At 62.8% G+C, this 113,999-nt stretch carries 109 protein-coding genes and 2 tRNA genes (2 of these 111 only partly in view); 35 read left to right on the top strand and 76 right to left on the bottom strand.

The features are described from left to right. The 8 genes from V3C40_RS19360 to V3C40_RS19325 form a co-directional block, all read left to right on the top strand. Positions 1–995 carry the 3' portion of a porin gene (locus V3C40_RS19360; RefSeq protein ID WP_331778275.1) on the top strand. Its footprint begins 76 nt before the window's first position, so only the last 995 of its 1,071 coding nucleotides appear in the window; the start codon falls outside the window, past its left edge; the stop codon is at positions 993–995. A gap of 178 nt (positions 996–1,173) precedes the next feature. Then, positions 1,174–1,851 carry a DUF484 family protein gene (locus V3C40_RS19355; RefSeq protein ID WP_035823876.1) on the top strand — a complete coding sequence of 226 codons (678 nt, stop codon included), beginning with the start codon at positions 1,174–1,176 and terminating at the stop codon, positions 1,849–1,851. A gap of 7 nt (positions 1,852–1,858) precedes the next feature. After that, complete coding sequence (locus V3C40_RS19350) at positions 1,859–2,806, top strand: tyrosine recombinase XerC (RefSeq protein ID WP_331778274.1); 948 nt, start codon at positions 1,859–1,861, stop codon at positions 2,804–2,806. Positions 2,807–2,944: 138 nt separating this feature from the next. After that, positions 2,945–4,051 (top strand): CobW family GTP-binding protein, encoded by a 1,107-nt coding sequence (locus V3C40_RS19345; protein ID WP_331778273.1) that lies wholly within the window; start codon positions 2,945–2,947, stop codon positions 4,049–4,051. 481 nt (positions 4,052–4,532) lie between these two features. Beyond that, complete coding sequence (gene dksA / locus V3C40_RS19340; RefSeq protein WP_331778272.1) at positions 4,533–4,985, top strand: RNA polymerase-binding protein DksA; 453 nt, start codon at positions 4,533–4,535, stop codon at positions 4,983–4,985. 223 nt (positions 4,986–5,208) lie between these two features. Next, positions 5,209–5,745, top strand: coding sequence for an ATP-dependent protease subunit HslV (gene hslV, locus V3C40_RS19335; RefSeq protein WP_034753065.1), 537 nt, complete (start codon positions 5,209–5,211; stop codon positions 5,743–5,745). 37 nt (positions 5,746–5,782) lie between these two features. Then, a complete protein-coding gene (gene hslU / locus V3C40_RS19330) occupies positions 5,783–7,135 on the top strand; it encodes an ATP-dependent protease ATPase subunit HslU (RefSeq protein WP_034753607.1) in 1,353 nt (450 codons plus the stop codon). 18 nt (positions 7,136–7,153) lie between these two features. Further along, on the top strand, positions 7,154–7,348 hold the full coding sequence (locus V3C40_RS19325; RefSeq protein WP_034753063.1) for a hypothetical protein: 195 nt from the start codon (positions 7,154–7,156) through the stop codon (positions 7,346–7,348). A gap of 69 nt (positions 7,349–7,417) precedes the next feature. On the opposite strand, the gene V3C40_RS19320 is transcribed toward V3C40_RS19325, so the two are convergent. Then, positions 7,418–8,032, bottom strand: coding sequence for an outer membrane protein (locus tag V3C40_RS19320; RefSeq protein WP_331778271.1), 615 nt, complete (start codon positions 8,030–8,032; stop codon positions 7,418–7,420). Between the two features lie 168 nt (positions 8,033–8,200). Here V3C40_RS19320 and V3C40_RS19315 point away from each other — a divergent pair, with 168 nt between their 5' ends. After that, positions 8,201–8,986 carry a helix-turn-helix domain-containing protein gene (locus tag V3C40_RS19315; RefSeq protein ID WP_072455805.1) on the top strand — a complete coding sequence of 262 codons (786 nt, stop codon included), beginning with the start codon at positions 8,201–8,203 and terminating at the stop codon, positions 8,984–8,986. Here V3C40_RS19315 and V3C40_RS19310 read toward each other — a convergent pair. The 17 genes from V3C40_RS19310 to gpmA all read right to left on the bottom strand — a co-directional run bounded on the left by V3C40_RS19310 (position 8,959) and on the right by gpmA (position 27,000). Beyond that, complete coding sequence (locus tag V3C40_RS19310; protein ID WP_331778270.1) at positions 8,959–11,217, bottom strand: patatin-like phospholipase family protein; 2,259 nt, start codon at positions 11,215–11,217, stop codon at positions 8,959–8,961. The genes V3C40_RS19315 and V3C40_RS19310 overlap by 28 nt on opposite strands. Before the next feature lie 58 nt (positions 11,218–11,275). Beyond that, positions 11,276–11,842: a type II secretion system protein N gene (locus V3C40_RS19305; protein ID WP_080698615.1), complete on the bottom strand. Its 567-nt coding sequence runs from the start codon at positions 11,840–11,842 to the stop codon at positions 11,276–11,278. 16 nt (positions 11,843–11,858) lie between these two features. Further along, positions 11,859–13,079 (bottom strand): type II secretion system inner membrane protein GspF, encoded by a 1,221-nt coding sequence (gspF, locus tag V3C40_RS19300; protein WP_070304520.1) that lies wholly within the window; start codon positions 13,077–13,079, stop codon positions 11,859–11,861. 10 nt (positions 13,080–13,089) lie between these two features. Then, the gene (gspE, locus tag V3C40_RS19295; protein WP_100428779.1) at positions 13,090–14,511 is read right to left on the bottom strand and encodes a type II secretion system ATPase GspE; all 1,422 of its coding nucleotides are present in this window, start codon (positions 14,509–14,511) and stop codon (positions 13,090–13,092) included. 10 nt (positions 14,512–14,521) lie between these two features. After that, positions 14,522–16,768, bottom strand: a complete 2,247-nt coding sequence (gene gspD, locus V3C40_RS19290; protein ID WP_034753053.1) for a type II secretion system secretin GspD — start codon at positions 16,766–16,768, stop codon at positions 14,522–14,524. Next, positions 16,765–17,541 (bottom strand): type II secretion system protein N, encoded by a 777-nt coding sequence (locus V3C40_RS19285; RefSeq protein WP_034753051.1) that lies wholly within the window; start codon positions 17,539–17,541, stop codon positions 16,765–16,767. Before V3C40_RS19285 ends, gspD begins: the two co-directional genes overlap by 4 nt. Continuing rightward, on the bottom strand, positions 17,538–18,071 hold the full coding sequence (gspM, locus tag V3C40_RS19280; RefSeq protein ID WP_072455811.1) for a type II secretion system protein GspM: 534 nt from the start codon (positions 18,069–18,071) through the stop codon (positions 17,538–17,540). The genes V3C40_RS19285 and gspM overlap by 4 nt, the downstream gene beginning before the upstream one ends. Continuing rightward, positions 18,068–19,297 (bottom strand): type II secretion system protein GspL, encoded by a 1,230-nt coding sequence (gene gspL, locus V3C40_RS19275; protein ID WP_331778269.1) that lies wholly within the window; start codon positions 19,295–19,297, stop codon positions 18,068–18,070. Before gspL ends, gspM begins: the two co-directional genes overlap by 4 nt. A gap of 19 nt (positions 19,298–19,316) precedes the next feature. After that, positions 19,317–20,294 (bottom strand): type II secretion system minor pseudopilin GspK, encoded by a 978-nt coding sequence (gene gspK / locus V3C40_RS19270; protein ID WP_331778268.1) that lies wholly within the window; start codon positions 20,292–20,294, stop codon positions 19,317–19,319. Next, complete coding sequence (locus V3C40_RS19265) at positions 20,291–20,914, bottom strand: PulJ/GspJ family protein (RefSeq protein WP_331778267.1); 624 nt, start codon at positions 20,912–20,914, stop codon at positions 20,291–20,293. The genes gspK and V3C40_RS19265 overlap by 4 nt, the downstream gene beginning before the upstream one ends. Beyond that, positions 20,914–21,297 carry a type II secretion system minor pseudopilin GspI gene (gspI, locus tag V3C40_RS19260; RefSeq protein WP_070304515.1) on the bottom strand — a complete coding sequence of 128 codons (384 nt, stop codon included), beginning with the start codon at positions 21,295–21,297 and terminating at the stop codon, positions 20,914–20,916. Before gspI ends, V3C40_RS19265 begins: the two co-directional genes overlap by 1 nt. Next, positions 21,294–21,788 (bottom strand): GspH/FimT family pseudopilin, encoded by a 495-nt coding sequence (locus tag V3C40_RS19255; RefSeq protein ID WP_046681998.1) that lies wholly within the window; start codon positions 21,786–21,788, stop codon positions 21,294–21,296. Before V3C40_RS19255 ends, gspI begins: the two co-directional genes overlap by 4 nt. Before the next feature lie 12 nt (positions 21,789–21,800). Further along, positions 21,801–22,253, bottom strand: a complete 453-nt coding sequence (gspG, locus tag V3C40_RS19250; RefSeq protein WP_058051125.1) for a type II secretion system major pseudopilin GspG — start codon at positions 22,251–22,253, stop codon at positions 21,801–21,803. A gap of 93 nt (positions 22,254–22,346) precedes the next feature. Next, positions 22,347–23,108 (bottom strand): HesA/MoeB/ThiF family protein, encoded by a 762-nt coding sequence (locus V3C40_RS19245; RefSeq protein ID WP_331778266.1) that lies wholly within the window; start codon positions 23,106–23,108, stop codon positions 22,347–22,349. 64 nt (positions 23,109–23,172) lie between these two features. Next, positions 23,173–24,666, bottom strand: coding sequence for a S41 family peptidase (locus tag V3C40_RS19240; protein ID WP_034753035.1), 1,494 nt, complete (start codon positions 24,664–24,666; stop codon positions 23,173–23,175). 47 nt (positions 24,667–24,713) lie between these two features. Then, on the bottom strand, positions 24,714–26,177 hold the full coding sequence (locus V3C40_RS19235) for a murein hydrolase activator EnvC family protein (RefSeq protein WP_034753032.1): 1,464 nt from the start codon (positions 26,175–26,177) through the stop codon (positions 24,714–24,716). A 76-nt stretch (positions 26,178–26,253) separates the two neighbouring features. Then, on the bottom strand, positions 26,254–27,000 hold the full coding sequence (gpmA, locus tag V3C40_RS19230) for a 2,3-diphosphoglycerate-dependent phosphoglycerate mutase (protein WP_034753030.1): 747 nt from the start codon (positions 26,998–27,000) through the stop codon (positions 26,254–26,256). A 106-nt stretch (positions 27,001–27,106) separates the two neighbouring features. On the opposite strand from gpmA, the gene V3C40_RS19225 reads away from it, so the two are divergent. The 5 genes from V3C40_RS19225 (at position 27,107) to V3C40_RS19205 (ending at position 30,076) form a co-directional block, all read left to right on the top strand. Then, positions 27,107–27,523: a rhodanese-like domain-containing protein gene (locus tag V3C40_RS19225; RefSeq protein ID WP_034753027.1), complete on the top strand. Its 417-nt coding sequence runs from the start codon at positions 27,107–27,109 to the stop codon at positions 27,521–27,523. 27 nt (positions 27,524–27,550) lie between these two features. Further along, positions 27,551–27,817 (top strand): glutaredoxin 3, encoded by a 267-nt coding sequence (gene grxC, locus V3C40_RS19220; protein ID WP_034753025.1) that lies wholly within the window; start codon positions 27,551–27,553, stop codon positions 27,815–27,817. A gap of 160 nt (positions 27,818–27,977) precedes the next feature. Continuing rightward, positions 27,978–28,454 (top strand): protein-export chaperone SecB, encoded by a 477-nt coding sequence (gene secB, locus V3C40_RS19215; RefSeq protein ID WP_034753023.1) that lies wholly within the window; start codon positions 27,978–27,980, stop codon positions 28,452–28,454. A gap of 83 nt (positions 28,455–28,537) precedes the next feature. Then, on the top strand, positions 28,538–28,999 hold the full coding sequence (locus V3C40_RS19210) for an SH3 domain-containing protein (protein ID WP_051991348.1): 462 nt from the start codon (positions 28,538–28,540) through the stop codon (positions 28,997–28,999). A 36-nt stretch (positions 29,000–29,035) separates the two neighbouring features. Further along, on the top strand, positions 29,036–30,076 hold the full coding sequence (locus V3C40_RS19205; RefSeq protein ID WP_034753021.1) for an NAD(P)H-dependent glycerol-3-phosphate dehydrogenase: 1,041 nt from the start codon (positions 29,036–29,038) through the stop codon (positions 30,074–30,076). Positions 30,077–30,100: 24 nt separating this feature from the next. Here the strand turns inward: V3C40_RS19205 and V3C40_RS19200 are convergent, their stop codons facing one another. Genes V3C40_RS19200 through mscL form a run of 4 tightly spaced genes read right to left on the bottom strand, consistent with a single transcriptional unit; the run spans position 30,101 to position 32,826 of the window. Next, positions 30,101–30,445, bottom strand: a complete 345-nt coding sequence (locus V3C40_RS19200) for a hypothetical protein (RefSeq protein ID WP_223278961.1) — start codon at positions 30,443–30,445, stop codon at positions 30,101–30,103. Between the two features lie 15 nt (positions 30,446–30,460). After that, on the bottom strand, positions 30,461–31,153 hold the full coding sequence (locus V3C40_RS19195; protein ID WP_070304509.1) for a DUF2461 domain-containing protein: 693 nt from the start codon (positions 31,151–31,153) through the stop codon (positions 30,461–30,463). Positions 31,154–31,174: 21 nt separating this feature from the next. Then, entirely contained in the window at positions 31,175–32,335 is a 1,161-nt protein-coding gene (locus tag V3C40_RS19190) for a Do family serine endopeptidase (RefSeq protein ID WP_072455825.1), read from the bottom strand. A 41-nt stretch (positions 32,336–32,376) separates the two neighbouring features. After that, on the bottom strand, positions 32,377–32,826 hold the full coding sequence (gene mscL / locus V3C40_RS19185; RefSeq protein ID WP_034753010.1) for a large conductance mechanosensitive channel protein MscL: 450 nt from the start codon (positions 32,824–32,826) through the stop codon (positions 32,377–32,379). A gap of 412 nt (positions 32,827–33,238) precedes the next feature. Here mscL and petA point away from each other — a divergent pair, with 412 nt between their 5' ends. The 6 genes from petA to V3C40_RS19155 all read left to right on the top strand — a co-directional run bounded on the left by petA (position 33,239) and on the right by V3C40_RS19155 (position 37,527). After that, on the top strand, positions 33,239–33,847 hold the full coding sequence (gene petA / locus V3C40_RS19180) for a ubiquinol-cytochrome c reductase iron-sulfur subunit (RefSeq protein WP_034753009.1): 609 nt from the start codon (positions 33,239–33,241) through the stop codon (positions 33,845–33,847). A 2-nt stretch (positions 33,848–33,849) separates the two neighbouring features. Beyond that, a complete protein-coding gene (locus V3C40_RS19175; protein WP_034753602.1) occupies positions 33,850–35,262 on the top strand; it encodes a cytochrome b in 1,413 nt (470 codons plus the stop codon). A 36-nt stretch (positions 35,263–35,298) separates the two neighbouring features. Further along, positions 35,299–36,063 carry a cytochrome c1 gene (locus V3C40_RS19170; RefSeq protein ID WP_034753006.1) on the top strand — a complete coding sequence of 255 codons (765 nt, stop codon included), beginning with the start codon at positions 35,299–35,301 and terminating at the stop codon, positions 36,061–36,063. A gap of 120 nt (positions 36,064–36,183) precedes the next feature. Then, a complete protein-coding gene (locus V3C40_RS19165; protein WP_010394154.1) occupies positions 36,184–36,795 on the top strand; it encodes a glutathione S-transferase N-terminal domain-containing protein in 612 nt (203 codons plus the stop codon). Between the two features lie 117 nt (positions 36,796–36,912). Further along, positions 36,913–37,425 carry a ClpXP protease specificity-enhancing factor gene (locus V3C40_RS19160; protein ID WP_046681987.1) on the top strand — a complete coding sequence of 171 codons (513 nt, stop codon included), beginning with the start codon at positions 36,913–36,915 and terminating at the stop codon, positions 37,423–37,425. Positions 37,426–37,451: 26 nt separating this feature from the next. After that, a tRNA-Thr gene (locus V3C40_RS19155) sits at positions 37,452–37,527 on the top strand. 158 nt (positions 37,528–37,685) lie between these two features. Here the strand turns inward: V3C40_RS19155 and V3C40_RS19150 are convergent. Beyond that, positions 37,686–38,294 carry a hypothetical protein gene (locus V3C40_RS19150; RefSeq protein ID WP_139143477.1) on the bottom strand — a complete coding sequence of 203 codons (609 nt, stop codon included), beginning with the start codon at positions 38,292–38,294 and terminating at the stop codon, positions 37,686–37,688. 250 nt (positions 38,295–38,544) lie between these two features. Here V3C40_RS19150 and V3C40_RS19145 point away from each other — a divergent pair, with 250 nt between their 5' ends. Beyond that, a complete protein-coding gene (locus V3C40_RS19145) occupies positions 38,545–38,751 on the top strand; it encodes a dodecin (RefSeq protein ID WP_034753599.1) in 207 nt (68 codons plus the stop codon). Positions 38,752–38,765: 14 nt separating this feature from the next. On the opposite strand, the gene V3C40_RS19140 is transcribed toward V3C40_RS19145, so the two are convergent. Then, positions 38,766–39,077, bottom strand: a complete 312-nt coding sequence (locus V3C40_RS19140; protein ID WP_034752996.1) for a hypothetical protein — start codon at positions 39,075–39,077, stop codon at positions 38,766–38,768. 160 nt (positions 39,078–39,237) lie between these two features. Between V3C40_RS19140 and V3C40_RS19135 the strand changes: the two genes are divergently transcribed. Together V3C40_RS19135 and V3C40_RS19130 are read left to right on the top strand one after the other, a co-directional pair. After that, the gene (locus tag V3C40_RS19135; RefSeq protein ID WP_331778265.1) at positions 39,238–39,612 is read left to right on the top strand and encodes a hypothetical protein; all 375 of its coding nucleotides are present in this window, start codon (positions 39,238–39,240) and stop codon (positions 39,610–39,612) included. Between the two features lie 190 nt (positions 39,613–39,802). After that, entirely contained in the window at positions 39,803–40,795 is a 993-nt protein-coding gene (locus tag V3C40_RS19130; protein ID WP_034752995.1) for an EDSAP-1 family PEP-CTERM protein, read from the top strand. Positions 40,796–40,858: 63 nt separating this feature from the next. Here the strand turns inward: V3C40_RS19130 and V3C40_RS19125 are convergent, their stop codons facing one another. From V3C40_RS19125 to V3C40_RS19060, 14 genes are all read right to left on the bottom strand, one after another. Next, the gene (locus V3C40_RS19125; RefSeq protein ID WP_331778264.1) at positions 40,859–41,935 is read right to left on the bottom strand and encodes a LytR C-terminal domain-containing protein; all 1,077 of its coding nucleotides are present in this window, start codon (positions 41,933–41,935) and stop codon (positions 40,859–40,861) included. Between the two features lie 11 nt (positions 41,936–41,946). Continuing rightward, positions 41,947–42,885 (bottom strand): type II secretion system F family protein, encoded by a 939-nt coding sequence (locus tag V3C40_RS19120; RefSeq protein ID WP_070304505.1) that lies wholly within the window; start codon positions 42,883–42,885, stop codon positions 41,947–41,949. 13 nt (positions 42,886–42,898) lie between these two features. Further along, positions 42,899–43,876: a type II secretion system F family protein gene (locus V3C40_RS19115; protein WP_331778263.1), complete on the bottom strand. Its 978-nt coding sequence runs from the start codon at positions 43,874–43,876 to the stop codon at positions 42,899–42,901. 10 nt (positions 43,877–43,886) lie between these two features. Then, complete coding sequence (locus V3C40_RS19110; protein WP_080698639.1) at positions 43,887–45,233, bottom strand: CpaF family protein; 1,347 nt, start codon at positions 45,231–45,233, stop codon at positions 43,887–43,889. 57 nt (positions 45,234–45,290) lie between these two features. After that, positions 45,291–46,460, bottom strand: coding sequence for an AAA family ATPase (locus V3C40_RS19105; protein ID WP_034752983.1), 1,170 nt, complete (start codon positions 46,458–46,460; stop codon positions 45,291–45,293). Positions 46,461–46,515: 55 nt separating this feature from the next. After that, entirely contained in the window at positions 46,516–47,124 is a 609-nt protein-coding gene (locus V3C40_RS19100; RefSeq protein WP_331778262.1) for a TadE/TadG family type IV pilus assembly protein, read from the bottom strand. After that, positions 47,114–47,596 carry a TadE/TadG family type IV pilus assembly protein gene (locus tag V3C40_RS19095; protein WP_331778261.1) on the bottom strand — a complete coding sequence of 161 codons (483 nt, stop codon included), beginning with the start codon at positions 47,594–47,596 and terminating at the stop codon, positions 47,114–47,116. The genes V3C40_RS19100 and V3C40_RS19095 overlap by 11 nt, the downstream gene beginning before the upstream one ends. Continuing rightward, positions 47,593–49,020 carry a pilus assembly protein TadG-related protein gene (locus V3C40_RS19090; RefSeq protein WP_319992077.1) on the bottom strand — a complete coding sequence of 476 codons (1,428 nt, stop codon included), beginning with the start codon at positions 49,018–49,020 and terminating at the stop codon, positions 47,593–47,595. Before V3C40_RS19090 ends, V3C40_RS19095 begins: the two co-directional genes overlap by 4 nt. Next, positions 49,010–49,312 carry a hypothetical protein gene (locus V3C40_RS19085; RefSeq protein WP_319992076.1) on the bottom strand — a complete coding sequence of 101 codons (303 nt, stop codon included), beginning with the start codon at positions 49,310–49,312 and terminating at the stop codon, positions 49,010–49,012. Before V3C40_RS19085 ends, V3C40_RS19090 begins: the two co-directional genes overlap by 11 nt. A gap of 16 nt (positions 49,313–49,328) precedes the next feature. Further along, on the bottom strand, positions 49,329–50,768 hold the full coding sequence (locus V3C40_RS19080) for a type II and III secretion system protein family protein (RefSeq protein WP_319992075.1): 1,440 nt from the start codon (positions 50,766–50,768) through the stop codon (positions 49,329–49,331). An 18-nt stretch (positions 50,769–50,786) separates the two neighbouring features. Next, positions 50,787–51,647 (bottom strand): Flp pilus assembly protein CpaB, encoded by an 861-nt coding sequence (gene cpaB, locus V3C40_RS19075; RefSeq protein ID WP_219328506.1) that lies wholly within the window; start codon positions 51,645–51,647, stop codon positions 50,787–50,789. Beyond that, positions 51,644–53,017 (bottom strand): ATP-binding protein, encoded by a 1,374-nt coding sequence (locus V3C40_RS19070; protein WP_219328507.1) that lies wholly within the window; start codon positions 53,015–53,017, stop codon positions 51,644–51,646. The genes cpaB and V3C40_RS19070 overlap by 4 nt, the downstream gene beginning before the upstream one ends. A 93-nt stretch (positions 53,018–53,110) precedes the next feature. After that, positions 53,111–53,644, bottom strand: coding sequence for an A24 family peptidase (locus tag V3C40_RS19065; RefSeq protein ID WP_331778260.1), 534 nt, complete (start codon positions 53,642–53,644; stop codon positions 53,111–53,113). 53 nt (positions 53,645–53,697) lie between these two features. Further along, a complete protein-coding gene (locus V3C40_RS19060; RefSeq protein ID WP_034752975.1) occupies positions 53,698–53,880 on the bottom strand; it encodes a Flp family type IVb pilin in 183 nt (60 codons plus the stop codon). A gap of 481 nt (positions 53,881–54,361) precedes the next feature. On the opposite strand from V3C40_RS19060, the gene V3C40_RS19055 reads away from it, so the two are divergent. Further along, entirely contained in the window at positions 54,362–55,408 is a 1,047-nt protein-coding gene (locus tag V3C40_RS19055; protein WP_034752974.1) for a GGDEF domain-containing protein, read from the top strand. On the opposite strand, the gene V3C40_RS19050 is transcribed toward V3C40_RS19055, so the two are convergent. Next, positions 55,405–56,631, bottom strand: coding sequence for an HD-GYP domain-containing protein (locus V3C40_RS19050; RefSeq protein WP_034752972.1), 1,227 nt, complete (start codon positions 56,629–56,631; stop codon positions 55,405–55,407). The genes V3C40_RS19055 and V3C40_RS19050 overlap by 4 nt on opposite strands. Before the next feature lie 137 nt (positions 56,632–56,768). Between V3C40_RS19050 and V3C40_RS19045 the strand changes: the two genes are divergently transcribed. Further along, positions 56,769–57,710, top strand: coding sequence for a LysR substrate-binding domain-containing protein (locus V3C40_RS19045; RefSeq protein ID WP_034752970.1), 942 nt, complete (start codon positions 56,769–56,771; stop codon positions 57,708–57,710). 194 nt (positions 57,711–57,904) lie between these two features. Beyond that, complete coding sequence (locus V3C40_RS19040; protein WP_331778259.1) at positions 57,905–61,501, top strand: indolepyruvate ferredoxin oxidoreductase family protein; 3,597 nt, start codon at positions 57,905–57,907, stop codon at positions 61,499–61,501. Between the two features lie 32 nt (positions 61,502–61,533). Here V3C40_RS19040 and V3C40_RS19035 read toward each other — a convergent pair whose 3' ends face one another. Continuing rightward, complete coding sequence (locus V3C40_RS19035; protein ID WP_331778258.1) at positions 61,534–62,544, bottom strand: substrate-binding domain-containing protein; 1,011 nt, start codon at positions 62,542–62,544, stop codon at positions 61,534–61,536. A 442-nt stretch (positions 62,545–62,986) separates the two neighbouring features. Between V3C40_RS19035 and V3C40_RS19030 the strand changes: the two genes are divergently transcribed. Further along, positions 62,987–63,319 (top strand): hypothetical protein, encoded by a 333-nt coding sequence (locus V3C40_RS19030; RefSeq protein ID WP_070304585.1) that lies wholly within the window; start codon positions 62,987–62,989, stop codon positions 63,317–63,319. Between the two features lie 7 nt (positions 63,320–63,326). Here the strand turns inward: V3C40_RS19030 and V3C40_RS19025 are convergent, their stop codons facing one another. Next, a complete protein-coding gene (locus tag V3C40_RS19025) occupies positions 63,327–64,370 on the bottom strand; it encodes an MBL fold metallo-hydrolase (RefSeq protein ID WP_072455865.1) in 1,044 nt (347 codons plus the stop codon). A 169-nt stretch (positions 64,371–64,539) separates the two neighbouring features. On the opposite strand from V3C40_RS19025, the gene V3C40_RS19020 reads away from it, so the two are divergent. Then, the gene (locus V3C40_RS19020; protein WP_128140978.1) at positions 64,540–65,163 is read left to right on the top strand and encodes a TetR/AcrR family transcriptional regulator; all 624 of its coding nucleotides are present in this window, start codon (positions 64,540–64,542) and stop codon (positions 65,161–65,163) included. On the opposite strand, the gene V3C40_RS19015 is transcribed toward V3C40_RS19020, so the two are convergent. Then, positions 65,136–66,233: a WD40/YVTN/BNR-like repeat-containing protein gene (locus V3C40_RS19015; RefSeq protein ID WP_331778257.1), complete on the bottom strand. Its 1,098-nt coding sequence runs from the start codon at positions 66,231–66,233 to the stop codon at positions 65,136–65,138. The genes V3C40_RS19020 and V3C40_RS19015 overlap by 28 nt on opposite strands. A gap of 14 nt (positions 66,234–66,247) precedes the next feature. Beyond that, the gene (locus tag V3C40_RS19010) at positions 66,248–66,517 is read right to left on the bottom strand and encodes a MoaD/ThiS family protein (RefSeq protein ID WP_331778256.1); all 270 of its coding nucleotides are present in this window, start codon (positions 66,515–66,517) and stop codon (positions 66,248–66,250) included. A gap of 92 nt (positions 66,518–66,609) precedes the next feature. Here V3C40_RS19010 and V3C40_RS19005 point away from each other — a divergent pair, with 92 nt between their 5' ends. Next, positions 66,610–66,921, top strand: a complete 312-nt coding sequence (locus V3C40_RS19005) for a hypothetical protein (protein WP_034752958.1) — start codon at positions 66,610–66,612, stop codon at positions 66,919–66,921. Positions 66,922–66,939: 18 nt separating this feature from the next. On the opposite strand, the gene V3C40_RS19000 is transcribed toward V3C40_RS19005, so the two are convergent. The 13 genes from V3C40_RS19000 to V3C40_RS18940 form a co-directional block, all read right to left on the bottom strand. After that, on the bottom strand, positions 66,940–68,619 hold the full coding sequence (locus V3C40_RS19000; RefSeq protein ID WP_331778255.1) for an outer membrane protein assembly factor BamB family protein: 1,680 nt from the start codon (positions 68,617–68,619) through the stop codon (positions 66,940–66,942). A 116-nt stretch (positions 68,620–68,735) separates the two neighbouring features. After that, entirely contained in the window at positions 68,736–69,026 is a 291-nt protein-coding gene (locus V3C40_RS18995) for a 2Fe-2S iron-sulfur cluster-binding protein (protein ID WP_072455873.1), read from the bottom strand. A 9-nt stretch (positions 69,027–69,035) separates the two neighbouring features. Then, on the bottom strand, positions 69,036–70,187 hold the full coding sequence (locus V3C40_RS18990) for a Gfo/Idh/MocA family protein (protein ID WP_331778254.1): 1,152 nt from the start codon (positions 70,185–70,187) through the stop codon (positions 69,036–69,038). Between the two features lie 9 nt (positions 70,188–70,196). Further along, positions 70,197–71,249: a sugar phosphate isomerase/epimerase family protein gene (locus V3C40_RS18985; protein WP_331778253.1), complete on the bottom strand. Its 1,053-nt coding sequence runs from the start codon at positions 71,247–71,249 to the stop codon at positions 70,197–70,199. Positions 71,250–71,342: 93 nt separating this feature from the next. Further along, a complete protein-coding gene (locus tag V3C40_RS18980; protein ID WP_331778297.1) occupies positions 71,343–72,278 on the bottom strand; it encodes a substrate-binding domain-containing protein in 936 nt (311 codons plus the stop codon). Positions 72,279–72,375: 97 nt separating this feature from the next. Then, a complete protein-coding gene (locus V3C40_RS18975) occupies positions 72,376–73,383 on the bottom strand; it encodes an ABC transporter permease (RefSeq protein ID WP_034752947.1) in 1,008 nt (335 codons plus the stop codon). After that, entirely contained in the window at positions 73,364–74,851 is a 1,488-nt protein-coding gene (locus V3C40_RS18970) for a sugar ABC transporter ATP-binding protein (RefSeq protein ID WP_331778252.1), read from the bottom strand. Before V3C40_RS18970 ends, V3C40_RS18975 begins: the two co-directional genes overlap by 20 nt. Then, complete coding sequence (locus tag V3C40_RS18965) at positions 74,851–75,876, bottom strand: LacI family DNA-binding transcriptional regulator (RefSeq protein ID WP_319992061.1); 1,026 nt, start codon at positions 75,874–75,876, stop codon at positions 74,851–74,853. The genes V3C40_RS18970 and V3C40_RS18965 overlap by 1 nt, the downstream gene beginning before the upstream one ends. 192 nt (positions 75,877–76,068) lie before the next feature. Continuing rightward, positions 76,069–76,980, bottom strand: a complete 912-nt coding sequence (locus V3C40_RS18960; protein WP_331778251.1) for a glycerophosphodiester phosphodiesterase — start codon at positions 76,978–76,980, stop codon at positions 76,069–76,071. Continuing rightward, a complete protein-coding gene (locus V3C40_RS18955; protein WP_331778250.1) occupies positions 76,955–78,595 on the bottom strand; it encodes a hypothetical protein in 1,641 nt (546 codons plus the stop codon). Before V3C40_RS18955 ends, V3C40_RS18960 begins: the two co-directional genes overlap by 26 nt. 1 nt (position 78,596) lies before the next feature. After that, on the bottom strand, positions 78,597–79,454 hold the full coding sequence (locus V3C40_RS18950) for a hypothetical protein (protein ID WP_081368314.1): 858 nt from the start codon (positions 79,452–79,454) through the stop codon (positions 78,597–78,599). Positions 79,455–79,481: 27 nt separating this feature from the next. Continuing rightward, positions 79,482–80,507: a hypothetical protein gene (locus V3C40_RS18945; RefSeq protein ID WP_331778249.1), complete on the bottom strand. Its 1,026-nt coding sequence runs from the start codon at positions 80,505–80,507 to the stop codon at positions 79,482–79,484. Further along, the gene (locus V3C40_RS18940) at positions 80,504–81,268 is read right to left on the bottom strand and encodes a hypothetical protein (RefSeq protein WP_331778248.1); all 765 of its coding nucleotides are present in this window, start codon (positions 81,266–81,268) and stop codon (positions 80,504–80,506) included. Before V3C40_RS18940 ends, V3C40_RS18945 begins: the two co-directional genes overlap by 4 nt. 175 nt (positions 81,269–81,443) lie before the next feature. Here V3C40_RS18940 and V3C40_RS18935 point away from each other — a divergent pair, with 175 nt between their 5' ends. From V3C40_RS18935 to V3C40_RS18920, 4 genes are all read left to right on the top strand, one after another. Continuing rightward, positions 81,444–82,838, top strand: coding sequence for a caspase family protein (locus V3C40_RS18935; protein ID WP_331778247.1), 1,395 nt, complete (start codon positions 81,444–81,446; stop codon positions 82,836–82,838). Between the two features lie 75 nt (positions 82,839–82,913). Next, a complete protein-coding gene (locus V3C40_RS18930; protein ID WP_331778246.1) occupies positions 82,914–83,723 on the top strand; it encodes a hypothetical protein in 810 nt (269 codons plus the stop codon). Between the two features lie 33 nt (positions 83,724–83,756). Next, positions 83,757–84,488 (top strand): hypothetical protein, encoded by a 732-nt coding sequence (locus V3C40_RS18925; RefSeq protein ID WP_331778245.1) that lies wholly within the window; start codon positions 83,757–83,759, stop codon positions 84,486–84,488. Between the two features lie 54 nt (positions 84,489–84,542). Beyond that, positions 84,543–85,808 carry a DUF6445 family protein gene (locus tag V3C40_RS18920; protein WP_219328529.1) on the top strand — a complete coding sequence of 422 codons (1,266 nt, stop codon included), beginning with the start codon at positions 84,543–84,545 and terminating at the stop codon, positions 85,806–85,808. A 107-nt stretch (positions 85,809–85,915) separates the two neighbouring features. Here the strand turns inward: V3C40_RS18920 and V3C40_RS18915 are convergent, their stop codons facing one another. From V3C40_RS18915 to V3C40_RS18835, 17 genes are all read right to left on the bottom strand, one after another. Next, positions 85,916–86,857, bottom strand: coding sequence for a LysR family transcriptional regulator (locus V3C40_RS18915; protein WP_034752932.1), 942 nt, complete (start codon positions 86,855–86,857; stop codon positions 85,916–85,918). A 93-nt stretch (positions 86,858–86,950) separates the two neighbouring features. Then, the gene (locus V3C40_RS18910; protein ID WP_331778244.1) at positions 86,951–87,925 is read right to left on the bottom strand and encodes a glycoside hydrolase family 43 protein; all 975 of its coding nucleotides are present in this window, start codon (positions 87,923–87,925) and stop codon (positions 86,951–86,953) included. 4 nt (positions 87,926–87,929) lie between these two features. Further along, positions 87,930–88,904, bottom strand: a complete 975-nt coding sequence (gene yjfF / locus V3C40_RS18905) for a galactofuranose ABC transporter, permease protein YjfF (RefSeq protein WP_035823670.1) — start codon at positions 88,902–88,904, stop codon at positions 87,930–87,932. Next, a complete protein-coding gene (locus tag V3C40_RS18900; protein ID WP_139091368.1) occupies positions 88,901–89,983 on the bottom strand; it encodes an ABC transporter permease in 1,083 nt (360 codons plus the stop codon). Before V3C40_RS18900 ends, yjfF begins: the two co-directional genes overlap by 4 nt. Then, positions 89,980–91,521 (bottom strand): sugar ABC transporter ATP-binding protein, encoded by a 1,542-nt coding sequence (locus V3C40_RS18895; RefSeq protein WP_219328531.1) that lies wholly within the window; start codon positions 91,519–91,521, stop codon positions 89,980–89,982. The genes V3C40_RS18900 and V3C40_RS18895 overlap by 4 nt, the downstream gene beginning before the upstream one ends. 9 nt (positions 91,522–91,530) lie before the next feature. Then, positions 91,531–92,493, bottom strand: coding sequence for an ABC transporter substrate-binding protein (locus V3C40_RS18890; RefSeq protein ID WP_034752929.1), 963 nt, complete (start codon positions 92,491–92,493; stop codon positions 91,531–91,533). A gap of 160 nt (positions 92,494–92,653) precedes the next feature. Then, positions 92,654–93,688, bottom strand: a complete 1,035-nt coding sequence (locus V3C40_RS18885; protein ID WP_331778243.1) for an arabinan endo-1,5-alpha-L-arabinosidase — start codon at positions 93,686–93,688, stop codon at positions 92,654–92,656. A 69-nt stretch (positions 93,689–93,757) separates the two neighbouring features. Beyond that, on the bottom strand, positions 93,758–95,308 hold the full coding sequence (locus V3C40_RS18880) for an alpha-N-arabinofuranosidase (RefSeq protein WP_331778242.1): 1,551 nt from the start codon (positions 95,306–95,308) through the stop codon (positions 93,758–93,760). Positions 95,309–95,466: 158 nt separating this feature from the next. Continuing rightward, a complete protein-coding gene (locus V3C40_RS18875; protein WP_034752926.1) occupies positions 95,467–96,234 on the bottom strand; it encodes an SDR family NAD(P)-dependent oxidoreductase in 768 nt (255 codons plus the stop codon). Between the two features lie 34 nt (positions 96,235–96,268). Next, a complete protein-coding gene (locus V3C40_RS18870) occupies positions 96,269–97,846 on the bottom strand; it encodes an aldehyde dehydrogenase (NADP(+)) (protein WP_331778241.1) in 1,578 nt (525 codons plus the stop codon). Then, the gene (araD1, locus tag V3C40_RS18865; RefSeq protein WP_072455902.1) at positions 97,843–98,835 is read right to left on the bottom strand and encodes an AraD1 family protein; all 993 of its coding nucleotides are present in this window, start codon (positions 98,833–98,835) and stop codon (positions 97,843–97,845) included. Before araD1 ends, V3C40_RS18870 begins: the two co-directional genes overlap by 4 nt. Before the next feature lie 12 nt (positions 98,836–98,847). Beyond that, the gene (locus V3C40_RS18860) at positions 98,848–100,590 is read right to left on the bottom strand and encodes an IlvD/Edd family dehydratase (RefSeq protein ID WP_034752921.1); all 1,743 of its coding nucleotides are present in this window, start codon (positions 100,588–100,590) and stop codon (positions 98,848–98,850) included. A gap of 200 nt (positions 100,591–100,790) precedes the next feature. Then, on the bottom strand, positions 100,791–101,861 hold the full coding sequence (locus V3C40_RS18855) for an aldose epimerase family protein (RefSeq protein WP_219328536.1): 1,071 nt from the start codon (positions 101,859–101,861) through the stop codon (positions 100,791–100,793). A gap of 17 nt (positions 101,862–101,878) precedes the next feature. Continuing rightward, on the bottom strand, positions 101,879–102,826 hold the full coding sequence (locus tag V3C40_RS18850) for a glycoside hydrolase family 43 protein (RefSeq protein WP_331778240.1): 948 nt from the start codon (positions 102,824–102,826) through the stop codon (positions 101,879–101,881). Positions 102,827–102,851: 25 nt separating this feature from the next. After that, on the bottom strand, positions 102,852–104,204 hold the full coding sequence (locus V3C40_RS18845; RefSeq protein WP_331778239.1) for an MFS transporter: 1,353 nt from the start codon (positions 104,202–104,204) through the stop codon (positions 102,852–102,854). Between the two features lie 109 nt (positions 104,205–104,313). Next, positions 104,314–106,971: a TonB-dependent receptor gene (locus V3C40_RS18840; protein ID WP_331778238.1), complete on the bottom strand. Its 2,658-nt coding sequence runs from the start codon at positions 106,969–106,971 to the stop codon at positions 104,314–104,316. A 418-nt stretch (positions 106,972–107,389) separates the two neighbouring features. Then, positions 107,390–107,465: transfer RNA gene (locus V3C40_RS18835), tRNA-Arg, on the bottom strand. A 199-nt stretch (positions 107,466–107,664) separates the two neighbouring features. Here V3C40_RS18835 and V3C40_RS18830 point away from each other — a divergent pair. Continuing rightward, positions 107,665–108,225 (top strand): c-type cytochrome, encoded by a 561-nt coding sequence (locus tag V3C40_RS18830; protein ID WP_331778237.1) that lies wholly within the window; start codon positions 107,665–107,667, stop codon positions 108,223–108,225. A gap of 183 nt (positions 108,226–108,408) precedes the next feature. On the opposite strand, the gene V3C40_RS18825 is transcribed toward V3C40_RS18830, so the two are convergent. The 3 genes from V3C40_RS18825 to V3C40_RS18815 form a co-directional block, all read right to left on the bottom strand. Next, complete coding sequence (locus tag V3C40_RS18825) at positions 108,409–110,484, bottom strand: M13 family metallopeptidase (protein WP_128140944.1); 2,076 nt, start codon at positions 110,482–110,484, stop codon at positions 108,409–108,411. A 242-nt stretch (positions 110,485–110,726) separates the two neighbouring features. Further along, complete coding sequence (locus tag V3C40_RS18820) at positions 110,727–112,802, bottom strand: M13 family metallopeptidase (protein WP_070304463.1); 2,076 nt, start codon at positions 112,800–112,802, stop codon at positions 110,727–110,729. Between the two features lie 174 nt (positions 112,803–112,976). Further along, the gene (locus V3C40_RS18815; protein ID WP_070304462.1) at positions 112,977–113,198 is read right to left on the bottom strand and encodes a hypothetical protein; all 222 of its coding nucleotides are present in this window, start codon (positions 113,196–113,198) and stop codon (positions 112,977–112,979) included. Positions 113,199–113,565: 367 nt separating this feature from the next. On the opposite strand from V3C40_RS18815, the gene V3C40_RS18810 reads away from it, so the two are divergent. After that, a protein-coding gene (locus V3C40_RS18810) for a S41 family peptidase (protein ID WP_070304461.1) crosses the window boundary here: on the top strand, positions 113,566–113,999 show its beginning. The gene runs 1,009 nt beyond the window's last position; the window shows 434 of its 1,443 coding nt (coding positions 1–434); the start codon lies at positions 113,566–113,568; its stop codon lies beyond the right edge, outside the window.

The following is a 113,999-nucleotide window of genomic DNA, read 5'->3' as shown; positions in this document are numbered from 1 at the left end:
TCTACGGCACGATCGATGCAGGCCTGGGCAAAGCGACTGGTTCGACCACCGCCGTCACCAAGCGCGACAACAACAAACTGGGTTTCAAGGGCACGGAAGATCTGGGCAATGGCTTGAAAGCTATTTTCCAACTCGAAATTCGCTATGAATCCGACACGGGCACGCTGGAAAGCAATGGCGCCCGTCCGCTGTTCCAGGGTCAAAGCCGCGTCGGCCTGCAAGGCGACTTCGGTACCGTACGTCTGGGCCGTGGCCTGACCGCGTTCCAGGAAACGAGCACCGGTTTCGAACCATGGTCGGGCATGCCTACGCCAGCCGGTTTCCAGACCGACCTGACCGTCGCCGGCTACACCAGCGATCCGCTGAGCCCAGCTGGCAACTCGCGTAACCGCTTCTCGAATGCCGTGTTCTACAACTCGCCAGTCATCAGCGGCTTCCAGTTCAACGCCACCGTGGCAGCCAAGGAAGCGAACAACAACGCCGCCGTTGCAGCGTCCGTGCGCAACCCAACGACGAATGCCTCCGGTAACTACTTCGTGCCAGGCAATGTGGCGCCGGCATCGAATCCATACTCGGTATCCGTGACGTACTCCTCGCCAGGCTTTGCCGCCATGGCCGCCTACGAGCGCAATGGCCTGCAAGCCAAGCTGTGGTCGGTCGGTGCGTCGGTCAATCCGATTCCTGAGCTGAAAGTCATGCTGTCGATCCAGCACCAGAACGATGAAGAATTCAAGATCGTCAATACCGGCACCAAATCGTGGGTGCTGGGCGCCAACTACGACGTCGGCCCAGGCAAGATCCGCGCTGGCTACGGTCAAAAAACGCCGGATGGCGTAGTCAAAACCAAGCAAGCATCGCTGGGCTATGACTACAATCTGTCGAAACGTACCTATGTGTACGCAGATATTTCGAACAAGAAAGCTGCCAGCACGACCAACTACAACGTTTCGAGCACGACCAACTACATCGGCGTCGGCGTACACCACAACTTCTAATGGCCCGCCTGTCACCCTCCGCGGGTGACAGCTGACCAGGAAGACAAGGCGGCATGGGCAACCATGCCGCTTTTTTCATGGGCGTGCGGAAAATGCATGCGTGCCGCGCCCTTTGCGCCTATGCCGCCGCACTCTCGGTTAGAATGAAGCGTTCAACTTTCACTGACAGATATTCTCAATGACCGCCACACTCGATTCCAGCACCGTCGCCCAGTACCTGAGCGAGCATCCGAATTTCTTCGAAGAGCATACCGCCCTGCTCGGCGAGGTCAAGCTGAGCAGCCCGCTGACGGGACGCACCATCTCGCTGCAGGAGCGGCAGATGGAAGTGATGCGCGACAAGTACAAGGCGCTTGAGCTGCGCATGTCCAAGCTGAGCCGCGTGGCCGAGGAAAATGGCGATATCGCCAGCAAGTTCCACGGCTGGAACCAGGCCATGCTGCAAGTGCGCAACGATGCGGACATGCCGCGCGTGCTGGTCGATGCCTTGCAAAGCAATTTCGACGTGCCCTACGTCAGCCTGCGCCTGTGGCAAGTGCTGCCGGAACACGCCGACGGCTGGTTCACGGAAGACGTGACGGCCGACGTGCGCATGTTCGCCAATAGCCTGCAAACGCCGTACTGCGGCAGCAACCGCGATTTCGAAGCCGTGCACTGGTTGCAAGCTGACAAGATCGAATCGACCGTCATGATCGCCCTGCGCGCCCCGAACACCACGGGCACCTTCGGCTTGCTGGTGCTCGGTTCGCCCGACAGCGAACGCTTTACGTCAAGCATGGGCACGGACTTCCTCGTGCATATCGGCGCCACGGCCAGCGCCGCCCTGGCCGCGCTGCGCGCCGGCTCGCCTGCCTGAATACGCCATGAATGCCGCGCGCGGCAAGGCCGAGTGGCTCGACGCCTACCTGGCGCAGCTTGCCACGCAGCGCAAGCTGTCGCCGCATACGCTGGACGCCTACGGGCGCGACTTGCGCGCCTTGCTGGAACTGAGCGGCGATACGCCGTGGACGGCGCTCGCGCATAACGAAGTACGCCGCTACACGGCCAAGCTGCACGCTGGCGGCCTCGATCCGCGCTCAATCGCGCGCAAGCTGTCGTCGTGGCGGGGCTTTTTCAACTGGCTCAGCGGCGAGACCACCCTCGACGCCAATCCCGTCGACGGCATCCGCGCCCCCAAGCGGGCCAAAACCTTACCCAAAGCCTTGTCGGTGGACGACGCCGTGCGCCTCGTGGCACCCGCGCAACACCAGCAAGGCGCCGCCGAGCCGGAGCAGCTGTGCAACCGCGCCATGTTCGAACTGCTGTATTCGAGCGGCTTGCGCGTGTCCGAATTGACCAGCCTGGACACCCATTACTGCAAGGCCGAGAACGGCCAACCCGCCTCGCTGGGCTGGCTCGACATGGCCAGCTTCGAAGTCATCGTCACGGGCAAGGGCAACAAGATGCGCAAGGTGCCGGTCGGCAAGGCAGCGCTCGTGGCCCTGACCGCCTGGCTGGCCGTGCGTCCGCCGGCGGCCGATGGCAGCGCTGCCCTGTTTTTAAGCACGCGCGCCACGCGCATCTCGCCGCGCGTGCTGCAGCTGCGCCTGAAGGCGCACGCGCTGGCCACGGACATTCCCGCGAACGTGCATCCGCACGTGCTGCGCCACTCGTTCGCTTCGCACGTGCTGCAATCGTCGGGCGACTTGCGCGCCGTGCAGGAAATGCTGGGCCATTCCAGCATCACCTCGACCCAGGTCTACACGGCCCTCGATTTCCAGCACCTGGCGCACGTGTACGACCAGGCGCACCCGCGCGCCAAGGTCAAGTAGGCAGCCCCGCCCGTTGGCCAGGCTGATCCATATCAAGCGGATCGGCGCGCATTTGCAAGCTTTTGCAAAATTCCGGCATAATCGTCCGCATTCTTCCGCTTGCGCGGCGGCACCACCGATTACAGCATAGGCATCTTCATGGCACTGATTCCAACCACCATCCTCACCGGCTTCCTGGGCGCAGGCAAAACCACCTTGCTCAACCGCATACTGCAGGAAGACCATGGCATGCGCATCGCCGTGATCGAAAACGAGTTTGGCCAGGAAAACATCGACAATGAAATCCTGGTGCAGGATAGCAACGAACACATCATCGAGATGAACAACGGCTGCATCTGCTGCACCGTGCGCGGCGACCTGATCGTGGGCCTGACGGAACTGGCGCGCAAGCGCGACGCCGGCCTGCTGGCATTCGACCGCGTCGTCATCGAAACGACGGGCCTGGCCAATCCCGGTCCCGTGGCGCAAACCTTCTTTGTCGACGAGGAAGTGGGCAGCCACTACATGCTCGACGCCATCATCACGGTGGTCGATGCCCGCCATGCAATGAAGCAACTCGATGAATACGAGGAAGCCCAGCGGCAAGTGGGCTTTGCCGACAAGCTGCTGCTGTCGAAAACCGACCTCGTCAGTGAAGACGACGTGGCCGCCCTGACGCGCCGCCTGAAGCGCATCAATCCCCGCGCACCGATCGCCAAGGTCGATTTCGGCCGTGCGCCACTGGCCGAAGTACTCGACATCCGCGGCTTCAACCTGAATGAAAAGCTGGAACTGGACCCGGATTTCCTCGCCACGGAAACGGCGCACGTGCACGATCATGACCATGCGCACGACCACGATCACGCACATGAACATGGCCATGAGCACAAGCATGAGCACGCACATGAGCACACCGAAGCCTGCGCCACCGATTGCGGCCATGCCGACCACCACCACGCGCAGCACAGCGACGATATCGCCGCCTTTGTTTTCAAGAGCACGCAACCGTTCGACAGCGCCAAGCTCGACGAGTTCCTCGGCGGCCTGGTGCAAGTGTATGGCCCGCGCATGCTGCGCTACAAGGGCGTACTGCTGATGCAGGGCGCCGAGCGCAAGGTGGTCTTCCAAGGCGTGCACCAGCTGATGGGCAGCGACTTGGGCGCCAAATGGGGCGAAAACGAAGTGCGTGGCAGCAAAATGGTGTTTATTGGCAAAAATCTACCAAAAGACATTTTTATTCGCGGACTCGAACAATGTTTGGTATAAACTAGCCGGGTTTTGCAAAGTATCCGTTGCAAAGCAGAAACAAAAGGGAAAGTTAAGCACGCTTTCCCGCTGTCCGACACCCATCTTGCTGGTATAAACCAACAAGTAGCCGTCTCTGATCGGCTAGTCAACAAATCGGGATGGCAATATAAAGCAAAGCGTGCCAAAATCAGCGACGAAAACGGCCCATGTCGTTAGCCTGTCATGAAATGCTGGCAAACTGCCGCTGGCCGCATGCCAGGCATGCAACCGATCCACCCAACACGCCTGTTGACGCGCGCATAGCGCGACTGGCATAGAGCGGTAAAAAGTTATCAACATGGCACCTTAGCCGGCCGGTAATCCTGGCTTACGCCGGCAAGCCAAGGTCGCACGCAGTACAGCGGGACAGCAATGCCAAGCGGAACCTGTACAGTTGCTCGGTATCGCCGCATCAACTGATCAATTTGAAAACTCTGTCGTATCGAAGGTAAGCGAAGTTATGACCAAAACTAATAAATCGACCCCGGTCGCCAACCAAGACATCCCTCTTATCAGCGAAGATCAAATTCGCGCCATGAGCGAAGATGACTACATGAATCCGGCACAACTGGCATTCTTCAAGGCGCGCCTGCAGCAGCTCGAAAAAGACCTGCTGAAAAACGCCGGCGAAACCACGGAACACTTGCGTGAAACCGTGCTCGTACCGGACCCTGCCGACCGCGCCACGATCGAGGAAGAGCATGCGCTGGAACTGCGCACGCGCGACCGCGAGCGCAAATTGCTGAAGAAAGTACAACAATCGATCGCCAGCATCGACGCTGGCGACTATGGCTGGTGCGAAGAAACGGGCGAGCCTATCGGCATCCCGCGCCTGATCGCCCGTCCGACCGCCACCCTGTCGCTGGAAGCCCAGCAACGGCGCGAACTGAAGCAAAAACTCTACGGCGACTGATCGCCCCTCCGCTTGCGCGGCCGCCCCGGCGGCCCCGTGATGGCGATAAAAAAAGCACACAACCCCGGTTGCGTGCTTTTTTTTCGTCCCGCGCCGACTACACTGAAGCAAGCACGGCAGCGGCAAGTGCCGCTTGCAATTGCCTTTTCCATCCCCACTTTTGAAGCATGGGCGCGCAATCGCATGGTCTTGCACGCATCGGCACGAATCTTTTGAGGTCACTATGGAACAATTTCACGGCACCACCATCCTCTGCGTCCGGCGCGGCAAGCAAGTCGCCCTGGGTGGCGACGGCCAGGTAACGCTCGGCAACATCGTCATGAAGGGCACGGCCCGCAAAGTGCGTAAGTTGTATCAGGGCAAGGTCCTGGTCGGCTTTGCCGGCGGCACCGCCGACGCTTTTACCTTGCTCGACCGTTTTGAAGGCAAGCTGGAAAAACACCAGGGCAATCTGCTGCGCGCCTCCGTCGAACTGGCCAAGGACTGGCGCACCGACCGCGTGCTGCGCCGCCTGGAAGCGATGCTGCTGGTAGCCGACAGCGAATCGACCCTGGTCATCACGGGCAATGGCGACGTGCTGGAACCGGAAGACGGCATCGGCGCCATCGGCTCGGGCGGCACCTACGCCCAGTCCGCCGCCAAGGCGCTGCAGGAAAACACGGACTTGTCGCCGGCCGACGTGGTCAAGAAATCGCTGACCATCGCCGCCGAGCTGTGCATTTACACGAACATGTCCCACATTATCGAGACGCTCGACTAAGCGTCCCCGAGCACAGAATGGAAAGCCAACTATGATCATGAACATGACCCCGTCGGAAATCGTCACTGAACTCGACAAGCACGTGGTGGGCCAGGCCAAGGCCAAGCGCGCCGTCGCCATCGCCCTGCGCAACCGCTGGCGCCGCCAGCAGGTGGCCGAGCCCCTGCGCCATGAAATCACGCCAAAAAATATCCTCATGATCGGCCCCACGGGCGTCGGCAAGACGGAAATCGCGCGCCGCCTGGCCAAGCTGGCCGAGGCGCCGTTCATCAAGATCGAAGCGACCAAATTCACGGAAGTCGGTTATGTGGGCCGCGACGTCGACACCATCATCCGCGACCTGATCGACATCGGCATCAAGCAGACACGCGCGCTGGAAATGAAGAAAGTGCGCGCACGCGCCGAAGATGCGGCCGAAGACCGCGTGATCGACATCCTCGTGCCGCCGGCGCGCGACTTCGGCTTCACGCCGAATACGGCCGCGGCCGTGGACACGGGCAGCGGCGACAGCACGCGCCAGACCTTCCGCAAGCGCTTACGCCAGGGCGAGCTCGATGACAAGGAAATCGAGATCGAGCTGGCCGAGGCGGGTCCGCAGATGGAAATCATGGCGCCGCCAGGCATGGAAGAAATGACGGAACAGATCAAGTCCATGTTCTCGGGCGTGGGCGCGCAGCGCAAGAAGGCGCGCAAGGTCAAGATCAAGGAAGCCTTGAAACTGCTGGTCGAGGAAGAAGCGGCCAAGCTGCTCAACGAAGATGAGCTGAAACAGAAGGCCATCCAGAACGTCGAGCAGAACGGCATCGTCTTCCTGGACGAAATCGACAAGATCGCCTCGCGTTCGGAGTCGGGCGGCGCCGACGTCTCGCGCGCGGGCGTGCAGCGCGACCTGCTGCCGCTGGTCGAGGGCACGACCGTCAACACCAAGTACGGCATGATACGCACGGACCATATCCTGTTCATCGCTTCGGGCGCATTCCACCTGTCGAAGCCGTCGGACCTGATCCCGGAACTGCAGGGGCGCTTCCCCATCCGCGTGGAGCTGGAATCGCTGTCGATCTCGGACTTCGAGCGCATCTTGACGAGCACCGACGCCTGCCTGACGATGCAGTATGAAGCCTTGCTGGCGACGGAAAACCTGAAACTGCAGTTCGCGCCGGAAGGCATCACGCGCCTGGCGGAAATCGCCTATTCGGTTAACGAGCGCACGGAAAACATCGGCGCGCGCCGCCTGCACACGGTGATGGAAAAGCTGCTGGAAGAAGTGTCGTTTACGGCCAGCGAAGGCAGCAGCAGTTCGGAAAACCTGCTTGTGATCGATGCCGCGTACGTCAATGAACGCCTGGAAGCGCTGTCGGTCAACGAGGACCTGTCGCGCTACGTGCTGTAAGAAAGAGGGGGGAAACCGATGGCAAACAAGGCATTGGCGACGCGGCAGAAAATGCAGTTCCGCGTCGAACCCTCGCAAAAACCGCGCAACCCGGTCGCCACTGCAGCCCTGCAGCGCGCCGCCGGGGCGCACGTGAAAACCGTATCAGGCCAGCGCCAGCAGGAAAAACGCCTGCTGGCGAAACTGCTGTTGAAAGTAGAAACGGACAAATAGGCCGCCCGCGGACACCCCTTTTTACAGGGCGTCCGCCATCAGGCCACTCTCTGCCGCGGCATCATCCCCTTAGAAACGGTAGGACGCGCCCAGCGAAAACATGTCGACCTTGGTCGTTTGCTTGCTGTTGTACTTGACAGGCACGCGGTCCCAGTCGAGGTGCAGCGACCAATTCTTGTTCAGCGCATACGCCGCGCCAAGGCCGTAGGTCAGGCCGATCTTGCTCTTCTTTTCCGAACCGCCGCCCAGATAATCGACCTTGCCCTGCGTGTAGGCCGCACCGGCGCGGCCGCTCAGTGTAAACGCGTCAAACTGGTAACCGAGCACGCCCTGCATGCCGAGGCCCGTGAACTTGCCGCGGCCAGCGCGCTTGCCCGCGTCCGTGTCGAAGCCGGACTTGACCTCGCCACCCATGTACCCCACCAGTTCAATCGAAGGCACGGCCACGCCGCCCTGAAACGGCAGCGCGTCGAAACTGTAACCCAGGTAGGCCTTTCCATTGCGCTTGCTGCTTTTGTCGCAATCGCTTTGTCCGGCGATGCAATCGAGGCCGCTACTGGCGCGAAAGCCATAGCTGGCGCCCGCATAGAAGGGTCCTGGTGCAGGCTCGGCTGCGGTGGCATGCAGGGGAGCGATGGTGGCCAGCGCCAGCAGCGCTGCGGGAAAACGGAAAGATGGGAACATGGATAACCTCTACAAGTGGATGGATTGCCTGGTTGTAGCGCGCTGCGCGAGCCACAAGCGGGAGTGTCATCGCTTTTGCCGAAAAGTACTATCACCTTGTGCAAAGTGCCATTAACGGCTACATTCGGTACCGTCACCCGCTACCAAACTTGTAAAAAAGGATATCCCGTGAGTTCACCTGAACTGGTTTTGCGCGTGCTGCGCACCCAACTGCGCGCCGCCGGCATCACCTACAAGGTACTGGCCGAACGCATCGGCATGAGCGAGTCGAGCGTCAAGCGCATGTTTGGCCAGCACGACATGTCGCTGTCACGCCTGGCCCTGATCTGCAAGGCCTCGGGCATCGCCATGGAAGACGTGCTGCGCGGCGCGGCCGACATCACGCCGCATGCCGACACGCTCACCCTGGTGCAGGAAAAATCGCTGGTGGCGCATCCGCGCCTGCTGCTGGTGGCGATCTGCTGCCTCGGTCACTGGAGCCTGGAGCAGGTGGTGGAAACGTATGCGCTGACGCAGGCCGAATGCATCGGCTGCCTGGCCGAACTGGACCGACTGGGCTTGATCGAACTCAAGCCGCTGAACCGCTACAGCCTGCGCGTCTCGAACGCCTTCCACTGGCTGGCCGACGGTCCGGTGCAGCAGTACTTCCGCGAACACGTGGTGGCCGATTATTTCAGCGGGCATTTCGACGGTGCCGGCGAGACCCTGATGTGCATTCCGGCGCGCCTGTCGCTGTCGAGCGCACAGGAACTGGTGCAAAAGATCCGCCAGCTGGCCGAAGAACTGGCGCGCCTGCACCAGAACGACCGGCGCCTGGCGCCCGCCGAGCGCGATGGCTTTACCCTGCTGCTGGGTTTCCGCTCATGGGAATTTGCCGCCTTCACGGCCCTGCGCCGCAGCTCGGCGTCGGCCGCTCCGGCGGCTCCCTACCAGACCGGTCCCAGGAACAGATAAAACGTGCTCTCGCCGCCCTTCGATGCGCCCGAGGCCACGTACACGGGACCGAAGCGCGTATCGACGGAAATGAAGGCGCTGCTCGCTTGCGTGAACTTGGTCGATTTCCAGCGCTCGCTCTGATCGAAGCCGCCGCCCATCTCCAGCGAAAAGCCGGCCCGCACGGCGCCGCCCAGGGTACTGGGCAGGGAACCGATGCGGCGCGCCATCACGAAGCGCGCCAGGGCCACGCTGCGTCCCGTCACCGACTCGAACTGCGTGCCGGACAGGCGCAGGAAGCCGCCCAGGCTGAGCGGCGCCTCTCCGCGCTGCGCGCGCGCCCATTCGCCATACACGTGGCCGGCCCAGTTGCCGCGGCTAAAAGCCTGCATGCCGGTGATGGAAGAGCGGCCCAGGGCCGCTTCGCCCGACCCCGTGCTCGAATCGCGCGTCCACGTGGCGTCCACCAGCATGCCGCGCGTGGGGAAACCCGGTGAATCGAGCGTATCGACGCGGAGCTGCACAAACTGCGTGGTGCCCAGTGCGCGCGATTCCGGCAGCGTAGGGTCGGCCGGAATCGCCAGCCGGCCCTTGACCTCCGTGCGCGTGACGCCAAACCGCAGATCGCCCCAGGTACCAAACTGGCGTCCCAGTACCAGCGCCGCCGTCTGGCCGTTATATGTCACGCGGGAGCTGCGCCGGCCCTTGTCGAACAAATCCATCGCCGACGAGCTGTACTGCAGTTCCGGCGCGATATACCACGGGTTGCCGGCCCCCAGCGGCTGCCAGAACTGCACGCCATAACCGCGCTCATTGCCGATCTGCGCCATGCTGCGCAATTCGCCGCCCCAGCTGTTCAGGTTCGAGCGCACGTGCAGCAGCTTCAGGGCAAAGGTATTGCTGTCCCTGAAATCGCTGGCCATTTCCAGGCCCACGCGCAGCCGGTTGCTGGCCCACGGCGCTTCGACCGCCTTGATGTTGACCGTGCGCTGGTCGCCCGCGTCGACCACTTCCGTCTCCACGCGCGCCACGTCGCCACGGCCATACAGCCTGGCGGCCGCCTTGAGCACATCTTCCTGGCTGACCGGCTGCCCTTCCACCAGGCCCGATTGGGCCTGCAGGATGCGCGGATTGATATCGCCTTCGCTCTCCACGGCCAGGCGCGTGAGCGGCAGGGCCACGTCCAGCAGGGCCGGCGCCGCCAGACGCAGCTGCTCGCGCGCCGCATACTGTTCCGGCGGCAGGGCCAGCGGCGCCAGGCGGGCGGCCAAGGCCTGCGCCGCCTGCTCGCCGGCGCGCATGGCGCGCGCATAGTTTTCAAAGTCGAGGAAACTGACGCCCGTCAGGTCGGGCGCCACGAGGATATCCTGCGATTGCAGCTCCTTGAGCGAGCGCTGCACGTTCTGCTCCGTGAGTATCTGCAGCATCTGCTGCGCCACGCCGATGGCGCTGCCCAGCTCTTTTTCCGGCGCCAGCGGCGTGCCCACGTTGACGGCGATGATAACGTCGGCGCCCATGGCGCGCGCCATGTCGACGGGCAGGTTGCGCACCAGGCCCCCATCGACCACCAGCCGGTTATTCACGCGCACGGGCGCAAACACGCCCGGCACGGCCAGCGAGGCGCGCATCGACAGGAACAACGGCGTGTCGACCAGCTCCACCAGTTCGCCATTGACCAGGTCCGACGCCACCGAGCGGAAGGGCAAGGGCAGCTGGCTGGCGGGACGGTCGCGCATGCCGGCCGGCAGCAGGCGGTTCAGGGCCATTTCCAGCGCCGCATTGCTGGCCGCCGCAGGCGGCGTGGAAATGCCGTTGCGGCTGGTGCCAAACTCGATGCGCGACGGCAGTAGCAAATCTTCCTCGCGGCGGCGGAACGCCAGTTCGTCGCGCGGCGGCCGGTCGGCCACCACGCGCGCCCAGTTCGTGTCGCGCGCCATCTTTTCCAGGTCCGCCACGGAAGCGCCGGCCGCATACGCGCCGCCGACCACGCCGCCCATGCTGGTGCCCACCACCATGTCGATCGGCACGTGCAACTCCTGCAGCACTTTCAAGACGCCGATATGCGCGAGGCCGCGCGCGCCGCCGCCCGACAGCACGAGGGCGATGCGCGGGCGGGCCGGCGCGGAGGCAGGAATGGCCACAGTGGAAACGGGGGAAGGCGTGACAGCGGGAGCGTCGGCTGCGGCGCCGGCTTGCGGCAAGGCGCACAGCGCCGCCACGCAGCCCGCCAGGACGGCACGGATCGAGAACATGAAGACTCCAGTCGCAATGGCGGCACGGCGCCATCGGCAAAATACGATAAGAACGGCGTTAATTCGACGGCGGCGTGCTGGTGGTGGTCACCTGCGGCGCGGCCGGCATGACGGTGGCCGGACGCTGCTGCTCCATCGGCAGCGGCGGCGGCACCAGATTCGATGCCGGCGCCGGGGCCGGTGCAGGTGTTGGGGTGGCGGACACGGGCCCCGGCAAGGCCAGCGCCTTGTCGTCGGCCACCAGGTCGATGCGCTTGCTCACGCCGCCATCGCGCAGCAGCACGTGGCGCGCATGCACTTCCAGCACCGTCACGCCGGGCACCACCTCGGCGCCTTCCGGCAAGGCCACGGACGGCTTGCCATCGGTCGAGATGATGGCCACGCTACCGCGGCCATTGCCGGCGGCCACCACGCCCTTGAGCTGGTAATTGCTGGCCGTGGCCACGCTGACCTGGCCGCCGAACAGCGAGGCGCCCGCCTCCACACTGGCATCCTGCACCACCGGCACGGCCGGCGGATTGATGGGGCGCTGCGGCGCCTTGAACAGCTGCATGGCCCAATAGGCCAGCGAGACGGACAGCGCCACGACGGCGAGCAAACTTGTAAATTGAGGCAAACGCTTCATGGCTTCCTTGGGTTTCTTATCTGACGAGCTGATTGATTTCGATAATCGGCATCAGCACGGCCAGCACGATCAGCAGCACCACCACGCCCATGGCCAGGATCAAGGCCGGCTCCAGCAGGCCGGCGATGGTGAGCGTGCGGCGTTCCAGGTCCTGCTCCTGCGCGCTGGCGGCGCGTTCCAGCATGGCCGGCAGCTCGCCCGTGATTTCACCCGCGCGTATCATGTGGATCAGCATCGGTGGAAAATGCTTTTGCGCCGACAGCGCGCGCGCCAGGCTGACGCCCTCGCGCACGGCGCCGCTGGCTTCCTGCACCAGTTCCTGCATCGCCACGTTGGTGAGCGTGTCGCGGCTCGTGTCGAGCGCGCGCAGGATCGGCACGCCGGACCCCGTGGTGATGGCCAGGGTGCTGGCAAAGCGCGCCGTGTTCAGGCTGCGCTCGAACTTGCCGTACAAGGGCGCCGTCAGCAGCCAGGTATGCCAGCGCCGTTTCAGGGCTGGCTGCTGCAACGCGCGGCGCCAGGCAAACCAGGCGCCGATCAGGGCAATGGCCACGACGATGCCATAGTTGCGCACGAAGTCAGACAGCGCCAGCATGATCACGGTGAGCATGGGCAGCTTCTGCTTGGTATTGGCGAACACGGAAACGATCTGCGGCACCACGTAGGTGAGCAGGAAGATCACGATGGAAAACGCCACCACGGTGACGATGGCCGGATACGTAAAGGCCAGCTTGACCTTCTGCACCAGCGCATTGCGCCGCTCGATATAGTCGGCCAGGCGCGAGAGCACGCGTGACAAATGGCCGATCTGCTCGCCCGACGCCACCAGCGCCCGATATATCTCGGCGAAATCGCGCGGATGGCGCGCCAGCACGTCGGAAAACGCGGCGCCGCCGATCACTTCCGAACGGATCGAGGCGATCAGGTCGCGCAGATACGGCCGCTCGGCCTGTTCCAGCAGCGCGGAAAACGCCTGCTCCAGCGGCAGGCCCGCTTCGAGCAAACTGGCCAGCTGGCGTGTAAACAGGGCCAGCTCGGTGCTGGACAGGCGCTCGCCGAAGCCGCGCCGCTTGGTCACGCCGGCGGCGTCGACCTGCGCGGCGATCGGCTCGACGGCCAGCGGCACCAGGCCTTGCACGCGCAGCTCGGCGCGCGCGGAACGGGGACTGTCGGCATTGAGCACGCCCTTGCGGGTGGCGCCCTGCGCGTCGACGGCTTCATAGCGGAATGCGGGCATGGTGGCGGGCCTAGTCTTTGGTCACGCGCAGCAATTCAGCCTGCGTGGTGGTGCCGTCGCGCAGCCAGCGTTCGCCATCGTCGCGCATGCTCAGCATGCCGTCCTGCAGGGCAACCGTGCGCACTTCCGCCTCCGACGCGCGGTTGTGGATCTGCGCGCGGATCTGCTCCGTCGTGCGCAGCAGTTCGTACACGCCCACGCGGCCCTGGTAGCCCGTCTGGCCGCAATGCTCGCAGCCGACCGCCTGCCAATACTGGCCGTCGAAGGTCTTGCACGAGCCGCACAATTTGCGCACCAGGCGCTGCGCCAGCACGCCCAGGAGCGACGACGACAGCAGGAACGGCTCGATGCCCATGTCGAGCAAGCGCGTGACGGCCGCCGAAGCGTCGTTCGTGTGCAGGGTCGCCAGCACCAAGTGGCCCGTCAACGATGCCTGCACGGCGATCTGCGCCGTTTCCAGGTCGCGGATCTCGCCGATCATGATCACGTCCGGATCTTGCCGCAGAATCGCCCGCAGCGCCTTGGCAAAGGTCATGTCGATGCGCGGGTTGACCTGCGTCTGGCCCACGCCGGCGAGGTCGTACTCGATCGGGTCTTCCACCGTCAGGATATTCGTGGTGGTGGCGTTGAGCATCGACAGCGCTGCATATAAGGTCGTCGTCTTGCCCGAGCCGGTGGGGCCCGTGACGAGCACGATGCCGTGCGGCTGCGTGATCAGGCCATCGAACTGCGCCAGCATGGGCGCGCTCATGCCCAGGTGCTGCAAATCGAGGCGGCCCGCCTCCTTGTCCAGCAAACGCAATACGGCCCGTTCGCCATGCCCCGTGGGCAGGGTCGAGACGCGCACGTCGACGGGTTTGCCGCCCACGCGCAAGGTGATGCGGCCATCCTGCGGCAAGCGTTTTTCGGCGATGTCGAGCTGCGCCATGATCTTGATGCGCGAAATCAGCGAGCCGTGGATGGCTTTACGGGGGCGCACGACGTCGCGCAGGCTGCCATCGATGCGGAAACGCACGACGGACGTCTGCTCGAACGGCTCGATATGGATGTCGGACGCGCCTTCGCGCAGCGCCTGCGTGAGCAGCGCGTTGATCATGCGGATGACGGGCGCGTCGTCGGACGATTCAAGCAAGTCCTCGATGGCCGGCACGTCCTGCAGCAGCTTGGTCAGATCGAGGTCGGCGTCGAATTCATCGGCCATCTGCGACGCGTCGCCGCCGCCGCCCGCGTAGGCGCCGGCAATGGCCGCATCGAGTTCGCCGCGCGGCAAGACCGTCAGCTGGATCTGGCCGAAACGGCGCGACACTTCGGCAATGGCCGCCGGCGCCGTCGATGCGGCCACCAGCACTTCGACGGGGGCGCCGTCGATGGCGCCGGGCCGCGCCAGCAAGCCGAAATCGCGCGCGTAGGCGTAGGGAAGCAGATTGCTCATGACTGCCCCATCACTTCTGCTGTTGCGGCAATTGCTGCTGCTGGTATTGCTGCAGCAGCGGCTGCGGCGGCGTGGCCGCGTTGGCCGGCGCGCCTGGCGGCGGCGTCGGTGCCGGCGGCACGGGACGCGTCACCATGCTGCCGCCCACGGGCTGGCCATCCTGCAAGGCAGGCAGTACCGGCGTGCCCAGGTCTTTCAGCATCAGGTTGCCCGTGGCCGGCACGGCGGCCGTCTCGGCCGAACGCATGTAGTCGTAGCGGTCGGCCGCCAGACTGCCGCTCTGCTCCTTGTTACGCACGATGACGGGGCGCAGGAAGATCATCAGATTGGTTTTCTTGCGCTCGCGCGTCTGGTATTTGAACAGGTTGCCGATCAGGGGGATGTCGCCCAGGCCGCGTACTTTTTCCGCATTGTCGCCCGTGCTGTCCTCGATCAGGCCACCGAGCACGATGATCTGGCCATCGTCGGCCAGCACATTGTTTTCGATCACGCGGTTGTTGATGGTGATGCCGCTGACGGCGGCCGCCGTGGATTTGTCCACGCTCGACGTCTCGTGATAGATGCCCAGCTTGATCGTGCCGCCCTCGGAAATCTGCGGACGCACCTTCAGGGTCAGGCCCACTTCCTTGCGGTCGATGGTCTGAAACGGATTCGTGTTGGTGCCGGCCGTGCTCGTGTACTGGCCCGTCAGGATAGGCACGTTCTGGCCCACCTTGATGGTCGCCAGTTCATTGTCCAGGGTGATCAGGTTCGGCGTCGACAGGATATTCGCGTTGCCGTCCGATTCCAGCGCATGCGCCACGGCGCCCAGGCCCAGCGCGCCGTTGATCTGCTTGAAGATGCCGACCGTCAGGCCGCCCGTCGGCAAGACCTTGCCGCCGCCCGTGGCGATGGCGGCGATGTTGTTGCTGGTGCCCGAAGCGAACGATTGCAACGCGCCCACGCGGTAGTTGCTGCCGCTGTCGCCGGAAAGCCCCAGCCACTGCACGCCGAATTCCGAGGCCTTGGACGACGTCACTTCGACGATCAGCGCCTCGATGTAGACCTGGGCGCGGCGCACGTCGAGCTGGTCGATCACGGCGCGCAGGTTGCGGTAGACGGCTTCGTTGCAGGTCAGAATCAGGGTGTTCGTCGATGCGTCGGCCTGGATGAAGCCGGCCGCGCCGCCCGACGACAGCTGCTGCGGCCCGTTGTTCAGCGAAGCGCCGCCCGTGGTGCCGCTTTGCGTATTGCCGCCCAGGCCAGTGCTGTTCATGCCGCTGTTGTTCTGGTTGATCTGGTTATTCGTGGCGGCGTTGCTGGTATTGCCCTGCTGCGCCGACGCGGCCGTGCCGTCCGACGTCACCACCGAGCGCAGGGTCTGCGCCAGCTTGGTGGCGTCCGCGTTTTTCAGGTACACCACGTGCACATTGCCCAGCTGCGTGGTGGGCTGGTCCAGCTTCGAGATCAGCGACTTGGCCAGGTTGGCGCGCGCCGCCGATGGCGCGCGCAGCACCAGCGAATTGGTGCGCGGGTCGGCCAGCACGGACACCTTGCCCGCGTCGGCCCCTGCGGCGCCGCCCGCATTGCCGCCTTCCATCAACTTGTTCACCATCGAGGCCAGGTCGGACGCGATCGCATAGCGCACGGGGATCACGTCCAGGTCCGTCGATGCGGGCACGTCGAGCGCGGCGATGATCTTCGCCAGGCGCTTGAGGTTATCCGCGTAATCGGTGATCACCAGCGAGTTGTTGCCCGGGTTGGCGTTGATCGTGTTGTTCGGCGAGATCAAGGGGCGCAGCACGGCCAGCAGGTTGGCCGACGATTCGTAGTTCAGGTAAAACACCTGGGTGGCGATCTGGTCGCCCTTCACCTGGCTGGCGCCATTGCCCACCTGGGTCGGCACGGATTGCAGCTTGGCGTCCGCTTCCGGCACCACTTTCGCATAGCCGTCGCCGGAGACCACCGCATAGCCTTGCAGGCGCAGCGCGGAGGCCAGCAGCCCGAACGCCTGCGTCTTGCTGATCGACTTTTCCGACACCAGGGTGATCGTGCCCTTGACGCGCGGGTCGATGACGAAATTGATGTTGGTGTAATGGCCCACCGCCTTGATCACCGATTCGATGTCGGCGCCGACGAAATTGAGCGCCGCTTCATCGCCGGGCGCGGCCCAGACGGGTGCCGGCATGCCGGCCACGGAACAGCACAGCAAGGCGGCGGCCGACAGGCGGCGCAGCGAGAAGGAGGAGGTAATGGGGCTCACGGATGGTTTTTTCATTGTCTGAACTCTAAGGCGATGATGTTTTTTTCGCTATTGCTACGGCGCTGTCCCAGCAAATTCAACAAACTCGCCAAGGTCTCTTCATATCCTGCTGCGGCCTGGGCCTGGCCGGAAAACTGCATGCGCCCCTGTTGCAGGCTGCCGCTGCCGTCAAGCAGCAGCGGTCCCTTGATGGAGCGCAGTGTCAACGTCGCCTGCTGCCCCTGCCAATCGAAATCGAGCTCGTAGCTGCCCAGCGGACGCAAGGACGACAGCCGCGACGCCATGTCCGTCATCTGCAAGGTGGTGCGGCCGACGGCGGAAAACTGCCGCTGCTCCAGGGCCAGCTGCAAGGTACTCCACGACAGGCGCATGCTGCCCGTCGGCGCCACGGTATTCAATGGTGCGCCCAGGCCGCCGAGGCCATCGGCGGGCAGCAGCAGGGCCGCCGGGCTCACTTGCCAGTGCGACCACGAGCCGCGCAGGTTCACCGGCTGCGACAGCGCCTGCGGGTTCTGCAGTTCCACGTCCGCCGATCCCCACAGCACCGAGGGCGAAATGCGCCAGCTGAAGCGCCCCGGCAGCAGCGGCGTCACGGCGCCATTCGCGCTGGCCGCCCCGCCGATAAAGGCCGAGCCGCGCCACAGGGTACCTTGCGCGTCGCCCAAGGTCAAACGTCCGCCCGTCTGCTTTTCCACGATGCCAGCGACCCAGCTGGCCGGGAAAAACACCAGCAGGGTGACGCAGACGCTGACGATGATGGCCAGCAGCCAGCCAAGCAGGCGCATCATCGTGCCGCGCCCGGGCTCTGGTGCAGGGTCAGGCTGGCGTCGACCAGCCCCGCCTTGGTCTGCGCCGTGATCTTCGCTTCCTGCACGGCCACGCGGCCTTCGCGGCGCAAGCCATCGAGCCACAGCATGACGCTGGCGAACGGCACACCGGTCAATTGCACGCGCGCGTACTCTCCCGTCAGCGACAGCGATTGCGGCGCCAGGCCGCGCGCTTTCAGCGACGCATCGAGGCTTTCACGGGCCATGGGCGCGACCTGCACGGGCGCCTGGCGCGCCAGTTCGCCCGCTTCACGGGCCAGCGCCTGCAATTGGGCCGCGTTCTGGCGCAGCTCGGGCAAACTCTTTTGCAAGGCGATGCGGCCCGTCCAGGCAGGCTCGAAGAATACGGCGTAGACGAGGGCCAGCCCCGCCACCACGCCGCCGATGGCCAGCAGCTTGCGCTCCTGCTGCGTACGCTCCGTCCAGAACGCCTGCAGGTTCTGTTCCTGGCCAGTCAGCGCGGCGCGGACCTTGTTCAATGCTGCACTCATGCTTTTGCTCCCGTGGCCGGCGTGATCTTCCACACGCCCGGCGCCGTTTCATTCAAGGCCAGCTTGCGCGCGGCCAGGCCATCGCGCACCTGCGCCTGGGCGCTGGCGTCGACCATGTCCGGTTTCAGCTTGACGATCAGGCTGCGCTCGCGGTATTCCAGCGACGCCACCACGCCGCGCCCGGCCAGGCCACCCAACGCCTCGCCCAGGGCCGCGCTCATGCTCGTGAAATCATCCATGCTGGCTTGCCCGCTTTGCAGGCGGGCGGCGGCGATATTGCGCCGCATCTGTTCCGCTTCCAGCCCATACACGGGCACTTCGTTCGGATACGCGGCCTTGAAGGTTTGCTGCATCGAGGTGCGCACGGTGGCGGCTTCGCGCTTCAAGCGCATCCATTCGATATTCATGCCGGCCAGGTTGACGACCACGGCCAGCAGCGCCAGGCGCAGCGGCCAGCGCCAGCGGCGCCATTCGGTGGCCGATCCCGTCGCCGTGCCCAGGGAACTCGCCAGGTCCAGCCCCGCATTTTTGGCGCCGGCGATCCAGTGCGCCCAGTGATCCAGCTCCACCGTCACGCCATCCATGCCGGCGGCCAGCTGTTGATACTGCGCCAGCTCGGCCTGCGCCACATAGACCGTCAGCGGCACGTCGCCGGCAAACGCGCGCGTCGTCAGCAGTGCCTGCTGCGGCTGGGCCGGCAATACGAGGCCCAGGCCCTCTTGCGGCGCCTGGCGCAAGGCCAGTTCCAGGCCATCGCCGCTGGCCTGCAGGGCGGCCGTCACGCTGCCCGGCTGCAAGGGCAGGCACAGCTGCGATGGCAGCAGCGCCACCTTGCGCGCGCCCTGCGCCAGCAAGGCTTTCACGAGGACCTCGGCCCAGGCGCGCTGCGCCACGGCCACCGTGCGCATGCCGGACGCATCAGGTGCGCCGGCAGCCAGCAGGCAATCCTGGGCGTCGCCAAGGATGTGTTCTTCCACCAGGCCCGGCAGGGCCGCGCGCAGGCGGGCGCCGGCCAGCGGCGGGGTTTTCAGGCGCAGCAAGGTCACGTCGGCCGCCGCCAGCAGCAGCAGCACCCGCTGCGCACCGGCGATCAGCTGGCCCAGGCTGCCCAGCGGCGCGCTGCCCTGCTGCAGCAGGGCGCCGCCGTCGCCGGCCAGCACGAAGGAGCAGGCAGGCGCGCTGTCGGTGGACGCCTTGGCCGGGTGACGGATATACAATATTGTCAAAGTGACTCGCTTTCAGCTGTTAATTTTCCCGCAACCAGACCAGGCTGGTGGTGCGCTGCGGATTCGGCTCGCGCCACACCAGTGCCTGCGCATCAAGGGCGGCGCGGTCCAGGCGCACGCGGATCACGGTGAGGAAGTACTGACTTTTCACATCGATCTCCACGCCGTCGATCGGTTTCTTGCCGTTGATATTATTCTGGAAATTTGATCTATCGACAAACTTTTTACGCGGGTTGCTCAAGGTCAGGGCGCTGGCCTCGGACACGGACATGTCGGTGACGGCCGACAGCACCTCGGCCAGGGCCGTATTCACGTTCACCGCGGTCGGTTTCGGCAGCACGATGATGAAGTCGCGCAGTTTCTCGATCATCTGCGGCGTATAGCCGGGCACGGCCAGCAAATCCTCGACCTGCGTGAACGCCACCGGTTCGCTGCTGCCGCCCGATGCGGGCGTGGCGGAGGGCGTCTTGCCGTCGGCGCCGCTGTCGGCAGTGCGCGGTTTCGGCCGTGCGCGCAGCACGGCATCGGCCGTCGCCTGCGCCAGGGAACTATCGAGCTGCAAGTTGGACAGCAGCCGCTGGTAGGCCTGCACGTTGGGCTGGCTGACAATCCCCGTGGCGGCGGCCAGGTTGGTGATATTGAAACGCGCCTGCGCATCGAGCGCGCGGCCCGAGACGGTGGCGTCGAATTTTTCCGTATCGACCTTTTCGCGGTCCACATAATCGTCAAGCCGCGCTTCCTCGATGGGCGTGGCCCAGACGCCGTCAAGCGCCGTCAGCGTGACATTATCCTGGCGCAGCCAGAAACGGGCAAAGTCGACCATGCCGCGCATGGCCCACTGCGTCTGCAGGCGCAAACGCTGGTTTTCCATCGAACGCACCTGCACCTGCTGCTGCCAGAACAGGCTGGCAACGACGGTAATCGCCAGCGCCGTCAGCAGCAAGGCCGTGATGACGGCCACGCCGCGCTGGCGCGAGGGACGTGTAAAAGTCCTCATCCCGGCCCCAATAAAAAGACTTTGGACAGGCCCGCCTCCTGGCCCGGCATCTGCAAGGTCACTTCCAGGCCCGGCACTTGCGTGGAAATGGCGGCGCCCGCCGTCAGCACGTTCCAGGCGCCATTGCTCCAGCCGCGCATGACCATGCTATCGACGCCGCGCATCAGGGCCACGTCGGCGCTCGAGGTATCGGTATCGTCGCGCGCCGCCTGCCACAGGGTGTCGAGCACGGCCAGATCGCGCGTGCCGTTCGACTCGCGCCGCGTCAGCACGCCGCCGCGCAGGCGGTAAGTGACCACTTGCAACTGCTGCGGCTCCTGTTCCGACGCGGCCAGGCGCACCAGGGTCAGGCGGTCGGTCTCGGCTGTCAGATTGGTACGGCCATTGAGCAGGCTGGCATTCTGGCCGGCGCCGGCCAGGTGGTCGCAATCGCTCTGCATCTGGGCAAACGCCAGCTGCATGCCGCGTGCCTGCTCGAGTTGGCTGGTCAGCACTTCGCGCGAACGCATGATGCTGTCCAGCCCGCGCCAGCCCAGCACGGCGACCATGGCCAGGATGCCGATCGCCACGAGCAGCTCGATCAGGGTAAAACCGCCGGCAGGGACAGTGCGGCGCGCCATCAGTCGTTGAACGCCAACAACACCAGGCGCACGATGCGCCGGGCCGGATATTGCACGTCGTACACGTTGACGCGCACTTGCCGGATGCGGGGATTCGGCGTGGCCACCACTTCCTCTTCACAGATCAGTTTCAGATCGCCCTGTGGACAGTCGACCGTGCGCTTGCCCGTCTGCGGGAAGGTTTTTGCAAGGCGCAGGCGCACCAAATGGTTTTCCGCCGACCAGGTGGCCATCATGGCGCTGCGCAAGCCATCGCTGTTCTGCGTCAGGCTGCCGACGGCGCGCAAGGAGGCGCCCAGGGCCGTGCCGACGATGACGAGGGCGACCAGGACTTCCAGCAAAGTGAAACCGCGCTGGCGGCGGCGGAATGGGAACCGCATCATTGCTCGACCGTGAAGTGGCCGATGCCGTCGGCGCGGATGGCCACGCTGCGCTCGCCGCTGGCCAGGGTCAGCACGAAAGGCTTGTCGACCGGTTCGCGGCCGAAGATGATGCGCAGCGGCTGGGCCACGCTGTTCGATGGCTGCACGCTGAGCAGCATGGGCGTGTTGGCAAACGCCCGCTCGCGCAGCAAGTCGTCCTGCGTCACGGGTTGCCACAGCTTTTCATTGAGGACCAGGAAACGGTATTGGTTTTCGTCCGCCTCGAATGCCACCTGCCGGCTGCGCACGATGGCTTCATCGCGCGCCAGCTGCAGCAGCAGGGCGATGCGCTCGGCTTCCTTTTGCAGCGCCTGCTGGCCATTCGGCATGGCGTTCAGCGAGACCAGGCCCAGGGTGACGCCGATGATGACCATCACCACCAGCAGCTCGATCAGCGTGAAGCCGCTGGCGCGTGGCCGGGGCAGTGCGCGGCCGGTGGTCATGGCAGGCATGCAATGGAAAACTTACAGTTCCCAGGAACCGATATCGGCGTCGTCGCCGCTACCGCCGGGCTGGCCGTCGGCGCCCAGCGAGATCAGGTCGACTTCGCCTTTCACGCCCGGCGACAGGAACTGGTACGGGTTGCCCCATGGATCCTTCGGCATCTTTTCCAGGTAGCCGCCAGCTTTCCAGCCATTCGCGGCCGGTCCCGTGGTCGGTTTTTCGATCAGCGCCTGCAAGCCCTGCTCGGTGGTTGGGTAGCGCTGGTTATCCAGGCGATACAGTTTCAACGCTTGCATCACGGTGGCGATGTCGACTTTCGCCGCCGCCACTTTCGACTCGCCCGTGCGGGCAATCAGCTTGGGCACCACCAGCGACGCGAGGATGCCCATGATCACCACCACGACCATGATTTCGATCAAAGTGAAGCCGCGCGCGCGGCGCTGGCGTATCGGATGGTTTGCTGCGTTTTGCATAAGAAAGAGAGAAGAAGGTGAGTAATGAGAGCAGAGTATAAAGCGGAAATATGACAAAGCCTGTCATATAGGGAAAAATTTCTGCGGGGGCTGTCAGGCCGGCAAGACCACTTTGCCGCAAACGGCGCAGCCGGGGTCGCGCGCGACGCGCATGCTGCTCCATTCCATGTGCAAACCGTCGAGCAGCAGCAGCCGTCCGGCCAGCGATTCGCCCGCACCCATGATCAGTTTCAGCGCTTCAGCCGCCTGCATGGCACCCACCACGCCGACCAGCGGCGCGAACACGCCCATGGTCGAGCACGCCTCGTCCGTGAACTGCTGCTCCTGCGGAAACAGGCAGGAATAGCAGGGCTGGGTGCCCGTGCGCGGGTCGAACACGCTCACTTGCCCGTCGAAACGGATCACGGCGCCCGACACCAGCGGCACCCTGGCCGTCACGCAGGCGCGGTTGACGGCGTGGCGCGTGGCGAAGTTGTCGGTGCAGTCGAGCACCACCGTGGAGGACAAGACCAGTTCGGCCAGGCGCGCGCCGTCAAGGCGCTCCTGCAAGGCCACTATTTCAATCTCGGGATTGATGCCGGTCAGAGTTTCACGCGCCGACAGCACTTTCGGCTGGCCCACGCGGGCCGTCGTGTGGGCGATCTGGCGCTGCAGATTGGTCAGGTCGACCGTGTCGTCATCGACGAGGGTCAGCTTGCCGACACCGCTGGCGGCCAGGTACATGGCCGCCGGCGAGCCGAGCCCGCCCGCGCCGATCACCAGCACATGCGCATCGAGCAAGGCTTGCTGGCCTTCGATGCCGATCTGATCAAGCAGGATGTGGCGCGAGTAGCGCAGCAGTTGATTGTCGTTCACGGGGTCAGACCCGCCGGGACTCGGCGTCCCCGTCTGCCCCCCAGCTTTTGCATTGGGTTAAGCATCACGGCTTCCGCACCGGAATCTTCTTGTCATCGGCCTTGATGTCGGAAGCGATTTCCGGCTTGGCGCCGATCTTTTCAACCTTGGCGTCCACCTTGGCCAGCTGCACCGGCAAGCCCTGGAAGTGGTTCAAGGCTTGTTGCAGCTGGAAATCGTCCTTGGCGCCGTATTCGAGCGGCTTGCGCTTTTTCGCCGTGGCGATCAGGCGCTGCTCTTCTTCCAATTGATCCTGCATGCCTTCCATCGTCGGCTTGGCCGCTTCCGGCTTGCCATCGTTGCTGCTCAAGTGTTTTTCCAGGTCCGCCTCGCGCACGCGCAGGCTGTTCCAGCCGTCGCCCTCGGCCGTTTCATCGACCAGCAAGTCGGGCACGATGCCGCGCGCCTGGATGGCACGGCCTTTCGGCGTGTAGTAGCGGGCCGTCGTCAGCTTGACGGCCGTGTCGGCCGTGATCTGGCGCAAGGTTTGCACGGAGCCCTTGCCGAACGTCTGCGTGCCGATGACGGTGGCGCGCTGGTAATCCTGCAAGGCGCCGGCGACGATTTCCGAGGCGGACGCGGAGCCGGCATTGACCAGCACCACCAGCGGCACGGTTTTCAGCGCGGCCGGCAGCTTGGCCAGCGGATCGGCCTTGGCGCCGGGCGGCGCATAGAATTCGCGGCGGCCGTAAAACACCTGTTTCGACTCGGGCAACTGGCCCTTGGTCGAAACGATCACGGAATTGCCCGGCAAAAATGCCGTGGCTACGCCGATGGCGCCCGGCACGACACCGCCCGGATCGTTGCGCAAGTCCAGCACCAGGCCCTTGAGCTTGGGGTCTTGCGCATACAGCGCGTTGATCTTTTTGACCATGTCGTCGACGGTCGGTTCCTGGAACTGGGCGATGCGCAGCCAGGCATAGCCGGGCGCGACCATCTTGGCCTTCACGCTTTGCACGCGGATTTCCTCGCGCACGATGGGGAAGACCAGCGGCTTGCTTTCGCCCTTGCGCGACATCGTCAGCACCAGCTTGCTGCCGGGCTGGCCGCGCATCTTCTTGATGACCTCTTCCAGCTGCAAGCCCTTCAGCGGAATGTTGTCGAGACGGGTGATCAGGTCGCCCGCCTGGATGCCGGCCTTGGCGGCCGGGCTGTCCTCGATGGGCGAGACGACTTTCACGTAGCCGTCTTCCATGCTCACTTCGATGCCGATGCCGACAAACTTGCCCTGCACGCTTTCGCGCATTTCCTTGAAGGCATTTTTATCGAGATAGACGGAGTGCGGGTCCAGCGACGAGACCATGCCGGAAATGGCTTCCGTCAAGAGTTTCTTGTCTTCCACCTTCTCGACGTAATCGGACTTGATCAGGCCGAAGACGTCGGACAACTGGCGCAGCTCGTCGAGCGGCAGCGGGGCATTCGTGATCTTCTGCGCCACGGCCGGGAACTGCAGCGACATGCCGATGCCGGCCAGTACGCCCAGACCGATCAGGCCGATACTTTTGACTTTGATACCCATGTATTCTTCGCAATCTACAAATTCGCTGCCGCAGCAATGGTGGGAACTTAAAACTTCACCCAGGTGGCGGGATCGAAGGCGCGGCCCTGATGACGCAATTCAAAGTATAGCCCTGATTCCTCGTTGCCGCCGCTGTTGCCCGCGCTGGCAATGGCATCGCCACCCTTGACGGCGTCGCCCACCCGTTTCAGCAAGGATTGGTTATTGCCATAAATACTCATGTACTGGCCGCCATGGTCGACGATGATCAAATTGCCGAAACCGCGCAGCCAGTCGGAAAACACGACCCGGCCACCGGCGATGGCGTGGACTTCGCTGCCTTCGCCCGTACGGATGAACACGCCCTTCCAGCTGGGACCGTCACCACGCTTGCTGCCGAAGCGGGCCGCGATCTTGCCCGCCACAGGCGCGCGCAGCTGCCCTTTCAGGCTGGCAAAGGCACCGGCCGGCGCAGCCGGGCCCAGGCTCGGGCGTTCCGGCTCCGGTTCCGGCTTCGGTTCCGGTTTCGGTGTCACCTTGGCCACTTGCGGCGGCTCGTCGTCGTCGATCGGTTCCAGTTTCACGGGTGGCGGAGGCGGCGTCTGCGGCTTGATCTTGCCCGATTTGTTTTGTTGCTCTTTGGCAATGCGTTCGCGTTCGGCCTGCGCCTGGGCCGCCTTGGCGCGCGCGGCCAGCAGGCGTTCGCGTTTTTCCGCCGCGATCTTCGCGTCGGCGGCCGCTTTGGCGGCGGCGCGTTGCTCGGCCAGCAATTGCTGGCGTTTCTTTTCAGCCGCGGCGGCCGCGGCCTGCTCTTCGATCAGTTTGGCCAGCTTGTCGACCAGGTTGCCCATGCGCTGTTCGTCGCGCTCGACATTGCCCACTTCCTTGCGCTGCGCCACCAGGCGCTGCGACAGGGTCGTCAGCAAGGCGGCGCGGCGCGCCTTCTCCTGCACCAGCAGGGCCTTCTGGTCGCGCTCTTCCTGCGCGATTTCTTCCAGTTCATCCTTGGCGTTCTGCACGTCCGCCTGGTTTTTCTCCACGGCCAGCAAGTTGGCGCGCAAGGCTTCCAGCAGGCGCGCCTGCGCCTGCGAGACATACGCCATCAATTGCAAGTCGCGGTTGATGCGGTTGGGGTTGTCGCCCGACAAGAGCAACTTGATGCGGTCTTCGTTGCCGGCGACATATTGTTCACGCAGCAACTTTGACAACTGCGTCTTTTGTTTCTCGACGGTGGCCGTCAATTGCTCGTGCTCGTGCCCCAGCGCATTGAGTTTCACGCCCGTCTCGCTTTGTTCCTGCGCCAGGTCGCGCAAGGCGCGGTTGGCGTTGGAAATGGCTTCTTCCGACTCGGCCAGGGTATCGGCCGCGTCATCCTTGGCGCTTTCCGTGCGGCTGATGTCGCGCTTGAGCGCCGTCAGCTTTTGTTGCAATCCAGCACGTTGTGCTTCCGCGGCCGCCTTCTGCTTGCTGCGTTCGGTGGGCTTGGCGCCCTGCGCGGCGCCGCTGGAAAGCAGCAGCGCCAGGCACAGCATGGCACCGGCGCGCCACGCCGGCAGGGGTCGTTCAGCAGAGGGGGCGATGGCTGTGCCGCGGAAGAAAGACGACAAGTTACTTGGCCTTCCCTTGATTCGCCACGGCTGCTTGCGCTGCCGCGATCGCTGCCGGGTCGCCCAGGTAGTAGTGACGGATCGGTTTCAGGTCGGCGTCCAGTTCATACACGAGCGGCTGGCCGTTCGGGATGTTCAGGCCGACGATATCGCTGTCGCTGATGCCATCTAACATCTTGATCAGCGCGCGCAGGCTGTTGCCATGGGCCGAAATGATGATCTTTTTGCCAGCGCGGATGGCCGGGGCGATTTCCTCATCCCAGGCCGGCATCACGCGCGCCACGGTGTCTTTCAGGCATTCGGTCAGCGGAATCGACGCTTTCGGCAAGCCGGCGTAGCGCGGATCGTTGAACGAAGCGCGGTCGTCGTCTTCCGCCAGCGGCGGCGGCGGCGTGTCGTAGCTGCGGCGCCACACGAGGACTTGCTCGTCGCCATACTTGGCGGCCGTCTCGCCCTTGTCCAGGCCTTGCAGGGCGCCATAGTGGCGCTCGTTCAGACGCCAGTCGTTCTTGATCGGCAAATACATCATGTCCATCTCGTCGAGCGCCAGCCACAGGGTGCGGATGGCGCGCTTCAGGACGGAAGTGTAGGCCACGTCGAACGTAAAACCTTCCTGCTTGAGGATCTGGCCGGCGGCCTTGGCTTCGTTGACGCCCTTTTCCGTCAGATCGACGTCGGTCCAGCCGGTGAAGCGGTTATCGAGGTTCCAGGTGGACTCGCCGTGACGCATGAAAACGATTTTGTACATAGTTCTATCTTCTCAAGGGGTTCAAATCAAAAAAGCAAAACGTAAAAAGACCTCGTCCAGCTTCTATTTTATAATGCGCGGATTGACTTAAACCATTGGACCCTACGTGAAATTCATTATCGACCACATTTTTCTGTTTGCCATCGTCATTATTTCCGGCGGCGCCCTCCTCTGGCCACTGCTGTCGATGCGCGGCAAGCGCGCGACCGTGCTGGAAGTCACGCAACTGATCAACCGTGGCAAGAGCGTCATCGTCGACGTGCGCAGTGCGGAAGAATTCGCCACGGGCCACTTGCCTGAAGCAAAAAATATTCCGCTGCCGGAACTGTCAAAACGCCTGGGCGAGCTGGAAAAATTCAAAACGCGCCCCATTGTAGTGGTTTGCCAGAAAGGTTCGCGTTCGGCAACCGCCGTCGGCCTGCTGGGCAAAGCTGGTTTCGCTGAGGCAACGAGTCTGGAAGGCGGCCTCGACGAATGGAAAAAGCAAGGTTTGCCATTGAAAACCTTGTCGCTGGCGAAGTAAGCCGGCACTTAACTGGAAGGAATCATCATGACTGTCCCCGTAATTGTGTATAGCACCGCCGTGTGCCCGTATTGCGTGCGCGCCGAGCGCCTGCTGGAATCGAAGGGCGTCGCGGTGCAAAAGATCCGCGTCGACCTCGACCCGGAAGAGCGCATCAAGATGATGGAACGCACGGGCCGCCGCACGGTGCCGCAAATCTATGTGGGCGACACCCACGTGGGCGGATTCGACGATTTGTATGCGCTCGATCAAGCTGGCAAGCTGGACCCCTTGTTAAATGGCACGGCAGCCTGATATAAAGCTGGTTCGAGAAATTGCTTGGTTTTTTGTCGTATTGTTTTGATACAATTGCCCTCGCACCTGATCTGGCCGCGCCTATCCGGCGCGGTTTACATACCGCAAGCACCATATTTGAACGGTGTGCCGTTCTTGTCCTTTACAACGAAAGCGTTCCATGTCTGACGAAAACCTGCAACCAGTCTTCCAAATCCAACGCGTCTACCTGAAAGACATGTCGCTGGAACAACCAAATTCCCCAGCTATCTTCCTGGAACAAGAAGCACCAGCGATCGAAGTCGCTCTGGACGTGGGCGCTGCGCCTCTGGCCGACGGCATCTTCGAAGCCACCGTGACCATCACCGTCACCGCCAAAGTCGGCGATAAAGTCGCTTTCCTGGTTGAAGGCAAGCAAGCCGGCATCTTCGAAGCACGCAACATTCCTGCCGATCAACTCGATCCGCTGCTGGGAATCGGCTGCCCGAACATCATCTACCCTTACCTGCGCGCCAACATCGCCGACGTGATCACCCGTGCCGGCTTCCCGCCAGTGCACCTGGCTGAGATCAATTTCGAAGTGTTCTACCAACAACGTCTGCAAGCTATTGCTGACGCCGCTGCAGCTGCCCCGGCAGCCGACGCGACGACGCACTAAGCTTCAGGCAAGACCCCGCCAGCCGTCAAGGCTGGCCTGACACGGCGGCCTGGCCGCCGTGTTTCGTTAAGGTTCAAAATATCATGTTGAAAAGTGCGCTCTTGAGCAAGTTCCGCTGGATGGCCGGCGCCGTGCTGCTGCTGGCGACCGCCGCCAGTCACGCCGTCGATTTCAAAACGGTGGGCGCAGCCCCCGTGATCCTGTACGACGCGCCATCCTCCAAGGGCGGCAAGCTGTACGTGGCGCCACGCGGCATGCCGCTGGAAGTCGTGCTCAGCTACGGCGAATGGGTCAAGGTACGCGACGCCAGCGGCGAAATGGCCTGGACGGAAGCCAAGGGCCTGTCGGCCAAGCGCAACGTCGTGGCGCGCGCCGCAAACCTCAAGGTTCGCGCCAGCCCCGACGATACCGCCTCCGCCATCCTCCTCGTCGACAAGGGCGTGCTGCTGGAAATGAGCGAGCAAGCGAGCTCCGGCTGGGTCAAGGTGCGCCACAAGGATGGCCAGAGCGGCTACGTCAAGACCAGCGAAGTGTGGGGCCTGTAAGCACCGCGTCCGTTCCCCCTGCCCCGTTGAGGTTGCATGCAAGTTTCTCCTGAAGTCATTCCCGATAGTATTCCCGCCGCCCGCAAGATCACCCTCCTGGGCGCCGGCGCCTGGGGCACGGCCGTGGCCATGGCGCTGGCCGGCCGCCACGACGTGCTGCTGTGGGGCCGCAATGGCGACGCCATGGCCGCCATGGCCGCCAGCGGCGAAAACAGTTATTTGCCCGGCTTCCCTTTGCCGCCGCAACTGCGCATCAGCGCCGATTTCGACGCCGCCGTCGCGCATGCCAGCGGTGAACAGGGCCTCTTGATCGCCGCCTGCCCCGTGGCGGGCTTGCGGCCGATGCTGCATCAGCTGAAAGACAAGGCCATCGGCAACCTCGTGTGGCTGTGCAAAGGGTTTGAAGGCGGCACGGGCATGCTGCCGCACCAGATCGTGCAGGAAGTGCTGGGTGACACCATCCCCGGCGGCGCCCTGTCCGGCCCTTCGTTCGCGCAGGAAGTGGCGCGCGGCTTGCCGTGCGCGCTGACCATCGCTTCGCACAGCGCGGCCTTGCGTGGCGCCGTCGTCTCGGCCCTGCATGGCGGCACCATCCGCGTGTATGCAAGCGACGACTTGGTGGGCGTGGAAGTGGGCGGCGCCGTCAAGAACGTGCTGGCGATCGCCACCGGCGTGGCCGACGGCCTGGGCCTGGGCTTGAATGCGCGCGCTGCGCTGATCACGCGTGGCCTGGCGGAAATCACGCGCCTGGGCACGGCCCTCGGTGGCCAGACGGAAACGTTCATGGGCTTGACGGGCATGGGCGATTTGATACTCACTTGCACGGGCGACCTGTCGCGCAACCGCCGGGTCGGCCTGGGCCTGGCGCAAGGCAAGGCGCTGGAGACCATCGTGGCTGAACTCGGCCATGTGGCCGAAGGCGTGCCCTGCGCCAAGGCCGTGCGCGAACTGGCGCGCCGCATGGGTGTCGACATGCCGATCACCAATGCGGTGGCCGGCGTACTGTTCGATGGGGATTTGCCGCACGTGATGGTGCAGCAACTGCTGTCGCGCGACCCGCGCGCCGAGGCGGCCTAAGGTGTCCTGACGCGCCAGGAAAACCTAGCGCCCCGCCTTGGCCATCAAGATCGTCAGCAGTAGTAAGCTGTCTTCGCGCGCTTCCAGGGCGTGCGCCTGGCCGCCGAGCAGGTACAGCATCTGCCCCGGTCCCAGCACTTGCACGCCGCCATGCGCTTCCACCGCCACCTGCCCTTGCAGGCACAGCAGGGTGATTTCACCAAGCACATGATGCTCGGGCATGGTCTTGCCCTTGGGCATGCACATGCGGATCAATTCCAGCTCATCCGTCTTGGCCAGCGCAATGGCGGAAAACTGCGACAGGTCGTCGCCGTCCCTGCGCAGCACGTCGATCACCTGCCCTGAACTTGCGTGCTCCAATGCCATCATGTGCTCCTTCAGCAATTATTCGGCGACTTCCTCCGGCTCTTTCGCGCCACGCATCCACTCGACCAGCGGCCACGCATCCTTCAAGCCTTCCGCCAGGGTCGGCAGCAGTTGCTCGGGGGCGTTGACGGGCAGCGGCACTTCGGTCCAGACAAAAAAGCTCTTCAGCTTGATGAATTCGATATGTTCGGCGTCCGCGTCAAACCCCTTGGGCGGGCGCTGCAGCTTGCCCTCGTTCTGGATGGTGCCGAAGCGGGCCTTCAAACGCTTATTTTTCAGCACTTTGGAAAAGCCTGGCGCATCGTTGACCATGTGCTCGCGCAGTGCCTTCAGGCGGCCTGGTGGCGGCATGTATTCGCCGGCGCCGAACAGCAGGTTCCCCTGGCCATCGATCTGCAGATAATACGTGGGACCGCCCGCCTTGCTGGGGCGACGCATGTCGTTCGGCGCGATGGCGGCCGAAAAACGCGTTTTATACGGGCTTTTATCATGGGCAAAGCGTACGTCGCGGTTGATGCGGAACATGGCCTTCTTCGGATTGCAGTATTTCACGGCCGGATCGAACTTGCCCAGCTCGCCGATCAGGCTGGTGACCAGCGCCAGGAATTCCTCGCGCAGGATGTCGTAGCGGGGCTTGTTCATCACAAACCAGGGACGGTTGTTGTTGTCGCTCAGTTCACGTAAAAATTGGGTCAAATCACGCACATGCATGTGTCAAATTCCGATCAGCAACTATTTGGAAAGCTCTTTCGGGATGGGGCGCTTGCCCACCATCACGTCGAGTGCCGCTTCGCGATTCTTGCGCAGCACCGTCATTTTAGCTTTTTCGCCGGGCGGCAGTTGGGCGATCAGATTCAGCATTTCCGTCGTGTCGCCGACGGGCTTGCCTTGTACCGTCAGCAGGATGTCGCCGGGCACGATGCCCGCCTTGTCGGCAGGGCCGTTGCGCACCACGCCGGCGATGATGGCGCCGCTGGTGCGCTGCAAGTTGAAGCTTTGCGCCAGTTCGGGCGTGATGTCCTGCGTTTCCACGCCGATCCAGCCGCGCACCACGTGGCCATCCTTGATGATGGCTTCCATCACCGTCTTGGCCGTCGAGACGGGAATGGCGAAGCCGATGCCGACGGAGCCGCCGCTTTGCGAGTAAATGGCCGTATTGATGCCGATCAGATTGCCGCGCGTATCGACCAGGGCGCCGCCCGAGTTGCCGAAGTTGATCGCCGCATCCGTCTGGATGAAGTTTTCAAAGCTGTTGATGTGCAGGTTGTTGCGGCCCAGGGCGGAGATGATGCCCATGGTCACCGTCTGGCCCACGCCGAACGGATTGCCGATGGCCAGCACCACGTCGCCCACGCGCGCCAGTTCCGACTGGCCCAGCACGATGACGGGCAGCTTGTCGAGGTCGATCTTGATGACGGCCAGGTCCGTTTCCGGATCGAGGCCCACCACCTTGGCCGGCGCCTTGCGGCCATCGGTGAGCACCACTTCGATTTCGTCGGCGCCTTCGACCACGTGGTTGTTGGTCAGCACATAGCCTTCATGGCTGACGATGACGCCGGAGCCGAGGCTGTTTTTCAAGTCGTCGTCATCCCCGTCGTCCGGGTCGCGGTCGCCGAAGAAACGTTTGAAGAAGGGATCGCGCGCCAGCGGATGGGCGCCGCGCTTGGGCACTTGCAGGGTGAGGATGTTGACGACGGCGGGCATGGCGCGCGCCGCCGCGTCGCGGTAGGAGCCGGGCGCCAGGCTGCTCGACGCCGTTTCCACCACGGGCACCGGTTTGGCGGGAGAGCCCAACTGCTGTACCCGGCTGGCCGGGCGCAGCGCGCCGTACACAAAGTACAGCGCCAACGCGATCGTCACGGTTTGCGCAAACAATAACCAGAATCGTCGCATACAGTTCTCTGCCCAGGTCAGCCGGCCCGTGCCGGAACGACTTATTTTGCCAGATCGTTGCTATTCTGTCCGTTCTTCTGCAGCGAGTCGCGGATTTCACGCAGCAGCACGATGTCTTCCGGCGTGGCCGGTGCCGCTGCCGGCGCGACCGGTTCGCTGCGGCGTGCCTTGTTCATCAGGCGTACCATCTGGAAGATGATGAAGGCGAGAATGACGAAATTGAGCAGAATGGTCAGGAAGTTACCGTAGGCCAGCACAGCGCCCGCCTTTTTCGCTTCCACCAGGGTCAGGGTGGTGGCTTGGCCATTCAGGGGCAGGTAGTAATTGGCGAAATCGAGGCCGCCGAAAATGCGGCCGATAGGTGGCATGATCACGTCTTGCACCAGCGAATCGACAATCTTGCCGAAGGCACCACCGATAATGACACCGACCGCCAGATCGACGACGTTACCCTTCATTGCAAATTCTTTAAATTCTTGCATCATTGCCATGAATTTCTCCTTCGGATAGATATAAAAACATGCCGATCATACTATTGATTCCTGGGGACACCAACTTGTGGTTGCCGGCAGGACCAATTCCGGCACAGCCATGCGCATCTAGTTCGAAAGAACTAGCCACCTCCTGCAAAAGTATATAAATTATGGTACAAGCAACGTTTTTGTTTTATTCGTTGTTTGCTTCACTTATAATTTGCGGTTGCCAGAAGTGGGTTTTTCACTTCCGGATAATCAACAAGAAACTGGCACGGGCTGCGCCATTGGCCGAAGTTCCGCAGGGATGTTGCCACGTTACCGTACAAAGATGCGGATCGCGGCAATCAGTGGGATAGAGCTTCGGCGACGGGTTTTTCGCGGCTGCCACTCATAATAAAGATTCGCATTTTGACTGATTGGGGTTTGCATGAGTAACGAAAAGCAGGTCGATTCAGGCCGTCGCGGCTTGCTCGTCGCCACGTGCGCGGCGGGCAGTGTAGTTGGATTGGCAACCGCGGGAGCCTTGGTAAGCACCTTCCAGCCGTCGGAGCGCGCGAAAGCGGCTGGCGCGCCGGTCGAAGTAGACATCACCACCTTGCAACCCGGCGAAATGCGCACCGTCGAATGGCGCGGCAAGCCGGTCTGGATCCTGAAGCGCACACCGGAAATGATCGCGTCCCTGAAAAAGACCGACGGCAAAGTCGCTGATGCCAATTCCCAACGCAATCCCGCCGAATTCACGCCTGAATACTGCATGAACGAGGCACGCTCGATCAAGCCTGAAATTCTCGTCGCCGTCGGCATCTGCACCCACCTGGGCTGCTCCCCTTCCTCGAAATTTGCCCCCGGCCCGCAACCGTCGCTGCCCGATGACTGGGAAGGCGGCTTCCTGTGCCCTTGCCACGGCTCCACCTTCGACATGGCTGGCCGCGTGTTCAAGAACAAGCCGGCGCCGGACAACCTGCAAGTGCCGCGTCATATGTATCTGAGCGACACCAAATTGCTGATAGGTAAAGACGAGAAAGGCGAGGCTTGATCATGGCTGCTTTCAAAGAGACGAAATTCCCGGCAGACGCTCCCGTCGCCGAAAAAGCGCTGGGCTGGGTCGATGACCGCTTTCCCCTGACCAAGCTGTGGAACGACCAATGGGGCAAGTACTACGCCCCGAAAAACTTCAATTTCTGGTACATCTTCGGCTCGCTGGCCATGCTGGTGCTGGTCTTGCAGATCGTCACCGGCATCTTCCTGACCATGCACTACAAACCGGATGCGGCCCTGGCCTTCAATTCCGTCGAGTACATCATGCGCGAAGTACCATGGGGCTGGCTGGTGCGCTACATGCACTCGACGGGCGCCTCGGCCTTCTTCATCATCGTCTACCTGCACATGACGCGCGGCCTGCTGTACGGCTCGTACCGCAAGCCACGTGAACTGATCTGGCTGTTCGGTTTCGCCATCTTCCTGTGCCTGATGGCCGAAGCGTTCTTCGGCTACCTGTTGCCATGGGGCCAGATGTCGTACTGGGGCGCCCAAGTGATCGTCAACCTGTTTGGCGCCATCCCGCTGATCGGCCCTGACCTGTCGTTGTGGATCCGCGGCGACTATGTTGTTTCCGACGCGACCCTGAACCGCTTCTTCGCCTTCCACGTGATCGCCATCCCGCTGGTACTGCTGGGCCTGGTTGCAGCGCACTTGATCGCCCTGCATGAAGTGGGCTCAAGCAATCCGGACGGCATCGAAGTGAAAGAAAACCTGGGCGCCGATGGCCACCCGGTCGATTCGATTCCTTCGCATCCTTACTACACCGTGCATGATCTGTTCGGCGTATCGATCTTCCTCGTCATTTTCAGCGCCGTCGTCTTTTTCGCGCCGGAAATGGGCGGTTACTTCCTGGAATACAACAACTTCCTGCCAGGCGACTCGCTGAAGACCCCGCTGCACATCGCGCCAACCTGGTATTTCACGCCGTTCTACTCGGTGCTGCGTGCCACCACGGCCGACTTCATGTACGTGCTGATGGGTGTCGTGGCTGCCTACGTGGTGTTCATCTGGCTCAAGTCGCGCCTGTCGACGATCGTCAAGTCGGTCATCGCCGGCATCGCCATCGTCGCCATCATCGGCATGCTGCCGCAGGTGCTGGACGCGAAATTCTGGGGCGTGGTGTTCTTCGGCGGCTCCGTCGTGATCCTGGCCTTCCTGCCATGGTTAGATCATTCGCCGGTGAAATCGATCCGCTACCGTCCGACCTGGCACAAATACATCTATGCCATCTTCGGCCTGTCGTTCCTGATCCTCGGCTACCTCGGGACCCAGGCGCCAACGGATGCGAAAACCATCGTGTCGCAAGTGTGCACCCTGATTTACTTCAGCTTCTTCCTGCTGATGCCATGGTGGAGTGCCATGGGCAAGTTCAAGACCGTGCCGTCGCGTGTGACGTTCCACCCGCACTAAGCCGCTCTCACGCCACGCTCAAAGGACATACATCATATGAAGATTGCAAAAAAACTGCTCGCCATCCTGGCACTCGTGCCCGCCATGGCTCTCGCCAGCGAAGGCGGCTTTCCGCTGGACAAGGCACCTGACCGCCAGACCAACATGGCAGCGCTGCAGCATGGCGCCAAATTGTTCGTCAACTATTGCTTGAATTGCCACTCTGCCGTGTCGATGCGCTACAACCGCCTGCGCGACCTGGGCTTGACGGAAGACCAGATCAAGCAGAACTTGTTGTTTACCAGTGATAAAGTGGGCGACCTGATGACGACAAGCCTGGCAGCGCAGGACGCCAAGGCCTTCTTTGGCGTCGTACCACCCGATTTGTCGGTAATTTCGCGCGCGAAATCATCTTCCGCTGGCACAGGCGGCGACTACCTGTATACTTACCTGCGTACGTTCTATAAAGACGACACTCGTCCGACCGGCTGGAACAACATGGTCGTGCCGAATGTTGCCATGCCGCATGTATTATGGGAATTGCAAGGTGTCCAGACTGCCAAGTTCGTGGAAGAGAATGATCCGCACGAAGCTGGCAAGAAGATCCACAAATTTACCGGCTTCGAGCAGGTCAAGCCAGGTACGTTGAACAAGATCGAGTATGACAATGCGGTAGCCGACCTGGTCGGCTACATGGAGTGGATGGCCGAACCGGCACAGCAAACACGCAAGCGCCTGGGCGTGTGGGTGCTGCTGTTCCTGTCGGTCTTTGCTCTGCTGGCATGGCGCCTTAACGCGTCGTTCTGGAAGGAAGTCAAATAAGTGAGGCGCCGGCCATAGGCCGGTTTATGCCTGTTTCTGCGTTGTCCGCATGAGTGGACAAGCGACCTGGGGTGAGCCGTTCGCGGCTTCACCCCCTTTGTTTCTAAGGAACTATAAAAAATGATGGTTCTCTATTCGGGTACAACCTGCCCATTTTCGCAACGCTGCCGCCTGGTTCTGTTTGAAAAAGGCATGGACTTCGAAGTGCGCGACGTCGACCTGTTCAACAAACCGGAAGACATTTCGACCATGAACCCGTATGGCCAAGTGCCTATCCTGGTCGAGCGCGAACTGATCCTGTATGAATCGAACATCATCAACGAGTACATCGATGAGCGCTTCCCGCATCCGCAACTGATGCCGGCCGATCCGCTGATGCGTGCCCGCGCGCGCCTGATGCTGTTCAATTTCGAAAAAGAACTGTTTGTGCACGTGCACGTGCTGGAAAGCGAACGCGCCAAGAGCAACGACAAGGCCCACGACAAGGCACGCGCGGAAATCCGCGACCGCCTGACGACGCTGGCGCCGCTGTTCCTGAAAAACAAGTACATGCTGGGCGACGAATTCTCGATGCTCGATGTGGCTGTCGCGCCGCTGCTGTGGCGCCTGGACCACTACGGCATCGAACTGTCGAAGACGGCCGCACCGCTGATGAAATACGCCGAACGCATCTTCTCGCGTCCAGCGTATATCGAAGCACTCACTCCGTCTGAGAAAGTGATGCGCCGTTAAAAGATATTCCCGGCAAGCCGCGCTTGCCGGGATCTCTTGCGTCAGCAGCCAGTCTTTTGAATTACCGGTGCGCCACCCTGTCATTGACAGGGGCGCTCCCGCCTCACAGTGCCTACCATGTCTGAAATCTCAACCAAACCTTATATGCTGCGCGCCATCTACGAGTGGTGCACCGACAGCGGCTACACGCCTTATCTCGCGGTCAAAGTCGATTCGCGCACCACGGTACCGATGGAATATGTGAAAAAGGGCGAAATCGTGCTCAACATCAGCTTCGGCGCCACCAGCGGCCTGAAGATGGACAACGACGCCATCCGCTTCCACGCCCGCTTTGGCGGCGTCTCGCGCGAAATCTACGTGCCGGTCGACAACGTGATGGCCATCTACGCCAACGAAAACGGCCAGGGCATGGCCTTCGAGCCCGTGCTCGGCAACGACGACCCCGACGCGCAACCGACGGACAGCCCGGCCTCCGCCGACGTCCCGCCGCCAGTGCTCGCCCCCACCGCCAGCGCCCCGACCCTGTCGTCCGTGCCAACCAGCTCTCCCGAACAACGCGACAACGCCACACCAGGCGACGACGAGCCACCAAAAAAAGGCGGCCGCCCGACCCTGACACGCATTAAATAGCGTATAATTCGCAACGCGCAGTTTTTGCCGACTTAGCTCATTTGGTAGAGCAGTTGATTTGTAATCATCAGGTGGCCAGTTCGAAACCGGCAGTCGGCACCAGAATTCAGTAGGAAATCAAAGGGTTACCCGCTTCGGCTGGTAGCCCTTTTTGTTTCCGGCTTAGGTGTCGTTTCCATCTAACCCTTGAATAGCTTGCTTTGTCTAATCCGTGTGCAGCGGTTTATGTACGGATCGTCCTTTCGACAAATAAGGCAGTGTCAATTGCTGAGCTCTCCTAATCGATCAGCAACATCAGAAAGACAAATCAGTAGCGATTGCCGCTCATTCTCTGGCATCGTTGCGGCGAATGCGATAACTGTATCGACAGTTTCATTCTTGTAGCGATTCGCAAACTGCATACGTTCGCCACTTGTAATTGCCAAAATTGCGCTGACTGTTAGGCTAAGGTCGGTAGCCTCAAGAATGTATCCAGGTGTCTCAGCAGCAATGATGTGCAGTGGAGATATTGCCTTTCCTTCGGCCTCTTTGGCAATCCAGAACTTGATTGGTGCAGGCAGGACAGCATTCGTATTAGGTTTTCCCTTAACGAGACTACTATTTGAAGTACTAGACTTGCCGGCTTTAATTAGTCCTCCTGCCATATCGGCACGGATTGCCAAGGTAAAGTCATGAGCATCGACAAATCCCGGTCTGGAGTCAGTGATGATGGCGCGTACGCCGCATGAGAAAAAGCCGGACTGATCCCTATCAATGTACGGCTGCAATTTAACTGCACTTGCTTGCACCACCACTTGAGCGTCAGCACATGCCAAACTTAGTGAACCTGCCAAAAATAAAATGTACTGAAGCAGTCTCTTGATTTTCATTGAACATTCTCCCAGTACCATTGCGTTCGATTGTAAACCGACTTCTGCCAGAGAGATCATCATTGCGTCAAGTAACTCAAGCCACCACTTGCATTGACAGCAATACTGTCAGCATGACTTTGGCCTTTCCCCACTTCACGCTCGCATTGCTGCACCGCGCAATGACGTCCAGCACATTTAGGCGCAAGATGAGCACGTGCTTGCGCAATGCAGGCTCACGATGTCTGGCTTGCCTACCTGGGGAAATATCATGTCCGCACACACTTACAAGCTGATCGAACTGGTGGGAACTTCGACCGAGAGCAGCGATCAGGCGATACGCGATGCCATTGCCAAGGCGGCGCTGACGGTCAAGCATATGGACTGGTATGAAGTGACGGAATCGCGCGGGCATATCGTCGATGGCAAGGTGGCGCACTTCCAGGTCACGCTGAAGGTCGGCTTCCGGCTCGAATAGGGTAGGTCGGCAACTCACCGCCGCCCGACCGCTCCCCGGCTCTCCAGCCATTCCCGGCCGCCGCTGTCGAGCGCGGTCTCGATGACCTTTTCCGGCAAGCTGTAGACGGTCGCCCAGCTGGCGCGGCCGTCCTGCGTGTTGGCGGGAAAGCTGTGCGTCTCGATCGGCCAGTGGTATTTGCGTTTAAGCGCTTTCACGATGGCGGCCAGCGAGACGCGGCCTTGCAGCGGTTCGGCGCCAGACTGATCGCGGTTCGACAGCAGCACGGCCAGGACCTGGCCGCGGCCCGTGCGTGCGCCGGGGAAAGTGGGGGTTTTGTTTGCCATGGCCTATTTTACCGGGCAATTATCGGCGCGAGGCGATGTGCCGCACCTTTGATCTGGCGCAAACGCCGCATCGGCTTTGCGGCCACGATAGACGTTTCGACAGGTTGCCAGTGCCCCTCTGGCAGCCTGGTCCTACCATCACGGGGCACAGGAGCCTATCATGCACAGCCTGAACATCCACGCCATGCAATGGCAGCCCGTCGCCGATATTTCCGCCGTCAATCCGCTGCTGCCCGATGACCTCGCCTGCTTTCGCGAACTGCGCGACGTGCTGCAACGTTATGGCGCGCTCGACCGCTTTGGCATTTCCCTGATCCACCGCCATTTCGACATCGCCGACGACGAGGAGCTGATGGAGTACACGGATGCGGAAAACCGCACCTTGACGGTAAAGCCTGTCAAGAAAAGCGACATCGACTGGCAGCACACGACGATTACCAACTGGAAACTGACGGAAGGCGAGGAAGTGGCGCGCATCGGTTGCGGCTGCGCGCGCAATTCCGGCGGCCACCTCGGCTATCACCGGGGCACCTGAAAGCGGCGTCGGCCTTTCTTACACTTTGCTTCCACCGGCTCAGTCCGCTTTGCGCAAGCCCTTGATTCAATATGCTTTTTTTGTGTGGCACGCAAGCTGCTTATCACTGTCTACGAGATGAATCCAGGCAGGTCATTCTGGATTCTTTCTCCCCCGGATTTTCCGAGACTGACTACGATAAGAGGCTGCGATGAACGTCGATCACACACGAAGCAAGACCCTAAGTTGGCTGGGCGCACTGGCGGCGGCAAGTCTGCTGGCCAGCGGCCAGGCGCAGGCCGGCGCGTACGGCCTGGCCGTCAACGAATTGAACTCTTTCCGCATCACCACCAGTGCCGGCGCGCTGTCGCTGGCCGGCGCCAACCGCAATGCCAGCGACAGCGCCTTCTTCGAGGGCGGCGTGGCCGTCAATCCGCGCGCCGTCAATACGGGCCCGGCCGCCAACGCGGACGTGCTGCAAGTATGTTCGGGCGGCGGCTGCAGCGGCTTGCCGCAAAATAACTACGCACCCAGCCCCAGTTCCACCCTGGAGTTCGCACGTGGCGACGCGCATGCCTTTGGCAATATGCTCACGGCCGCCGGCTCCACCGTGCGCGCCGTTGCGGAAGCACAGCGCGACACGGTCGGCGCCGCCACGGCCACGGCAGGCGATACGCTCACCGGCTCCGTCAACCTGACCCTGTCGAGCGCCGGCTTCATCACCTTCAACTTCATGGGACGGCGCGACCTGCGCACCAGCGTGACGACGATGGGTGACAAGTCGAGCGTGTCGATCATGGATATCTTCAATATCTCGTGCAATACTTCCAGTCCCGTGGGCTGCCTGTCGAACGCGAATGCCGATGGCGTGATCTTCCAGTTCGCGCCCGATGGCGACGCCAACAATGGCAGCGACGTCAATGGCAACCATACGGTCGGCAGCCTCGATCCCTTCAGCCTGAACATGACGGCCGGCACCAACGACCCGGCCACCGGGCGCGCCTTCACGAATGGCTTTGCGATGTTTTCGCTGACGTCGAATTTCGCCCTGCCTGCCGGCAGCTACACCTTGAACTTTTCCAAATCCACGCGCACGGACATCGTCGTCATCGAACCCTTGCAAGTACCGGAGCCAGGCACTTTGTTCCTGCTGGGCACGGGACTGGCAGCCCTGGCTTTTACGCGCCGCCGGCAGCCGAAATAATCCGCAGCATGAAAAGCACGCGGCGCCCGCAAAGGCGCCGCTTTTTTATGCGGCAGAGATGTGTTAACCGAGCCGCGCCAGCGCCCGGCGCGCCAGCTGCAATTGCTGCAGATAATAGCGGTGCAGCATGGCGGGATCGCTGAGGTCACGCCCCAGCACCAGGCGCAGTTCGCTGGCGGGGCAGTCGGCGGCCTGGATCTGCACCTGGGTACGCACCTGTGCACCGAGTTGGCGGGCCAGTTGGCGCGCCGCCTGCTCCTGCGCGGGCCGGTATTCGACGCGTGTGCGCGCCACCTGGAAGCTGGTTTCATTGGCCAGGCGCACCACTTGCACGGGCGCACCAGCCAGGCTGCGCGCCAGCGCGGCTGCCAGGCCAGGCACGCCGTTGCCGTTGACAATTTCCAGGCGCGGATGCGACGCGCCGGCCACAGGCACGGACGCCGCCGGCAACGACGCGCTAACGGGCAGGCTGCGCACCGCCGCCGGCACGCGCTGCAAGCGGGCCATGCCGTCGCTCTGCGTGATCTCCACGCGCGCCATGGCGGGCGCATCCGGCACAGGCTCGGGCACAAGCTTCGGCGGCGCCTCGCCACGCAACAAGACCATGTCGCGCCGCACATCGTGTTCCTGCAAGCTGCTCGCCTGGCGCCGCATGACGGCCGCGCGCTCGTGCTGCCCCAGCCGTTCGAGCACCTGCGCCAGATGCCGCCAGGCCAGCGCATTGAGCGGGTCGAGCAGACAGGCCTGTTCCAGCGCAGTCAACGCTTGCGCATCGCGCCCGCTCAAATAATAGGCATGGCCGAGATTGCTGAACAGATAGGCCTGCCGCGGCTGCGGCATGCCCGCCTCCTGCGTTAAGGCCAGCCAATGGGCGATCGCCGCGTCGTGTTCACCGCGCTGCGCATGCAGCACGGCCAAGCCATTGCGCGCGTTCACGTGGCGCGGCGCATGGCGCAGGGCTTGCTCATAGGCCGCTTGCGCCGCAGGAAAGTCGCCCCGCTCGAAATGCTGGCGTCCCGCCGCATAGGCGGCATCGGCGTCGGACCACGCCGCCACCGGCAGGTGGGCCAGCTGCGTGGTACAGGCGGCCAGGCCCAGGCAGGCGCAGGCAGCGGCCAGGCGGGAAATCGTCAAGCGCATGGTAGTTCCTTTCAGCGGCTGGCCATGGCCGGCACGAGCACGCGATAGACTTCGATCACGGCCGGCCCCATGAGCACCAGCATCAGGGTGGGAAAGACGCAAAAGATCAGCGGGAACAGCAGTTTCAGGGCGATCTTCGCTGCCGCCTCTTCTGCAAGCAAGCTGCGCTTGCCGCGCAGGTTTTCCGAATGCACGCGCAGCGAATCGCCCATGCTCGTGCCGAAACGTTCCGATTGGATCAGCATGGCGACCAGGGTGTCGACGTCTTCCACGCCGCTGCGCAGGGCCAGGTTACGCAGCGCCTTTTCCTTGGAAAAACCGGCGCGCATTTCCATCAGCACCAGTTGCAATTCCTGCGCCAGCACCACGCTCTTGATGTGGATTTCGCCCGATACCTTCACCAGCGCGCGCTCCAGGCTCAGGCCCGCTTCCACGCACACGGTCAGCAAGTCGAGCGCGTCGGGGATGTTTTCAAAGATGTCGCGCTGGCGCCGCTTGGCCGTGCTAGCCAGCACCAGGTTGGGCAGGTAATAGCCGATGGTGGCGCTGACGCACAGCAGCAACAGCAGCACGCTGCGCAGCTGCGCCGCCATGGCGCTGGCCGCATACAGCCCCAGCACGGTGGGAAACAGCAGGGCCAGCACGGTCTTCGCCGCAAAATACAGGGCCGGTGCGCTGGCTTGCCGCCAGCCCGCGTTCATGAAGCGCGTACGCAGCGGCGAACGTTCCCAGCCCTCTTCCGGCAGCGACAGCTTGCTGAACGGCTGCGCCACGCGCGCCACCCTCTCCACCCAGCCATTTTCCACCACCGCCTCGCTGGCGGCAGGCGCCGTGGCGCCAAACAGGCGCTGGCGCAAAGTGCCAGGAAAGAAGATCACCCACGCCAGCAGGGCCAGCGCCACCACCACGGCAAAGACGATCACGAGAAACAGCAGTTGTGCACCGCTCATAGCACCTCCTGTTTTAGATGCGGATGCGGATCACATTGCGCATCCAGACCACGCCCAGCGCCACCATGCCGGCCGCGTACCACAGCAGTTTGATGCCGCTGGGATCGGTCCACAGCAGGCGGATGTATTGCGGGTTGACCAGCGCCATGACGCCGATCATCACCACCGGCATCAGGCCCAGCACCCAGGCCGACATGCGTCCCTCGGCCGACAGCACGCGCACCTGCCCCAGCAGCTTTAGCCGGGCGCGGATGATGCGCGCGATGCTGACCAGCACCTCGGCCAAATTCCCCCCCGATTCGCGCTGCACCAGCACGGCGATGACGAGGTAGCGCAAGTCCGTCAGCGGAATGCGCGCGGCCAGGTTTTGCAGCGCCTCGTTCATCGGCACGCCGTAATTGATCTCTTCGTGCGCCATCTTGAATTCGCCGCTGATCGGCTCATTGAGTTCATCGCCGACCATCTGCAGCACGTTCGAAAACGAGTGCCCGGCGCGCAGCGCACGGGCCAGGAAATCGGCCGCTTCCGGCAGTTGCGCTTCGATCTTTTTCAGCCGCGCCGCGCGCGCGCGCAGCACGCACAAGCACGGTGCGCTCGCGGCGCAGGACAACAGCAGCACGGCGCCGGGCACGGGCATGGACCATGCCGCCAGCAGCAGCAAGGCCGCCAGCAGCAAGGCGCCGGTGCCACCGAGGAACTGCGCCACCGACCAGGACAAGCCCGATTGCAGCAGCAAGCGGTCAAGCTGCGCCGCCTGCGGCAGGCGCCGCAGCCAGCGCTCGAGACCGGGCGAACGCGCATAGCGGCGCTGCTTGAGGATGGAGACCCGCTCGCCGCCGCCCTCGCCGCGCGCCGCCATCAGCCGCAAGCGCCGGTTGATGCGCCGCGCCGCGCTGCCGTGCGTGCCCGACCACCACAGCCAGACTCCCTCCACCATCAGGATGCAGGCGGCGAACAGCAGCACGGCAAAGCCGTAGAAGACCAGGTCCATGGTTCCCTCCTTACTCGTAGATGCGGTCGGGGTCGAACACGCTATCTGGCACGGGCGCGCCGAACATGCGCAGCCGTTCCGTAAAGCGCGGCCGCACGCCCGTGGCGCAGAAGTGGCCCTGCACCTTGCCGTCGGCATCGACGCCCGTCTGCTCGAAGCGGAAGATTTCATGCATGGCGATGATGTCGCCTTCCATGCCCGTCACTTCCTGCAGGCTGACCAGCTTGCGCGCGCCGTCCGTCAGGCGCGACACTTGCATCACCACCGTCACGGCCGAACAGATCTGCTGGCGCGTGGCGCGCGGCGTCAGGTTCACGTTGGCCATGCCGACCATGTTTTCCAGCCGCGCCAGCGCGTCGCGCGCCGTGTTCGAGTGGATGGTCGCCAGCGAGCCTTCATGGCCCGTGTTCATCGCCTGCAGCATGTCGAGCGCCTCGGCGCCTCGCACCTCGCCCAGGATGATGCGGTCGGGCCGCATGCGCAGCGCATTGCGCACCAGCGCGCGCTGGCTCACTTCGCCCTTGCCCTCGATATTCGGCGGACGCGTTTCCAGGCGCACCACGTGCGGCTGGCGCAGCGCCAGTTCGGCCGCATCCTCGATGGTGACGATGCGCTCGCTGCCGGGAATGAAGCCGGACAGCACGTTGAGCAAGGTCGTCTTGCCGCTGCCCGTGCCGCCCGAGATCAGGATGTTGACCTTGGCTTGGCCCAGCGCCTGCAGCACCTGCACCATGGGCGGCGTCAGGCTTTTGTAATCGAGCAGGTTGGCGATGGTGAGCGGCTGCACGGCAAAGCGCCGGATCGACAGGATCGGTCCATCGACGGCCAGCGGCGGAATGATGGCGTTCACGCGCGAACCGTCAGGCAGGCGCGCGTCGACCATCGGGCTCGATTCGTCGACCCGCCGTCCCACGCGCGAGACGATCTTTTCGATGATCTTCATCAGGTGCGCATTGTCGTGGAAGGTCACGTCCGTCAACTGCAGCCGCCCGCCCCGTTCCACATACACCTTGTCGCAGGTATTGACGAGGATGTCGGACACGCTGGCATCGGCCAGCAGGGGTTCCAGCGGGCCAAAGCCCAGCATCTCGTGCTGGATGTCGAGCACCAGGCTATGCCGCTCATGCTGGTTCAGCACGATGCGCTCTTCCTCGATCACGCGCTGCACCAGCAGCGCCAGTTCGTGCTTGAACTGCTCCGCCGTCAGGCGTTTTAACCGTTCCAGGTCGATACGGTCGAGTATCGTCTGGTGCATGGTTTTTTTCAGTTCCTGGTAGGCGTGCAGCGCCAGCGCGCCTTGTCCATTCGTGGCGGGGCGCACCGTTTCATTCGCCGCCAGGCGTTCGCGTAAAGTCATCTCGGCTCCCATGATGGCTCCCGGCGGGAGCCTTGACATCGTTCATCGGCGACCGCGTCAAGCCTCGCTACGGCTGAACAAGCGGTCGAACAGGCCGCGGCTTTCCGTCACGCGGCGCGCCGTCACCAGTTCCACCAGTTCGGCCAGGCTGCGCGCCACGGCGCTGGTGCGCGACAGCTGCAGCAGCGGAATGCCCTGGTTGACGGAGTCTGTGGCGGCGATGTAATCGTTGGGCACCGTGTGCACCACTTCCGCGCCCAGCGCCTGTTCCAGGTCCGCCAAGCGCAGCCGACCGCCCTTCTCATAGCGGTTGACGATCAGGCGCAGGCGCTCGCCCGGATAGCCGAGCGAACGGAAAATGTCGAGCAGGCGGCGCCCGTCGCGGATATCGGGCAAGGCCAGCTGCAGCACCGGATAGATGGCGTCGGCGTTGTCGAGCGCGCGCAGCGACAGCGCATCAATCTGGCGCCCCACGTCGAGCACGATGTAGTCGTAGTGCTGGCGCGCCACGGCCAGGATGCGGTCCATGTGCTCGGGCTGCATGTCGACCTTGTGCGACGGGTCATCGGCCGCCGCCAGCACGCCGAAGTTCGGCGTCACGTGCACCAGGCACGAGGCAAGGAAGGCGCCGTCCATGCGCGCGATCTGCGCGCAGATGTCGGACAGGGTCATGGCCGGCTTCTGGTCCGACACGTACAAGGTGGCGTCGCCGAACTGGCCGTGCAGGTCGATCAGCAGCACCTTGCAGCCGGCCAGGCTGGCCAGCGCATAGGAAAAATTCGTCGACAGGAAGGTGGCGCCGCTGCCGCCCTTGCACGAGATGAAGGCGAGGACTTTACCGTCGCGCATCTGCGTCACGCCGGCCTGGATATCGACCCTGTCCATCGCCTCGTGAAAGGCCTTGTGCACCAGCGGCAGCTGCAGCACTTCGCGCATGCCGGCGCGCATGGCGCGTATCAGCACATCCTGCTGCTGGCCGCGCGTGAGCAGCATCAGCACGGCCAGCGGATACTGGCGCGCCAGGCGCTCGAGCAGGTCGGCTTCATCGGCATCGATGCCGCTGGCGTCGACGATCACCAGTTCCGGCGCTTCCGGCAGCATGCGCTCGACGGCGTCGCGCAGGCCGCTGCGCCGTTCCAGCAGCCGCAGCACGGGCATGCGGGCCGCCCCCTGCGCGGCAATTTCGTCGTGCAAGCTGGCGTCGCGGCTAATCATCAAGGCTTTCATCGCACTTCCTCGCTTCTTTCAGGTCTACACATTCGGCTGCGCCGTCAAGTGGCGCTCAGGGACAAAAACCGGGATTGTCCGGATAGCCCAGCGACTCGGCCACCGCCATGGTGGCGCCGTTGGGCAGGCGCACGGCGCCTGCTCCGGAGGGAAACATCACGTTCAGCAGCGGCAGGATGGGCCGGTATGGCACGCTCTCGCAACGCCCGCCGTCGCCAGGCACGCACAGGCGTGCGCGCACGAAACGGATGCAGCTGGCGCCATGCGGGTCGTCCAGGCAATTGATGCGGTTACGCTGCGGGCAGCCCGGCATCACCGTTACCGGCACGGCCGCCAGCGCGGCGCCGCTGCTCGACTGCGACAGATAATCAATGCGCACATACGCGTCGCTGATACCGTCGCCCAGCGGCAGCACGCCCGGCGCGGCGCGCAGCACGGCATGCGTGCGCACGGCCTGCAGCGCGCTTGCATTGCTGAAATCGGTGACGGCCGCGCCGCGCGCGGCACGCCGGGTAATCTCGTACACCATATTCCATAGGTACACGGCGCGCGCCAATTCCAGCATGGCGAACAGGAAGAGAAAGAACAACAGCGCCAGCATGGCGAACTCGACGGCAAAAACACCGCCCTGGCGCTGGCGGCGCAGGCGCAGGTTAATTGACATAGCGCAATGTCGCGTTGGAACGCAAGGGGATCGGCGCCAGCTGCGGCAGCCACGCGCGCGTCAGGTCTGGCAGGAAGACGATGGGCATGTCCACCGACACCTTGATATGCACCTGCTGCGGCGGCGTCCCGTAATTGCCGCAGTTGTAGGAATCGTCGGCATAGGTACAGTCCACGCTGACCCGGACGGACTCCATGGTGGGCCAGCTTTCCGCCATCGCCTCGACCACCATCTGCCGCGAAAATGCGACGCCCTGGGTCGCCGTGCCGATACTGGCCATCTGCGACAGCGGCATGGTCGCCAGGTAGCGCGCCGCATCGTGCGTACTTTTCTGCAGGGCCGTGTACACCAGCAGCGCGCGGCCGAACAGCAGCACGAAGGGCAACAGGCCCATGAAAAACAGCATGATCAGCGCCAGCTCGATGGCGGCGACACCATGCTGGCGGCGTGGCGCGCGGCAGGGCGGCCTCATTGCAGCAACTCCGCGGGGCCCATCAGCGCGCCCTCGGCCGCCAGGCCGTCAAATTCGGCGCTCAGCACGCCATTGGTGGCCGGCGCCGTCATGAAGAAGCGGCCGATGCCGCGCACTTGCGCCAGCACGTCGCTGCCGGCCGGCAGCGGGCAGGCCAGCAAGGGAATATGCAGCAGGCGCCGTTGTGCCACGCCCGTGTTGCCGGTCGGTGCCGTCTGGAATCCCAGCGTCTGGTATGGCGGCGTGGCAGGATAGCCGGACTTGGCGGCCGGCGCGGCGGGCAGGGCCGGATACAGCTTGCTCCAGTCGCTGGTGGCAAACGGCAGATAGCCGCCGGCCGGCTTCACGCTGCTGTACTTGACCGCCCTGCCAAACGACCACAGCGGCCCATAACTGCCGACGGCGGGCGGCGTCGCGTTCGATTCCGGATCGGCCACGGACAGCAGCGGATTGCCGGTGCTCAGGGCGCTCGGCGCGTCAGGCGTGTTCGTCATCCACCAGTTCGCGGCCGCATTCGGATAGGCGCGGATATTCGTGTCGGGCGGCGACGTGACGGGATGGCAGCCGCTGCCCGCGTGCAGGTTGAAGCGTGCGTTGAAGGCCGGCCACAAGGTGGCGGGAAACGGCCGGTGCACGTGCACTTGCGCGCTGCCGATGCGCGGGTACAGCACCGTGCCGCTGCACACAAACGGCAACACGCTGGTCTCGCCGACCTGCAGCGACGGTCCCACCACACCCGGCTGGCCCAGGGGATTGAGCACGAAATGTTCGGCCGCCGGGCCGTTCGGATTGAGTTTCAACAGGTTATACGCCACGCCGCGGCGAAAGCCATATTCCAGCAGCTCGACGGCCGGCAGCAGCGCCGCATTCGTGCGCGCACTGGCCGCGCTGGCCGACAGTGCGCAAACGGCCAGCGGCGTCAGGTTCAGACTGGTACGTCCCGCCACGGCGCGCGCGCCCGTGTCCAGGGTGCGCAGCGCCGGCGACCAGGCGCCCAGGAACGCCGTCGCCACCCGCCCCAGCGACGGCTCATTGGCCTGCGTATCGATGCGCACGAACAGCGCCGTGGCCGCATCGGGCACGGCGCCCGCCGCATGCCATTCGCTGGCGGGCGCGTCGGGCACGCTGGCGAAGCGGATGCTGGCGTCCGACAGGATCGCGCCCTGCATGCGGCGCCGCCACGCGCTCTTGTCGGCCGCGCTGCTCTTGGCCTTCGTCACGGCAGCAAGCAAGCCTTCGGGCGTGCCCACCAGTTCCGCAGCCGCCGCCAGCGCCGCGTTGTCGGCCAGGTTCTGCAATTCCGTCTTGCGGCCGATGACCTGGCCCACGTCGAGCGCCAGGCCGATAAAACCCAGCACCAGGATGAGCAGGATGGAAAAGGCGATCAGCATCGCCCCGCGCTGGCCTTGGCGTCTATTTGCCATTGCCGCCTCCCAGCATGAACTGCACCGGCTGCGGCGCCTGGCCGTTCGGTTCGACGAACGAGGCGCGGTAGCGCTGCATGACGGCGTGCGCGCTGGGCCCGTCCAGGCCGTCGGCAGGCTGGCGATTGCCCGCGCTGGCCGGATCGCGCACCTGCTGCGTCATGGCCAGGCGCACGGCGTCGCCGAAGCGCGGGTCCAGCTGTGGCGTGCTGCTGTGCGCGCAGGCGGCCAGCAGCATGGCCAGGGCGAGGGCGGCCAGGCGCCGCAGCAATATCAGGAGCGAGTTCGGCATGGCGTGTCTCCCCGTCTCATTTCAACTCGAAGCCGTTGGCCGCGCGCGGTGGCGGCACGGACGGCGGCGCCAGCGGCAAGGTGCCTTCCATCTTGCCGCGCAACATCAAGTCCGTGCGCGAGGGTGGCGCCAGCTGCGCCGTCGGCAGCACGGCGTCCGCCGGCAACGGTTTCACCAGGTGCGCGGTAATGACGAACAACAATTCCGTGCGGTCATGCTGGAAGTCCGTGCTGCGAAACAGCGCGCCGAGGATGGGCAGCTCGCTGAGCCACGGCACGCCCGTGATGTTGCTCACCTGGTTGTTCTTGATCAAGCCGCCGATGGCGTAGCTCTGGCCGTCGTACAGCTGCACCGTGGTCGAGGCGCGCCGCGTGGTAATCACGGGCAAAATGGAGCGCCCGCTGACGCCGGCGGCGGAAATGCCCACCCCCTCGCGCGACAGTTCCGACACTTCCGGCGCCACCTTCAAATTGATGCGCCCGCCCGACAGCACGGTGGGCGTAAAACGCAGGCCGACGCCATACTCGCGCTCTTCCAAGGTGATCTTGTTGTTGTCCTGGCCGACGGGAATGAAGATCTTGCCGCCGGCCAGAAAACTGCCCTCCTGCCCGCTGATCGCCATCACGGTCGGCTCGGCCAGGATGCGCACCAGGCCATCCTGTTTCTGCGCCTCGATGGTCAGCTGCTGGCCATTCGACTTGCGCACGTCGAGCAAGCCATTGGCCGTGCCGCTCAGGAAATTCGACAGCAAGGTGGTGGCCCAGCTGCCGGACGCGAAGCGCAAGGTGGCGCCCACTTCCAGCCGCTCCAGCAGCGACTTCGACACTTCGGCGATCTGCACGGCCAGCATCACCTGCTGCGGCGCGCTGACGTCAAGCATATTGATGATGCGGCTGTTTGCACCACCCGCGCCGCCAGCGGGCACCGTGGCGGCAGCCGGCATGGCGGCGCCGTCGGCGGGCTTGGGCAGCGCCAGCGGTGCGGTAGCGCGGCGCACATACGCGTGCGCCAGCTCGGTGGCGCGCAGCACGGCACCAGCGTCCTGCACCGTGCCCGACAGCACCAGGGTGTCGGCCACGGCCGTGACGCGAATGGCTTTTTCTTCCGGCATCAGGGCCGCCAGGGTCGTTTGCAAGCCGGACGGATCCATGCTGACGCTGACGTTCACCACGCTGCACACGCCGCTGCGTCCCTGGATGATCATATTCGTGCTGCCCACGTCGACACCGACCACATATAAAGTGTCGGGCGCGACCAGCATGGCTTGCAGCATGGCCGGATTGCCGACACTGCGGGCCAGCACCGCCTCGGGCAGGCGCAACATGCTCGACTTGCCCACCTGCAGCTGCAAGTTGCCGGGCGTCGCCGCTTCGCCGCCGCAGCGGGGACCAGGATCGGCTGCCGCGCCGGCAAGCGGCAACAGCAGGCAGCACAGTGTCAGCAGGGCGCGGTTCATGAGCGTGTCCATGGTTGGCTAAAAACATTCGCGCGACTGGCGCGTCCCATCGATGACGGTGCTGCACTGGCGCTGTGGTTCCGGCGGCGCCTTCGCCACGCGCACCGGACGCGGCGCCACGGCCAGCACGGGGGCGGCGGCAGGCACGGGAGCAGGCTCGGCGTCGTGCGGTCCGCCCAGCAAGGTCAGCTTGGTCGCGCCCGCCGTCACGCCCGGCTGCGGATCGACCTGGTTGCGCAGCACCAGCGACAGGCTGCCCACGCTGCGCGCCAGGTCCAGGTTTTCCGCCTGTTCCGGCGTCACTTCCAGGGTCACCGCGTTGACCACGCGCGGCTTGGTCTCGTCGCGCCCCACTTCCTGCGCCACGGCCAGCACGAGGATGCGTTCGAGCACGATCTTGGAAATGTTGCGGCTTTGCGGAAACGCGCGGTCGCCGGCATCTTGCTGGGTACTGACGATGATGTCGACATAGTTGCCCGGCAAGGCGAAGCCGGCCACGCCGATCACGTCGTTGACGCGCACGGTGATGGCGCGCCGCCCTTCCGTGATCAGGGCCGACAGGCCACCCAGGGTGCCGACGGGGGCCAGCTTGGCCTCGCTCAGCGGCTCGCCGCGCAACACGCTGGTTTTCAGCACGCGTCCCGCCAGTTTTGCCGGGTCTTGCAGCGCGCCTTGCGGCAAGCTTTCCGCCGGCCACTCGGCCAGGCGCAGCATCTCGGGTGTCAGGCGCTGGCCCAGATTGACATCGGTGGAGGCGACGACGATCTTGCCCTTGCCGGCCGGCGTCTGGCGCAGCAGCCAGTGCGAGGCCAGCAGCACGGCCAGCAGACCCAGCACCACGGCCAGGACCATCATCAGGAGGGCGCGCCGGTTTTTCATGCGATACGCTCGCACAGGCTGGCGGCCGGCATGTCGCAGCTGGCAAACAGGCTGCTCCAGGCCTGCTCCAGGGCGGCCACCGTCAGGCGCGCTTCACAGCCGGCGAAGCCGGCGAAGTCGCCCATGCGCGCCAGCAATTCCTGCGGATAGCTGGCCAGCAAGGGCCGTCCCTGCGCGCCATGCAGCTGCAGCAAATGGTTGATAGCCATTTCGTCGATGGCCATACCGGCCAGCCGGCATTGCTGGCGGAACAGGGCGCGATAGGCGTTCTCGGCCAGCGGCCCCACCTGCACCTTGTAGCCGATGCGGCGCAGCAAGGCGGCGTCAAACAGCTCGCCCGGCGGCACGTTCGTGGCCAGCACAAGGGCATTGTCGAACGGCACGCTGATCTGCACGCCGCCGGGCAGGCCCAGCTGATCGCTGCCGCGCGCCAGCGGCTGCATCAGCCGCGTCAGCAATTCTTGCGCGCCCAGGCGCTGGCGGCCCAGGTCGTCGATGATCAGCATGCCGTTATTCGCCCGCACATGGGGCGGCGCCTGGTAGCAGCCGCCGCTGGCGTCATGGCGCAGTTCCAGCATGCCGGCGTCGAGCTCGGCGCCCACGTGGATCACGGGACGCTGGCACAGCACCCAGCGAATATCCGTGCTGCGGCGTTCCAGCGCCTGGCGCGCATGGCTGACGTGCTGCGGCGCGGGCGGCAGGTGCTGGGCCGGATCGTACAACTGGATGATGTCGTGGCCGACGACGATGGCGTAGGGCACGGCGACGAGGCCGTGCAGCAATTGTCCCAGCTGCAATGCCAGGGTGGACTTGCCGCTGCCGGGCGGACCGTACAGCAACAGCGAGCGCCCCGAATGCAGGGCCGCGCCGACCACGTCAAGCATGCCCGGCCCCGCATGGGCGCCACCGAGCACGGCGGCCAGGTCATCGCTGCCGACGCGCTGTTCCTGTGCCAGCCACGACTGGCGCGCCACCATGGCGCGGTACGCTTCCAGGGTGACGGGCGCGGCGCCGATATACGCGCAGCGTTCGAGGAAGGTGCTGGCGCGCTGCTTGCCGGCGCTCGTCAGCTGGTACTGCACATCGATATCGGATTCGCCGCGCCAGGCCACTTCGGCCATCTGCTCCGTCACCATGAAATCGAGCACTTCGCGCAAGACATTGATCGACAGGCGCAAGCGCGTCGTCAGCGCGGACAGGTGCGTCTTGCCGCCCACAAACATCAGCTTGGCGATCAGTTCGACGACCAGCGGCCGCTCGAGTCCCGTTTCACGCAAGCTCTTCGGCTGCGGCGGCAAGGGCGGCATCAGGTTCGTGTCGGCAGGGCGCGGCACGCTGTCGGTGCTCATGGAATAGTCGACCTCGGTCATGCTGCGTCTCCAAGCCGGTTAGGACTGCATTGAACAGAATTCATTCTAGCGAGCGAGGACTGGCGTCCATTGATTCAGAGCAATGAATGCCAATCAGAAATAATTCCGCCCTTGCACCACTAGGCAGCCCAGGGCGACGGCCAGTCCGTACGGCATGTTGCCCACGCTGGCGCCGCTGCCCAGCGCGCTTGGCGCCAGCGGAATGCCGGCCATGCGCGCGATCATCGGCCACATCAGCTGGCGCAGATTGCCGAGGCAAACGCGCCACTTGCCCTGCCAGGTGATCATCAGCACGGCCATCACGCCGCCCAGGACAAATGTGGCAAAACAGATCTGCAGCACGGGCCAGGGACCGACAAAGGCGCCCACCATGGCGATCAGCTTGACGTCGCCGGCGGCCATGCCGCGCAGCACGTACAAGGGTAAAAAGAGGAAAAAACCCGTTGCCATGCCGCCCAGCACCAGTTGCGGCACGCGGTGTGGACACAGCCACAAATGCAGCGCCAGCGCGGCGAGCATGCCCGCCAGCACCAGCCAATTCGGAATCTTGCGTTGGATCAAATCACTGACGGCGGCCCCCGTCACAAAGCACAGCAGCAGCAGGTCGCACAAGGCAGTTGCAGGCATGGCACACCTCCCGAAAAAAACCCGCCACTGGCCGGCCAGCGGCGGGCACCCGCTTAGGGCGTCAACACCAGGTTCGACGAAATATCGGTGAGGACGGCCAGCAAGTTGGTCTTGATCAGCAAGAAACCGGCCGTGATGGCGGTAGCCATCAACGCCGCGATCAGGCCGTATTCGATTGCCGTAATGCCATCCTCATCCTTGACAAACTGCTGTACTGCCGACAGGAAGGTATGCATGACAAGCTCCCAAAAGTGAATCACAAGTCCCTGGCGCAATCGGGTGGGAAACATTGCCCTTTCCTGCTAATATGTTTCCTGCCGTAAATTTCTGCGCCATTACATTGACTATAAAGCGTCCACGTTTTGGCAAATTGACGCGCCACAAGTTTCCACATGGAAATTATCAAACTCTGGTGAAATGGCGGCTGGCGCAAACAAATGTTGCGATCCGGATTGAAAGCCTGCGTCAGGGCAAGTTTTTTGCAATGCAGTGCATGAATCTCATGTATTTACATGAAATATTGCATACGTTAATTGCCTATTAGGCAAAAAGACATTATCCTGCTTAGCTCTTCTTTGGAAAGGCCTCTCGCCCGGCGGTACAGAGCGTCATGCCACCAAATAAATCTTGGCTTCTTGTAGACGGACGCGAACATGCTCTTGCTTGATGCAATGCTGGTATGACGACACTTGTGTGACCACTTTCCAGAGATCGACAATGGATTCCCTACTGAAACACATGGTGGACATGACCGGGCACCGCGACCACACGATGCTCGACATCTCCGTGATCTCGGCGGTCCAGGAACTCGCTGCCGCGTCGCAGACCCGTGTGTTGGCGCTGACCACCGTGCGTGGCCAGGTGTTCGTGCGGTCGCGGGCCATCATCGTGGCGGGCAGCGTAGCCCGCATGGAAGAGCATAACGACCCGACCCTGCCAGGCGAACCGCTGTCCGACTACCCGGCTCTGGCCGCCTGCATCAAGCGCCATGAAGCGAGCGCCGACACTCTGTGCGCGGACGGCCGCCACCTGCTGTGGCTGCCCATCTGGATCGGCGACCAGGTCACCACCTGCCTGGAAATCACCAATCCCACGCCGTATACGGGCGCCACCATCCAGGTGATCGGCGGCATCGTCAGCGTGTACCGCAATTTCCAGAACCTGCTCGACTACAGCGAACGCGATTCGCTCACCGGCTTGTTGAACCGCAAGACCTTCGACGACCAGCTGGCGAAAATCCTGCACAGCCGCGGCGAACCGGAAGCGGAAAAGCCGCGTCCCGTCGATGAAGAGCGGCGCCACCATACGGACACGGAACGGCAATGGCTGGCCGTGATCGACGTCGATCATTTCAAGCTGGTCAACGATAAATTTGGCCACCTGTATGGCGATGAAGTGCTGATCCTGATCGCCAACCAGCTGCAATCGTCGTTCCGCTCGCAAGACCGCATCTTCCGCTTCGGCGGCGAGGAATTCGTCGTGCTGCTGCGCTCGATCACCCTGGAAAATGCGCAGAAAATCATCGACCGCTTCCGCACCAATGTCGAAGCGCACGACTTCCCGCAAGTGGGCAGAGTGACCGTCAGCGTGGGCTTCGTCAGCATCAACGCCTACGAAGCGCCCGTCATCATCCTCGGCCGCGCCGACCAGGCCTTGTATTACGCCAAGAGCCATGGCCGCAATCTGGCGTGCCACTACGACGAACTGGTGGCAAAAGGCTTGCTGACAACCATTACCTCGAACGATACGGCAGAGTTTTTCTAAGCGTCTGCAAGGGAAAGAAAACGCATGGGATCGACTTGCCACTTGGCGGCCGACTCATGGCCGACGATCTTGTCGGCGCCGCCGAAGCCGAAGCCGCGCGACAGGTCGACCGTTTCCGGCTTGATGTAGGTCTTGCTCTTCGTACTGAAAAACACATTGACCTTCGGCGCCAGCAGATTGCTTTCGTGCGCCTCGATGACGACGGCCAGACGGCCCGATTCCAGCATCACCATGGTGCCCACCGGATAAATTCCCACGCAGCGCATGAAATCCTGCGCGAACACGGGATTGAAGTGGAATTTGCTCCACTCATAGATCTTGCGCAAGGCTTCGGCGGCGGGAATACCCTTGTGATAGCTGCGGTCCGACGTCAGCGCGTCATATACGTCGACGATGGCGGCCATCTGCGCCAGTTCGCTGATGGCGTCGCCGGCCAGCTGGTCCGGGTAGCCGCTGCCGTCGCGCCGTTCGTGATGGTGCAAGGTAATGTCGAGGGGAATGGCGCCCACCTCGGGCGACTGGCGCAGGATGTCGTAGCCGTCGCGCGGATGGCGCTTGATCTGGATAAACTCTTCCGAGCTCAGGGGGCCCGGCTTGTTCAGCACGCTATCGGGCACCAGCGCCTTGCCCGTGTCGTGCAGCAAGCCGCCGAGACCGGCCTGGTGCGTGGTGGCCGCATCGATGCCGCGCGAGCGGCAAAACGCCACCAGCAGCGCGCACACGCTGACGGAATGCAGGAAGGTGTAGTCATCCTTGCTCTTGATACGCAACAAGCCGACGAGGGCGCCGGGATTGCGCAGGATCGATTCGGTAATATCCTGCACCGTGTGCTGCACGCGGTCGAGCTCGACCGCCTTGCCCAGGCGCACATCAGCCATCACCGTGCGCACCAGGCTGGCCGCCTGCCGCCGCACCTGCGTGGCGCGCGCCAGTTCCATGCCCAGCGATACGCGCGTGACCACTTGCGGCGGCGTGGCGATCTGCACCAGTTCGCGTTCCGTGTCAGCCTGCGCCTGCGCCACCGTGGGCGCGTCCTGCACGTCGAGGCCCTTGCCGCTGTCGATCACCACGTCGTGGATGCCGGCCTGCACGATCTTGCGGATTTCATCGTCGCTGCGCAACAGGAAACGGTTGCGCACGAATGGATGCGTCATCCAGTCGCAGCTGAGGTCATGAATGTACATGCCCACTTTTAATTGAGACGAATCAACTTTCTTGAGCATGCTGTCATCCCACAAATACGCGGCTGGAACACCGAAGGCGTTAGAATGAGTATAACAAAATTGTTATTCTGCTGGCCGCGTTCGGCGCTGCGGCGCAATATGCTGCTTTTCCGCTCAACGCACCGCTTTTGGGACCCATGGAACTGCGCCAATTACGCTACTTTGTTGCCATCGTCGACCACGGCTCGCTGTCGCGCGCGGCCCTGATCCTGCACGTGGCGCAGCCGGCCCTGACGCAGCAGCTGCGCCAGCTGGAAGAGGAATTGGGCGTACAGCTGCTGCACCGCTCGGCCCAGGGCGTGCTCAGCACGGACGCGGGCAAGGTGTTTTACGAACATGCGCAAGCGATCCTGAAACAGGTGGCCGACGCCCGCTCGGCCGTCACGCAAAGCGCCACGCGGCCGTCCGGCAACGTCACCCTGGGTTTGCCGCACAGCATATCGGGCGCGCTGGCCCTGCCTCTGCTGCTGGCCGCGCGCGAGCGCTACCCTGAAATCACCCTGCAACTGACGGAAGAAATCACGGGCAACCTCAATGAACAGCTCAAATCGGGACGCATCAACCTGGCCGTGCTGTTCGACGATGGCCAGCTGACCCCGTTTGCCTGCAGTCCCCTGGTGGAAGAAGAGATGCGTTTCATCTGCCGCAGCGATTCGCCGTTCGCGCCCGCAGGCTCGGCGCTGTCGTTCCCGCAGGCATTGAGCGCCACCCTGATCCTGCCGGGTCTGCAGCATGGCGTGCGCCCGCGCATCGACAGCCGCGCCCGCGAACTGGGCCTCGAGACGGCGAACGTGATCGAGATCAACTCGATCGCCATCCTGAAATCGGCCATCCTGGCCGGTATGGGCGCCACCATCCTGCCCGCCGCGCCCCTGCTGGCCGAACTCGACAGCGGCGCCATGCGCAGCTACGCCATCCACAGCCCCGTCCTGTCGCGCACGGTGGCCCTGTGCGCCTCGAAAAACATTCCCCTGACGAATGCCGGCAATGCCGTGAAGAACCTCGTGCTGCAAGTGGCCGCCGAGCTGTGCGGCAGCGGGCGCTGGGTGGGGGCGCATGTGCTCTCGCCCATGGCATAAGTATTTCTTATACCCCCATCGGCAAACCATATTTGCCCCTTCCCCATGGTCGTTCTACACTGACCACATTAACTATTTTAAATTTAAAATAGTTATGTGCCGCCCACACGCGGCCATCCCGTCTGCACAGCGCGCGCCTTACCGGGCGCGTCCCTTGTACAGCCGTCAGCTGAAACACCCTTTTGGAGACAGCCATGTCCGTGACCACGGAAAACGGCTCCGCAGCGTTCGCTAGAAACGCCGGTGCCGCGCCATCTACACCCCCCGACACTTCCCGTTTGACCACCGTCAGCCTCGACGACAAATATACGGCCACTTCCGGCGCCATCTTCCTGTCCGGCATCCAGGCCCTCGTACGTCTGCCCATGATGCAGCGCCTGCGCGACCAGGCTGCTGGCCTCAACACGGCCGGTTTCATCTCCGGCTACCGCGGTTCGCCCTTGGGCGGCCTCGACGAGAACCTGTGGAAAGCCAAGAAACAGCTGGAAGCGCACCACGTGCAGTTCGTGCCCGGCGTCAATGAAGACCTGGCCGCGACCGCCGTCTGGGGTTCGCAGCAGGTCGACCTGATCGGCCCGGCCAAGTACGACGGCGTGTTCGCCATGTGGTACGGCAAGGGCCCTGGTGTGGACCGCTGCGGCGATGTCTTCAAGCACATGAACCATGCGGGCACAGCCAAGCTAGGCGGCGTGCTGTTGGTGGCTGGCGACGACCATGGCGCCTATTCGTCGACTCTGCCGCACCAGTCCGACCACCTGTTTTCCGCCTCGATGATCCCCGTCCTGTATCCATGCAATGTGCAGGAATACCTGGACCTCGGTATCCACGGCTGGGCCATGTCGCGCTTTTCCGGCTGCACGGTGGCCTTCAAGGCACTGGCCGACACGGTCGAATCGTCGGCCTCCATCGATGCCGACCCGTTCCGCGTGGAAGTGAAAATTCCGCAAGATTTCCAGATGCCCGAAGGCGGCCTGAACGCCCGCCTGTCGAGCATCCCGCTGGGCCAGCAGGCGCGCAATCAGGAAGCGCTGATGCAGGATTACAAGATCTATGCGGCTCTCGCTTACGCGCGCGAAAACAAGCTCAACCACACCACCATCGACAGCCCGAACGCCAAGCTGGGCATCATCGCTTCCGGCAAATCCTACCTGGACGTGCTGGAAGCGCTGGAAGAGCTGGGCATCGACGAGCAAATGGCGGCCGACGTCGGCATGCGGCTGTTCAAGGTGGCCATGCCGTGGCCGCTGGAACCGGACAGCGTGCGCGAATTCGCACAAGGCCTCGATGAAATCCTCGTTGTCGAAGAAAAACGGCAAATCGTCGAATACCAATTAAAAGAGCAGTTGTACAACTGGCGCGACGACGTGCGCCCACGCGTGATCGGCAAGTTCGACGAAAAAGGCGAATGGGTGGCGCCACGCGGCGAATGGCTGCTGACCTCGAAGGCGGATTTTTCCGTCTCGCAAGTGGCGCGTGTCATCGCCAGCCGCATCGCGCGCCTGATTTCCGACCCCGTCACGTGCGACCTGATCAAGGCGAGATTAAGTTTCCTCGACGCCAAGGATGCGGTCCTGAAAAAGGCCGTGAACACGCCGTTCCGCCCCGCGTTCTACTGCTCCGGCTGCCCGCACAACACCTCGACCAAGGTCCCCGACGGCAGTCTGGCGCTGGCCGGCATCGGCTGCCACGTGATGGCCACGTCGATCTACCCGGAAATGAACAAGCTGACCACGCACATGGGCGGCGAAGGCGCGCCGTGGATAGGGCAAGCCGCGTTCTCGGAATTGCCGCACGTGTTCCAGAACTTGGGCGACGGCACGTATTTTCATTCCGGCTATCTGGCCATCCGCGCCGCGCAGGCGGCCAAGGTCAACATCACTTACAAGATTCTGTACAACGACGCCGTCGCCATGACGGGCGGCCAGCCCGTGGACGGCCTCATCACCGTGCCGATGATGGCGCAGCAGGTGGCGGCCGAAGGCATCGCCCGCATTGCGCTGGTGACGGAAGACCTGAGCCGCTACAGCGACCGCAGCAACCTGCCCGCCCACCTGACCTTGCACGACCGCAAGGACATGGATGCCGTGCAGCGCGAATTGCGCGAAGTGCAAGGCGTATCCGTACTGATCTACGACCAGACGTGCGCGGCAGAGAAACGCCGGCGCCGCAAAAAAGGCGAGTATCCAGACATAGCCAAGCGCATGGTCATCAACGACGCCGTCTGCGAAGGCTGCGGCGACTGCGGCGTGCAGTCGAACTGCGTGTCGATCTTGCCGAAAGAGACGGAATTTGGCCGCAAGCGCACCATCGACCAATCCTCGTGCAACAAGGATTACTCGTGCGCCAAGGGTTTCTGCCCCAGCTTCGTCACTGTCGAAGGCGGCAGCCTGAAGAAGACCAAGACGGGCGCGAGCAAAGCGGGCGAGACGGACAACTTCGGCCCGCTGCCGGAACCCGTCCTGCCCGCTTGCGACGCACCGTACAACATCCTCATCAACGGCATCGGCGGCACCGGTGTCATCACCGTCGGCGCCCTGATGGGCATGGCGGCGCACCTGGAAGGCAAGGGAGCGTCCGTGCTGGACATGACGGGTATGTCGCAAAAGAACGGTTCCGTCACCTCGCACGTGAAAATCGCCAAATCCCCCGCGCACATCCGCGCCCAGCGCATCGCCACGGGCGAAGCGGATCTGATCCTGGGCTGCGACATGCTGACGGCCGGGGCGCAGGATGCCGTGTCGAAAATGCGTCCGGGCCGCAGCCTGGCCGTCGTCAATCTGCACGAGCAGCCGCCGGGCACGTTTGCGCAGAATGCGGACTGGCAATATCCGACGGCGGAAGTGCGCCAGCTGATCGAGGAATCCGTCGGCGGTGCCGATGCGGCCGACTTCATCGACGCCACCAAACTGGCCACCGCGCTGATGGGCGACTCGATTGCCGCCAACTTGTTCATGCTCGGCTACGCCTGGCAAAAGGGCCGTATCCCGTTGACGGAAGCGGCCTTGCTGCGCGCCATTGAACTCAATGGCGTGGGCATCGAATCGAACAAGAAGAGTTTCCTGTGGGGCCGCCGCGCCGCCGTCGACGTGCGCAAGGTGACGCAAATCGCCACGCCAGCGCAAGCGATCATCGTGCAAATGCCGCAAAGCCTCGACAGCGTCATCAAGAAGCGCCTGGAATTCCTCACGGCCTACCAGAACGCCGCGTATGCGGATGGTTATGCGGCCTTGGTGAAACAGGTGCGCGACCGCGAAAACACCCTGGGGCTGGGACAGAAACTGTCGACCGCCGTGGCGAAAAGCTATTTCAAATTGCTGGCCTACAAGGATGAATACGAAGTGGCGCGCCTGTACACGGATGGCCGTTTCGTGGAGCAATTGCAGCAGCAGTTCGAAGGGAATTTCTCCGTCAAATTCAACCTGGCGCCGCCGCTGTTCGCGAAAAAAGATGCGAAAGGGCATCTGGTGAAAGCGGAGTTCGGTTCCTGGATGTGGCGCGCCTTCAAGCTGCTGGCCAAAGCCAAGGGCTTGCGCGGCGGCACTTTCGACCTCTTCGGTTATACGGCCGAGCGCAAGATGGAACGCGCGCTGATCGTCGAATACCGCGAACTGCTGGCCGGCCTGCTGGTCAACCTGACGGCGGAGAACCTGTCTACCTGCGTGGAACTGGCCTCCCTGCCCGAGAAAATCCGCGGCTTCGGCCACGTCAAGGAAGCGGCAGTCGATACTTACCGCAAGGATAAGGCGAGACTATTGGCCGTGCTGGCGGATGGAAGCAAGCACGCGGCATAAAAGACAACGCAGAGCCTCGGCTCTGCGTTTTTTTATTCGGGGCAGCGCCCCACCGTCGCTCCCGGCAACAGCACCGGCTGCCAGATTTCCTGCAGCCGTTCCGGCGGCGTGCCGGCCAGCAGCGATTCCAGCATTTCGACCATCTTCGCGCCGGCGCGGTGCAGGTCGGGCTGGTCGATGGTGGTGACGTTGATGCCGATCAAGGTGTCTTCCACATTGCCCCAGACGATGACGGAGATTTCCTTGCCGATCTCAATGCCCGCATCCATCAGCGCGCGCACCACACCCACGCCGGACAAGTGGTTGTCGACGATGACGGCCGTGGGTCGGGGCGAGCAGGCCAGCAATTGCTGCATGGCCTGGTAGCCGCTGCGGCGGTCAAAAGTATTGTCGAGCAGACAGGCGGGATCGACCGGCAAGCCCGCTTGCGCCATGCAGCGGATAAAGCTTTCCTTGCGCTCATACGCAAAATGCAGATCCAGCGGCGCGCTCAGCAGGGCGATGCGCTGGTGGCCATGCGCCGCCAGGAAAGACACGGCCAGGTCGATGCCCGTGTCGTTGTCGTAGTCAAAATAGGCGTACGGCGCGTCGATGCGCGTGCGGCCATTCGCGACAAAGGGAAAGCCCACTTTCGTCAGGTAGGCGATGCGTTCGTCGACCACCTTGGTGCGGCCCACCACCAGGCCATCGACTTGGCGCCCGCGCACCATGTTTTCATACGAGGGCTGTTCGTTCTGCGGCGACACGGGCGCGATGATCAAACTCATCTTCGACGCTTCGACGGCGTCGGACATGCCATTGACCACGGAAAGAAAGACGCTGTCGCCCAGGTCGCTGGGCAGCAAGGGATAGATCATGCCGAGCACATTCGTGCGGCCGACGGCAAGGCTGCGCGCAAGCGGATTGGGCCGGTAGCCGACTTTCTTGGCGGCGGCCAGGACGATTTCACGGGTGCGGGAATTGACTTCCGGATAGCCGTTCAACGCCCTGCTGACTGTCGTTTTCGACATGCCGAGGGCAATTGCGAGGCTCTTGAGATTCATGTTAACTACCTGTCTGTATGGCAAAAGAAACCAACTCTGACCGTCCATTATAGCCCAGAGCGCCAAACAGGCCGCGCATTAGCGGGCGCAGACATGGTATAAAAACAACAATATATTGACTATCTAAAAAGCAACGTTTTAAATGTGAGCACTTGTGCCCCTCTACGGCACGGCGTCACCGATGGCAGAGAAACAATGCTCGCAAGCGACAGCATGTACTCACTTCGACAATCATTGCCTCACCTTTGGCATGCCGTTTCGGCAACACAGGGCGCGCGCGATAGCATTATCAAGAAAACATATTGACTGGAACTGTGCGAGAATTTGTCCTACTCTTGATTCAGGTAAAGGTTACTGTCAGGCATGTTGCGTCTGATGCAACACATGGCCCGGGCCCCCTTCCTTCCCTGTACGCCTGGACATACTTTCAAAGGTGAACAATGTGGTATCGCTAACGTCCGTCAACAACTTGCAAGCCTCGCTGGCCACGGCGCAGCGCCGGGTTGAACAAGGCCAGAACCAGGTGCGGCGCGACAGCGAACAGCTGGCGCAAAGCCGCCAGTTGCTGGCGCGGGAACAGGAATCGCTGAGCCAGACGCAACGCAGCAGCCAGCAAGCGCAGGCCGATGCTCCGGCCGCCGTCAAGGCACCGCAGCTGGACCAGGCGATCAAGGTGGCCGTGCCGCAACAAGCGGCCCCGGCCGCACCGAAAAGCACGCCCCAGCTGAACGGCTATGGCCAGACCCTCGGCCGCCTGATCGACGTGACGGCCTGAGCCAGCGTTACCGCGCCATCTCTTCTTCCAGCATTGCCAGCCACCATTTTTCGCCTTTTTTCGGCTGCGCCAGGTCGACCGCTTCGCCCATCTGCGGCGTGGCCAGGTTCACGCCCTGCTTGGCCGCCAGCCCCGTGATGCGGTCGAACGGTTCGTGCCAGGCATGCAGCCCCAGGTCAAACGTGCCGTTGTGCACGGGCATGAGCCACTTGCCCCGCAAGTCCTGGTGCGCTTGCAAGGTCTGTTCCGGCTGCATGTGCACGTCCGGCCACAGCTTGTCGTAGGCGCCCGTCTCGATCATGGTCATGTCGAAGGGACCGTACTTGTCGCCGATCTGCTTGAAACCGTCGAAATAGCCGGAGTCGCCGCTGAAAAACACGCGCACGTCCGGAGCGTCGATGACCCACGACGCCCACAGGGTTTGATTGCTGTCAAACAGGCCGCGCCCCGAGAAATGCTGCGACGGCGTGGCGACGAGTTTCACGCCGGCAATCGTCGTGCCTTGCCACCAGTCGAACTGCTGCACCTTTTCCTTCGGTACGCCCCATTCGACGAGGGTATCGCCCACGCCCAGCGGCGCAACGAAATGTTCGGTCTTGGCGGCCAGTTGCAGCACGGCGGCATAGTCGAGGTGGTCGTAATGGTTGTGCGACAGGATGATGGCCTTGATCGGCGGCAAGTCGGCGATGCTGATGGGCGGCTGGTGGAAACGTTTCGGTCCCGCCCACTGCACCGGCGAGGCGCGCTCGGAAAACACGGGGTCGGTGAGAAAGAATTCGCCGTTAAGTTTCAGCAGCAGGGTCGAATGGCCGAGGCGAAACAGGCTGTTGTCGGGCGCGGCCAGCAGCTGCGCCCGGGTCAAGGCTTGCACGGGAACGGCCGCGGCCGGCACCGTGCTGTCCGGTTTATCAAAGACAAATGTCCACAGCAGCTTGAGCGTCGCTGTCGTGCCCAGCTTGTACATTTCCACGGGATTGCGGAACTTGCCTTCGTGGCGTTGTGGGGATTCAGCGGGCGCGGCAGGCGCGGCGCGCAAGGTGCAAGAACTCATGATGATCAGGACTCCCAGAAAGAAGAGACGACGTGCGGCTCGGTGCAAGTGCATATATGGCCCGGCAAGGAATTAACAAGGATTAAATTACACTACACAGTGTAGTTCCTATTTCTGGCAAAGTAAACCAAGAGGTGTAAAATATTGTTTTCAAAGGAGATTTTCAGCCATGGCCGCACCGCAACGCCTCACCGACCGCAAGCGCGTCGCCATCGTCGATGCCGCCATCGCCGAGTTCCGCGACCACGGTTTTGATGCGACCAGCATGGACAGGATCGCCGCCACGGCCGCCGTTTCCAAGCGCACCGTGTACAACCATTTCCCCAGCAAGGACGAGTTGTTCGCGGAAATCCTGCAGCGCATGTGGGAAAGCAGCGTGTCCCAGCCAGCCGTGCCCTATGTGGCCGACCAGCCGCTGCGCCCGCAAGTGCTGGCCCTGGTCGAGCAGAAAATGGAATTGCTGTGCGATCCGGCCTTCATCGACCTGGCGCGCGTGATCTTTGGCGAAACCGTCCACTCGCCCGAGCGCGCGCAAGCCATGGTGACGCGCCTGAATGAGAAGGAAACGGGCCTGAATATCTGGATCCGCGCGGCGCAGCAAGACGGGCGCATCAAGGCGGGCGAAACCCTGGAAGTGGCGCATCTGCTGATGTCGCCTTTAAAAACCTTTGCCTTCTGGCCGCAGATCACCATGGGTGAGCCCCTGCTGGGCCCGGCACGCCGGCGCGAAATAACGGAACTGGCCGTCGATATCTTCCTGTGCTATTACGGCTTGGCGAAACAGACGGCATAAACGGGCGGCAAGTGGGCAGACAGCGTCTGCCAGTGTTCGCCCTCATCGCCGGAATACCAGGCGCCGCCCGTCGTCGACGCCATCAATAAACTGCGCCCGTCGTCGGCCAGCGCCAGCCCGTGGCGGTAGATGAGGTCGTAGCAATGCTGCTGCGGCAGTCCATCGCGCAACACTTCGAAGGTTTTTCCGCCATCGCGCGTGCGCGTGACGGCCAGCGCGCCGTCGATGGGAATGCGCAGCACGTCCGCCTGCGCCGGCACGAACCAGGCCGTGCCGCCATCGCGCGGATGCACGGCCACGGCAAAGCCGAAATGCGACAGCGGCGCCGTCGTCACTTCCTGCCAGTGCCAGCCGGCATCGTCCGAGCGCCAGATGCCGTTATGGTGCTGGCACCACAGCGCGTCCGGCGTGCCGGCGCTGCGCACGATGCGGTGCGGGTCTTGCACGGCTTCGTTTTCATCGAGCTCGGGCGGCATGTAGTCGGCGCGCATGCCCGTCGCGCTCAAGGCCCAGCTGGCGCCGCCATCGAGCGTTTGCCACACGCCGCCGCAGGACACGCCAACCAGTACTTTGTTGCTGTCGCGCGGGTCGACGCAGATGCTGTGGATGCCGGGCACGTCATAGCCGCCGCCAAACCACTGCGCCCGCTGCGGCACGTTCCACAGCGATTCCACCAGCTGCCAGCTCTCGCCGCGATCGCTTGAGCGGAACAGGCCGCCAGGCAGGGTGCCCGCCCACAGCACGCCGGGCTGGTCCGGGCCGCCGGCCGCCAGCGACCAGATCTGCCGCAAAGTCCAGTCCACGGTATCCGTGCTGTCCTCTGGCTTGGCGGGATAGGCGGGCACGGCGACTTCCTGCCACGCGCTGGCACCCGCGTCGAGGCGGTGCAGCTTGGCGCCGAAGTGGCCCAGGTTCAGGGCGGCGTACACGGCGCCATCGCGGCCATCGTGCAGCAGCATGGAGACGGGATCGCCGGCAAACTGCACCAGCGCCAGCTGCCAGGCGCCGGCCGCATCGACATCGAACTGGAACAGCCCCTTGCGGGTGCCGAGATACGCGCGTTGAACCATGCCTTGTCCCATACTTAACCTCCGGAAAGTGCTTGCAAGATATAGACCTGGCTGTCGGGCAGCAAGACGTCGTCGAGCACGCGCCGCTCGCGGCAGCGCACGCCGTCGATGAAGATCACCACGTTCGGGCGCAAGGCGCCCTGCTCGTCGAGCACATAACCGCGCAGGCGCGGCTGCTGCACAAACGCGGCATCGAGGGCGGCGCGCAGACGTGGTGCATCGACGTCCACCGTGGGGACGTCGAGGTAGCGTGCCAGTTGTTGCGTAAAATGCAGATGCGCCATGCTGCCCTTCGACGTCGTCGGCCTCGACTCATTCTAGTCCGCTTTGCGGCCAATACAATTAAAATAGCGGCAAGCACACAAGGAGGCCAGGCATGACGATTACCCCGGAAGAACTAGCGGTGCTGATGCAGGAAGTGGAGGTGGCCGATCCCATCGATTTTGCCGACCTGCCCTTCAACGAGCAGGAATTGCGCGGACTGATCGCCAACCACCTGTGCGAGATGGCCGACGCCATGGAAAGTTTCAGCCCCGAAGACCGCAACCTGGCCTTGCTGGCCGTGGCGGCCAAGCTGGTGCTGGAAAACCTCGTCTTGCACGTGCAGCTGCTGCGCCGCCACGGCTTGCCCGTGAGCGACAGCGTGGATGCGCTGCTGCAGCGGCTGAAAAACCCGGGCAAGCCCTAGTCGCCGCGCGGCAAGCCGCTACTGCAGGTTGATGGCGGTCAAGACCATGCTGCTGCCGGGCAAATCCGTGCCCTGGCGGATGTACAGCACGCCATGGCGCGACAGTGCCAGGCTGCCGCCCATGCGGTAGGTCCAGACGGCCTTGCGGCTGGCCAGGTCGATCGCATAGGTATTGTTGCGCCCGCCAACAAACAGCAGATTGCCGGTGACGATCAGATCGCCGCCAAAGTACTCATCGAGGGCCGTATCGAGGGGCCAGCGCCACAGGAGCGCACCATCGCCGAGCTGGCGCGCCTCGAGCGACCGGCTGGCCTGGTTGCCCACGTACACGACGCCCTGCGCCACCACCGGCTGCGTGCTGAACTGTCCCTGCACCGTCCAGCGCACGGCGCGGCTATCCACGTCAACCAGGCTCAGGCTATTATCCGCCACCTCGCCGGCCGGCGGCCGCTGATTGAGCACCAGCACACTGCCCGCATCGGCCAGCACGGGCGCCTGGCGCAAGCTGCTCTTGTTCAAGCCGCCCAGCACCTGACCCGGCACCGCCACGCTGAAGCGGGCCGTGCCATCGGTGATATTGAACGCCGTCAATGTCCCTGCCGCATGGCTGTACACCGTGCCCCCACTGACGGCAGGGGTCCAGTCATTGACGTTGCCCAGCTTGGGCAAGTCGAGGCTGGCAGACCAGCGGGTCTGGCCCGCCGCCGCATCGATGCCACTGATATCGTTATTGCCGCCCACGTAGACATTGCCGCCAGAAAAGGTGGGCGCCGTCGCCAGGGAAACGCCCAGCAATGCGCCGTTCGTATTCGGCGGACGCACGCCGAGCGGCGCACCGCCAGCGAGCGCATCGAAGACATACACGGTATCGCTGCCGGCCATGGCCAGCTTGCCGCCCGCAACGGCCGGCGCGCCCAGATAACCATCCGACGTGAGCGACTGGGTCCAGCGCGCCTGGCTGTCGCTCTCGCTGAGCGCCGTCACGGTCGAGGTGGTCACATATTTGGTGCTGCTGCCTTCCACCGGCGCGGCGGACTGCTGGCTGACATACACGAGGCCGTTGGCAGCCACCACGGGACTGCCGACGAAACCGCGCGGGGAACTGGGGCCCAGCCAGGTCCAGCGCCGCGTGAAGCGGCCGCTGTCGAGGGTGACCGGCACCAGGCCCGTATGCGCGGCATTGCCATTCACGCCTTCCCAGTCGCCCGCGCCGGACAAGGCCTGCAGTGCGCCCATGCTGCCAGCGAGCGGCGCGACAGTGACCTTGTAATCGATGCTTTCCGTCTTGTAGAGGCCCACTGTGGCAGGCAGGGACAGCTCGATCTTGCCCGTGTACACACCCGGTGCCAGGCTCGGCAGCGCCTTGAACGTCAGCAGCCAGCTGCCATCGGCCTGCTTCTGGCGGTCGGCCATCTGCAGCACACTGGCCGTGCCGCTGGCCGGTTGTTCATGCGGCTGGGGACGCGCATCGGTCACGCCATCGGCCAGGCGCACGGTCACGCGGATGTCATCGCAGGTGGCGCCAGGCTGGGCCGTACAACTGCCGCTCACTGCCGACAGGGTCATGCCTGGTTTTTCCTGCAAGCCGGGCGGCACGCCAACGGCACTGCCGGAACCGCCGCCACAGGCGGACAAGGTAGTCATGATAGCCAGCGGCAATGCGGCGGCCTGCCACAACGAAGGGAGTAATGTACGCATGCAATGTCCATGTTGAGGTTTCATTTCCTCCCCAATGGAGGTGTGCTGGAAACCTGGACTGAATGTTATAGCATGAGAAACATTGTTAAAATCTAACAGATACTCACGGCGACGCCTTACTTGCGCACAGCCCGCGCCTGCACCGTGAGATCGCTTTCCGCCACGGCCACGCAGGGCAGGATGTAGCCGTCGAGCCGTTCATCGGGGCTGATGCCGGGCCAGTCCACCGTATAGCGCACCTGGCCCGCCGGCATGTGGCAGAGGCAGGTGCGGCACGTGCCATTGCGGCAGGAACTGAGCAGGCGGATGCCGGCCAGCTCGGCGGCGGCCAGGATGGTCGTGCCCGCTTCGGCCGGGAATTGCCAGCCTTGCGGGACGATGGTGATGGTAAAGGGAGGCGCGCTCATGCGCCCAGTTTACCAGTCCGCCAGCGCGGTCCAGCTGGCGCCCGCCGCATGGCTGCGCAGCACGGCTTCGGCAAAGGCCAGGCCCGCCACGCCATCGGCCACCGTCGGCAGCCAGCTCGCTTCCCTGGGCACGGGCGCGCCCGCCTGCAGGGCGCGGATGGCCAGGGCAGCATCCAGGTACAGCTGGGCAAACGCTTCCAGATACCCTTCCGGATGGCCGGCCGGCACGCGCGTGGCGTGGCGCGCGGCGGCGCTGTCGACCCGCCCCGGACGCAGCAGCTGGCGGTTGCCGCCCTGCGGCGTACACCACAATTCGTTCGGTTGTTCCTGGTCGAAATCGAGCTGCGCCTTGCTGCCGAACAGGCGCAGACGCACCGTGTTTTCGCAACCGGTCGCTACCTGGCTGGCCCACAACGTACCCTTGGCCCCATTCGCATAGCGCAACATCACCTGCACGTGGTCGTCCAGGGTACGATTCGGTACAAACGTCGACAGTTCCGCCAGCACGACCTGCGGCGTCAATCCGCTGACGAACTGCGCCAGGTGGTAGGCGTGCAGCCCCACGTCGAGCAGGGTGCCGCCAGGCCCGGCTTTCTGCGGGTCGTTATGCCAGTTGCCCTCGTTCATGCCGCCCGCCGCAATCGCATCGGCCAGCCAATCCTGCGAATACTCGACTTGCACGAGGCGCAGTTCGCCGATATCGCCCGCCTCGACCATGGCTTTCGCATGACGCAGCAGCGGGTAGCCGCTGTAGGTATGCGTAAGCGCAAACAGCAGATTTTTCTGCTCGGCCAGCGCCGCCAGCTTTTGCCCTTCCGCCAGAGAAATGCCCAGCGGCTTGTCGCAGATCACATGGATGCCCGCTTCCATGAACGCCATGGCGACCGGTGCATGCAAATGGTTGGGCGTGACAATGGCCACGGCTTCGATGCCGTCCGCCCTGGCGGCCTCCGCCTGCGCCATGGCGCGGTAATCGCTGTAGCAGCGTTCGGGCGCCAAATGCAGCGCGGCGCCGCTGTCGCGCGCGCGGTCCGGGTCGGACGACAGGGCGCCCGCCACCAGTTCATACTGGTCGTCGATGCGCGCCGCGATACGGTGCACGGCGCCGATGAAAGCGCCCTGCCCGCCCCCTACCATGCCCAGCCGTAAGCGTCGCTGCATGTCGTTTCCTTATTTCAAGCCAAGCAAGTGATGAATTTGATCCTGGTCAACAGCGCTGCCCGCGAAATCGTCGAACGCGTGCTCGGCCACGTGGATGATGTGTTCGCGGATGAAACGCGCCCCTTCGGCCGCCCCGTCCTCGGGATGCTTCAGGCAGCATTCCCACTCCAGCACGGCCCAGCCCGGGAAATCGTATTGCGCCATCTTGGAAAAGATCGCCTTGAAGTCGATCTGCCCGTCGCCCAGCGAGCGGAAGCGCCCGGCGCGGTCTTGCCAGTCGGCATAGCCGCCATACACGCCCTGGCGCCCGTTCGGCCTGAATTCCGCATCTTTTACATGGAAGGCCTTGATGCGCGCGTGATAGATGTCGATGAATGCCAGGTAATCGAGCTGCTGCAGCACGAAGTGGCTGGGGTCATACAGAATCGACGCGCGCGGGTGGTCGTTGACGGCGGCCAGAAAGCGCTCGAAGGTCACGCCGTCATGCAAGTCCTCGCCCGGATGCAGCTCATAGCAAAGGTCGACGCCGGCGGCGTCGAAGGCGTCCAGGATGGGCAGCCAGCGTTTCGCCAGTTCCGCGAAAGCCGTCTCCACCAGGCCGGCGGGCCGCTGCGGCCACGGGTACAGATACGGCCAGGCCAGCGCGCCGGAAAACGTCACGTGCGCCTTGAGGCCAAGGCGCTGCGAAGCGGTGGCCGCCCACAGCAGTTGCTGCGTGGCCCAGGCCGTGCGCGCAGCCGAGTCGCCACGCACATGCTCGGGCGCAAAGCCGTCGAACAGCGCATCGTAGGCGGGATGCACGGCGATCAGCTGGCCCTGCAGATGCGTCGACAATTCCGTCACCTGCAAGCCGTGGCGCGCCAGCAGGGCGACCACGTCGTCGCAGTACTGCTGGCTGGCCGCCGCCTGCTCCAGGTCGAACAGACGCGGCGCCGTCGGCAGCTGCAAGCCCTTGTAACCGAGGCCGGCCGCCCATTGCGCCAGGTGCTCGAGCGAGTCGAACGGCGCTTCATCGCCGAGAAACTGGGCCAGGAAAATGGCCGGGCCCTGGATGGTTTTCATGTCAATGTCCTGTTGGATAAAGCCGGGGTCAGACCCTCAATGCCGCTAACGCACAGGTCATTGCTAGCGGGCGAGGGGGTCTGACCCCAGAATTTAAAAAGGCGAGTTCGGAAAGTAGAATTGCTTGGCGTTCTCGCGCGTGATCAGCACCGATGGGATGATCGTGTTGGCCGGCAATTTATCACCTTTCAGGCGCGCTTCCGTCGTCAGCTTGATGGCGTCGTACATGAACTTGGGCGAGTAGGACACGTCGGCCACGATCAGCGGGTCGGAACCGTCCATGATCTTTTTCACGGCGCCCTTCGCGCCCGCGCCGCCGAACACTTGCTTGATGTCCGTGCGCTTCGCTTGCGCGATGGCTTTCTGCACGCCGATGGCCATGTCGTCGTCGGCGGCCCAGACGGCGTCGATCTGCTTGAAGCGCGTCAAGTAATCCTGCATGACCTTGAAGGCATCGTCGCGGTTCCAGTTGCCATACTTGGCATCCAGCACCTTGATGTCGGGATGGCCTTTCATCACGGCGCTGAAGGCATCATAGCGCTCGTTGTCGAGAGTGGTCGGCATGCCGCGCAGCACGACGATATTGCCCTTGCCATTCAGGCTTTTCGCCAGGTACTCGGCCGGCAGCTTGCCGAACGCCGTGTTGTCGCCCGCGATGTAGGCATCCTGCGACTGCGTGTTCGTCAAGCCACGGTCGACCACGGTGACGTAGACGCCCTTGTTTTTCACTTGGGCGACGGGCTGCGTCAGCGAGGCCGATTCGATGGGGAAGATCACCAGGGTGTTGATCTTGTTCACCGTCAACATGTCCTGCAACTGATTCGCCTGCTCGGGCGCCGTGGCGGCCGTCTTGACGATGATTTTCAGCCCCGGATGGGCTTTTTCCAGTTCCACCTTGGCCTGGTTCGCCCACCAGACGATGCCCGACGTAAAGCTGTGCGTGGCCGTGGGGATGGCCACGCCGACCACCAGCTTTTCCGCCGCCTGCGCACTCGGCAGCGCCCACGCCTGCATCACCAGCACTGCCATCCCTGCTACCCCTGCTACCCGTCTAAAGCTCTTCATGCTGCTCTCCTCCAAGGTTGTGGGCGCCCGTTGGCTGCCCTTTCAGAACGCCGCTGTGTTTTTATTTGCGGCCTCGCTGCAGGAAGGCGACGGCGATGATCACCACGCCTTGCACTGCGGCATTCAGGTAGACACTGATGATGCTGGTCAAATTCAGGATGTTGCTGATCACGGACAAGAGGATGGCGCCGATCACGGTGCCGACGATGCGTCCCTCTCCCCCCTTCAGCGCGGTGCCGCCGACGACGACGGCGGCGATCGCTTCGAGTTCCCACAGCAAGCCCGTCGTCGGCGTGGCCGAACCCAGGCGCGGCACGTACAGTACCGTGGCGATGCCCACGCAGACGCCCAGCAGCATGTAAGTGGCGATCTTGACTCTATCGACATTGATGGCCGCATAGCGCGCCACTTGCTCATTGGAACCAATCGCCTGCACGTGGCGGCCAAAGGTCGTGCGGTTGAGGATGATGGCGCCGGCCGCGGCAACGAATAAAAAGATCCAGATCGGTATCGGCGCGCCCAGCACGCTCGTGTAGTAGACGGGGCTGTACAGCTCGGACAGGGTCGCGTCCAGGGTCAGCGCGCCGCCATCGGCCAAGTACGTCAGCACGGCGCGGAAGATGCCAAGCGTCCCCAGAGTGACGATGAACGGTTCGATATTGCCCTTGCTGATCAACAAGCCATGCATCAGGCCAAATCCGGCGCCCAGGACCAGGGCCATGGCGATGCCCAGCACCAGCATGGTGATCGGCGCCAGGTCGCCGCCCGCGCCTTGCGCCAGCGCATTCATGAAATAGATCATGCAGCCGGCGATCAGGGCCGCCATGGAGCCGACCGATAAGTCGATGCCGCCCGAGATAATCACGAAGGTCATGCCGACGGCGATGATGCCGATGAAGGCCGTGCGCGTGAGCACGTTCATCAGGTTGTCGAGGGTGGCGAAGTCGCCATTGAGCAAGGTGCCCGCGATGCACAGAGATAACAGGCCCAACACGGGGCCAAAGCCCTTGATGCGCGCGCCAAATTGGGCCAGGGGGGATACGCTCGTATCAGTGCGTGCCGGTTGCATGGGCAATCAACTCCTCTTCAGTCAGGTGGTCAGCGGACAGGGTGGCTTGCAAGGTGCCGGAGCGCATCACGGCGACCCGGTGGCACAGGCCAATCAATTCGATCAGTTCGGATGAAATCACGATCACGGCGCGCCCTTCGGCGGCCAGGCGGTGGATCAAAAAGTAAATGTCGCGCTTGGCGCCCACGTCCACGCCGCGGCTCGGTTCATCGAGCACGACGACACGCGGGTCCGAATGCAGGTATTTCGCCAGCGCCAGCTTTTGCTGGTTACCGCCGGACAGCATGCGCGCGCGGCTGTCGAGGTCGCCCGTGCGGATATTGAAATCCCCGACGGCCTTGGCCAGCGCCGCTTTTTCACCGGCCACATCGAGCCACGGCCGTGCATAGCGCTCCATCGTCATCATCGTGAGGTTTTCGCGCAAGCCCAGGTTCACATGCAGACCTTTTCCCTTGCGGTCTTCGCTCAGGTAGGTCATGCCGTTCTGCATGGCTTGCTTGGGGGTGCGGATGTCCACGGGCCGGCCATTGAGTTCGATCGTGCCCGCGCTGCGCGGACGCAAGCCCAACAAGGCCTCGAACGATTCCGTGCGCCCCGCGCCCACCAGGCCCGCAAAGCCCAGTACTTCACCGGCGCGCACCTCGAACGACAGATCCTTCGACCAGCCGGGCACGCAAAAGCCCTCCACTTTCAGGAGCACGGGCGCGTCCGGCGCCAGCGCCACCTTGACCGGGAACATGTCCGACAATTCGCGCCCCACCATCAGGTTCGCCATCTGCTGGCGCGTGAGGCTGGCCGTCGGTTCGCGCGTGACGAAACGCCCGTCGCGCATGACGATGACCTCGTCCGTGTTGCGCTCGACTTCATCAAGCTTGTGGGAAATGTAGAGGATGGTCACGCCATCCGCTTTCAGCTGAGCCATCACGGTAAACAAACGCTGCGTTTCCGACGACGTCAGGGTGGCCGTCGGTTCATCCATGATCAGGAAGCGGGCGCGGCGCGACAGGGCCTTGGCGATTTCCACCAGCTGCTTCTCGGCGACGATGAGGTCGCGGATTTTCGTGTCGGGCGACACGTCCAGGCCCACCTGTTTCAGGTAGCGCGACGCTTCTTCCTTCATGGCGCTCTCGTCGAGCAGCCAGCCGCGCGTCTTTTCGTGGCCGAGGAACATGTTTTGCGCCACCGTCAGGTGTTCGGCCAGGTTGAATTCCTGGTGGATCAGTACGATGCCGGCGCTCTCCGCCGCGCGCGAACTGGCAAAGCGCTGGGGCTGGCCATCGATCAGCAGCTGGCCTTCGCTGACAGCCTCGTAGCCGGCGAGGATTTTCATCAGGGTCGACTTGCCGGCGCCATTTTCGCCGAGCAAGCCATACACGCGCCCCGGCGACAGGCTGAAACTGACGCCATGCAAGACACGCACGGGGCCGAAATCTTTGCAGACCCCCTCGAAACCGACGGCAACGCTCACTATGCACTCCCTCGCAGAATTAATTGGTGTTGCAGCAGCACACCAGGCACACTGGCCGCCGGGTCCGCCAAACGCTGCAGCAATAATCGCGCCGCCGTCTCGCCCAGTTCGCGCATCGGCTGGGCAATCGTGGTCAAGCCCGGGGCGATCTGCGCGGCGATGGCGATATCGTCGAAGCCGATGACGGCCACGTCTTGCGGCACGCGCTTGCCCAGCTGCCGCAGTGCGCTCAGCACGCCAATGGCCAGGGTGTCGGACACGGCAAAGATGGCCGTCGGTGCATCGGGCTGCGCCATCATCCGCAAAGTGGCAGCCGTGCCCGCTTCGTAATCGAGGCTTTGCACCGTGTGCACCCACTGCGGCTGCACGGGCAAGCAGGCCGCCGCCAGAGCGTCCAGATAGCCTTGCTGGCGTTGCCGCGCGTACAGATAGCGCTCATCCGAATTGATCAGGCCGATGCGCGTATGGCCGCGTGACAGCAGATGCGCGACGGCGTCGGACGCGGCGCGGTGGTTGTCGATGCCGACATAGGGCACGGCCACGGCGGGGTCGAACTCGCAGCACGCCACCCAGGGCAGGCTGACGGATTCATGCGACAGGGCATGCTGCACCGTGTCCGGATCGAGGCAGATGGCGCCATCGGCGCGGTGCATGCGCAGCAAGTCGAAGTAGGAGCGCTCGCGGCCCGCGTCGGCGCCCGTGTCGCACAGCAGCACGAAGTAGCCGTGTTCGCGCGCCACCGTATCGATGCCGCGCACGATCTGCGCATAGAACGGATTACCCACGTCGGGCACCATGGTGAGCAGCATGCGGCTCTCGGCCGTGCGCAGGCTGCGTGCCAGGTGATTCATGCGGTAACCGAGCGCGGCCACGGAAGCGAGCACCTTGTCGCGCGTGGGCGCCCGCACTCCCGCCTGCTCGTTCATCACGCGCGAGACGGTGGCCACCGACACGCCCGCATGCGCGGCGACGGCGCTGATGGAGACGGTTTCTGTCGGCAAAGGTGATGGAAGGGCTGCAGGCATGGCGCTTTTCAACAAAATGTAATCGATTACATTTATAAGCCAGTCGCGCGCGCGATGCAAACATTATCGATGCTGCGGTGCGCAAAAAATGAGCAAAAAGCGGCCCTGTACGGGCCGTTGGAAAAGCTATTTCTGGGGCTGCAAGGCATTCTGCTGCACGGCAAAACCGCCGTATCGCAGATCGGGAAGAAATTACTGCATCATCGCGCAAAACGTCTCGGGATTGCCGTCAAGGATGACGCCGCTGGGCCAGCGGTGGCTGCGCTGCTGCGCGCGCAACAGCGAGGCGGCCAGGGCCGAGTCGCCATCGACGGCGTAGACGAAGACGGGCATGCTCAGGCTGGCGGCATCGCTGAGCAAATTCGGATTGGCGTCCAGGCTGCGCGCATCCACGTGCACACCCGTGGGCATGCCGATCTGCTGCTGCACGCGCTGCAGCCACGGCTTGTCGAGCTTGGGCGGGCGGGCATTTTTCGCGATATAGCGGCTGACCCGGTTGGTACCGGCCGCCTGCGCATTGCGCGCGTCAAACACGAGCAAGCCCAGGTAGCCCTGCGGATCGGCGCGGCGCGCGCACGCGAGGTTGTTCGGCACGCCCGACGTCAAGAACCAGTTGCCGTGCTTGATGTTCGCACGCAACTGCCCCACCAGGGTGGCGATCGGTGCGCACGACGACACGACATCCTTGATTTCCGCGTTCAGGGTTTTACTTGGGAACGCCGTGGCCAGGTCGGCGACATCGCTGACGAACGGCGGCGTTTCCGGCGTGGCCACGCCACGGTTCTTCATGCTGGCGGCGCGCCAGTCGTCGGCCGTCAATTGTTTCACGGTGCGGGGCGAACCCGTGTCGACGACTCTGCCCGTCAACAGGTCGTGGTGCACCACCCAGTTGCCATCGCCGAGCAGCTGCAAATCCGTCTCGACGCCGTCCCAGGTGCCGAAATACGTGTTGCGCAGCGCGCTCAGCGAGTTTTCCGGCGCATTGCCGGCGCCACGGTGGGCGTGCACCTTCATGCCCAGGCAGTCGGCCTGGACAGCCGTGCTGGCCATGGAAAGCAGCAAGGCCAGCGCGGCCGCCTTATTTTTGTCCCGGATGATAGCCATAGTGAATTCCCTGCAAAACGTGGATGCGGATCGCTTCGTTGACGGGGTAGCTGTAGCCCTGCCCCACCGCCACGACGTGCGTGATATTGGCCAGCAAGCCCTTGCCGGCGATTTGCCAGCGCGTGCTGTCGTCGGCGGCTTGGCGGTTCCAGTCCAGCATCTGGCGGAACAGCTCGCTCTTCGTGACATTATTGTCCGAGAGGGTAAAGATACCCCAGGTTCCGAGGAAGGCGCCAGCCAGCACGCCCGTGGCGATCCAGGCGGAACGGCGGCTCAGCTGGCCATCGGCGCCCGCCTGCTCGCCGCGGCGCGCCGCCAGCACCAGCAAGCCCACCGTGGCGACCAGGTACAGCAATTTCGAGAAGTGGCCGATGGCGCCCAGCAAGGAGAAGAACAGGGCGACGGGCGGCACGATGGCCGCGCGCGCCGCTTCCTTGCCCTCTTCAAAGTACTTGCCGCCCACTTCGAAATCGTTGCGGCTGGCGCGGTATTCCACGAGCTTTTCCGCCGTCTGGCGCGCGGCGAACTGGTCGAACAGACGGCTGAACTCGGCCGGGCTCGCATACGCGTCCTGCACCACGGCGCCCTTGGGCAAACGCAAGCCCTTGCTCGCTTCGCTGCCATCGCCGCCGTCCGGCCCGTCGCGCAGCACGGCCTGGATGCCGGGGCGCGCGACGAAGGCGGCGAAGGACAAGCCCGGCGGAATGCGGTCGCCCTTGATATGCAAGCCCTTGCTGGCCGCTTCCGACGCATAGCGGCGCTTGACGGCGGCGCGGAAGCTCAATTGGTCGGCAGGGTGCCAGTTGGCCGACACGGGCACCTTTTTGCGCACATTGTTGACAACGGCCGCCTTGCGCCGCGCCGGCACGGAATGCGGCTGCCAGCCGTGGCGCGACAGGCTTTGCCGGTAATCGTTCCACGCCGTTTCCTGCTGCTGGCGCAAGCCCGCATCATCATCGGGAATGATGCCCGAATACAGTTTCCACTTGTCGTGCACTTCGCCAATCGCCTTCTGATACTTGTCATAGTAACCGGCCGCGCCGCCGGCGATCTTGCGGACATTAAAATTGATCAACTGTTCCTTGGCCGGCTCCATGCGCTCATCGAGGTGGCCCACCGAGACGGCCAGGAAGGGGAACAGCGCGAGGAAGGCCTTGCCTTCGGGCTTGGCAAACAGGGTGGCGTCATCGACCAGGCCCTGTAATTGCAGGCTGCCGCCGACCAGCGAGCGCTGCATCAGGGTGGTGTTGAAGGCCAGGCGGCGAAATTGCGCATCGCGCGTTTCGACCAGCACGGTGACCGTGGTTTTCAAAATGCCGAACACGACCGCCGCCGTGGCAACACAGCAAAAGACGATCTTTTTCCAGCTGGGGCCGCTGCCATTGTTCTTCAGGCGGCGGCGCCACATCAGCTGCAGCACCACCAGCGCGGCGGCGATGCCCGACAGGCTGCGGCCATAGAATTCCACGCCTTCCACGTCCTGCGGCTTGACGTCGCCGCCCACCACGTCGAGCAAACGGGCATTGAAGCCCAGCTCGAAGCACAAATACATGATCGTCAGGACGATCAGGATCAAGGTCTGCCGGATCTGCAGACTGCGCAAACTCGCGGCCATCTTATTTCCTCAAATCGATGACGACGGGCTTGATCTCTTCGGCCTGGAAGATCATCGGCGCCGCCGGGGCAGCCGCCGCGGCACGCGGTGCAGGCTGGCTGAGGACGGCGGACGTTGCCGCCCTGGCTGCTGGCTCCTGGCGGCGCGGCTTGGCGCTGGCGCGGCTGCCCGTTTTCGGCGTGGCAACGGGAGCCGGAGCGGCCGCCGGCGGCGCCGGGATCACGCGCCCGCTGTCGCTGCCGGGCGTGGTGGCGATGGCAGGACCCGTGCCGCGCAAAGCGTCGTCGGCAAACGGCTGGGCGCGCGTATCGACGCCGGGCGGCACGGCCACGCTGGCGTTGAGCAGGCGGTTGTCCGTGTAGATCATGCGCGACAGGCGGTTGTAGTTGGGGAAGTCGATATTGAGCGATTTGCCATCGGCCGCCACGTCCACGCGGGGGCGGTCCTTGCAATTGCCGACCGTCCACTGCAGCACGTCCGTGCCCTGGAAAGCCAGCACTTCATAGCGGTAGGCACAGCCGCGTTCCTGCGTTTCCACGATCACCACAGTGCGCTCGCCCACGTTTTCCACGCGCGCCACGCGGGCCGTGATGGCGTTGGCCAGCGGCACGACACGAAACGCCTGCGACAGCTTGATCGAATACTTGCCCTGCGGGTCCTTGCGCAAGGTCCCTTCCGTGCCGTCGCGCAGGCGGAAGGTGGAAATCGGCGTGCCGAACAGCTCAGCCGTATCGAGGCCCATCAACACGCCGCCACGGCCGTTCGGCGTCATGGCGCAGCCCGTCAACAGGACGCCGGCAGCCACGCCGGCGATCAATTTGCGCCAGTGCGCGGATGCAAAGTTCTTATACGTTGTCATGCTTGATAACTTTCTCTTATTTCTGAATCAGGGATTGATGACGGCCAGCGGATTGCCCGGGCCTGGCGGCGGCAAGACTTTCTGACGGTTGCGCGACAGCACGGTGAAGGCGCCCAGGGTGTCCGGTCCCGCGACGATTTCCAGCTGCTCGCGCTGCAGCCAGGTGCGGATTTCCGCCTCTGTTGCCTCGGCGCGGAACAGCACGCGCGTGCGCACGCCCGTCTCGACGCCGCTGCCGCCGCTGCGGAATTCCGCATTGCCGACGACGGCGCCCTCTTTCGGCAGGAACAGCCACGCCGATTGCACCACCATTACGCTGGCGGCCACGGCCGTGACGATCTTCAGCCAGCGGTTGGCATTGGCCGCCCGCACCGGCGTCTTCATCTGTGGCGCGGCGGCATCGGCCAAAGCGATCTGCAATTGCTGCAAGCCCTGGCGCAGCAGTTGCCGGTAGGCCACGCGGCCATCCTTGCCCAGCTCGCTCGACAGCGGTGTGCCGGTCAAGGCGTAATCATCGCCGGGCAAGGCCACGCGGGCGATCACGCCGGGCGCCGCGGTGACGCCATTCGCGCGGCCATGCAGCTCCAGCCAGCGCGCCGCCTGCAAGCGCTCCTGGCTGAACACGCCCAGGCAGGCGCCCAGGTCCGTCACGGCCAACGTCACAGGCATGTCGCACAGCACCAGGCCTGCGCGCGGGTCGGCGGGCGCGTCGCGCTCCTCGACCACGAGGCCGCAGGCATCGGCATACGCCGTGTCCGGCGTGACGAGCCAGCCGCGCCAGCGCTGCCGCGTGCTGTCCCAGGCGTCGAGCAGCACGGCGCCAAAGCCGGGAAGGCGCGCCAGCAGATGAATCTGCCCGCCGGCGATGGGCCGCGCGGCCAGCGGCGCCGCGTCGCTGCGGCGCGCAAAACGTTGCAGCAGGTGTTCCGGCACGGCAATGCCGCGCCAATCGGGGGTAGTGCCCGCCACGTCCGCGTCCAGCAATTCGGCGGAAGATGGAGGCGACGGCAGGCGCGCGGCAACGATGGCCAGCGAGGGCGTCAATGCAGTCATGCCGATGGCCTTTCATCAGGGTTCGGGTGGGTGGACGCGGGGTCCATGTGCAGGGATAACGCGGCCACGCACAAAATATCCAAAACTATTTGCGCCGCCTGCATATCGCGCGCGGCCAGGGCGTCCCCCACGCGCAGCTTGAGCAGGTTCAAGACCCAGCTGCCCAGCAAGGTGGCGCGGTGGGCCGGCTCGACGATCTGGCGCCCCGCGCTATTGGCCTCGCCCTTCTGCCTGTGCACCAGGCCTAATTTTCCGCCGTGGTAGTGCGCGGAAGCGATCTGTTCGGCCAGTTCCTTGACGGGCATGCCACCGCAGCCGCAATGGCGCAGCAGCAAGATCAAATCGTCGGGCAAGGTGGTGATGAACACGTCGGCCGCGTCGCGCACTTGCTGCGGCGTGAGCTGGTAATCGCGCAGCGGTTCGGCATACGCATCGGGCGCGCGCAGCTCGCAGCCTTCTTGCGCATCGGCATCTTCGTCATCGCGCTGCTTGCGCAACTGGTCGATGATGAAGCGCTTGAAGTACAAAAACAGGGCGCCAATGTGGTGGGGGACCGCGTCGCTGTCGCCGTGCAGGACTTTTTCAATGAAGAACTGGTGGCGCAGATCGGCCAGCGAGTCGCCCAGCGACGCCGCCTCGCGCGGACGGCACGGCGTCAGCGCGGCGATGACGCGCTGGTAAAACTCGCCGAGTTCGCCTTGTGTCAGCTGCTGGCGGCGGGTCCAGAAAGCATGAATCCGTTCAAATTGTTCCGATTGCAAAGCCGGTCCGATCGTGTGTTGGGCGGCACGCGCCACTGGCCGGCGACGATGCGCACCGTGCGCTGGCCAGACAAGAGAAACTTGTCAGTAAGGTAAAATGCATTTAAGCAATTTTCTCATATCACAGTAAAAATCGCTAACTTTTGTTACTTTCACGACAATTCCCGAGACGCCGATGCATCGCCTGATTCCCCTGTTTTTGAGCCTCATCTTTTTACTCTGCGGTAACGTCGTGCAGGCGGCCGTGGGCAATGCCGCCAGCGGCCCCGGCAAGCGCATCGCCCTGGTGATCGGCAATGCGGCCTATCCACAGCCTCTATTGAATCCCGTGAACGATGCGCGCGCCATGGCCGAGCGCCTGCGCCGCCTGGGCTTTGACGTGCTGTTGCGCACGGACATCAATGCGCAACAGCTGCAAAAGGCCTCGGCCGAGTTTTCCACGCAGGCGCGCGGCGCCGATATCGCCCTCGTGTTTTACGCGGGCCACGGCGCGCAGGCGGGCGAAGCCAATTATGTGTTGCCGCTGGGCGCCAACATGAATGCATTGAGCGCGGCCGCCATCGCCGCGCAGGGCGTGTCCGTTTCCAGCCTGGCCGGTGATTTGCAGCGCACGGGCGCGCGCGGCGCCGTGCTGATCCTCGACGCTTGCCGCCAGGAATATACGCGCGGCGGCGCCGTGGCGATTCCCGGCGTCGGCAATGCGGCCAGCCACGGCTTTGCCGATACGGCCGCGCCACGCGGCGTGGTGATCGCCTATTCGGCGGGCCCGGGCGCCCTGGCGCGCGATTTCTGGTCGCCCGATTCGCGCAACAGCCCGTACACGAGCGCCCTGCTCGACGCGCTCAACGCACCCGGTTTGCCGATGAGCGACGTGTTTTCGCAAGTGGCGGCCAGGGTTGCCGCCATGACGCACGACGTGCAAAAACCCCGCGTATCGTTCGGCGAAACGTCGGCGCGCCTGGTGCTGAACATGGGTAGCGGCAAGGGCGTCAGCCAGGCCGCGCCGGGCGTGCTGGCCAGTACGCAAGGCCAGGGCGGCGTGCGCGCACCTGCCCCAACGGTGGAAAAGCCGGCCGCTCCGGGCGCCAAGGTGTGGCCAGGCAATGTACTGCAAGACATCAACTATGAAATCCGCATGCAGATCGCGGCCCGTCCATTTCCCCGCCAGCAACTGGAAAAGCGCGCACGGGGCGGCGACCTGGTGGCGCTGACTGCCCTCGGCTATGGCATCGGCGGCGGCGACGCTGGAATAAAACAGCCGAAGGCGGGCATGCAGTGGCTGGAAAAAGCGGCCGCGAAAGACTTTCCCATCGCCCAGACCTATCTGGCGGAATTGCTGATGGTCAAGGGCGACCCCGCTTCGCTGAAGCGGGCCGGCGTGCTGCTGGACGCCGCCTCGCAAGCTGGCTACAGCCCCGCCCATGCGTATAAATTCGACCTGGCCCGCCGCACGGGCGCGCCGCCGCAGGATGCGGCCCGGCATTTGCAGGATGCTTTCATGGGTTTGATGAAGGATTACCAAGGCGCCGCCAAGGACATGATGCAGCCGCCAAAAAATAATTCAAAATAATTTTAGATTTCCCTGAACTGCCCCCGTTATCCGTGGGTACATGCAATAGAGCATGACAGTGACCAGGGAAATCTCATGCAACCATTCACCACCACCGGCCAGCGCGGCCGCATCCTCGCCTACCAACCGAGCGGACAAGGTTCCGTCAGCGTGGCCGGCATTCAACATGCGTTCGACGTGGCCACGCACTGGCGCTCGGACGTGGCGCCCGCCATCAACGCCGTCGTCGACGTGCGCTTCGATGAGGCCGGCAGCCTCGCCACCGTCAGCGCCGTAGCGACACAGCAACTGGCGCAGGAAGAAATGGCCGGCGCGGCGAAACTGGCGCGCGACAAGGGCCAGCAGCTGTGGGGCCAGGCCGTGTCCGCCCTGGGCATCAAGGTGCTGGCCAGCCTCGGTGTCCTGATCGCCGGCGCCTTTATCTTCAACACCATCGGCATCCGTTTGTTCGCTTCCGTCTCGCGCACCTACTGGCAGTTGCTGGGTTTGTCCGCCGACAGCCTGGAAAGCTTTGCCCGCGATGGCGGCGGCGGTTTTACGTCGGCACAATTTTTCTTCCTGCTGGCCATTGCCGGATGCTGCGCCACCATGGTTAGCCGCCATCCGAAAGCGGCGCTGGGCAAGTGCGCCCCGCTGCTGTTCATCGTCATCCACAGCAGCTTGCTGTTCATCAAGATCAAGGGCGCCGTCAGCGACGCGGGCAGCGCCATGGGCGGCATCATGGGCACCCGCGCGGCCCGCATGGCCGAGCAGATGGCCAGCGAAATGCTGGGGCAAGTGTGGCAAGGACTCTCGTTCGGCATCGGTTTTTACCTGGTGCTGGCCTCTTCCATCGTCCTGGCCGCTTACGGCGTCGGCGAATACAAACGTAAAACCATCGGCTAAGCCACCTCTTACACATTCATTGAAGGAAATATCATGCAACGTACCCTCCCAGCCCTGCTCGCCATCGCCGTCCTGCTGTCCGCCTGCGGTAAAACAGAGACCGTCACACCGGCCGCCTCCGCTCCCGTCGCCGCGAATGTCGCCGACATGGCCGCCAAGGCGCAAGTGAAGGCAGCCGCCGCCAGCCTGCCGCAAGCGGACGCTGCCACGCCAACGTCCAGCTATGTCGACATCACGAGCGGCCACCAGCTGATGTACAGCTACCTCGCCCTGTCCGGCGTGCCGCCCGACTATGCGGCCGTGGCACAGCGCATTTCGCGCGAATATGCGGGCAGCAACGACGCCTTCCGCAAGCAGGAAGTGCTCGACGCCCTGAAACCGCAGATCGACGCCAAGGTCAATGAGGCCAAGGCGAAGCGCTACCTGCGCTACCAGATCAATGGCCAAGGCGCGCTGTCGCCGTACGCCATGGACAAGGCCGCCTTCCCCGCCAAGTTCGCCGACGCGGGCACCTATTACTACATGTACGACAACGGCGACTACAAGCTGGCGTTCACGAATGGCGACGGTTATTCGCTGCTGAAAGTGGACCAGGATGCGGCGCGCAAGATCGAAGCTGCGCGCAGCGGCTACAAGGATTTCGCCATCGTCGTGTATGCCTACGCCCAGGAAGCGGACATGGCCAGCAACCAGGTCAAGGCGCAGATCGTCAAGGTGGCGATCAAGCTGAATGGGGAAGAAATTCCCGTCAGCCAGGCACGGTAGAACGGGCTCGGTTACACTGTTCGCCACATTGCATCGGGATCGGGATCGGGACATATGGGCGAACAGACACTGGCGGAACAACATCTGGCAAACGGGCAAGGGCTGCAGCAGCAAGGCAAGCTGATCGAAGCGATCAACGCCTACCAGGCCGCGTATAAACTGAACCCGGCCCTGGCCGAAGCACAGCATTTCCAGGGCCTGGCGATGCTGGAGCTGGGCCAGGGCGCCATCGGCCTGGGTTTGCTGAAACTGTCGCTCAAGCAGCAGCCGGACAATGCCCTGTTCCATTACAACCTCGGCAACGTGCTGCGCGGCACGGACAGCGAGGCGGCGCTGGCTAGCTACGCCACGGCGGCGCGGCTGGCGCCGCACGAACATGATTTCGCCATCAGCCATGCGGAATTGCTGATGGGAAAACAGCGGCTGATGGAGACCATCGCCGAACTGGAACGGGCTCACGCCCTGCGTCCGCAGCGCTGGCAAACACTGCAGGGACTGGCCGAACTGTACTACCGCACGGGACAGCAGGAACTGGCGTTGGAACGCTACGCGCAAGGCCTGGCGCTGCATGCGCCACTGGCGCAAACGTGCCGCATCGGCTTTGCCAGCCCTGGCACGGAAAACACGGAACGGCTGACGGCGCCCGACGTGCCGGCAAGCTTGCACGATTTCCTGCGCGAAACGGACCTGCACATCCTCGACGATTTCCTGCCCGATCCCGCCGCCTGGCGCGTGCAAGCACTGGCGTTGCCGTTCGAGCAGCAGCGCTATGCGGGGCAAAACTATCCAGGCAGCCAGACGGCGGGCCAGCCCAGCCAGGCCATCATGGAGCGCATCGCCACGGCGCTGGGCCGCCCCATCCGTTTCATTTCACCCGACAACGGTTCCTACCGCCTCAGCTATGCGGACGCCATGGCGCGCACCGATATCCACGTGGACAACGAGACGGGCAATAATTTCAATTTCTATGCGGGCGTGCTGTACCTGAACCCGCCCGAGCAGTGCCAGGGCGGCACCACCTTCTGGCGCCACCAGCCCAGCGGCTGGTACCGGCGATTACCCGAGGCGGACGTGAAAGCGGGCGGCTACGCCAGCTTCAAGGATTTCCAGAAACGCTGGCTGCCGAACAGTAAAGTGCAGAAATTCAATGACTTGCAGGAACAGCGCGACAGTTGGCAAGCGCTGCTGGAAGTGCCGATGCGCCACAACCGCCTGATCGTGTACAAGGGACACTATTTCCACTCGATCAGTAATGTGTTTGGCGACACGCCGGAGAATGGGCGGCTGGTGCAGTTGTTTTTCTTTGAAGTACCGGATTGAGTGTAAGGGCAATTGTCGGATTACGCCCTGCGGGCTAATCCGACCTACCATGTGGCGTAGGTCGGATTAGCGCGCAAGCGCGTAATCCGACAACACCATCACAGCACTCAATACATATCCGCCGCCGTGGCCCGCACGGCCTTGAGCAGCATATCCGCCCCCGGCGACAGCAAGTGGTCCTGCTGCCGGATAATCCCGAACGCATCCATCTTGCACGGCAGTTCGATGGGCAAGATGCTCAGCACGTTCAACGATTCGTAGTAGTGCGCCACTTCCGTCGGCATCACATGCAGCGAATCCGTCTGCTGCAGCAAGGACGTGATCAGGAGCAAGGCGGTCGTGTCGACCACGTCGACGGGCGGTTCCTGGCCCGCGCGGCGGAACATCATGTCGAAGCGGTGGCGCAGAATGCTGCCTTGCGGCGGTAGAATCCACGGCTGCCCCGCCAAATCCTTCAATTGCAGATTTTTGCGCGACAGCAGCGGATGGCCATTGCGCGCCACGGCGCTGGCCGGCTCTTCCGTCAATTCCTCGTAGATGAGTCCCGCGCTGCTTTCCTTTTCCAGGATGCGCCCGATCATGAAATCGAGGGTGCCGTGCTGCAGCATGTCCATCAGCGTATTGCTGTGCTCCAGATGCACGCCGATGCGCATCAACGGCGCCTGCTGCTTGATGCGGGCAATCGCGCGCGGCAGCAAGGCCATGGCCGGCGTCATGATGACGCCCACTTCCACCTGGCCCGTCAGGCCCGACTTCAGGGCAACGATGTCGTCATGCGCCAGCGACAGGCTCGTCAGGGCCATGCGCGCGTGGCGTATCATCGTCTCGCCGTAGATCGTCGGCTCCATGCCGCGCGGTAACCTGTCGAACAGGCGCACGTCCAGCATCTCTTCCAGATCCTTGATTTGCTTGGACGCGGCCGGCTGCGTCATGTGCAATTCTTCCGCCGCGCGGTGGATGTTGCGCTGCTCGTCAAGGGCGATCAACAGCAGCAATTGCCGCGTCTTCAGGCGGGCTCGCAAGAACCAGTTGGGGTTGAGGGTATCCATGAATAAATCATATCATGATCGATATCAGTTTTAATTCAATATCGATATTATAGATATCGGTATGTCTCCTTTTTATACTTGGTCAACAAGCGTTCACAATGCCTTGCAGGCGGCGCTCGGGTTGGCGGCCGGGCCAGCCGTTTGCTGGATGAATTCGATGGTGCCGTCCGGCTTGTAGTTCAGCTCTTCCACGGCCACGGAACGCCGGTATTCTCCGCCGCCGGGCAACTTGTCGTTGTGATAGAAGATGTAGGACTTGCCATTGAACTCGATGATGGCCTGGTGAATGGTTTTCACGACGGCATTCTTGTCCATGATGGTGCCGCGGAAATGCCAGGGCCCCGTCGGTGTCGGCCCCGTCGAATACGCCGTCTCCTCGGGGAAATTGCGCGAGTACGACAAATAATACGTACCCGCATGCTTGTGCATATAGGCCGCTTCCGTGAACGCATCCATGCCGAAGGTCAGAATCGGGCCGTCCAGCTCCGTCATATTGGCTTTCAGCTTGGCGTATTTCAAGACCGTGTTGCCCCAGTAAATGTAGGCCTGGCCATCCGTGTCGATAAAGACGGCCGGGTCGATATCGTCCCAGGGAATGGCCGTCTGCTTCGTCATGTCGTTCGTGACCAGGGCGCTGCCGCGCGCATCGACGAACGGCCCGGTCGGGCTGTCGGAGACGGCCACGCCGATGGCTTTGCCGGGAATGGTTTTATGGTCGACGGTCGAATAGAAATAGTATTTATTGCCGCGCTTGACGATGTCACCTGCCCACGCATCCTTGCCAGCCCAGGCGAAGGTGGAAAAGCGCACGGGCGAGCCGTGATCCGTCCAGTTCGCCATGTCGCACGAGGAATATACGCGCCACTCGTGCATGCGGTAATCCGTATCCGTGGCGCTCGCTTCATCGTGGCCCACGTACAGGTAGACCCTGCCATTGTCCACCAGCGCGGCCGGGTCGCCCGTGTAGATATCCTTGACGATGGGGTTGGCCGCCTGTGCGACGAATGGGGCGCAGGCGAGCGCCGCCGCCATGCCGATGGCTGCGGCAAGTTTTTTCTTGTGAAACATGGTATTAACTCCGATTGGTATTCTTCTGGCCCATGGCCATCAGTCTTTGCACGACGCAAAAGACGAATAGCAAGCCACCGATGACGATCTTGGTCCACCACGAGCTGAGCGTGCCGTCGAAGGCGATCAGGGTCTGGATGGTGCCGAGCACGAGCACGCCGGACAGCGCCCCCGCCACGTAGCCATAGCCGCCGCTGAGCAGGGTGCCGCCGATGACGACGGCGGCAATCGCGTCCAGTTCCGTGCCTTGCGCATGCAAGCCATAGCCGGACAGCATGTAGAACGAAAACAGCACGCCGCCGAGCGCGGCGCAAAAGCCGCTGAAGGCATAGATAAAGACCTTGGTGCGGCCCACGGGCAGCCCCATCATCAGGGCCGACTGTTCATTGCCGCCGATCGCATACACGGCGCGGCCGAACGGCGTGGCGTGCGCCAGCCAGATGGCCAAGAGCAACGTGATCACGGCAATCACGACACCGGGCGAAACGAAACCGCCGAGAAACTGCAATTGCGTCTGCGACATGGCCACGAACAGCGGATCATCGATGGTGATCGAGTTGATGCTGATCAAATAGCACAACCCGCGTGCCAGAAACATGCCGGCCAGGGTGACGATGAAGGGCTGCAATTTGAAGTAATGGATCAGCGCGCCCATGCTGGCGCCAAACACGGTGCCCAGTGCCAGCACCGTGACGATCACCAAGAGCGGCGGCCAGTGCGCCACGTTGAGCAGCCAGGCGGCGATCATGGTCGACAGGGCCAGCACGGAACCGACGGACAGATCGATGCCGCCGGAAACGATGACGAAGGTCATGCCGACGGCGATCACCAGCAAAAAGGCATTATCGATCAACAGGTTAAAGATCACTTGCGTCGACAGCAGGCCCGGATAGGCGGCGCCGCCGAGGCCCAGCATCACCACCAGCAGCAGGACCGTGACGAGCGAGGTGAAATACGGGGTATGCAGCAAGCCCTTCATGCTTTTCTCCGATGCAGCAATTGCTTGAATTCCGACGATTGCGACAGGCAGACGAGGAAGACGACGACCGACTTGACGACCATGTTCACTTCCGGCGGCACGCCCAGCGAATAGATCGTGTAGGTCAGGGTCTGGATGATGAGGGCGCCGATCATGCTGCCAACGAGACTGAACTTGCCGCCAGCCAAGGAGGTACCGCCCAGGGTGACTGCCAGGATGGCGTCGAGTTCCAGCATCAGGCCCGCGTTATTGGCGTCGGCGCTCTTGATGTTCGAGCTGATCATCAGGCCCGACAGGCCCGCGCAGGCGGCGCAAAACACGTAGACGAAAAAGATCAGCGTCGCCGTCTTGATGCCGGCCAGGCGCGCGGCGACGGGGTTGATGCCGACGGCCTGGATAAACAGGCCCAGGGCCGTCTTGCGCATCAGCACGGCCGTGATGATGAACACGGCAGCGACGAGGAACAGCGAAAACGGCAAGCCGAACAGGTAACCGCTGCCGATGAAAAAGAACGGTTGATAATAGACGGTGACGATCTGCCCATCCGTCAGCAATTGCGCCAGGCCACGCCCCGCCACCATCAGTATCAATGTCGCGACGATGGGCTGCAAACCCAGGCCCGCCACCAGCACGCCATTCCAGGCGCCGCACAGCAGGGCCGCGCCCAGGGCGGCGGCCAGGGCCCAGCCCATCGGGATGTTGCTCACGTAGGTCGGCACGCCGTTATCCATCACCATGGTGCCACCGATCAGCATGGCGGCCACCGTGCCGGACAGGGCCACGACGGCGCCTACGGAAATGTCGATGCCGCGCGTGGCAATGACCAGGGTCATGCCCAGGGCCGCCAGCATCAGCGGGGCGGCACGGTTGACGATGTCGATTACGCTGCCATACAGGTGGCCGTCACGAATTTCCAGATGGAAAAAGCCGGGGATGGCAAAGAAGGCCACCAGCAACAGCAGCAACAGCGCGGCCAGGGGCCGGCTCAAGGGGTGGTGCAGAACGGTATGCAAGGCGGACGTACCCGTAGTGGAAGCCGGACGCGCCAGGGGCGCGTTCGATGGCGTGGATAAACTCATGTGGCGTCTCCGGCGATCACTTGCAGCACGGAGCTGTCGTCGAGCTCGCCGCGCGCATAGTCGCCGCAAGCTTTGCGGTCGCGCATGACGAGAATACGGTCGCTGCAGCGCAGCACTTCCGGCAGCTCCGACGAGATGAACAGGATGGCCATGCCCTTGCGGCACAGCTTGCTCACATAACTCATGATTTCCTGCTTGGCGCGCACGTCGATGCCGCGCGTCGGTTCATCGAGAATCAGCATGGCCGGCGACGTCACCAGCCAGCGCGCCAGCAAGGCTTTCTGCTGATTGCCGCCCGACAGGCTGCCAATCGGCGTTTCGATGCTGGCCGTCTTGATGCCGAGCGCCTTCACATACTCATCGGCCAGCGCCTGCTGGCGTTTGAACGGGATGGCGCGCAGCAAGCCCGTGCGGGCCTGCAAGGCCAATATGATGTTTTCACGCACGGACAGCGACAAAATCGCCCCCTCGTGCTTGCGGTCTTCCGAGCAAAAGCCGATGTCCTGGGCGATCGCGTCGCGCGGCACGTTGAACTGGCGTATCTTTCCCTGCATGACGATGCTGCCGGAATCGGCCTTGTCGGCGCCGAACAGCAAACGCGCCAGTTCCGTGCGGCCCGAACCGAGCAAGCCGGCCAGACCCAGCAATTCGCCCTGGCGGATGTGGAAATCCATGGGCAGCAGGGCGCCCTTGCGGCCCAGTCCCTGCGCTTCGAGCACAGTCGGACCGAAGCTGACGGCGCCCGCTGCCTGCGCCATATCCAGCGTTTGCTCCTGCGTGTCGGCCGCCACGCCGATCATTTTATTGACCAGCGCCAGGCGCGACAGTTCGCTGCATGCATATTCGCCCTCGCGCTCGCCATTGCGCATGACGGTGATGCGGTCGGAAATGGCGTAGGTCTGGTCGAGGAAGTGGGTCACAAACAGAATCGCCATGCCTTGCTCGCGCAGGCGGCGCAGCACGGAAAACAGCAGATTGACTTCCGCCTCGTCCAGGCTGGACGTGGGTTCATCGAGGATCAGCACGCGGGCCGAAATGTTCAGTGCGCGCGAAATGGCCACCATTTGCTGGATGGCCAGCGGAAAGCTGGACAATTGCGCCGTGACATCGATATCGATCTGTAATTGCTGCAGCAAGGCACGCGCCTGCTGCTGCATGGAACGCCAGTCGATGGCCCCGAAGCGGCGCGGGTAGCGGCCAATAAAGATGTTTTCCGCCACCGACAGGTTCGGGCACAGATTGACTTCCTGGTACACGGTGCTGATGCCGAGCAACTGCGCATCCGACGTGGATGCGGGGGCGATGGGCTTGCCTTCAAACAGAATCTGGCCGCTGTCGGGCGTGTAGACGCCCGTCAGCACCTTGATCAGCGTCGATTTCCCGGCGCCGTTCTGCCCCATCAAGGTGTGCACTTCGCCCGGATACAGGCGCAGGGCAACGTCGCTGAGGGCTTTGACGCCAGGAAAGGACTTGCTGATGCCGCGCAACTCCAGCAAGGGAGCTGGCGCGGCGTTGTGTTGCGCTTGCGTATTCATCATGCGGCAAGCTTAGTACTTACGGTTCGGGAATTCCTTGGCGGCCACCTCGGCAGGGAACACGCCTTCCACCGTCGTGATGCGCGCTGGCACGGGCTTGCCGGCCACCACGTCGCGGGCGATCGACATCAATTGCGGGCCCAGCAGCGGGCTGCATTCGACGGTGACGTTCAGTTTGCCGGCGATCATGGCTTCGAACGCGCCTTTGACGCCATCGATCGAGATGATGATGATGTCCTTGCCCGGTTTCATGCCCGCTTCTTCGATGGCCTGGATGGCGCCGATGGCCATGTCGTCATTGTGCGCGTACAGCACGTTGATCTTCTTGCCTTCGGCCTTCAGGAACGCTTCCATCACTTCCTTGCCCTTGGCGCGCGTAAAGTCGCCCGTTTGCGAACGGATGATCTTCAATTTCGGATTCTTGCCGATGACTTCCTGGAAGCCTTCCTTGCGGTCGATGGCCGGCGCGGAGCCGACCGTGCCTTGCAGCTCGACGATGTTCAGTTGCGCGTCCGGGGTTTTCTTGGCGTGCTCGAGCAGCCATTGGCCGGCGCGGCGGCCCTCTTCCACGAAATCGGAACCGATGAAGGTCACGTACAGCGATTTGTCGGTGACGTTGACGGCGCGGTCCGTCAGGATGACGGGAATCTTGGCAGCCTTGGCTTCGCGCAGAACCGTATCCCAGCCCGATTCAACGACTGGCGAGAAGGCGATCACGTCGACTTTTTGCGCGATGAACGAGCGCAGGGCCTTGACCTGGTTTTCCTGTTTTTGCTGGGCATCGGCAAATTTCAGGGTGACGCCATCTTTCTTGGCCGCATCCTTGATGGAGACGGTATTGGCGGTGCGCCATTCGCTTTCGGCGCCCACCTGCGAAAAGCCCATGACGAGGGGCTTGGCGGCAAAGGCGGAAGAAGTAGCGGACAGTGCCAACAACATGGCGCTGGCGAGGAGTGTGCGGCGTGTCAATTTCATTCTTGTCTCCAGTTTTTTTTGGAATACCATCACAGCCGGATGCCGGATGGGCGGTTTTTTATGAACCCATGGTAGGAGAAAGCAACATAGCCATCCAATCAATTCTTTTTCGCTTGTGATACCGATTTGCGTATCACCTGCCGCTCATCCCCTGGCCTGCTTACCGTTTGGCGGCCGGCAATTGCCGGCTTTGATAGCGGTTCAAGTCGCGCGCGTCGACTTGCGGCCAGCCATCCTTGTCCCACGTCATGGGCAGGATCTTAAACTTCTGCAAATAATTGTCCGCCGTTTCATAGGCGTGCAGCACCAGGTAATCCTTGCCATCGAAGGTGTAGGCACTGTTGTGGCCGAGGCCTTGCCAGTCCTTGTCGCCTTTCAGCAGCACCGTGCCGCCGCCCTGCGCCATGTCGCGGCCATCCTTGTCCAGATACGGCCCCGTCACGCTTTTTGAGCGTCCCACGGCCAGGTGATACGTGCTTTTTTCCTTCTGGCAGCACAGGCCCCAGGAAACGAAGAGGAAGTAGTCGTTGCCGCGCTGGAAGATGAACGGCGCCTCGATTTCCTCGGGCGCCGGCTTGAATTCACCCGCGCGTGGCGGCAGCGGTACGCGTCGGGCCAGCGAGTGCCACTCTTGCGGTTCCGCAATGTGGGTCCAGTCCGGCGTCAGTTTCACCAGCTTGATGCCATTCCAGAAGGAGCCGAACGACATCCACGGCGTGCCCTTGGCATCGGTGATGATGTTCGAATCGATGGCATTCCACTCGTCGCGCTCGGGCACCGATTGCAGCAGCATGCCCTGGTCGACCCAGCGATAGTCGGGCGAGCGGGGATCCAAGGTCGTGTTGACGGTCACGCCGATGCCGGACGTGTTCTTGCCGAAGCCGGACACCGAGTAGTACAGATAATATTTCCCGTCGTGGAACTGCACGTCGGGCGCCCAGATATGGTCGTCAAAGCTGGGAGCAGCTGTTTTTGCCCACGTAGGCTGACCGGCGAAGACGCGCCCTTCCGGTTGCCAGTCAACCATGTTTTTCGAACTGTAGAAGGTGATGCCGGGCCCCGTGCTGTACAAATAATACGTGTCGCCTTCCTTGGCCATCACGGGGTCGTGCACGCTGACCTGGGCCGCGTGCGCGGCAGCCATGATCGCCAGGGTGCTCAGGATGGCGGCCATGCCGCGTGTCAATGTGTGCATCGTCTTCTCCAAAATGGTCAGCCGGCCCGTCATGCGGGCCGGCCTGATGAGTGACAGGTGAGCGACAGCTTAGTCGACGGCCACCACCACCACGGCCTTGGCAGGCACCGACACGGTTAGCTTGCCGCCTTGCGCCTGGGCATTAAACGCCACCGGCTGCACGGCTTGCGGTTGCGCAAAGCTGTTGACGGCATCCATCTTGCCCGCGGTCAGCATGCGGCCCGTCACGCTGGCCACTTGCTTGCCGGCCAATGCCACGCTCACGTCGACCGCCTTGTGCGGGTTCGTGTTGACCAGCGACAGATACACCTTGCCATCCTTGCCGCGCGCGGCCGAGGCGCTCACTTCCGGAATGCTGACCTTGCCCAGGCTGTACTTGCCATTACCCTGGATGGCGACCGGCAGGGACGTGGCATCCTGGAACGGCACGTACATTTCAAACGCGTGATACGTAGGCGTGAGGAAATATTTGTCCTTGTCCGTGATGATCATCGCCTGCAGCACGTTGACCATTTGCGCGATATTCGTCATGCGCACGCGGTCCGCGTGGGCGTGGAAAATATTGAAGTTCAGGGCAGCAACGAGCGCGTCGCGCAAGCTGTTTTGCTGGAACAGGAAACCGGTGTTGGTGCCCGGCTCCACGTCGTACCAGGTGCCCCATTCATCGACGTACAAGCCCGTCTTTTTCGAGGGATCGTTCTTGTCGATGGCGGCGATATTGTTCTTGATCAAGCTATCAATGCGCAGGGTGCGGCTCAGGGTGGAAATCCACTCATTTTCGCCAAAGCCCGTGGCGGCGCCCTTCTTTTCCCAGACGCCCGTCGGTACCGTGTAGTAATGGAAACTGATGGCGTCCATCATGTTCGGCTTGATTTCGCGGCTCAGGGTGCTGGACCAGCTGATGTCGTCGTCATTGCCGCCGCTGGCGATGAATTTCGGGCGCGCGCTTTCCGGCGTCTTCATGAAGGTGTGATAGTGCTTGTACAGGTCGGCATAGTACTGCGGGCGCATATTGCCGCCGCAACCCCAGGCTTCATTGCCGATGCCAAAGTAATCGACCTTGTACGGCTGGGCACGGCCATTCTTGCGGCGCAGCTCGGCCAGGGTCGACTTGCTGTCCGACGTCATGTATTCGAGCCATTCGGACATTTCCTGCGGCGTGCCGGAACCGAGGTTTCCGTTGATGTAGGTCTGCGCGCCCAGGAGCTCGGCCAGGTCGAAGAATTCGTGCGTGCCGACGGCGTTCGATTCTTCCACGCCGCCCCAGTTGGTGTTGACCTTGGTCGGGCGCTTGTCGCGTGCGCCGATGCCGTCCTTCCAGTGGTATTCATCGGCAAAACAACCGCCTGGCCAGCGGACCAGCGGCACGTGCAACTGTTTCAGCGCGCCCAGCACGTCGTTGCGCCAGCCCTTGGTATTCGGAATGGAAGACTCCGGCCCCACCCACATGCCTTCATAGATACCGGTGCCCAGGTGTTCGGCGAACTGGCCGTACACGTTCTTGTTGATCACGGCACCGGGCTTGGCCACGTCGATGGTGACCTTGACGGGCGCGGCAAAGGTGCTGCCGGCGGCTATGGCCAGGCTGAAGGCCACGATGCTGGTATGGATGAGTTTCATGCTGTCTCCTGTTTTTTAGTGAAAAGCAAGGGCCGGGATCAACCCGGCAATATGGATATGGCGATGCCTCTCCTGCCGCGGGGTTGAGGCGGCAAGAGCGGTGTTTCAAGATTGGAGGGCCGGTCAGTACCGGCGCGGATTAAACGATGCGCTAAGGCTTAGACCCAGCCGGCATCCACAATGAATTCCTGACTGGAGCACATCGCGCCGTCATCGGAAGCAAGGAACAGCACCATGGCGGCGATGTCCTGTGGCATCAACTTGCTGGGCAAGCATTGGCTTTTCTTGATTTCCACTTCGGCCGCGTCGTCGACCCACAGGTCGATCTGGCGCTGCGTCATGACCCAGCCCGGTGTGACGGTGTTGACGCGGATATTGTGGGCGCCAAAGTCGCGCGCCAGGCCCCGCGTGAGGCCCACGACGGCCGCCTTGGTGGTGGCATACACAGGGTAGCCGCCCGACTTCATGTGCCAGGAAATCGAGCTGACGTTGATGATGGAACCGCCGCCCTTGCGCTTCATGCCCTCGAAGACGGCCTGGCACGTGAAGAACATGGGACGCTGATTGATCGCAATGCGCTCGTTCCAGTATTCCAGGGTGACGTCCTGCGCCTGGTGGCGCTGGTCGTTGGCGGCATTGTTGACGAGGATATCGAAGTCGCCCAGCTTGTCGGCCAGTTCGGCCATGACGGCTTGCAATGATGGGATATCCGTGATGTCGCAATGGCGGAAAATGGGCGCCGTCAGGCCAGCTTCGGCCAGGCGGCGGCACAGGGCCTCGCTCGCTTCCACGGCGATATCGACAAACGCCACCAGCGCGCCCTGGGCGGCAAATTCCGCCACCAAAGATTCGCCGATGCCGCTGCCGCCACCCGTGATGAACACGCGCTTGCCCTGCAAGCTGCCATATTTCGCCAATTGCTTCATCTTGTCTCCGCCTGTGTATTTTTATTTTTTGTGATTAAAGTTTGCCCAGCACGCCATCGTGACGACGCCAGATCCCCAGCGGATTATCGTCGCGCAGCGACTCCGGCAGCAAGTCTTGCGGCAGGTTCTGGTAGGACACGGGACGCAGGAAGCGGTTGATGGCTGCCGTACCGACCGAGGTGCTGCGGCCATCCGACGTGGCCGGGAACGGGCCGCCGTGCACCATGGCCGTCGACACTTCCACGCCCGTCGGGAAACCGTTGGCCAGGATGCGGCCCACGCGGCGTTCCAGCACGGGCAGCAAACGGCGCGCATCTGCCACGTCGCCGGCATCGATTTGCAGGGTGGCCGTCAGCTGGCCTTCCAGGCTTTCCGTGATCGCCAGCAATTGCTCGATATCGCGGCAGGCGACCAGCAGGGAAGCGGGACCGAAGACTTCGTCGCGCAGATCGTGCTTGGCCAAAAACGCTTCGCCCGAAGTAACGAACAGGGCGGCGGCGCCCTTGCCTTCGTCGCCCGTGTTTTGCACCAGCGGCGTCACGTCGGCATGCTGCGCCAGTGCGGCGACGCCCTTGGCATAGCTGCTGGCAATACCAGCCGTCAACATGGTGGCGGCAGGCGCCGGCGCCAGCGCTTCGGCGGCAGCGGCGGCAAACGCCGTAAAGTCAGGACCTTCCAGACCCAGCACGAGGCCGGGATTGGTGCAGAACTGGCCCACGCCCATGGTCAGCGAAGCGGCAAAACCGCTGGCGATCGCCGCGCCACGGGCAGCCAGCGCTTGCGGCAACACGAAGACGGGATTGATGCTGCTCATTTCCGCATACACGGGGATCGGTTGCGCACGTTCCGCCGCCACCTTCATCAGGGCGATGCCGCCCGAACGCGAACCCGTAAAGCCGACAGCCTGGATGGCGGGATGCGCCACCAGGGTCTGGCCGATGCCATTGCCCGTGCCTGTCAACAAGGCGAACACGCCGGCCGGCAGCTTGCAGATGGCAATCGCTTTCACGATGGCGCGCGCCACCAGTTCCGACGTGCCCGGATGGGCCGAGTGGGCTTTCAGGACGACGGGGCAGCCGGCAGCCAGGGCCGAGGCCGTATCGCCGCCGGCCACCGAGAAGGCCAGCGGGAAGTTACTGGCCGCAAACACGGCGACGGGGCCCAGGCCGATCATGCGCAAACGCAAGTCAGGACGCGGCGGCACGCGGTCAGGCAGCGGGCTGTCGATGCGTGCATCGGTCCATGAACCCTCGCGCAGCAAGCCGGCGAACAATTTCAATTGACCCACCGTGCGGCCACGTTCGCCTTCCAGGCGCGCGCGCGGCAAGCCGCTTTCCGTCATGGCGCGCACGATCAGGTCGTCGCCCAGCTCAAGGATTTGCGCGGCGATGGTGTCGAGGAAATCGGCGCGTTCCGCGTCGCTGGTGGCGCGGAACGGGTCGAATGCGGCTTGGGCCAGGCGGCACGCCGCGTCGATTTGCGCGGCATCGACCATGTGGAAAGCGGGCGCGATGTGGGCGCGCGCGGCCGGGTCCCACGCTTCGAAAGAGCCGCCATTGCCCTTGACGGCGACGCCGCCGATCAATGCATCACCGGTGATATTGAAACTCATAATGTGCTCACTTTCGCAAATTCGGTTGGGAAGACATCGAGGCGGTTGCGCAAGGCAGGGCCAAAGGCCGGCGCTTCGATTTCAAAGGTTTCGCCAGGCGCCACGCTCACGCCATCGGCAAAGCTTAAGGTTGCCGTGCCAAAGAAGTGTACGTGCACGTCGCCAGGGCGCTTGAACAGCGGATACTTGAAGTGATGATGTTCCAGGTTGGCAATCGTGTGCGACATATTCTCTTCGCCGCTGACGAACGCTTTTTCCCAGCGTACATTGCCAGCCGCATCGAGCACACGCGAGGCGCCGGCGATATGCGCGGGCAATTCGCCCACCAGCAGGGCCGGGCCCACGCTGCAGGCGCGCAGTTTCGAGTGGGCCAGGTACAGATAGTTCTGGCGCTCCGTGATGTGGTCCGAGAATTCATTGCCGATGGCGTAGCCGGCCCGGTAGGGCTGGCCGTCGTCGCCGATTACATACAGACCGGCGATTTCCGGCTCTTCGCCGCCATCGAGGGCAAAGTCCGGCATGCGCAGCGGCTGGCCGCCGGCCCGCACGATGGAGCCGTCGCCTTTATAGAACCATTCGGGCTGGGCGCCGGCCGTGCCGTCAGCCGGCTTGCCGCCTTCCACGCCCAGGCGGAACATTTTCATGGAGTCGCTCAAGGATTCCGCGTCGCCGCCGATCTTCTTGTGCATGGCGTCGCGGGCGCCGGCGCTGCCCAGGTGGGTCAGGCCCGTGCCCGTCACGTAGCAGTGCGCTTCATCGGCATGATCGAGCGGCGGCAGCACACGTCCGGCAGCGGCCACGTCCGCATAGGAATGCGTGGTGTTGCCGACCGTGGCGTTGACCAGGTCCGCCAGGCTGACTTTCTTTCGGATGGCGTCCTGCGCCAGCGCATACGTCGTGTTGTAGCCTTCGATGACGCGGATGACGTCGTCTTGCAGCAGGCCGACGAGACGGCCGCCGTGTTCATTCGTAAATTGCAGCAACAGCATGGGATTCTCCGCTTAATGTGAGTGGCGCGGCACGGCGGAACCGCGATTGCCGACCAGGAAGTCGAAATCGCAGCCTTCATCGGCCTGCAACACGTGTTCGATGTACAGCTGCTGGTAGCCGCTCTTCGGCCCGGGCGCGCTGCCCAGTTCGCGGGCCGCCAGGCGCTCGGCGATTTCCGCGTCGCTGATGTCGATGTTCAGGCTGCCATTGTGGCAATCGAGGGCGATCATGTCGCCGTCGCGCACGATGCCCAGCGGACCGCCGGCCATCGCTTCCGGCGCCACGTGCAGCACGACGGTGCCGTAGGCCGTGCCGCTCATGCGCGCATCCGAAATACGCACCATGTCGGTGATGCCTTGCGCCAGCAGTTTCGGCGGCAAGCCCATGTTGCCTACTTCCGCCATGCCAGGATAGCCTTTCGGGCCGCAGTTCTTCATGACCAGCACGGAGTTCGCGTCGACATCGAGATCCGGATCAACGATGCGGGCCTTGTAATGTTCAAAGTCCTCAAACACGACGGCCTTGCCGCGATGCTGCATCAGGTGTGGCGAGGCGGCCGACGGTTTCAACACGGCGCCGCGTGGCGCCAGATTGCCGCGCAACACGCAAATGCCGCCATCGGCCAGCAAGGGGTTATCCAAGGTGCGCACCACCTCGTCGTTGTAGATCGGCGCTTCGACGCAGTTGTCCCACAGCGACTTGCCGTTGACGGTCAGCGCATTCTTGTGCGGCAGCAGATCGCCCTCGCCCAGGCGGCGGATGACGGCCGGCAAGCCGCCCGCATAATAAAACTCTTCCATCAGGAAACGGCCCGACGGCAGCAAGTCGACGATGGTCGGCGTGCCGCGGCCTACCTTGGTCCAGTCTTCCAGCTCCAAAGGCACGCCGATGCGGCCGGCAATCGCTTTCAGGTGGATCACGGCATTGGTCGAGCCACCGATGGCGGCGTTGACCTTGATGGCGTTTTCAAACGCTTCGCGCGTCAGCACTTTCGACAGGCGCAGGTCTTCGTGCACCATTTCGACGATGCGGATGCCCGACATGTGGGCCAGCACGTAGCGGCGCGAATCGACGGCGGGGATGGCCGCGTTGTGCGGCAGGGACGTGCCCAGCGCTTCAGCCATGCTGGCCATCGTCGAAGCCGTGCCCATGGTGTTACAGGTACCGGCCGAGCGCGACATGCCCGATTCGGCCGACATGAACTGGTGCAAGGTGATCGATCCCGCCTTCATCTGCTCGTGCAACTGCCATACGGCCGTGCCGGAACCGATGTCCTTGCCATTGAGCTTGCCGTTCAGCATGGGGCCGCCGCTGACGACGATGGTCGGGATGTCGACGCTGGCAGCGCCCATCAGCAGCGCCGGCGTCGTCTTGTCGCAGCCGACCAGCAGCACGACGGCGTCCATCGGATTGCCGCGGATCGATTCTTCCACGTCCATCGACGCCAGGTTGCGCGTCAGCATGGCCGTCGGGCGCAAATTCGATTCGCCATTCGAGAAGACAGGGAATTCCACTGGGAAACCGCCCGCTTCCAGGATGCCGCGCTTGACGTGCTCGGCCAATTGGCGGAAATGCGCGTTGCAAGGGGTCAGTTCGGACCAGGTATTGCAGATGCCGATGATGGGCTTGCCGTGAAACTCGTGGTCAGGTATGCCCTGGTTTTTCATCCAGCTGCGGTACATGAAGCCGTTCTTGTCCTGCGAGCCGAACCACTCGGCAGAGCGCAGGGCAACCTTCTTTTTTGTCTCAGACATGCCATTCTCCTGGTTGTGCCATGCCGGATCTAATGTCGTCGGCCCGGGCAGCGATGTTGGAATACTAAAGAATCCTGCCATGCCTTTCCAATCAATTTTTAATGCGTTCCGATATCGAAAACGATATCCATCAGCACTAATGAAAACGCCCTGCGCGCGCGTGGCGGCAGGGCGTGAAAGGTTTTTGGGGTCTGCAACGATTATTCTGCGGAAAACCGATAGACCGTTTCCGTCTGATACACCTCGCCCGGGCGCAAAATGGTATTCGGGAAGTGCGGCTGGTTCGGCGAATCCGGGAAATGCTGGGTTTCCAGGCATAGCGCGCCGCGGTAGCGGATGGCGCCCTGCTTGCCCTGCTGGCTGCCGTCGAGGAAATTGCCCGAATAAAACTGGATGCCCGGCTCCTGCGTGTATACCTGCATCGCCCTGCCCGATTGCGGCTCGCGCACGGTGGCGGCCAGGTTCAGTCTGTCCCCCGGCTTTTGATTCAGCACAAAGTTATGGTCGTAGCCGCGGCCGATGCGCAGCTGCTCATGCGGCAGAGCTATGCTGCTGCCGATGACGGTGCTCTGGCGCAAGTCGAACGGCGTGCCGGACACATCTGCCAATTCGCCCGAGGGGATCGACCCCGCGTCCACGGGCAGGTAGCGGTCCGCGTTGATGGACAACTCGTGGCCGAGGATATCGCCGTGCCCCGCCAAATTGAAATAGCTGTGGTTGGTCAAGTTGACCGGCGTGGCTTGGTCCGTCACGGCGTGATAGCGCAGGCTCAGCGCGTTATCGTTGTCCAGTTCGTACACGACGGTGACATCCAGCTTGCCCGGGTAGCCGTCTTCGCCGTGCGGGCTGCTGCGCGTGAACGTGATACCGGCGGCGTCATCCCTGGTGAACGGCGCGGCTTGCCACATGACCTGGTGAAAACCCTGGTTTCCGCCATGCAAGTGGTTCGGCGGGTTGTTGACGGCCAACTGGTAATCCTTGCCGTCCAGACTGAACCGTCCCTCGGCGATGCGGTTGCCGAAGCGGCCGATGACAGCGCCCAGGAAAGCGCTGTTGTGCAGATACGGCTCGATGCGGTCGAAACCGAGTACCACGTCGGCAAAGCTGCCGTCGCGGTCCGGCACGTGGAGTTCGCTGATGATGGCGCCAAAGTCGAGCACCTTGACTTGCATGCCCTGGCGGTTCGTCAGGGTAAATACGCTGACGTGCTGGCCATCGGGCAGGATGCCGAACGGCAACTGCGTCACTGAAACAGAATCAACTGGGGTCATGGCGTCGGGTCCAGGTTTTACAGGGTCGATGAGCGGCCAAACACGGGCATGCCTTGCGCATCCCAGCGCAACGGTTTGACAAACGTGTGGCGGTCCGGGTTCCACAAAGGGTCGCCAACGATTTCCGTGTAGGTGCGGGCATGGTACACCAGCAATACACCGTCGCCATCGCCGGCCGTCGTGAAGCTGTTGTGGCCGGGGCCGTAAATGCCGTGCTCGTAGCAGGTGGCAAACACGGGCTCGGGCGACTTGCTCCACGCCGCAGGATCGAGCAAGTCGGCGGACTCGTCGGCCCACAGCAAGCCCATCGCATAGTTTTCATCGGTGGCGCTGGCCGAATAGCTGATGAAGATCTTGCCGTTGCGCTTCAGCACGGACGGCCCTTCGTTGACCCAGAAGCCGCGGATTTCCCAGTCGAATTCCGGTTTGCTCAGCATCACGGGTGGACCGGCCAGCTGCCACGGCGTGGCCATCGGCGCGATGTACAGGTTCGAATTGCCCTCGATGGCGACATCTTTCTGCGCCCACAGGTAATACAGCACGCCATCGTGCTCGAACGTGGTGGCGTCCAGGCAGAAGGTGTCGATGCCCGTGTCGATCTGGCCCATGAATTCCCATTCGCCAATCAAAGGATTGGCGTTCGTGTTGCGAATCGCATACATGCGGTGCTGGAACAGTTTATGTTTGATCTCGCGGCTTGGCGCGGCGGCGAAATACACATACCATGCGCCCTGGTTGAAGTGCAGCTCGGGCGCCCACACCAGCTCGCTGTACGGCCCCGTTTCCGGCTTGTGCCACACGTCGACCGTTTGCGCGTCGGCCAGGCCGGCGATGCTGTCGGCACGGCGCAGTTCGATGCGGTCGTACTGCGGCACGGACGCCGTAAAGTAATAATAGCCGTCGCTGTGACGGTAGATATGCGGGTCGGCACGCTGTTCGATCAGCGGGGTCAATATTTCTGTCATGTTATTTACTCCGTTCAGTTATTGCTTAGGCGGCCACAAAACCGCGCTTGTGCATTTCCGATTTGACACCGCTGTAGTACTCGTCGCTAATGCGGTACTTGAACATCAGCAAGCCCATCAGCAAGTGGAAGAAACCGGGGATGATCGACAGCATCAGGGCGATACCGTTCAGGGCGAATTGCGTTTGCTCATGGTTGGGCTGGTAGTCGAAATACGCGAGCAATACGCCTACCAGGCCGCCCGCCACCGCCATGCCCGCCTTCTGGCAGACGGAGATGCCGCCAAAGGCGAAGCCCGAGACGCGCTTGCCCGTCTTGACTTGACCATAATCGATGGTTTCCGCAATGGCCGACCAGAATACGGGCGCATGCAAATCCACGACAAAGGACAGCAGGAAATACAGGGCGAAGGCCAGCACGATGTCGCTCGGTTTCACAAAGAAATAGATCGCCAGGCTGATCAGGGCGACGCCGATCTGCGTGTAGCGGAACAGTTTTACCTTGCAATAAAACTTGGTGATCCAGGTCGAGGCGATCATGGCCAGGATGGCGGCCACTACGCCCGTCGTGAGGAAGGCGGCCACCGTTTCCGTGCTGCCACCCAGATAGTATTTCGCGTAATAAATGGCGACGGAACCGCGCACCACGTAGCCGATGGTGCCCGTGACGCACACGCCGCACAGCACCAGCCACTGGTCGTTCTGCAGCAGCACTTTCAATTGGTCGAGCAGCGATTGCTTTTCCACCACGTGCACGACGCGCTCGGTGGTGGAGAAATAGCAGAACAGGAACAGGGCCACGCCCATGACGGCCATCACGGCCATGGCCGCCTGGTAGCCGACGGCCGGGTTGCCGCCGCCCCAGCGCTGCGACAGGATTGGCACGACGATGGTCACCATGAAGGCGCCGATCTTGGCGAAGAACAGGCGGTAGCCGTTGGCCGACAGGCGGTCCTGCGGATCGCTCGTCAGTCCGCTGATCAGGGAGATATACGGAATGCCCACGCCGGCCGTCATGATGGTCATCAGGATATACGTCGAGTATGCCCAGATCAGCTTGGCGTCATAGTGCCACTCGGGCGTGCTGAACACAAAGAAGACGCTGACGCCATACGGCACGGCCAGCCACAGCAGATACGGGCGGTAGCGGCCCGAGGCAAAGCTGTAGCGGTCGGTGATCTGGCCCATGACCAGATCGGCAATGGCGCCGATGACTTTCACGGCCACGAACAGCAGGGCCAGGTCGGTGGTTTTCAAGCCATAGATATCGGTATAGAAAAAGGTGATGATCAACATCATCGACGAGATGACGACATTGAGCGCCATGTCGCCGGCGCCGAAGCCGACCTTTTCAACGGTAGATAATTTTTGCGTCTCCATGCTTTCCGTCCATTCTTTTTATGATGAATCGTGCGTGACTGCCCAACTGACAGGGGCGTTGCCGGCCGAAACCATGGCAACGCCCTTGATTTTTTACTGTGCGACCAAGTTACATTTTCCAGCGTAAAGAAAGACCCACTGTGCGGTCATAGCGGCGCGTGTCGCGCGGATACACGCCCGCAGTGTTCCAGTAATCCTTGAACTTGGTGTCGAGCAAGTTATTCCCATCGAGGGTCACGGTGAACTGGTCGTTGATCTTGTACGACAGCGAACCGTCAAGCTGGGCCGTCGGCGCCACTTTCAAGTCCAGTCCGGGGCCGCCCTGGTTGTAGCTGTCGATGAATTTCGAGCGCCAGTTGTAGGCGAGGCGGCCCGACCAAGCGTCTTTTTCGTACAGCACGACCAGGTTGTAGGCATAGCGCGACACGCCCGTGATGGCATGGCTGCCCGTCTCGTCATCAGTAGTGCCGCTCATGTAGGTACCGTTCGCTTGCAAGCCCAGGCCGCTCAACAGGCCAGGCAAGCCGTCATAAAACTGCTGGTAGCCAATTTCCAGGCCCTGCAGCTTGCCGGCGGCCGTGTTGTACGGGCGGTCCACGTCATAGGTCTTGCCGGCGATGGTTTCGCTGGAAATGCGTTGCTGGATATAACCGTCGAACTTGTGGTGGAACACGGTAGCCGTGACGGAACCGGCGGGCGCGAAATACCATTCCAGTGCCGCGTCAACATTGTCGCCTGTGACTGGTTTCAAGTTCGGATTGCCGCCCGCGCCCGTCGCCTTCACCGTTTCCGTCGAGTTGACCAGGGCCACGCCCGGGTTCAGCTGGGAAAAGCCGGGACGGCTGATGGTGCGGCCCGCAGCGAAGCGGCCGACCAGGTCCGAGCGCAGCTTGATTTTCAGGGCCACGCTCGGCAGCACGTCGGTGCTGGACGTGTCGCTGATGACGGGCGTGTAGACGCCATCTTGCGAACTGTTGCCTTGCAGGCTTTGCTCGGTGCGCACGACGCGCACGCCCACAGTGCCGTCGACGGGGTAGGCGCCCAGCTTGAAGGCGACCTTGGCCTTGGTATAGATCGAGTACGTTTTTTCCGTATCTTTGAAGAACGAGCCCGGGTCCATTGCGCGCGCCGCGCTGCTGCCCGTGACGGCTTGGCGGATGGTGCCCGTGTTATTGAGCAGGAAGCTGGCGCACGGCGTGTACCACTGCTTCAAGCCATAGTCGGGGCCGCCGCTGGACATCGGTTCCGACAGACAATTGAGGCCAGGAATCGACGTCACGCTCTGGCGGCCGAACGGAAACGCGGCGCCGGACACGTCCGGTGCTTCCGCATTGCCCTCGAAACTCTTGATCGATTCGGCTTCGCGCTTCACGCCACGCAGACCGACGCTGATTTCCTTGAAGATGCCGCCCGCGCTGGGCGTGTACGCCAGGTCGACGCGCACGTCGTTCGAGCTGCCCTGGTCCTTGCCGTAGCGGTCGAAGAAACCCTTCAGATAGTAGTTCGACGGGTCTTGCAAATCGCTGCCCGTGTAGTCGACGTGCAAGGTGCCGTTCTGGTTGGTATTGATGCGGGCATTCGGCACGACAGTAATCGCGTCGAGAATCGGATTGCGCCAGGCATAGGTGCTTTTGGTACTGGCCACTTCCGACGTGAAACGCCATTCAGGATTGATATCCCACAAGCCGCCCACGGCAAATTGATGCGTCTTTGTCTCGTTCTTGTTCGCCTGCGTCGACATGATGGTGTTGACGTTGGTGGACGTGAGCGTTTGCAGCTGGTTGGTGCCGGGAATTTTTGTAGTCGACACGGGCGTGCCCCACCATGGCAAGCCGACAAAGTAATCGGACTCGGCATCGAGCAGGAAGCGCGTGGCCATGCCTTCGGCGTACAGCTCGACGTCGGCGTTCGGACGCCATTGCAGCACGGCATTGGCGGTCGTGCGACGACGGTCGCCCTTGATCGGCAGCAAGCCCACCTGGTCCGGCCCCGTCAAACCCGGCGACAGGAAACTTTTATCCACGGGCGCCGTATTGAACGCGCGTTCCTCATGGTAGCGGTGCTGCTGCTGCGACAAGCCCAGCAGCGCGCCCACTTCGCCAATACTCGTCTTCCAGCGGTTAGCCACCATGCCGCTGATGTTCGGGTCCGTGGCCTTGGATTTGTCGCTGTAGACGGCGCGCGTATTCACGCTGGCCGTGAAATCCTTGAAATCGAACGGACGGTTGGTGCGCACGTCGATGATGCCGGCCACGCCGCCTTCGACCTGGTCCGCGCCCTGCGATTTGTACACGTCGACGCGCTGCAGCATGGTGGCGGGAATGTCGGCCAGGTTGACGTAGCGGCCCGTGGTGGTAAACAGTTCGCGGCCGTTGAGCAGGGTCGTGACATCGCGCAAGCCGCGGATCATGACGGCGCTCGCCTCGCCAGAATCGCGGCGGATCTGGATGCCGGAAATGCGCGCCAGGGTCTCGGCCACGTTGTTATCGGGGAATTTGCCGATGTCGTCGGCCACGATGGAATCGATCACCTGGTCCGAACGCATCTTGATCTGCTGCGAATTTTGCGCCGAGCGGCGCACGCCGCTAACGGTCACGACCGACACTTCCGCCGCCGGCTCGGCACTGGCATTGGCCGCCACCGCCTCCTGCGCCCAGACCGAAGCCGTGCTCAGCAAGCCAATACCGGCCAATGCCGCAACGGCTGCCTTCAAGGTGAATGGACGAGGGGAAGTGGCCGCGAGCGGACCGGTGGCGTTGCGCATCATGAATCTCCAGATATTGTATTGATATTTTTTGTATCGCTTGCATGTCGTTCGCATGCTCGGCGTTTATCTTAGGGGCTGGGCGATAATCTCTCCAATCAATTTTTCCACTGTTTCGATATCAATATTGATATCAGCGGCTGAGGGACTTTGGAGGTTGCAAACGGACAACGGCAGGGGCGTCAGGGGTATTTATGAGAAGAGAATGCACAAAAAATTGGCAGCACCGACATGAGCTGGCGCACGGTGCCCATGGCGAGCAGAAACGGACATGTGCCGCTGTAAGCATCTTTCTCGATCAAAGGTGTTGAGGTATTGCATTGGCGCGCCGCGCATGCCAAAGAACAGCGCAGGCAAGTAACTCACAGCATGCAGCCGCATGGCAATGCTGGCTGGATTAAAACGGGAGTTTTGATTTGTCTGGTGCGGCTGGCGGGGATCGAACCCACGACCCTTGGCTTCGGAGGCCAATACTCTATCCACTGAGCTACAGCCGCGTAGGGGGAATTTCTGAAGTGATGCGAAGGATACCGTTTTTCTTTACCTACGTCTACGGAAACTGTCGTATCGCTGGCAATTGCATGTCACTGCTCAATTTTTGTGCCTATAATTGTGGGTTTCATAAAGGTTTACATCCAAGCATGTAAAAATGCTACCTTACACGGCCATCAGTTTCAAATCTGGACTAAGGACATCATGAGCGACGCACATAACGAACAACAATCAGCGATCAAAACGCCTAAACAATTGCTTGCCGCCGTAGCTGGCTTCTTCCTCATCACCGTCATCGGCATCATCCTGCTGGTGCAGTTCGTCACGGCGCAAAAACTGACGGGCGCCGGTACGGACAGCCAGTCGCCGGAAGCCATTGCCGAGCGCTTGAGTCCAGTTGCCAACGCCGGCTTTACCTTCAAGGATGCCAGCGGTCCGAAAGTGCTGCAAAGCGGCGAAGCCGTCTACACGGCGACCTGCGTGGCTTGCCACGGCGCCGGCGTGGCCGGTGCACCGAAATTTGGCGACGTGGGCGGCTGGTCTGCCCGTCTGGCCCAGGGCTACGATACGGTCCTGAAGCACGCCATCGAAGGCTTGCGCGCGATGCCGGCCAAGGGTGGCAATCCGGACCTCGACGATGTGGAAGTGGCGCGCGCCGTCGTCTACATCGCCAACGCGTCGGGCGGCAAGTTCAAGGAACCGGAAGTGCCGGCACCAGCCGCGGCCGCTGATGGCGCTGCTCCGGCAGCCGAGCCTGTCAAATAATTCAGCCAGCGCGCTGAACCAGGAACCGCCCGGATGGGCGGTTTTTTTTCGCCTGCGCATAAGCAAGCGATTTGTCGGATTACGCGTTTCGCTAATCCGACCTACGCGACGTTCGCGACGGACGTAAAAAAGCCGCCCGGCTTGATAGCGGGGCGGCTCGGTGCTAGTGCGTCAGCACTGCTGTTACCACATGATGACGCGGTCTTTCGGCGGCAGATACATCTTGTCGCCCGGTTTCACGTCGAAGGCTTGATAGAAGCCGGGCTGGTTGCGCATGGTGCCGTTGGCACGGAATTGGCCTGGCGAGTGCGGATCCGTTTTCAGCAAGACCAGTTGCTGCGCTTCACGCATTTTCATGCGCCATACCTGGGCAAAGCCCGCGTAGAAGCGCTGCTCGCCCGTGAAACCGTCGATGACGGGGGCTTTCTTGCCGTTCAGCGACAATTTGTATGCTTTGTACGCGATTGCCACGCCGGAATTGTCGGCGATGTTCTCGCCCAGGGTCAGTTCGCCGTTGACGAAGTGGCCTTTCACCGGGCTGAAGCCGTTGTACTGCGCCACCAGCTGCTTGGTTTTCTTGGCAAAGTTTTTATGGTCGGCCTTGGTCCACCAGTCGCGCAAATTGCCGTCGCCGTCGTACTGGGCGCCCTGGTCGTCGAAGCCGTGGCTGATTTCATGGCCGATCACGCCGCCGATGGCGCCATAATTGACGGCATCGTCCGCGTTGGCATCGAAGAACGGTGCTTGCAGGATGGCGGCCGGGAAGACGATTTCGTTCAGCTCAGGATTGTAATAAGCGTTCACGGTCTGCGGCGTCATGCCCCACTCGTCGCGGTCGATCGGCTGGCCCAGCTTATTCAGCTCGCGGTTGTAGTTGAGCAGGTGCGAACGCTGGATGTTGCCGATCAAGTCGTCGGGCGCCACCGTCAGGCCCGAGTAATCGCGCCATTTGTTCGGATAGCCGATCTTGGTGGTGAACTTGGCCAGCTTGATTTGCGCCTGTTTCTTGGTGACGGGGCTCATCCAGTCGAGCTTGTCGATGCTTTGCTTGTAGGCCGTCATCAGGTTTTTCACCAGCGCTTCCATGCGCACCTTGCGCTCGGCCGGGAAATACTGCTCCACGTACAGCTGGCCCACGGCTTCACCCAGCGCGCCTTCGACGGCGCCCACGCCGCGTTTCCAGCGCGGACGCATTTCCGTCACGCCCGTCAGGGTAGTGCCATAAAACGCGAAGTTTTCGTCGACATACGCTTTCGGCAGGTAGCCAGCGTTCGCGTGCAGCAAATGCCACTGGAAGTATGCTTTCCACGTTTCCAGCGGCGTCTTGTTGGCGATCTCGGCAAAGCCTTTCAGGTAGCTGGGCTGGCTGACGATCACATAATTGACCTTGCCGGCGATACCCGTGTCCTTCAGGTAGCGGGCCCAGTCGTAGCCTGGCGCCACGCTGGCCAGTTTCGCCAGTTCCACCTTGTTGTAGGTTTTGACGGGGTCGCGGTTCTGCACATTGCTCCATTGCGCCTTGGCCAGTTCCGTTTCCAGCGCCAGGATAGCCTTGGCATTGGCGGCCGCGTTCGCGTCGCCAGCCAAGCTGAGCATTTTCTCCACGTGGGCCAGGTATTTGGCGCGCGTATCGGCCTTGCCTTCTTCCAGGTAGTAATCGCGGTCAGGCAAGCCCAGGCCGCTTTGCACGATGTCGGCCACGTATTTGGTGGAATCCTTGGCGTCCTGGTGGATGCCGAAGTCGTAAGGCGAGGTCACGCCCAGCTTGCTGAAGTGGGCGATCACGGCCGGCAATTCCGCCTTGTCCTGCAACGCCGCGATCTTCGCCAGCTCCGCGTTCAAGGGCGTCAGGCCCAGGCTTTCCAGCTTGGCTTCATCCATGAAGCTGTTATAGAAATCACCGATTTTCTGTGCATTCGAACCGGCCGCGCGTGCCTTGTCGGCGGCAGCGCCTTCGACGATGCCGCGCAGCTGCGTTTGCGTATCGTCGGCCAGCTTGGCAAAGCTGCCCCAGCTCGACTTGTCGGCAGGTATGACAGTTTCCGCCAGCCATTTGCCATTCAGGTGCTGGAACAGGTCGTCCTGCGCGCGCACGGCAGGGTCGACGTATTCGACGGCGATGCCGGACGTCAGCGCCGCAGCGGCGACGGCCGTGGCGGGAGCGGCAGCGGCTTTCTTGGCACTATCAGCGGCGCCAGCCATGCCGGACACGCCGGCCAGCAAACTCAGGGTCAATGCACTTAACAAATAACGATTCACGGTTGTCCTCTATATTGTATTGTGTGGAATATAAGGGTCAGAAGGCCCAAGGCTTCTGGCCCGGTTTTTGACTGTAGCATACCGGCCGAAATGACAGAAAGAACTTTGGCCAGAATGCAAAAAAGACCACGCAAGTGGTCTTTTTTGTTGTGACAAGATAACGTTTACATGGCGTAGATCGGGTTAGCCCAGAGGGCGTAAGCCGACAACATTGTGAGCGCCATCGGTGTGTCGGATGATGTTTACCAGATGATCACGCGGTTTTCCGGCGCGACATACATCTTGTCGCCCGGTTTCACGCCAAACGCTTCATAAAAACCTGGCTGGTTGACCATGGTGCCATTGGCGCGGTACTGGCCCGGCGAATGGGGATCGGTCTTGATCTGCACGATCTGCTGCGCTTCGCGCATCTTGCTGCGCCACACCTGGCCAAAGCCCATGTAGAAACGCTGGTCGCCCGTCAAACCGTCCAGCACGGGCGCCGGCTTGCCACCCAGCGAGATTTTATAGGCTTTATAGGCGATCGCCACGCCCGAGTTGTCGGCAATGTTTTCGCCCAGTGTCAGCGCACCGTTGACGTGGTAGCCAGGCAATGGGCTGTAGCCGTCATACTGCTTGGTCAGCGCGTCGGCCTTGGCCGCAAAATTCTTGCGGTCGGCCGGGGTCCACCAGTCGCGCAGGTTGCCGTCGCCATCGGACTGGCTGCCCTTGTCGTCGAAGCCATGGCTGATTTCATGGCCGATGACGGCGCCGATGGCGCCATAGTTGACGGCGTCGTCCGCGTTGGCGTCAAAGAACGGTGGCTGCAGGATCGAGGCGGGGAAGACGATTTCATTCATCGTCGAGCTGTAATAGGCGTTCACCGTTTGCGGCGTCATGCCCCACTCTTCGCGGTCGATCGGCTTGCCCAGCTTGGCCACCTGGCGCGCGGAGCCGAAGTTGGCGGCGCGCATCATGTTGCCCACCAGGTCGCCCTGGACGATTTGCAGCTTCGAATAATCGCGCCATTTGTTCGGATACGCGATCTTCGGCGTGAACTTGGCCAGCTTGGCTTGCGCTTCCTTCTTGGTCTCCGGGCTCATCCAGTCCAGGGTATCGATGCTGTCCTTGTAGGCGGCCAGCACGTTTTTCACCAGTTCCTGCATGTGCGCCTTGCGCTCTGCCGGGAAATATTGCGCGACATACAGTTTGCCGACGGCTTCGCCCAGCACGCCTTCGACGGCGCCCACGCCACGCTTCCAGCGCGGCTGGTTTTCCGTCACGCCGCTGAGTACCGTGCCGTAAAAGGCAAAGCTTTCATCGACGAAGTTTTTCGACAGGTAGCTGGCATAGCTGCGCAGCAACTGCCATTCGAAATACGCTTTCACGGTGTCCAGGTCGGCGGACGCAAGCACCTTGTTGTAGCCGGCCAGGTAGCTTGGCTGGTTGACGATGACGTAATCGACCTTGTTGGCGATACCGAGCGCGGCCAGGCCCGACTTCAGGTCGTAGCCCGGGGTCAGGTCGTTCAGCTTATTGATGTCGGTCTTGTTGTAGCGTTTGACGGGGTCGCGGTTCTCGACCTTGGTCCATTGCACTTCGGCCAGGGCCGTTTCCAGCGCAACAACCGCCTTGGCGCGCGCCGCGGCGTTCTTGTCGCCGGCCATGGCCAGCATTTTTTCCACGTGCGCCTGGTATTTTTCCTTGACGCCAGCCTGCTTGGCTTCCAGGTAGTAATCGCGGTCTGGCATACCCAGGCCGCTTTGGCTGACATATGCCGCATATTTCGTCGAGGCACGCGCATCCTGGCCCACGTAGACGGCATAGGGAGTCGACACGCCCGTCTGGCTCAGGTGGGCGATCAGGGCCGGCACGCCTTTCTTGTCGCGCAGCGAGCGGATGCGGTTCAGTTCGCCGGCCAGCGGCTTCGTGCCCAGCGCATCGAGCTTGGCTTCATCCATGTAGCTGGCGTACAGGTCGCTGATTTTCTGCGCTTCGGAACCGGCCTTCTTGTTTTTGTCCTGTTGCGTCGATTCGATGATGCCGCGCAATTGCGGCGTCGTGTCATCGCGCAGCTTGGCGAACGAACCCCAGCTCGACTTGTCGGCAGGGATCTCAGCCGTCGCCAGCCACTTGCCGTTCAAATGGGTAAAGAAATCGTCCTGCACGCGCACGGCGGGGTCGATGTACTGCACATCGATGCCGGAAACGACGCCAGCGGCGGCAGGCGCGGCGCTTGGGGCCACGGTCGGGGCGGCAGCGGCGGATACGGGTTCGGCGGCATGGGCAAACGCAGCCAACAGGGTCAGGGTCAGACTGCTCAAGAGATAGCGATTCACGAATTGTCCTTATGGGGCATGTCAAAAAGACCGGGCAGATAGCTGCGGGCGGATAGCCCGCCGCGCCAGGCGCTGCAGGAATGTAGCACGCACCGCTCAGTTCGGCCAGGCTCAAGGGGCTTTCATTGTCCAGTCCGGCGAGCATGGCGTGGGCTGGAACAGCGCATGCAGCGTTTATCCATACAGATAAAGCAGGTCGTCGATCAGCGCCAGTTCCTGTTGCGTGAACTGCGTGTGGTTGAACTGCCCGATAGCTTCGAGCACACCTCTAATCGGCACTTGCCGTGACGGATCCTGAACGATGTCGATCAGCAGGCCAACATCAGGATCCCGCCCCCTCAGATACTTTTCAATCAGCGCTTCGAGCGAGACTCGTGCCTGCAAATCAGTTAACATTTTTTATCTGCCGGGAAGAAAGAAGCTCCAGTCTAAATGAGCCGGAGCCCGCGGATAAAAAAAAGCCTGCGTCCGCGGACGCAGGCAAAACCACTTCGGGTCGAGAATGCGAGTCCACTATAGGGCCGCCGCACACGCTTTTTTTCGACTCTTACAAATGCTTACTCCCCTCAAGACTCCCTATACATCGCATACAAAACCGCAACATATGGCAAGCTGGCAGCCCCGTTTTCGCGCGTAGACTGGGTCCAGGCACGCTTTTTCCACGGCCGGCCCACGCCGGCAGAGATTCAGGTCTATACTTTCAACAAAGCGCCGCTCCACGGGGACTGGCGCTTGTGCAAGACACGCTAGCTGCAAAGGTGCAATGATGGGCAAACTCAAAAATACCGGCTTGATCGGCCTGGGCGTGGTGGCCGGCGTCGCCGTGTCGCTGCAATTTTCCGCCATGGCGCAAAAGACCGTCGAGCCGCCCCTGCCGCTGGAAGAGCTGCGACAGCTGGCCGACGTGTTTGGCCTGATCAAGTCCGATTACGTCGAGCCGGTGGAAGACAAGAAACTGCTGGAAGACGCCATTTCCGGCATGGTTGCCTCGCTCGACCCCCATTCCGCCTACCTGGACAAGAAAGCCTACGCCGAGCTGCGCGAAGGCTCCGAAGGCAAGTTCGTCGGCCTGGGCATTGAAATTGGCCTCAGCGAAGACGGCTACATCAAGATCGTCTCGCCCATCGAGGATTCGCCCGCCTACCGCGCCGGCATCAAGGCCGGCGACCTGATCACCCGCCTCGATGGCCAGCCCGT

The sequence above is a fragment of the Janthinobacterium sp. LS2A genome (genome assembly GCF_036543145.1).
Lineage (GTDB): Bacteria > Pseudomonadota > Gammaproteobacteria > Burkholderiales > Burkholderiaceae_D > Janthinobacterium > Janthinobacterium aestuarii.
This window is presented reverse-complemented; position numbering and strand designations above follow the sequence as displayed.

Coding starts and splice junctions, on each gene's coding strand:
- V3C40_RS19355 (WP_035823876.1), top strand. CDS start 1,174: ATGACCGCCACACTCGATTCCAGCACCGTCGCCCAGTACCTGAGCGAG.
- V3C40_RS19350 (WP_331778274.1), top strand. CDS start 1,859: ATGAATGCCGCGCGCGGCAAGGCCGAGTGGCTCGACGCCTACCTGGCG.
- V3C40_RS19345 (WP_331778273.1), top strand. CDS start 2,945: ATGGCACTGATTCCAACCACCATCCTCACCGGCTTCCTGGGCGCAGGC.
- dksA (WP_331778272.1), top strand. CDS start 4,533: ATGACCAAAACTAATAAATCGACCCCGGTCGCCAACCAAGACATCCCT.
- hslV (WP_034753065.1), top strand. CDS start 5,209: ATGGAACAATTTCACGGCACCACCATCCTCTGCGTCCGGCGCGGCAAG.
- hslU (WP_034753607.1), top strand. CDS start 5,783: ATGAACATGACCCCGTCGGAAATCGTCACTGAACTCGACAAGCACGTG.
- V3C40_RS19325 (WP_034753063.1), top strand. CDS start 7,154: ATGGCAAACAAGGCATTGGCGACGCGGCAGAAAATGCAGTTCCGCGTC.
- V3C40_RS19320 (WP_331778271.1), bottom strand. CDS start 8,032: ATGTTCCCATCTTTCCGTTTTCCCGCAGCGCTGCTGGCGCTGGCCACC.
- V3C40_RS19310 (WP_331778270.1), bottom strand. CDS start 11,217: ATGTTCTCGATCCGTGCCGTCCTGGCGGGCTGCGTGGCGGCGCTGTGC.
- V3C40_RS19305 (WP_080698615.1), bottom strand. CDS start 11,842: ATGAAGCGTTTGCCTCAATTTACAAGTTTGCTCGCCGTCGTGGCGCTG.
- gspF (WP_070304520.1), bottom strand. CDS start 13,079: ATGCCCGCATTCCGCTATGAAGCCGTCGACGCGCAGGGCGCCACCCGC.
- gspE (WP_100428779.1), bottom strand. CDS start 14,511: ATGAGCAATCTGCTTCCCTACGCCTACGCGCGCGATTTCGGCTTGCTG.
- gspD (WP_034753053.1), bottom strand. CDS start 16,768: ATGAAAAAACCATCCGTGAGCCCCATTACCTCCTCCTTCTCGCTGCGC.
- V3C40_RS19285 (WP_034753051.1), bottom strand. CDS start 17,541: ATGATGCGCCTGCTTGGCTGGCTGCTGGCCATCATCGTCAGCGTCTGC.
- gspM (WP_072455811.1), bottom strand. CDS start 18,071: ATGAGTGCAGCATTGAACAAGGTCCGCGCCGCGCTGACTGGCCAGGAA.
- gspK (WP_331778268.1), bottom strand. CDS start 20,294: ATGAGGACTTTTACACGTCCCTCGCGCCAGCGCGGCGTGGCCGTCATC.
- V3C40_RS19265 (WP_331778267.1), bottom strand. CDS start 20,914: ATGGCGCGCCGCACTGTCCCTGCCGGCGGTTTTACCCTGATCGAGCTG.
- gspI (WP_070304515.1), bottom strand. CDS start 21,297: ATGATGCGGTTCCCATTCCGCCGCCGCCAGCGCGGTTTCACTTTGCTG.
- V3C40_RS19255 (WP_046681998.1), bottom strand. CDS start 21,788: ATGCCTGCCATGACCACCGGCCGCGCACTGCCCCGGCCACGCGCCAGC.
- gspG (WP_058051125.1), bottom strand. CDS start 22,253: ATGCAAAACGCAGCAAACCATCCGATACGCCAGCGCCGCGCGCGCGGC.
- V3C40_RS19240 (WP_034753035.1), bottom strand. CDS start 24,666: ATGGGTATCAAAGTCAAAAGTATCGGCCTGATCGGTCTGGGCGTACTG.
- V3C40_RS19235 (WP_034753032.1), bottom strand. CDS start 26,177: ATGCTGTGCCTGGCGCTGCTGCTTTCCAGCGGCGCCGCGCAGGGCGCC.
- gpmA (WP_034753030.1), bottom strand. CDS start 27,000: ATGTACAAAATCGTTTTCATGCGTCACGGCGAGTCCACCTGGAACCTC.
- grxC (WP_034753025.1), top strand. CDS start 27,551: ATGACTGTCCCCGTAATTGTGTATAGCACCGCCGTGTGCCCGTATTGC.
- secB (WP_034753023.1), top strand. CDS start 27,978: ATGTCTGACGAAAACCTGCAACCAGTCTTCCAAATCCAACGCGTCTAC.
- V3C40_RS19210 (WP_051991348.1), top strand. CDS start 28,538: ATGTTGAAAAGTGCGCTCTTGAGCAAGTTCCGCTGGATGGCCGGCGCC.
- V3C40_RS19205 (WP_034753021.1), top strand. CDS start 29,036: ATGCAAGTTTCTCCTGAAGTCATTCCCGATAGTATTCCCGCCGCCCGC.
- V3C40_RS19200 (WP_223278961.1), bottom strand. CDS start 30,445: ATGATGGCATTGGAGCACGCAAGTTCAGGGCAGGTGATCGACGTGCTG.
- V3C40_RS19195 (WP_070304509.1), bottom strand. CDS start 31,153: ATGCATGTGCGTGATTTGACCCAATTTTTACGTGAACTGAGCGACAAC.
- V3C40_RS19190 (WP_072455825.1), bottom strand. CDS start 32,335: ATGCGACGATTCTGGTTATTGTTTGCGCAAACCGTGACGATCGCGTTG.
- mscL (WP_034753010.1), bottom strand. CDS start 32,826: ATGGCAATGATGCAAGAATTTAAAGAATTTGCAATGAAGGGTAACGTC.
- petA (WP_034753009.1), top strand. CDS start 33,239: ATGAGTAACGAAAAGCAGGTCGATTCAGGCCGTCGCGGCTTGCTCGTC.
- V3C40_RS19175 (WP_034753602.1), top strand. CDS start 33,850: ATGGCTGCTTTCAAAGAGACGAAATTCCCGGCAGACGCTCCCGTCGCC.
- V3C40_RS19170 (WP_034753006.1), top strand. CDS start 35,299: ATGAAGATTGCAAAAAAACTGCTCGCCATCCTGGCACTCGTGCCCGCC.
- V3C40_RS19165 (WP_010394154.1), top strand. CDS start 36,184: ATGATGGTTCTCTATTCGGGTACAACCTGCCCATTTTCGCAACGCTGC.
- V3C40_RS19160 (WP_046681987.1), top strand. CDS start 36,913: ATGTCTGAAATCTCAACCAAACCTTATATGCTGCGCGCCATCTACGAG.
- V3C40_RS19150 (WP_139143477.1), bottom strand. CDS start 38,294: ATGAAAATCAAGAGACTGCTTCAGTACATTTTATTTTTGGCAGGTTCA.
- V3C40_RS19145 (WP_034753599.1), top strand. CDS start 38,545: ATGTCCGCACACACTTACAAGCTGATCGAACTGGTGGGAACTTCGACC.
- V3C40_RS19140 (WP_034752996.1), bottom strand. CDS start 39,077: ATGGCAAACAAAACCCCCACTTTCCCCGGCGCACGCACGGGCCGCGGC.
- V3C40_RS19135 (WP_331778265.1), top strand. CDS start 39,238: ATGCACAGCCTGAACATCCACGCCATGCAATGGCAGCCCGTCGCCGAT.
- V3C40_RS19130 (WP_034752995.1), top strand. CDS start 39,803: ATGAACGTCGATCACACACGAAGCAAGACCCTAAGTTGGCTGGGCGCA.
- V3C40_RS19125 (WP_331778264.1), bottom strand. CDS start 41,935: ATGCGCTTGACGATTTCCCGCCTGGCCGCTGCCTGCGCCTGCCTGGGC.
- V3C40_RS19120 (WP_070304505.1), bottom strand. CDS start 42,885: ATGAGCGGTGCACAACTGCTGTTTCTCGTGATCGTCTTTGCCGTGGTG.
- V3C40_RS19115 (WP_331778263.1), bottom strand. CDS start 43,876: ATGGACCTGGTCTTCTACGGCTTTGCCGTGCTGCTGTTCGCCGCCTGC.
- V3C40_RS19110 (WP_080698639.1), bottom strand. CDS start 45,233: ATGACTTTACGCGAACGCCTGGCGGCGAATGAAACGGTGCGCCCCGCC.
- V3C40_RS19105 (WP_034752983.1), bottom strand. CDS start 46,460: ATGAAAGCCTTGATGATTAGCCGCGACGCCAGCTTGCACGACGAAATT.
- V3C40_RS19100 (WP_331778262.1), bottom strand. CDS start 47,124: ATGTCAATTAACCTGCGCCTGCGCCGCCAGCGCCAGGGCGGTGTTTTT.
- V3C40_RS19095 (WP_331778261.1), bottom strand. CDS start 47,596: ATGAGGCCGCCCTGCCGCGCGCCACGCCGCCAGCATGGTGTCGCCGCC.
- V3C40_RS19090 (WP_319992077.1), bottom strand. CDS start 49,020: ATGGCAAATAGACGCCAAGGCCAGCGCGGGGCGATGCTGATCGCCTTT.
- V3C40_RS19085 (WP_319992076.1), bottom strand. CDS start 49,312: ATGCCGAACTCGCTCCTGATATTGCTGCGGCGCCTGGCCGCCCTCGCC.
- V3C40_RS19080 (WP_319992075.1), bottom strand. CDS start 50,768: ATGAACCGCGCCCTGCTGACACTGTGCTGCCTGCTGTTGCCGCTTGCC.
- cpaB (WP_219328506.1), bottom strand. CDS start 51,647: ATGAAAAACCGGCGCGCCCTCCTGATGATGGTCCTGGCCGTGGTGCTG.
- V3C40_RS19070 (WP_219328507.1), bottom strand. CDS start 53,017: ATGACCGAGGTCGACTATTCCATGAGCACCGACAGCGTGCCGCGCCCT.
- V3C40_RS19065 (WP_331778260.1), bottom strand. CDS start 53,644: ATGCCTGCAACTGCCTTGTGCGACCTGCTGCTGCTGTGCTTTGTGACG.
- V3C40_RS19060 (WP_034752975.1), bottom strand. CDS start 53,880: ATGCATACCTTCCTGTCGGCAGTACAGCAGTTTGTCAAGGATGAGGAT.
- V3C40_RS19055 (WP_034752974.1), top strand. CDS start 54,362: ATGGATTCCCTACTGAAACACATGGTGGACATGACCGGGCACCGCGAC.
- V3C40_RS19050 (WP_034752972.1), bottom strand. CDS start 56,631: ATGCTCAAGAAAGTTGATTCGTCTCAATTAAAAGTGGGCATGTACATT.
- V3C40_RS19045 (WP_034752970.1), top strand. CDS start 56,769: ATGGAACTGCGCCAATTACGCTACTTTGTTGCCATCGTCGACCACGGC.
- V3C40_RS19040 (WP_331778259.1), top strand. CDS start 57,905: ATGTCCGTGACCACGGAAAACGGCTCCGCAGCGTTCGCTAGAAACGCC.
- V3C40_RS19035 (WP_331778258.1), bottom strand. CDS start 62,544: ATGAATCTCAAGAGCCTCGCAATTGCCCTCGGCATGTCGAAAACGACA.
- V3C40_RS19025 (WP_072455865.1), bottom strand. CDS start 64,370: ATGAGTTCTTGCACCTTGCGCGCCGCGCCTGCCGCGCCCGCTGAATCC.
- V3C40_RS19020 (WP_128140978.1), top strand. CDS start 64,540: ATGGCCGCACCGCAACGCCTCACCGACCGCAAGCGCGTCGCCATCGTC.
- V3C40_RS19015 (WP_331778257.1), bottom strand. CDS start 66,233: ATGGTTCAACGCGCGTATCTCGGCACCCGCAAGGGGCTGTTCCAGTTC.
- V3C40_RS19010 (WP_331778256.1), bottom strand. CDS start 66,517: ATGGCGCATCTGCATTTTACGCAACAACTGGCACGCTACCTCGACGTC.
- V3C40_RS19005 (WP_034752958.1), top strand. CDS start 66,610: ATGACGATTACCCCGGAAGAACTAGCGGTGCTGATGCAGGAAGTGGAG.
- V3C40_RS19000 (WP_331778255.1), bottom strand. CDS start 68,619: ATGCGTACATTACTCCCTTCGTTGTGGCAGGCCGCCGCATTGCCGCTG.
- V3C40_RS18995 (WP_072455873.1), bottom strand. CDS start 69,026: ATGAGCGCGCCTCCCTTTACCATCACCATCGTCCCGCAAGGCTGGCAA.
- V3C40_RS18990 (WP_331778254.1), bottom strand. CDS start 70,187: ATGCAGCGACGCTTACGGCTGGGCATGGTAGGGGGCGGGCAGGGCGCT.
- V3C40_RS18985 (WP_331778253.1), bottom strand. CDS start 71,249: ATGAAAACCATCCAGGGCCCGGCCATTTTCCTGGCCCAGTTTCTCGGC.
- V3C40_RS18980 (WP_331778297.1), bottom strand. CDS start 72,278: ATGGCAGTGCTGGTGATGCAGGCGTGGGCGCTGCCGAGTGCGCAGGCG.
- V3C40_RS18975 (WP_034752947.1), bottom strand. CDS start 73,383: ATGCAACCGGCACGCACTGATACGAGCGTATCCCCCCTGGCCCAATTT.
- V3C40_RS18965 (WP_319992061.1), bottom strand. CDS start 75,876: ATGCCTGCAGCCCTTCCATCACCTTTGCCGACAGAAACCGTCTCCATC.
- V3C40_RS18960 (WP_331778251.1), bottom strand. CDS start 76,980: ATGGCTATCATCCGGGACAAAAATAAGGCGGCCGCGCTGGCCTTGCTG.
- V3C40_RS18955 (WP_331778250.1), bottom strand. CDS start 78,595: ATGGCCGCGAGTTTGCGCAGTCTGCAGATCCGGCAGACCTTGATCCTG.
- V3C40_RS18950 (WP_081368314.1), bottom strand. CDS start 79,454: ATGACAACGTATAAGAACTTTGCATCCGCGCACTGGCGCAAATTGATC.
- V3C40_RS18945 (WP_331778249.1), bottom strand. CDS start 80,507: ATGACTGCATTGACGCCCTCGCTGGCCATCGTTGCCGCGCGCCTGCCG.
- V3C40_RS18935 (WP_331778247.1), top strand. CDS start 81,444: ATGCATCGCCTGATTCCCCTGTTTTTGAGCCTCATCTTTTTACTCTGC.
- V3C40_RS18930 (WP_331778246.1), top strand. CDS start 82,914: ATGCAACCATTCACCACCACCGGCCAGCGCGGCCGCATCCTCGCCTAC.
- V3C40_RS18925 (WP_331778245.1), top strand. CDS start 83,757: ATGCAACGTACCCTCCCAGCCCTGCTCGCCATCGCCGTCCTGCTGTCC.
- V3C40_RS18920 (WP_219328529.1), top strand. CDS start 84,543: ATGGGCGAACAGACACTGGCGGAACAACATCTGGCAAACGGGCAAGGG.
- V3C40_RS18915 (WP_034752932.1), bottom strand. CDS start 86,857: ATGGATACCCTCAACCCCAACTGGTTCTTGCGAGCCCGCCTGAAGACG.
- V3C40_RS18910 (WP_331778244.1), bottom strand. CDS start 87,925: ATGTTTCACAAGAAAAAACTTGCCGCAGCCATCGGCATGGCGGCGGCG.
- yjfF (WP_035823670.1), bottom strand. CDS start 88,904: ATGAAGGGCTTGCTGCATACCCCGTATTTCACCTCGCTCGTCACGGTC.
- V3C40_RS18900 (WP_139091368.1), bottom strand. CDS start 89,983: ATGAGTTTATCCACGCCATCGAACGCGCCCCTGGCGCGTCCGGCTTCC.
- V3C40_RS18895 (WP_219328531.1), bottom strand. CDS start 91,521: ATGATGAATACGCAAGCGCAACACAACGCCGCGCCAGCTCCCTTGCTG.
- V3C40_RS18890 (WP_034752929.1), bottom strand. CDS start 92,493: ATGAAATTGACACGCCGCACACTCCTCGCCAGCGCCATGTTGTTGGCA.
- V3C40_RS18885 (WP_331778243.1), bottom strand. CDS start 93,688: ATGCACACATTGACACGCGGCATGGCCGCCATCCTGAGCACCCTGGCG.
- V3C40_RS18880 (WP_331778242.1), bottom strand. CDS start 95,308: ATGAAACTCATCCATACCAGCATCGTGGCCTTCAGCCTGGCCATAGCC.
- V3C40_RS18875 (WP_034752926.1), bottom strand. CDS start 96,234: ATGAAGCAATTGGCGAAATATGGCAGCTTGCAGGGCAAGCGCGTGTTC.
- V3C40_RS18870 (WP_331778241.1), bottom strand. CDS start 97,846: ATGAGTTTCAATATCACCGGTGATGCATTGATCGGCGGCGTCGCCGTC.
- araD1 (WP_072455902.1), bottom strand. CDS start 98,835: ATGCTGTTGCTGCAATTTACGAATGAACACGGCGGCCGTCTCGTCGGC.
- V3C40_RS18860 (WP_034752921.1), bottom strand. CDS start 100,590: ATGTCTGAGACAAAAAAGAAGGTTGCCCTGCGCTCTGCCGAGTGGTTC.
- V3C40_RS18855 (WP_219328536.1), bottom strand. CDS start 101,861: ATGACCCCAGTTGATTCTGTTTCAGTGACGCAGTTGCCGTTCGGCATC.
- V3C40_RS18850 (WP_331778240.1), bottom strand. CDS start 102,826: ATGACAGAAATATTGACCCCGCTGATCGAACAGCGTGCCGACCCGCAT.
- V3C40_RS18845 (WP_331778239.1), bottom strand. CDS start 104,204: ATGGAGACGCAAAAATTATCTACCGTTGAAAAGGTCGGCTTCGGCGCC.
- V3C40_RS18840 (WP_331778238.1), bottom strand. CDS start 106,971: ATGATGCGCAACGCCACCGGTCCGCTCGCGGCCACTTCCCCTCGTCCA.
- V3C40_RS18830 (WP_331778237.1), top strand. CDS start 107,665: ATGAGCGACGCACATAACGAACAACAATCAGCGATCAAAACGCCTAAA.
- V3C40_RS18815 (WP_070304462.1), bottom strand. CDS start 113,198: ATGTTAACTGATTTGCAGGCACGAGTCTCGCTCGAAGCGCTGATTGAA.